This is a genomic window from Arthrobacter sp. TJ-170 (assembly GCF_058269305.1).
Map to the genome: position 1 here is coordinate 459,705 of NZ_JBZCNL010000002.1, position 112,510 is coordinate 572,214.

Genomic DNA, 112,510 nt, shown 5'->3' on the forward strand with positions numbered 1-112,510 from the left:
CTTCGCGCCGTAGGAAGCGGCGGTGCGCACCATGTTGACGACGTAGCGCGCGTCATCGACCTGGGCGTCGTAGTAGCGGATGGAGCCCACCATGGCGTCATCCTTCAGGCTCGGCGCCGCCCGGAGGGTTCCCCTACGTGAGAGGTGCTTGTGCATGGGGACGCCGCGCGAGTTGCCGGAGGTCATGCCCATGGTGTCGTAGAGGAAGATGCCGGCGCCGACATACGGGCGCTCGATGAAGCGCTTGCTCAACGGGTAAAGGAACGGCACCGGGCGGACCAGGTGCGGTGCGATCCGCTGGATCAGCAAACCGCGCTCCTTGAGCGCTTCCTGGACCAACGCGAAGTCGAGCATTTCAAGGTAGCGCAGACCGCCGTGGATGAGCTTCGATGACCGCGATGATGTGCCGGCGGCCCAGTCCCGCGCCTCGACGATTCCCACATCAAGACCCCTCGTCACCGCGTCCAGAGCGGAACCAACGCCGACGACGCCGCCGCCCACGATCAGGATGTCCAGTTCCTTGCCGGGTTCGGTAGTGGACTTCAGGGCAGCGAGTGACTCTTCGCGCTGCTGGGGGCTGAGGGCGCCTTCATTCATGGCCGTTATCCACCTTCGTTGTCGCGAATTGGTCCCTCAACCTTAGGCAATCAGCCGTTCGAAAGGTAGGGCGACAGCACTACCTCCACGCGCTGGAACTCCTTCAGGTCCGAGTAACCGGTGGTTGCCATGGCGCGGCGCAGGGCACCGATCATGTTCGAGGCGCCGTTGGTGTGATGTGACGGTCCCCAGAGCACTTCCTCGAGCGGCCCCACCGTACCGACGTTCACCCGGTCGCCGCGGGGAAGCTCGCTGTGGTGCGCCTCCTGGCCCCAGTGCCAGCCCTTGCCGGGGGCTTCCTCGGCGCGGGCCAGGGCGGAGCCCAGCATGACGGCGTCGGCTCCGACCGCAATGGCCTTCACGATGTCCCCGCTTGCCCCCATTCCGCCGTCAGCGATGACATGGACGTAACGGCCGCCCGATTCATCCAGGTAATCGCGGCGGGCGGCGGCCACATCCGAAATGGCAGAGGCCATCGGCGCGTGGATTCCGAGGGCGCGCCGCGTCGTCGTCGTCGCTCCCCCGCCAAAGCCGACCAGGACGCCGGCCGCACCGGTGCGCATGAGGTGCAGCGCCGGTGTGTAACCGGCGGCGCCGCCGACGATCACCGGGACGTCGAGCTCATAGATGAACTGCTTGAGGTTGAGGGGTTCCTCGTTTTTGGACACGTGTTCCGCGGAGACAGTGGTGCCGCGGATGATGAAGATGTCGACGCCGGCGGCCAGGACTGTCTTGTAGAACTCCTGCGTGCGCTGCGGGGTCAGCGAACCGGCAACCGTGACGCCGGCGTCGCGCATTTCAGCCAGCCGGCTGGTAATCAGTTCAGCCTGGATCGGGGCCTCGTAGAGCTCCTGCATCCGACGCGTGGCCGCGGGGCTGAAGTCCTCCGTGGAGAGGCCGGCAATCTCTTCGAGGACCGGCGTGGGGTCCTCATAGCGGGTCCAGAGTCCCTCGAGATTGAGCACGCCGAGGCCACCCAGCTTGCCCATCGCGATTGCGGTGGAAGGCGACATGGCCGAGTCCATGGGGGCTGCGATGACCGGCATCTCAAACTGGTATGCGTCAATCTGCCACTGGACCGAGACGTCCAGTGGGTCGCGGGTGCGGCGGGACGGGACCACCGCAATGTCATCGAGGGAGTATGCCCTGCGTCCGCGCTTGCCTCGGCCGATCTCAATCTCATAAGTCACTGGTCTAGGTTATCCCAGCTCGAATCGCGGTCCTGCTTCGACGAAAGCCAGGACGGGATCAGCTCACCGTCCCGGTCCTGTCCTCACCCACCAGCTGGCTTTCGAACATCCTGAAGTAGCGTCCGCGCAGTGCCACCAGTTCTGTGTGGGTGCCGGACTCGACGACGCAGCCGTCCTCGAGCATGTAGACGACGTCGGCTTTCTCGATGGTCGCCAGTCGATGGCTCACCGCGATGATGGTGTGCTCGCGGTCGGCGAACAGACGTCCGAAGATTCGGTGTTCGGCGAGCGCATCTATTGCCGAGGTGGGTTCATCCATCACGATGAATGTTGCGTCCCGGTAGAAGTTCCGTGCCATCGCCAGGCGCTGCCACTGCCCACCCGAGAGTCCGCTGCCCTTGCGCCCGCGCGGGTCTTCCATCCAGTTGCTGACGTGGTTCTCGAAGCGGCCCGGCAGTCTCTTGATGAAGTCTTCGGCTTCGGCGTCGTGGGCTGCGCGCACGATGCGTTCGTCATCCCGCAGCTCGGAGACGTCGCCAAAATAGATGTTGTTGGCTGCGGTCGCAAATTCGTACTTGAGGAAGTCCTGCGACATGACTGCCAGGTGCCGGTGCCAGGAGGAGATCTCAATGTTGGCAAGGTTCTCACCGTCCAGCAGAACGCGCCCGGCGCTCGGCTGATAGAGGCCGGCGAAAATCCGGATGAGCGTCGATTTACCGGCACCGTTCTCCCCGACGATGGCGACGTGCTGTCCGCTGCGGATATCCATCGAGATTCCCTTGAGCACCTCGATGTCGCTTCCGGTGTAGGTGAACCGGATGTCTTCAAGGCGCACGGACGACGGCGCCCGCTGCAACCGCCGTTGGCCTTCGACGGCGACGGGATACCCCATGAACTCTTCGTAGTCCTTCAGGTTCGCCAGGTCCTCGTCGATGGAACTGAGCGAGGTGACGAGACTGGTTGCCGTTCCCAGTGCGCGGCTGACGATCTGCTGCACGTAGAGGAACTGGCCGACAGGCTGGGCGCGGACGATGATCTGGCCGACCACCCAGATCAGTGCGATCACCTCGGCTCCGTACTGGAGCGAGTCAGCGAGCAGCTGCCTGGGGATGTATTTGCGCTGGAATTCGAGACGGCGTTTCTCATCGGCGTCGCGGAGCCGGGACCGCAGGTCCATCAGATAACCCACAATGCCGTAGAGCCGCATTTCAGCGATGTGCTGCGGGCGCATGAGATTCGTTTCGATCATCCGCCGCTGCCGCCGGGAATCGACTTGGGTGTTCCAGTGGGCCATCTGTTCACGAGAGAGACGGAACTGCAGATACACGCTGGGAACGATGGCCACCAGCACGATCAACGCGATCCACCAGCTGACCAGTACTAGTGCGCCGATGGCGAGCACCACCGAGACAAGCTGCGTGAAGATTGCCGCAATGCGGTCCAGCACCCGCGAGTAGGAGTCGGAGAACCTGCGGGCGCGGTCGTAGAGATCGACGGTTTCCTTGTCGTCATACCGCCAGAACTCAAGCGCGAGGAACCGCTCATACATCAGGTCACCTACGATCGCCCCGACGCGGAAGCTCAGCACCTGCTGGATATAGCGGTCGACGCCGTTGAACCCGCCCCACAGCAGGCCAAGGACCGCGGTGATCACCACATACACGATGGCCTGCCCACCGGCATCAGGGTCACCGGCGTACGCCTCGGCAAGCGCCGTCGTCGTAAGCGCAGCGAAGTAGGTGGTGACCAGCGGCAGGACGGCAGCTATGAGCGAGCCGACCACTTTCATAGCGACGCCGCCCGGCGACGCCTTGATGCTGACCTTCAGCACCTGCCCCACCGCACGGGCGTACGGCCGCAGAGCAGGCCGCGGACGAGCCGGCCGCGGTGGGCGCAGGGACTCGTCGCTCATCTGCTCTGTCCGGCTATTCGGCTTGCTACCTGGACCGTCTACTTCGAACTGCTACTTGGACCCGTAATTGGGCGCCTCAACGGTCATCTGGATGTCGTGAGGGTGTGATTCCTTCAGCCCGGCAGATGTGATCCGGACGAACTTGCCCTTGGCCTTCAGCTCCGGGATGGTGCGCGCCCCGGTGTAGAACATGGTCTGGCGCAGGCCACCGACCAGCTGGTACGCCACGGACGACAGCGGGCCCCGGTAGGCGACCCGGCCCTCAACGCCCTCGGGGATGAGCTTGTCATCACCGCTGACGTCACCCTGGGAATAGCGGTCCTTGGAGTAGGACGTGTTCTTGCCGCGGGTCTGCATTGCGCCGAGAGAACCCATGCCGCGGTAGGTCTTGTACTGCTTGCCGTTGACGAAAACCAGTTCGCCGGGAGCTTCAGCCGATCCAGCGAGGAGCGAGCCGAGCATGACGGTGTCCGCACCGGCGACCAGTGCCTTGCCGATGTCACCCGAATACTGCAGGCCGCCGTCGGCGATGACCGGAACGCCGGCGGGAATTGCTGCCTTGGCGGACTCATAGATGGCCGTCACCTGGGGGACGCCGACGCCGGCTACCACGCGGGTGGTGCAGATGGAACCCGGTCCCACGCCTACCTTGATGCCGTCAGCACCCGCGTCGATCAGCGCCTGCGCGCCCTCGCGGGTAGCGGCCTGACCGCCGATGACGTCTACGTGCCCGGCGGCTTTCTCGGCTTTGAGCCGGGCGATCATCTCGAGGACGCCGGCGCTGTGGCCATTTGCCGTATCGACGAACAATGCGTCCACACCGGCGTCGACCAGTGTCATGGCGCGTTCCCAGCCGTCGCCGAAGAAACCGATGGCGGCTCCGACACGGAGGCGGCCCTCGTCGTCCTTGGTGGACAGCGGATACTGTTCCGCTTTCGTGAAGTCCTTGACGGTGATGAGGCCGCGGAGGATGCCGTCGTCGTCGACAAGGGGAAGCTTCTCGATCTTGTTCTTGCCCAGAAGGCCGATCGCATCCTCACCGCTGATGCCCACGTGGCCCGTGACCAGCGGCATCGGGGTCATCACTTCGCGGACCAGCCGGTGCGGGAACTCGTGCTCGGAGACAAACCGGGTGTCGCGGTTGGTGACGATTCCGAGGAGCCTGCCGTCGCCGTCGACCACGGGAAGGCCCGAGACGCGGTAATGGCCGCAGAGGTCATCGAGCTCGCGCAGGGTGGCGTCAGGGCCGACGGTGACCGGGTTGGTGATCATGCCGGACTCGCTGCGCTTGACGCGGTCCACCTGCTCGGCCTGGTCGGCGATCGACAGGTTGCGGTGGATGACGCCGAGGCCGCCCTGGCGCGCCATGGCAACCGCCATGCGGGCTTCGGTGACGGTGTCCATGGCGGAGGACAACAACGGGGTCTGCACACTGATGCGCTTCGAAACCCGGGAACTGGTATCCGCTTCGGACGGGATGACGTCAGTATGTCCGGGCAGCAACAGGACGTCGTCGTAGGTCAGGCCAACAAAGCCGAAGGGATCATGGGGGGTCGACTGTTCGCTCAACGCGGCGCCTCTTTCGGGGGGATGCTGTGGGAGTATCGCCAGTGCGGTGGACCGGCGCGTTCCGGCTTCTATCGTAGAACGAATGGAATCCATCCCCTATTCCAATGACCCCTTTAAAGATGTGAAACGAGCAACGTTCCGGCCTTCGGGGAAGACCGGAACGTTGCTCGAGCGCCCCTGGCGGCCAAGTGCTGCCGGTGGCTGGTGCCTTTAGTGGCTATGTGCCGCTAGTGGCTGTGGCCGTGGTGCTCTTCTTCTTCGGCCGGCTTCTCAACCACGAGGGTCTCGGTGGTGAGAACCAGTGCGGCGATCGAAGCTGCGTTGCGCAGGGCCGAGCGGGTGACCTTCACCGGGTCGATGATGCCGGCATCTACGAGGTTCTCGTAGTCGCCGGTGACGGCGTTGAAGCCGTGGTTGACATCAAGCTGGCCGACCTTGTCAACGACAACGTAGCCCTCGAAGCCTGCGTTCTCGGCGATCCAGCGCAGCGGCTGGACCAGTGCACGGCGGACGAGGCCGACGGCGGTAGCCGCATCGCCCTCGAGCTTGAGCACAGCCGGGTCTTCTTCGAGGACCTTCGAAGCGTGGATCAGCGCGGAACCGCCACCTGCGACGATTCCTTCTTCCAGGGCTGCGCGGGTGGAAGAAACAGCATCTTCGATGCGGTGCTTCTTTTCCTTGAGCTCAACCTCGGTGGCTGCGCCGACCTTGATGACTCCAACGCCGCCGGCGAGCTTGGCGAGGCGCTCCTGGAGCTTCTCGCGGTCCCAGTCAGAGTCCGTGCGCTCAACCTCGGCGCGGATCTGTGAAACGCGATCGGCAACATCCTGCTCGCTGCCTGCACCGTCAACAATGGTGGTGGCGTCCTTCGTCACGGTGATGCGGCGGGCCGTGCCCAGCACTTCGAGGCCGACCTGGTCGAGCTTCAGGCCCAGATCCGGGGAAACGACCTGCGCACCGGTGAGGGTGGCGATGTCCTGGAGCATGGCCTTGCGGCGGTCACCGAAACCGGGAGCCTTGACCGCAACAACGTTGAGGGTGCCGCGGATCTTGTTGACCACAAGGGTGGACAGTGCTTCGCCCTCGATGTCCTCAGCGATGATGAACAGCGGCTTGCCGGCCTGCAGCGCCTTCTCGAGCAGCGGCAGGAACTCCTGCAGAGCGGAGATCTTGCCCGAGTTGATCAGGATCAGCGCGTCTTCGAGGACGGCTTCCTGGCGCTCGGGGTCGGTCACGAAGTAGGGGCTCAGGAAGCCCTTGTCGAACTGCATGCCTTCGGTGAGGACGAGCTCGGTCTGCGTAGTCGAGGATTCCTCGATCGTGATGACGCCGTCCTTGCCGACCTTCTCAAAGGCTTCGGCGAGCAGGTCGCCCACTTCCTGGCTCTGGGCCGAGATAGCGGCAACGTTTGCGGTCTGCTTGCCAACGACCTCGCGGGCGTTTTCGAGCAGGCGGCCGGCAACGGCCTCGATGGAGACCTCGATGCCGCGCTTCAGTGCGCCCGGGGCCGCACCGGCAGCAACGTTGCGCAGGCCTTCCTTGACCAGTGCCTGTGCGAGGACCGTGGCCGTCGTCGTGCCGTCACCGGCAACGTCGTTGGTCTTGGTTGCAACTTCCTTGGCGAGCTGTGCGCCGAGGTTCTCGAAGGGGTCGTCGAGCTCAACCTCACGGGCGATGGTCACGCCGTCGTTCGTGATGGTGGGGGCGCCCCACTTCTTGTCGAGGACGACGTTGCGTCCGCGGGGGCCGAGCGTCACCTTGACGGTGTCGGCCAGCTTGTCGACGCCGGCTTCCAGCGAGCGGCGAGCGGCGTCGTTAAACTCCAACTGCTTTGCCATTGTATTGGTTACGTTCCTTTCAGGCTTGTGCAGGGATGCGCTTACTTACAGGAAAGAACCCCGGCCGAATGTGACCGGGGTTCTTCTGCACAACTACTTGACGACGATCGCCAGAACGTCGCGGGCGGAGAGAACCAGGTACTCCTGGCCACTGTGCTTGACTTCGGTTCCGCCGTACTTGGAGTAGATGACGACGTCGCCTTCAGCTACGTCGACCGGAACGCGGTTGCCGTTGTCGTCAACGCGGCCGGGGCCTACTGCGACGACCTCGCCCTCCTGGGGCTTTTCCTTGGCGGTGTCCGGGATAACCAGACCGGAAGCGGTGGTCTGCTCGCCTTCCAGCGGCCGAACAACAATACGATCTTCAAGAGGCTTGATAGAGACCGACACTCGGACCTCTCCTTCACTTGGTTTGAATGAATCTGGGGTTTCGAGCAGGCGCTGACCGTCGTCGCGGTGCCGGTTGGCGCATCCTCGAAGGATTAGCACCCTCATAGCGAGAGTGCCAAGTCCGACTTTATGCAACGGTTAGCACTCGGTCAAGGCGAGTGCCAAAGTGTCACTGCAAAGCAGGTGGGGGATCCGATCCGGGAGAGTGACGTCTAGACTGAAGAGCCCGGCCCAGCCCCCTCGCCGAAAGCGGTACCTTGACCCAGAACCTCCTTGAGCCCATCCTGACTCCCGAGGGCTGGGAGCTGCTCAACTCGCTCGGACCCTACTCCGAGTCCGAAAGCCTCCGGCTCAACGAACAGCTCCGCGCTGCAGGTCATTCCCCTGAGGTGGTGAACGCGGCCCTCACCCAGTCCCGGCTGCGGGCCAAGGCCCAGGCCAAGTTCGGTCCCTTCGCCGCCCGGATGCTGTTCACGCCCGCCGGACTCGAGCAGGCGACCAGGCTCAACGTCGCCGCCCGGCACGCCCAGCGTTACGTCACAGCCGGGCTACAGAAGGTGGCCGACCTCGGCTGCGGCATCGGCGCCGACTCGATGGCCCTGGCGACCCTCGAACGCGACGTCACCGCCGTCGAACTTGATGAAACCACCGCGGCAGCCGCCACGATGAACCTCCTGCCTTGGTCCAACGCCACGGTGGTCAACGCTGACGCGTCAACGGTGGACCTCAGCGGGTACGACGGCGTCTGGCTGGATCCGGCCCGAAGGACCACTTCCAGCTCGGGTACCAAACGCCTCTTCGACCCGGAGGCCTTTTCGCCTCCCCTGTCCTTCGTCGAGAGCCTCGCCGATACAGGGATGCCGGTGGGTGTGAAGCTGGGCCCCGGAATACCCCACGACGCCATCCCTCCGAACTGCGAAGCGCAGTGGGTTTCAGTCGACGGCGATGTCGCCGAAGTTGTCCTCTGGTTCAATGCACTCCGCCGCGACAACGTCCGCCGCAGCGCCCTGCTGATCGGCACGGAGGGCGCCACGGAACTCACCAGCAATACCGACTTCGGCGAGGACGACGACGCCCCGCTCGGTCCCGTCGAGGGGTACCTCTACGAGCCGGACGGCGCCGTGATCCGCTCGGGCCTGGTTGCCGACGTCGCACGGCGCATCGGCGGACACCTGGTCGATCCGCACATCGCGTACATCTGCGCGCCGGAACTGGTCGAAACCCCGTTCGCGAGGCCCTACCGGATCCTTGACGTCATGCCGTACAACGTGAAGGCCCTGAAGTCCTGGGTCAAGGCAAACGACATCGGCGTCCTCGACATCAAGAAGCGCGGGACCTCCGTCACCCCCGAGGAGCTGCGCAAACAACTGCTCGCCGGCTCGAAGAAGTCAGTCCGCAAAGCCACGCTGGTACTGACGAGGATCGATGAAGACCGCGTCGCCGTCGTCGTCGATCCGGTGCTGGGCTAAGGGGAAAAACTAGGCCGGCCGGCGCGAGAATTCGCCCGCCTCGCGGATCTGCTCAGCCGTCGGCCGCACCCCGGTGTAGAGCACAAACTGTTCGGCGGCCTGCAGCGCGATTACCTCGGCACCCGTAATCACGGGCTTGCCTGCTCGCCGGGCAGCCTGGACAAGCGGCGTTTCGGACGGCAACGCAACGACGTCGAACACCAGCGACGATGAAGCAATCGCCTCGTCGCTGAATGACTGGACCTCCTCGTCCTGCCCTGCCATACCGAGCGGGGTCACATTGATGAGCAGGTCCGCGGTGGAATCGCCGGGCTCGGCCTGCCACTCGAACCCGTACAGCCCCGCCAGGCGCCTGCCTGCCTCTTCGTTCCGGGCCACGACGGTGACCTGCGTGAATCCCGCATCCCTCACGGCCGCCGCAACAGCCTTGGCCATTCCGCCTGATCCGCGCAACAGAACCGACGACGACGGCGTTACCTCCGTCCGCTGTCCGATCAATTCGGCGACCGCAAGGTAGTCGGTGTTGTACGCGGTGAGGACGCCGTCGTCGTTCACGATGGTGTTCACCGAGTTGATCGCCAGCGCCGAGGGATCCATCCGGTCCATCAGCGGGATCACGTCCTCCTTGAACGGCATGGACACGGCGCACCCGCGAATCCCCAATGCCCGGACACCTCCGATGGCGGCCTGCAGGTCCGTGGTGGTGAACGCCTTGTAGATGTAGTTCAGCCCAAGCTGGTCATAAAGCCAGTTGTGGAAACGGGTTCCGATGTTGCTGGGCCTCGCAGCGAGGGAAATACACAGGACCATGTCTTTATTCAGGATCGGCACCCGTCAATTATGACCTGCGCCCTTCACGTCCTCCAGCGTGGAACCATCACCAAACTTCTGCTTCGAAATAATGCTGACTTTCCCGTTGGTCTCCAGCACAATCGCGGCGACGTTGGAAAGGTCACCGTTGCCCTGCATTCGGGCGGCCTGGAGAAGTTCCGATTTCGTCAGCCGGTTCCTGCGGAGGTCCTCTTCCTGGACCTGGCCATCTCTGAACAGGAGAACCGGACGGGAAGTGATCGCTCCCCTGAACCCAGGCCAGCGGGACGACAAAAAGGCCACGATGAACTGCAGCGCCGCCAGCAGGGCGAGTGCGAACGCTCCCTCAGTCCAGGAGACATCGGAACTGAGCAGGATGGTTGCCAGCGTGGATCCGAGTGCGACCGTGATGATGAAATCGAAGATATTGAGTTGGCTGAGGGTCCTCTTGCCCGACAATCGAAGAACGACGACGAGAAGGACGTAGGCGGCGGAGCCGACCAGCAGTACCCGACCAACATCAGCCCAGCTATCGAACCACATACCGACTCCCAACCTGTTCCTGATCATTCATGTTTTCGCTCCTCGCGGCGTGCATGTTGTGCCTCTTCTCACGAAGGCTTGACCTTCACACTAAGTCCCAGAGGCGTCTTCAGCGACCGTAGAGCATGCCCTCTGCACTACTATTGAGGTCAGTTCTCACCCGCGATGGCGCGATACCGAGGCAAATTTTCCCCACCGTCCGGTACCGGTCAGGAGCACATACCCATTGAAGATAGAGTTCGCGAAGTCGGAGCAGTCGACCCTCGGCGTTGAGTGGGAGCTCGCACTTGTTGACCGGTATAACGGAGACCTGGTGTCCGTGGCCAAGGAAGTGCTCCGGGGCGTCAACGAGCGTCATCCTGAGCTCCAGGCCGACGACGAACACCCCCACATCAAGCAGGAACTCCTCCTCAATACTGTCGAGATCGTCACGGGAATCTGCCACACCGTCGCGGAGGCCAAGGAGGACCTCAGCCGGTCACTCGCCGCGGTACGCGAGGTGACTGACCCGATGGGCGTCGAGTTGTTCTCCGCCGGATCCCACCCCTTCAGCGCACCGCGTTCCCAGCCTGTGACGGACAAGGAACGGTACTCCAAGCTCATCGACCGCACCCAGTGGTGGGGCCACCAGATGGTGATTTACGGAGTCCATGTCCACGTGGGCCTGGACCACCGGGACAAGGTGCTTCCCGTGCTCGACGGGCTGGTGAACTACTTCCCGCACTTCCAGGCGATCTCGGCGTCGTCCCCGTTCTGGGGCGGCGAGGACACCGGCTACGCGTCGCAGCGTGCGCTGATGTTCCAGCAGCTTCCAACCGCCGGGCTGCCGTTCCAGTTCCGGAGCTGGGCAGAATACGAAGCCTACGTGCAGGACATGTTCACCACCGGCGTGATCGATACGGTGAGCGAGATCCGCTGGGACATCCGCCCGGTCGGCAACCTCGGGACCATTGAAATGCGTGTCTGCGACGGGCTATCCACGCTCGAGGAGGTCGGCGCCGTCGCTGCACTGACCCAGTGTCTCGTGGACGATTTCTCCACCACCCTGGACAACGGCGGCTCAATTCCGACCATGCCGCCGTGGCATGTGCAGGAGAACAAGTGGCGCGCCGCCCGCTATGGGCTCGAGGCCATCATCATTCTCGACGCTGCAGGCACCGAACGGCTCGTCACGGAGCACCTGATGGATGAGCTCAACCGGCTCGAACCGGTTGCGGCGAAACTCGGCTGCTCGCAGGAATTGGCCGACGTCGAAAAGATCCTGCAGCGCGGCGCCGGGTATCAGCGGCAGCGCCGCATCGCCGCCGAGAACAATGGCGACCTGAGCGCCGTCGTACTGGATATGGTGCGTCAGCTCCGCGCCTGACAGGCGGCCGTGGCGTCAGTCGCTGACGGAGGGCTGCCACCCGGCGTCGCGTCCCATTCTCGCCAGCAGCCTGGTTTCCCGATCCGCGTCGGGCGGGACAGGAAGCGCGGGCCTGCAGATGCCTTCCATGTAGAGGTGCTCACCGAAACCATCAAGGGATTTCTCAATGAGATCGAGCTCATCCTCGGTGAAATGCGTGTCCCGACCCGCACCACGCGCAATGTCCCATCGATGCACCAGCAGATCAAAGCCGTAGAACGTCGTGAGCGTCTTTCCGACCGTCGTGGGACCGAAGTAACCCTCGAAAGACGTCTGCGCGAGCTCGGCGGTGTCGAGGACGTTTTGAACGCGGGAAGCATGTGACTTCCATGCCCCCACGGGATCCTGCGCCGAGTCCGGACGCGAGCCGGCGTCGATGTTGTGCTGTCCCAGAAAGTCCCGTTCGCTATCAATCAGGTGGTCCAGAACGTCGAGGACCGTCCAACCGGTACATGGCGACGGCGCCGTCCAGTCCTCCACGGTTTCGAGGATTTCCCTCAGCCGGGCATTCTCTGTCCGAAACAGTTCCGAATAGGTAAGCATGGAACAACCGTAGGTCAGAGGTGGACTGTACTCACCGGCATAGAGGAATCGGTGCCGAAACCGATCCCGCTGGGCTCGCCGCCGTCCATGATGATGCGCGCCGCGAGCGCGGCGACCATGGCGCCGTTGTCAGTACATAACGACGCCGGCGGGATGGTGAGCGAGATGCCCGCGGCTTCGCAGCGTTCCCAGGTCAGCTGCCGAAGCCGGGAGTTGGCGGCTACTCCCCCGCCCAGCAGCATCGAGGTGATGCCGTGCTCGGTACAGGCCAGCACCGCCTTCGATGTGATCACATCGACCACCGCTTCCTGGAAGGACGCCGCAACATCGGCAACCGGTACCTCGACACCGCGCGCCTCGCAGTCCTCGACGAACCGCGCCACCGCCGTCTTCAGCCCACTGAAGGACCAGTCGTACCGGTGGGGGCCGGGCTGCTCCGCGGTCCCCATATACTTGGGCTGACTCAGCCCGCGCGGGAACCTGATGGCAGAAGGATCACCCTGCGACGCGAGCCGGTCAATCACCGGACCGCCCGGATAGCCGAGGCCGAGAATGCGTGCCACTTTGTCATACGCCTCGCCCGCGGCATCGTCGATGGTGGAACCCAGCAGCTCTACGTCGGACGCCAGGTTCCTCACCCGCAGGATCTCCGTGTGGCCGCCGGACACCAGCAGGGCCCCGAGGTTGTCCGGCAGGTCACCGGCGTCGAGCAGGCCAACACCAACGTGCGCCACGAGGTGGTTCACCGCAAAGAGCGGTTTCCCTGTTGCAACCGCCAGCGCTTTCGCGGCAGCTACTCCGACCATGAGGGCACCGGACAGCCCCGGGCCGGAGGTAACGGCGAGCGCATCGACCTCAGGCAGCGTCACGCCTGCCTCATCCAGTGCCTGCTGGAGGGTGGGCACCATCGCATCAAGGTGGGCACGCGAGGCGATCTCCGGGATGACCCCGCCGAAACGCACGTGCTCATCCATGGAGGACGACACCGCGTTGGTCAACAGGGTTGTGCCCCGCACGATCCCGACGCCGGTCTCATCGCAGGAGGATTCGATTCCGAGGACCAGGGGTTCAGACCGGTTCATGGTCGCCTTTCGCTACGCCGGAGAAAGTGAAGGTCAGGCGCATGACATGGGCGCTGACACCGTCCCGGTAGTAACCGCGCCGGGTGTGGATGTGCTCGAACCCGTTGCGCTCGTACAGCCGGCGCGCACGGGGGTTGTCCTCGCGCACCTCAAGCAGGATTTCCCTTGCACCCCTGCGACGGGCTTCCTCGAGCATGCTCGTCAGCATCGCCGTCCCGATCCCCTGGCCTTCGTACTCCGGCAGCACGCCGATGGTCTGGATGTCGGCCGTGGTGCCGAGCACCATGACCCCGCAGTAGCCAACAAGCTGTCCGTCGACCTCGGCGATCATGTACTTCCGGGTCTCCGTTTGCTCGAACTCGTCGAAGAACAGTTCGAGCGGCCAGGCGTCGACAGGGAAGAGCTTCTGTTCGAGGTTGCCGACAGCGGGAATGTCCTGGAGGCGCATCGGGCGCAGCGTAAAGGTCACAGCAGGGCTTTCTTCCGCGGTCCGGGTACCTTGGCGTCCGACTCACGAAGGTAGAGCGGCGTCGTGGGGCGCAGGGTTCCGCCCGCCGCCAGGGTGCGGTCGGCAACGAGGGCCAGCGCGACGGCGTCGGGCGTGAGGTCGGTTGCCCCGGCTGTGCCGGCCAGCCGCTCGGTATAGAGGCCGGCGCCGCGGCCGTAGACGGGCAGGTCGGGAACGCTCTCAGCCGGACCCACATGGGGTCCGTCCACAAGCTGCGGCAGCGGCGACCCGGCGCGGTAGCGTGCCCAGTACACTTCCTTGCGCCGCGCGTCGGTGGCAACCGAGAATTCTCCCTCGGGGTGGCCGGCATCGAGGGCCACCGCATCCAGGCTCATGACCCCGTGCAGCGGCACGTTCCACACGAAGGAGAGCATGCGCGCGGTTGCGATACCCGCGCGGAGTCCGGTGAAGGGCCCGGGCCCGACGCCCACGACCATGGCGTCCAGTTCGGTTCCCGCCACACCGGCGTCCGCCAGCAACCGCTCGACGGCGGGAGCCAGCACTTCGGCGTGCGAGCGCGTGTCGGTCGAGGCGAACCGCTGGAGGACGACGCCGTCACGCACCAGCGCGGCGCTGGCGGCAGCGGACGTATCAAGGGACAGAATCAGCACGCTAGACCAGCACTCCCAAGTCAATGTCGGCCCAGCGCGGACCGTAGGCGTCGATGCGCACGTGGCGCGGTTCGTCGTCGTCATCTGTGGTTGCTGCAGGGTCCGTGAGTGAACCGGCAACCGGGCGGACCAGCGTGATGTGCAGCCAGCTGTCAGCAAGGTGCTCCACGCGGCCGGAACCCCATTCGACGACGGTGACGGAACCATCCAGCGTCGACTCCAGGTCGAGGTCGTCTATCTCTGCGTCCGATTCCAGCCGGTACGCGTCCACGTGGACCAGCTCCGGCCCGTTCGAGAGCGAGGGATGATTGCGCACCAGCACGAAGGTTGGCGAGATGATGCCTTCCCGGACCCCCAGCCCGCGGCCCAGTCCCTGGGTGAAGGTCGTCTTCCCGGCACCGAGTTCACCGGTGAGGATGAGGAGGTCACCTGCCGCAAGCCGGCCGCCAAGGCTCTCTGCGGCACGTTGGAGTTCCTCTACGGAGGCTACGGAGAACCCGTGCGACCAGGCTGGGCTTGTCACTGGGCTGTCTCCAAGTCGATGTACCGGCGGGCGACCCGCGGGCTGATTCGGGTGACGATTTCGTAGTTGATCGAGCCGCTGGCCCGGGCCCAGTCATCGGCCGTGGGGGTTCCGTCCCCGGTGCCGAAGATCACGACCTCGCGGCCGAGCGGACTCTCACCCGAATCTGCGATCCCGGTCTCATCGAAGTCGATGACAAACTGGTCCATCGCGATCCGTCCCACGACGGGGTAGAACCTGCCACCCACTGATACCGGCGCACCAGTAGCAACCCTCGGGATGCCGTCGCCGTAACCCACCGGAACCAGGCCCAGGGTGGTTCGCTTGTCGGTGCGGTAGGACAGGCCGTAGGAAACGCCGTGACCTTCCGGCACTTCCTTGCAGTTCGCGATGGTGGTCCGGAAGGTCATGGCCGGACGAAGCCCGAGCTCAGCCGATGGCTGCCCGTCGAAGGGTGAGAGACCGTAGATGCCGAGCCCCACCCGCACGAGGTCGAAATGTGCATCGGGCCGCGAGAGCGTGCCGGGAGTGTTCGCGAGGTGACGGACCTCGAGGTCAACCCCGGCGTCTTCTGCAACGGCGACGGCTTCCCGGAAACGTTCGATCTGCTCGTCGGTCTCTTCCCGGTCAGGTTCGTCGGCAACAGCCAGGTGGGAGAAGACGCCGACAACCCTCAGCAGTCCGTTTTCCTGATGTTCCAGCGCGCGGCCCAGCAGGGCTTCCCACTGCTCGGGCGGGCAACCGTTGCGGCCCAGTCCGGTATCGATCTTCAGGTGCACCCGGGCAGGGCGCTCAAGCCGCCGTGCTTCGGCCACCACGCGGGCCAGTTCCCAGCCCGAAATACCCAGATCCACGCCCAATTCAATGGCGGCCGCGAAATCACTCGATTCGGTGTGCAGCCAGGCGAGGACCGGCGCCTCGATGCCGGCCTCGCGAAGTGCGACGGCCTCCGCGATGTGCGCAACCCCGAGCCAGGCGGCACCGGCTTCCAGTGCTGCCTTCGCCACCGGCACAGCGCCGTGTCCGTAGCCGTCGGCCTTCACCACGGCCATGACGCGTGCCGGGCTGGCAATCTCGGCGATATGCCGAACGTTGTGCCGCACCGCGGCGAGGTCGATGTCCGCCCACCGTTCCGGCACGGGCCCTGCTGAAAAACTCACAGGCCCATTCTGTCAGTTCTGAACGGGCGGTCAGGAATCGGGCCCCTCCGGCTATGGTCCCCGGTGGGTCCGCAGCCTGCCCGGCAGCTCTCATGCGTCCGACTGGGTTGCAATGGTGGCGCTCGCCCGCCGGACCGCTTCAGGTGGGACGTTGGCGACGGCCTCCTCCAGGAAGGCGTAGCGGCGCATCCACTGCTTCCGGACGCCGTCGCGCTCGGCACTCATCCCCCGCCACCAGTCGGCGATATCGCCCCAGCCCGGAGCGGCCAGCGAACCTCCGACTTCCTGCACCGAGAGTGAGGCACACAGGTTGGCGAACGCCAACCGATCCGCGAGGGACCAGCCTGCAAGGTCGCCCGTGACGAAGGCCGCTCCGAAGCAGTCGCCGGCTCCCGTTGGATCGTACGCATTCACGGGCAGTGCGGGCACCCACTCCTCCTCCCCGGTAATGGAGTCGACGGCGATTGCGCCGTGGTGGCCGACCGTCACCACGGCCACCGGTACCAGGTCCGCGAGCGCATACAGTGCGGCCCAGGGGTCGGTGGTTCTCGTGTACGCCATTGCCTCGGCTTCGTTGGGCAGGAAGGCGTGGAAGTACTGCAGGGAATCCAGCGCTTCCCGGGACCAGGTTCCGCTTGGATCCCAACCGACGTCACCGTAGAGCCGCATCCCGTTGGCATGCGCCACGGGCACCCACGGTTCCACTTCCGGGCCCACTTCAGCGATGGCGGCGCGGCTCCGCGGCAGGTCTGCGATCAGCTCTGAAGCGGACAGCGGCGACGGGTGCCCATGCGTGACCATCGACCGGTCACGGTTCACCGAGAGCGACACCGTGACCGGCGAATGCCACTCCTCGAAGGTCTTCGACCGGGACAGGTCAACGTGTTCCTGCCCGTGCAGGATGCTGCGGTTGAAGGCACCGTAACCGTCGTCGCCGAATGCTGCCGCGAGCGTCGTGTGCAGTCCGAGCCTGCTTGCCGCGATGGCCTGGTTCGCCACTCCGCCGGGACACGAACCCATCCCCTCGGCCCACACCTCGGTCCCTGGGACCGGCAGCGTATCGAGGCCGGTGAAGATAATGTCGAAGAACACCGAACCGGTAAGCAGGAGGTCGAACTCCGGATCGTTCTCGGTCCGTGAGGAGGCAAGCGGGTCGAAGCGGTTCGGGGAAGCCATGTAGGGCACATTACTCCCCGGCCGTACGGGGAGTAATCAGCAGGGCGCGTTCAGCGTCCACCAAGGAGCGCATCATGAAGTTGGCTGTGATCGGCGGCGGCGGGTTCCGCGTACCCCTCATTTACCGCGCACTGTGCTCGGGTGCCTTCGCCGGTTTGATCGATGATGTGTGCCTGTACGACGCCGATCCCTCCCGCGCGGCGGCAGTCGCCCGTGTGGCGCTCGATATGCCGCTTCCCGACGGAGCGCAGCCGCCCCGCCTCATCGTGAGTGACCGGTTGGAGGACGCTCTGGCGGGTGCCGACGTCGTCTTCGTTGCCATCCGTCCCGGTGGCGCCGCCGGCCGCGTGCTGGATGAGCGGGTTGCCATTTCCGAGGGGGTACTCGGCCAGGAGACGGTGGGTGCGGGCGGCCTGTCCTACGCGCTGCGCTCCATCCCCGAGATGCTCACGTTGGCGGAGGTCATTGTCCGCACCTGCCCGGAGGCGTGGGTCATCAACTTCACCAACCCCGCGGGGATCATCACGGAGGCGGTGCAGCCCGTTCTGGGCGAACGTGTCATCGGGATCTGCGACTCGGCCTCCGGGCTGGTCCGCCGTGCGTCCATCGCCGCGGGTGCTCCGTTGCCGCTCGGCACCCTGACCGGTGTCGATTACGTGGGCCTGAACCACCTGGGGTGGCTGCGGTCCCTGGAGCACGACGGCGTGAACCTCCTGCCCGCACTGCTGGCCGATCCTGCCCGGCTGGGTTCGTTCGAGGAAGGCCGGGTCTTCGGTGAGCAGTTCCTGCGCATGGTCGGCGCGCTGCCGAACGAGTATCTCTTCTACTACTACTTCCATGCGGAGGCGCGGCGCTCCGTTGCCGCCGCAGCCGAAACCCGCGGGGAGTCACTGGTCCGCCAGCAGGAGGGCCTTTATCCAAGGCTGCTCTCGACAAATCAGCCTTTCGCCGAGTGGGAGGCGGCACGGCGAACCCGCGAAGAGGGATACCTTGCCGAAGCCCGCACGGCTGAGGAATCCCGCGATGAGGCGGACCTGGCAGGCGGCGGCTATGAGCGGGTGGCCCTCACCGTCATGCGCGCCCTGATCCGGGACGAGGCTGCCGAGCTCATCGTCAACGTCCGCAACGGCGAGTCGATCCCCCAGCTTCCTGCCGACGCCATCGTCGAGGTTCCCGCACTCGTCACCGGCCGGGGCGCCGCAGCGCTGCCGGTTGGAAAGCCGGCACCGCATCAGCTCGGCCTGATGTCGCAGGTGAAGGGGGTCGAGCAGGACGTGATCGCCGCCGTCGTGCAGGGGGACCGTTCCCTCGCGGTCCGTGCTTTCGCGCTGCATCCGCTCATTGATTCCGTGCACACCGCCCAGCGGCTTCTTCGCGGGTACGAGAACGCGTTCCCGAAGCTGCACAGCCACTGGCGCCAGGGGTAAGGCCAGACGGCAAAGGAAACGCGCTGCGGACCAGCGAATGTCGCGGGTCCACAGCGCGTTCTGAACACGCAGGCCGTCCTAGACTTCCAGCGCCCTTGCCCAGAGGTTGATGTCGGATTCGACGGCGAACTCGTCGATCGCGTTCAGCTCGTCTTCGCTGAAGTCGAGGTTGTTGATCGCACTCACGCTGTCCTCGAGCTGCTTCACGCTCGAGGCACCGATCAGCGCCGACGTGATGGGCGAGCCCTTGCTCTGCGGGCGGAGGATCCACGCGATGGCCATCTGCGCAAGCGTCTGTCCCCGGGACTCCGCGATGCTGTTCAGGCCGCGGACACGGCGCAGGTTGTCCTCCGACAGGTGGTCCTCGGACAGCGACTTGTTCGAGGCCGCACGCGAACCTTCCGGAACCCCGTTGAGGTACTTGCTGGTGAGCAGGCCCTGTGCGAGCGGCGAGAACGCGATGGATCCGGCTCCGGTCTGCTCAAGGACCTCGGGCAGGTTCGGCTCGCCGTTCTCGACCCAGCGGTTAAGCATGGAGTACGAGGGCTGGTGGATCAGCAGGGGTGTACCGAGATCCCGCAGGATCGCTGCCGCCTCTGCGGTTCGCTCCGGAGAGTATGAGGAGATACCGGCGTACAACGCACGCCCGGAACGCACTGCGGTGTCCAGGGCGCCCATCGTTTCCTCAAGCGGAGTCTCCGGATCGGGGCGGTGGCTGTAGAAAATGTCGACGTAGTCCAGCCCCATGCGCGACAGTGACTGGTCAAGGCTCGCCAGCAAGTACTTGCGTGATCCGAAGTTGCCGTAGGGACCAGGCCACATGTCATAGCCGGCCTTGCTTGAAATCACGAGCTCATCGCGGAACGGCTTGAAATCGTCCTTGAGGTGCCTGCCGAAGTTGGTCTCCGCCGAGCCATAAGGAGGTCCGTAGTTATTCGCCAGGTCGAAATGGGTGACGCCGAGATCGAATGCCCGCCGCAGAATGGCACGCTGGACGTCGAATGGCTTGTCATCACCGAAGTTGTGCCACAACCCCAGCGAGACGGCCGGCAGGTGCAAGCCGCTTCGTCCGACTCGTCGGTATGGCATGGTCTCGTAGCGGTTTTCCGCCGGGTGATAGGTCATGAATTCATCCTAGGTCGCTGAGGGGTCAAAACCACTGATCCGGCAGGAGCGCACGGAACTGTGACACCGCGGTATGCACCGGCGACGCACCCGCCACGAAGCCGTCCGGGCGAACCAGGTAGCACGTCCCGTCCTCGAGGCCTTTGCCGGCTGCCGCGGCGAATGAGTGGACACGCACGTTCAGGGCGTGCCCGACGGCGGCAACCACTTCCGGGTCCACCTCGCCGTAGGTGTGAACCTGCCAGGTGGCAGAGCGGAGGGTTTCGAAGTTACTTCCCGTCCAGGGTAACCGCCTGCCGACGACCCGTCCGCGGCGCCCGCGCCGGCTGGGTTTGGCACCCGTACCACCAGACGCGCCGGCGCCGTCGTCCATCCAGTAGTGGATCCGGATCTGGGAGACGTAGCCGAACAGGCGCGGCGCGATGGGGAGCTGTGGAATGAGCCGGACCGCCGCCGGGGCAACCAGCCGCGGAGCCGTGCGGCGGAAAGCGCGGGCGATCCTCCGCGTGGAGGTCACCGCGCCGAATGCCCGGTCCGTACTGTTCACCAGGCGAAGAGCCACCGGGCGCCGCTCAGCTTCGTAGCGGTCAAGCAGAGACTCCGAGGCGCGGCCCTGGATCACCTCCGCCAGCTTGAATGCCAGATTGTGCGCATCCTGCAGGCCGGTGTTCATTCCCTGGGCGCCGACGGGCGAGTGGACGTGCCCGGCATCGCCAGCCAGGAAAACCGGACCTTCACAGAAGCGCGCAGCAACCCGGTGATGGATGCGGTAGGTGGAGAACCAGAGCGACTCCCGGTAGGACACGTCGAACACCTCGTCGAGCCGTTGCCGTGCGAGTGCCTCGGGCACGTCCTGGCCGCCGGCGGTCCGCAGCACGCCGAGCAGCCGGTGGTGGCCGTCCGGCCCCATGGGGAAGCCCAGCAGGAACTCCTCCGCGCCGAACCGGAGGTTCACGCTGTCCTCGGCGACACCGGAGACGCCCAGCACGTCCACCACGTAGAACGTGTGCTCGTTCGTGAGCCCCTCGAAGGGGATGCCGGTCAGTTTCCGTACCGCCGACGATCCTCCATCCGCCCCGACGCAGAACCGCGCCCGGACGTGCAACGAGCCTGACCGTCCGGTGCACTCTGCGATGACGCCGCCGTCGACCGCGGTGAGGCTCTGCAGCGCGTGTTCCCACTCGACCGTTCCGCCCAGCTCCTCCAGCCGGTCCAGCAGGATGCGCTCATTCCTGCTCTGCTCCAGTACATGAATGCCCGGGTAGGGCGTCAGGTCCGCTCCGAACCTCCCGATGGGTACGGCACCGAAGGACCGGTCCTCGTAACCGGGGCGGATCGTGACCACAGATTCCGCCTCGGCGAGCACGCGGTCCACGACGCCCAGCTGGTCGTAGATTTCCATACTTCGTGAATGGACGCCGAGCGCACGGGACTCACGCGTGGGCCCGTCCTTCCCATCCACGAGCACGGAGTCGACTCCGAGCTTCGCCAGCCAGGCGGCGAGCATCAGACCGGTGGGACCGGCTCCGACGATGAGCACATCCGTGCTGAGCTCGCGCATGTGGCCCTCTTAGACCTTCAGGATTGTGGCACCGTAGGCCGGAAGCGTGACCGTGCCGTCCCCGATCGATTCACCGGGTTCAGTGCTGAGCAGGACCTTCTTTGCGGCGACCGGAATCTCCCGCTCACCGTCCGCGAAGTTCACGGCGACGGCGGTGCCTCCCCGATGGAGCACGAGCCAGCGCTGGTCCTCGTCGAAGTCGACGCTCACCGACGTGAAGTCGGGGTTGTGCAGGTCCTTGTTCTTCCGGCGGAGCGCAATGAGGTCACGGTAGAGGTCCAGGAGGCGTGCCTGTTCGGGGCGCTCCTGCTCTGTCCAGTCGAGTTTCGCGGAGGCAAACGTTTCCGGATCCTGGGGATTGGGCACCGTATCCGGGTCCCAGCCCATCTTCTCGAACTCCCTGAGGCGTCCCTCAGCCGTCGCCTTACCGAGCTCCGGTTCCGGGTGCGAGGTGAAGAACGGCCACGGTGTTTCCGCGCCGTACTCCTCACCCATAAACAGCATCGGAGTGAAGGGCCCGGCGATGTTGAGAACGGCCGCCTGCGCCAACTGTGCAGTGGTGAGGCTCGCGCTGATGCGGTCGCCGGCCGCGCGGTTACCGATCTGGTCGTGGTTCTGCGTGCAGACCACGAGCTGGTGGAGGCTGTGGGTTGCGGGGTCGATGGGCCGCCCGTGCGAACGTTCCCGGAACGAGGACCAGGTCCCGTTGTGGAAGAAGCCCTCCTGGTACACCTTCGCGAGCGCACCGATCGAGTCGAAGTCCTCGTAGTAGCCCACGGTCTCACCGGTGACGTTGACGTGGGCCGCGTGGTGGAAGTCGTCGCTCCACTGGCCCGCCAGACCGAAGCCGCCGGCACTGCGCGGTGCGATGAGCCTCGGATTGTTCAGGTCCGACTCTGCGATCAGGAACAGCGGCTTGCCAAGCTCGGCGGCACACCGGTCCGTTTCGACCGCGAACTCCTCGAGGATGTGGATGGCGCGCTCGTCATGGAGGGCGTGCACGGCATCAAGCCGCAGCCCGTCCACGTGGTAGTCGCGGAACCACATCAGCAGGTTGTCGATCACGTACCGGCGCACTTCGTCGGACAGCGGGCCGTCCAGGTTCAGGGAATCGCCCCAGGTGTTGGCCTTGCCCTCCGTCAGGTACGGGGCGAACTGCGTGATGTAGTTGCCGCTCGGTCCGAGGTGGTTGTAGACGACGTCCTGGATGACGCCGAGTCCGCGCTGGTGTGCTGCGTCGACGAACCGCTGGTACGCGGCCGGTCCGCCGTAGGTTTCCTGGACGGCGTACCAGAGCACACCGTCATAACCCCAGTTGTGTGTGCCGTTGAAGGCGTTGACCGGGAGCAGCTCGACGTACTGCACGCCGAGTCCGACCAGGTAGTCCAGCTTCCCGATCGCTGCGTCCAGCGTCCCTTCCGGGGTGAACGTTCCAATGTGCATCTCGTAGATGACGTTCCCGTCCAGGCCGGGTGATGTCCAGCCGTCGTCGCCCCAGGAGTATGCACCGGCGTCGAACGCGCGGGAGAGCTTGTGCACGCCCCCCGGCTGCCGGCGCGAACGGGGGTCCGGTACCGGGCTTACGGAGGCGTTGATCAGGTAGCCGTAGTCCACCTCGCCTTCGGAAGGAGCTCCGGGCGCCTCCCACCAGCTGCCCTCGCGGGAAACCATGGGGTAGTTGGTGCCGTCCGCAACCAGGGTCATTGAGAGCGCCTTCGGCGCCCAGACGTCAAACCTCGAACTCACTTAGCTTCCTCCTTCACGAGAAGTGCCACAGGGTAGGTTTCAAACAGCCGTTTGGCCGGAACCGGCCCACCTTCAAACCCGGTGCCGGTGATCGCGCAGCTGTACGTCCCTTCCGGAAGTACGACGGCGGTGTCCCGCCACCCGCCGGAACGCTCCAGCCCCAGCGGGAGCCGTGTGACCGCGGTGACGGCGCCGCCGCGGTCGAAGGCGAAGACGTGATCGGCCGCCGCACCGGTGGAAATCACCGAGCGGTAGCCGGCGAAGAGCTCGGGACGGTCCCTGCGCAGCCGAAGGGCACGCGAGACAACAAGGAGCTTGGCCAGGCCGCCGTCGTCAATTTGCGGCAGTGCACCGAACGCGAGGTCCACGAGCCCCTGCTTCCGCGCTGCGAAGTCCACCGGTCGCCGGTTGTCCGGGTCCACGAGGGAGGTTTCCCAAAGCTCGGACCCCTGGTACACATCCGGCACGCCGGGCATGGTGAGTTGAACAAGTTTCGCGCCCAATGAATTGGACCACCCCGGCGCAGCCGTCTTCTCCACCAGCGAGGTGATGAGGCTGTTCACCTCCGGGCGGTCGAAAGCGGCGTCAACGGCGTCGTGCATTTTTTCTTCGAAGGCGGCATTAGGCGCCGTCCAGTGGGTACTGGCATCAGCTTCCCGGGCAGCTTTTTCCACGTAGGCGTGTGCCCGTTCCCGGCTGAGCGGCCAGGCTCCGACCAACGCCTGCCACATCAGTGACGCGAAGGCCGTATCCCCGATGGGGGCGAGCCGGTTCAGCTGCCCGAAGACGTCCGTCCACTCCCCTGCCAGTTCGGACAGCACCGAAATGCGGGCACGGGTATCCTCGCCGCGCTTCGTGTCATGCGTGCTGAGCGAGTTCATGGTCAGCGGCGAGGACTCCTGTCGTTCCTGCAGCGCACGATGGACCTCGTAGCCGTCCAGCGCGAAGATCGAAGGATCAGCACCGACCTCGTTGAGCGAGGTCAACCGGTTGTACCGGTAGAACGCGGTGTCCTCGACGCCCTTCGCCATCACCATGCCGGAGGTCTGCTGGAACCGCACTGCCAGTTCGGGCAGCTCGGTGGATTCAGCGCCAGCGCCGGTGAGGTACGGGTTCAGGAACGGGTGCAGCGCATCGATCACCGGAGCCAGGTCCGGCCGGCGGACCTTCGCGTTCTGGACCGCCTCCGTCAGGTGGCCCGCGCCGTCGGGCAGGTAGCTGCGATAGACCGGGAAGCACGTGAGCAGCTCGGCAATGGCGTCGGCGCTCTGTTCCAGCTCCAGGTTGGCTGATGCAGGGACAAGGCGGGCCAGTCTCAGCACCTCGGAGCGCAGGATCCCGTCGGTGATCCCGCGCTTGGTTCCGTGAATCATGTGGACGAAGCGCTCGGTCGGCACAGCAGCGTCCAGAGCGGGCTGTCCTGCCGGATCCACGAACAGCCGGTCCACCACGGCGAGGCCGTCATAGCCGGTGGTTCCCTCACACGCCCAACGTTCCGGCAGAACCTCGCCGGGCTCGAGGATCTTCTCCACCAGCGTGTAGGCGCCGCCGGAAAGCTCCCGAAGCCTCTCGAGGTAGCCCGCAGGGTCCGCAAGGCCGTCCGGATGATCAATCCGGACTCCGTCCACGAGGGACTCCTCGAACCAGCGGCGGACCTCCGAGTGCGCCTCGTCAAAGACCCACGGCACTTCCACGCGGACACCGGCGAGCGTATTGACGCCGAAGAACCGCCGGTAGTTCAGCTCGCTGTCCGCGCGGCGCCAGTTCACCAGTTCATAGTGCTGGCGTGCATGGACTTCCGCGCCGGTGTCACCGGGGTGTGCGGTGCCCTCAGCGATCGGATACCGGTTCTCGTAGTAGTGCAGCTCACCGTCGACGACCTTGAGCTGCTCTTCCTCATTGTCTCCGTCACCGAGCACGGGGACCCGGATCCGGCCGCCGCCGGCGTCCCAGTCCACGTCGAATGCTTCGGCGTAACGGGAATCCCGGCCCTTGCTCAGCAGATCCCACCACCACGCGTTCTGCGCCGGGGTGGCGACGCCCACGTGGTTGGGCACGATGTCCACAAGGACACCGAGCCCAGCCTCGTGGGCCGTCCTGCACAGCGCGTCGAACGCCTCAGCGCCTCCCCGCTCGGGATCCACTGACGTGGGATCGGTGACGTCGTACCCGTGATCGGAACCCTGCTCCGCGGTAAGGACCGGCGACAGGTACACCCAGTCCGCCCCGAGGTCCACCAGGTAGGGCACAACATCTGCGGCAGCAGACAGGTCGAAGCTGGATCGAATCTGCAACCGGTAGGTCGACTGGGGTGTCTTCACGTATTCCTCCTGGAGTGGGTGGTTCTGCCTGGCCTGGTAAAGATCAGGCCGAGCCGGCCCGCGAGGTGTGCTCGTTGGCGAGGATGGCCAGGGATGCGGCAACAGAGTGATCCGGTTCCTCAACATCAGCGTGGGCGCGGAGCACGACCATCGACTTCGCCTCGACGGTTACGGCGCTGCCCGCGTTGATGGGGTCCGAGTCGGCGTAGACGCCGGCGGTGTCGATCACTTCGTCCCACACGGGGCCGTACTCGGATGCGGGAACCTTGAAGGTCACAGCCTCGTCATTGGCGTTGAAGTACAGCAGGAAGTTCGCGTCGGTGATGCGCTGGCCGCGCTGGTCCCGTCCGCGGATGCCCTGCCCGTTGAGGAAGACGCCGATGGAACGGCCGAAGCCTGCGTTCCAGTCCTCCGGTGCCATCAGCTCGCCTTCGGTATCCAGCCACACGATGTCCGGCAGCGCCTCCCCCTCGCCTCTGCGGACGGGACGCCCATCGAAGAACCGACGACGGCGGAAGGTCGGGTGCTCGGACCGGAGCCGGTTCACTGCAGCAGTGAATTCCAGCAGCGGCTGGTCCAGCTTGTCCCAGTGCACCCAGGAAAGCTCGGAGTCCTGGCAGTAGGTGTTGTTGTTGCCCTCCTGCGTGCGTCCGAGCTCGTCACCGTGGGAGAGCATCGGAACGCCCTGTGACAACAGGAGGGTGGCGATGAAGTTCCGCTGCTGGCGGGCGCGGATGGACTGTACCTCAGGATCGTCCGTGGGGCCCTCGACGCCGCAGTTCCAGGAGCGGTTGTGGGATTCGCCGTCGTTGTTGTCCTCACCGTTGGCCTCGTTGTGCTTTTCGTTGTAGGACACGAGGTCGCGCAGGGTGAAGCCGTCATGCGCCGTGACGAAGTTGATGGAGGCAACGGGGCGGCGTGCCGAGTGTTCGTAGAGGTCAGCCGAGCCGGTCAATCGGGAAGCAAACTCACCGATGCTTGAAGGCTCTCCACGCCAGAAGTCGCGGACCGTGTCGCGGTACTTGCCGTTCCATTCGGTCCACTGCGGCGGGAAGTTGCCGACCTGGTAACCACCGGGGCCAACGTCCCACGGTTCCGCGATGAGCTTGACCTGGGATACCACCGGATCCTGCTGGACCAGTTCGAAGAACGCGGAGAGGCGGTCAACCTCGTAGAACTCGCGGGCCAGAGCTGAGGCGAGGTCAAAGCGGAAGCCGTCAACGTGCATCTCGGTCACCCAGTAGCGCAGGGAGTCCATGAGCAGCTGGAGGGCGTGCGGGTTGCCGACGTTGAGGGAGTTGCCGGTGCCCGTGGTGTCCATGTAGTACTGCTTGTCATCCTCGACCAGGCGGTAGTAGGCCGCGTTGTCGATGCCGCGCATGGAGAGGGTGGGCCCCATATGGTTGCCCTCGGCAGTGTGGTTGTAGACGACGTCGAGGATTACCTCGATGCCCGCGAGGTGCAGTTCGCGCACCATCGCCTTGAATTCCTGGACCTGCTCGCCCTCGTCCCCGGTGGAGCCGTACTCGTTGTGGGGTGCGAAGAAGCCGATCGTGTTGTAGCCCCAGTAGTTGGACAGCCCTTTGTCCTGCAGGGTGCTGTCGTTGACGAACTGGTGCACGGGCATCAGCTCGATGGCGGTGACGCCGAGCTTCTGGAGGTGCGCAATGACGGAGGGGTGGGCAACACCGGCGTAGGTGCCGCGCTGTTCCTCCGGAACGTCGGGGTGCAGCTGGGTCAGGCCCTTGACGTGGGCCTCGTAGATGACCGACTGGTGGTACGGAACCTTCGGTCGACGGTCGCCGTCCCAGTCGAAGAACGGGTTGATCACGACACCGAGCATCGTATGTGCCGCTGAGTCCTCGTTGTTGACGGAGGTCGGGTCACCGAAGTTGTAGCTGAACAGTGCCTGGTCCCAGTCGTACTCGCCGTGGATCGCCTTGGCGTAGGGGTCCAGAAGCAGCTTGTTGGGGTTGCAGCGGTGGCCCTCGGACGGGTTGTTGGGGCCATGCACGCGGTAGCCGTACTTCTGTCCGGGCACAACATGCGGCAGATAACCGTGCCAGACGTACCCGTCTACTTCCTTGAGGGCGATGCGGGTCTCAGAGCCATCATCGTCTATCAGGCACAGCTCCACCTTCTCGGCGACCTCGCTGTAGAGGGCGAAGTTGGTGCCGGTGCCGTCATAGGTTGCCCCCAGCGGGTAGGCATCTCCTGGCCAAAGCTCCATGTGTGCTCCTTGCTTGATTGTGCGCTCCGATCTACTCGGCCGCTTGTCCTGCATCTTTTCATAGCGCAGGGATCTGACATTCTGGTGAACGAAATTTACTGGGGTCCGGTGAGTGGTGGGTCCTGCAGCAGGCACCGGATGACCCGTCCGACGTGGCGCGGCAGGTCGCTGACAACAATGGGACCGCGCTTCGCTGCCCGCTTGCCGGCCAGACCGTGCACCATGGCCGCTGCAGCCGCCAGGGCAGCCCAGCGTGCCGAGGGCGGCAATCCGAGGGAGGCGCCGGCGTCGTCGTTCTCCGCATTGGTGGCAACCAGCGCACCGAGGATTCCTGCGAGCGTGTCTCCGGAGCCGGCGGTCGCGAGCCACGGAGTGGCATTGGCCTGGCTGAAGATCTCCCCGCTCGGGGCGGCAATCACGGTGGTGTGGCCCTTGAGAAGGACGGTTGCGCCTATGGTCTCCGCTGCCCGGCGTGCGAATTCGATGGGCGCGGCCTCAATCGCGTCCCGCTGCACTGCGTCACCGCGGCGTTCGAACAGCGCAGCCAGCTCCCCCGCGTGAGGAGTAAGGATGACGTGACTCCCGACCGTCGCCGGCAGCAGCGGGAGCGCTCCGGCGTCCACCACCGTTGGCAGCCCGGACTCGATGGCTGCCCGTGCCCGTTGCCGTTGGCCCGGATCCTCGGTAGCGCCGGGGCCCACGAGCCACGCCTGTACACGGGAATCGGAAACGGCGCCCTGGGAGCACACCACCTCGGGGTGAACGGTGTTGATGAGCGAAGTGACCGTCCCGGGTCCGAGGAAACGGATCATTCCGACGCCGGTGGCCAGCGCGGCGCCGGTGGCCAGGACCGCCGCGCCGGGATACATGGCGGATCCGGCGGCGATACCGAGGACGCCGCGGCTGTACTTGTGGTCAGCCGGCTGCGGCTGCGCATAGAGACGGCGGAAGTCGGAGGGTTCCAGCGAATACACGCTGGGCCGGGGCAGGGTGGGAGCGAGCCCGATGTCGATGGTCACCACGCGTCCGGCCAGCCGTGCGCCGGCGCCCGCCAACAGACCTGCCTTCAAGCCGCCGAACGTCACAGTGAGGTCCGCGGCCAGCACCTCGCCGACGGCTTCACCGGAATCGGCGTTGACGCCGCTGGGAACATCGCACGCCACGACGCGTCCCGTAATCCCGTGCTCGTTCACGCGCTCAACCAGTTTGGCCGCTGCCCCGCGCAGCCCGCCCACGCCTCCCGTACCGAGTATTCCGTCGATGATGAGGTCTGCCGAAGCGAGCCGCTCGACGAGACGGTCCAGGCTGGAATCCGTAAGCTCTTCAACCCGTCCGCCGGCGGCGCGGAAGGCGGCCAGCGCGTCCGTGTGCACGCGCTGGGAGGTGAGTACCGCCGTCGTGCCCGCTCCGCGGTGCTGTAGCCGGGCTCCGGCGTACAGTCCGTCTCCCCCGTTGTTGCCGCTGCCCGCAAGTACGACGACGGCCCTGCCGTAGACGCCGCCCGTCGCCTGGAGTTCTGCCGCTGAGGCCTGTGCAAGGCCGTGCGCAGCACGCTGCATGAGCTCATGACCGAGGCCGGCGTCGAGGAGCGGTGATTCCGCTGCCCGCACCTGACTCCCGGTATAAGAACTAAGCATGCTTAGAATCTTAGCGGGTGGCGTCCGGATATTCCCCCTCGGCGACCACCATGGCGGTTGCGACGCCGCCATCATGGCTGAGTGACAGGTGCCAACAGCTCACGCCCCGTGCGTCGGCCACCGCCTGCACGGTTCCGGAAACCTGAACCGTGGGGCTGCCGTTGGCGTCGAGACCGATCCAGCAGTCCTGCCAGTTCATGCCGGCCGGTGCGCCGAGGGCTTTGGCCACCGCTTCCTTGGCCGCGAACCGGGCGGCCAGCGAACGGGTGTTGAGCTCTCGCTCGGCGCCGACGAAGAGCCGGTCACGCAGCCCGGGAGTGCGTTCAAGCTGGCGCTCAAACCGGGCTATGTCAACAACGTCAACCCCGATGCCGATAATCATCGGGTGCCTACTCGACCGTGACGGACTTGGCCAGGTTGCGCGGCTGGTCGACGTCGTAGCCCTTGGCTGAGGCCAGTTCCAGCGCAAAAATCTGCAGCGGAACCGTGGTGAGCAGCGGTGCCAGCAGGGTGGTGGTCTGCGGCACGTGGATGACGTGTTCGGAGAACGCTGCCACCGAGTCGTCACCCTCCTCGGCGATCACGATTGTGATTGCGCCGCGGGCACGGATCTCCTGGATGTTGGAGACCACCTTGGAGTGCAGTGAGTCGCGGCCGCGCGGGGACGGCAGGACGACGACGACGGGCTGGCCCTCTTCGATCAGAGCGATGGGACCATGCTTCAGCTCACCGGCAGCGAAGCCTTCCGCGTGGATGTACGCGAGTTCCTTGAGCTTGAGTGCGCCCTCCATTGCCACCGGGAATCCGACGTGGCGGCCCAGGAACAGCACGGACTTGGCGTCCGCCATGCCCCGGCCAAGCTTCTTGACGGCGTCTGCGTTATCCAGGACCTGCTGGATCTTCGCGGGCATTTCACTGAGGTCGCCCATGACGCGGTTGATCTCGTCGCGGAACTTGTTGCCGCGCAGCTGGGCCAGATAAAGGCCGAGCAGGTATGCAGCGGTGATCTGTGCCAGGAAGGCCTTGGTCGATGCGACCGCAATCTCGGGACCGGCGTGCGTATAGAGCACGGCGTCGGACTCGCGCGGAATGGTGGACCCGTTGGTGTTACAGATGGCGACCACCTTGGCGCCCTGTTCCCGGGCGTACCGGACGGCCATGAGCGTGTCCATGGTTTCACCGGACTGCGAGATGGCAACCACGAGGGTTTTCTCGTTCACGATGGGGTCGCGGTACCGGAACTCGTGGGAGAGCTCCACCTCGGTGGGGATGCGGCACCAGTGCTCGATCGCGTACTTCGCGACCTGACCGGCGTAGGCGGAGGTGCCGCAGGCCAGGACAACGATCTTGTCGACCGAGCGGAGGATGGACTCGTCGATACGGAGTTCGTCGAGTACCAGGTTGCCCTTCGCATCAGTGCGGCCCAGCAGGGTCTGGCCAACGGCGTCGGGCTGGTCGTTGATTTCCTTCTCCATGAAGGAGTCGTAGCCGCCCTTTTCTGCTGCGGCGGCGTCCCAGTCGACGTGGAATTCCTTGCCCTCGGCGGGAGCACCGAAGAAATCGGTGATCTCAACGTTTTCGGGGGTAATGGTGACCACCTGGTCCTGGCCGAGCTCCACGGCGCGGCGGGTGAAGTCAATGAAGCCCGAGACGTCGGAGCCGAGGAAGTTCTCGCCCTCGCCAAGACCCACAACCAGAGGTGAGTTGCGGCGGGCGGCAACAACGACGTCGGGAGCGTCCTGGTGGATGGCCAGCAGCGTGAAAGCGCCCTCGAGGCGCTGGCAAGCCTCCTGCATGGCCTTCGTGAGTGTGTCCTCGGTTCCGGATTCAGCGAGGCGGCGGTAGATGCTGCCCAACAGCACCGCTGCAACCTCGGTGTCGGTGTCAGAGAGGAAGGTGGCGCCGGAGTCGAGAAGTTCGGCCTTCAGTTCAGCGAAGTTCTCGATGATGCCGTTGTGGATGAGGGCGAGGCGACCGTTGTCAGCGAGGTGGGGATGCGCGTTCTGGTCGGTCGGTCCGCCGTGGGTAGCCCAACGGGTGTGGCCAATGCCGGTGAGTGACTCCGGGAGAGGTGCGGCCTCGAGCTCGGCGACCAGGTTGGTGAGCTTGCCGGACTTCTTGCGCGACTGGATGCCCGAATCGGTCAGGACCGCGACGCCCGCGGAATCATAGCCGCGGTATTCGAGCCGGCGCAGGCCTTCCATGACAACGTCAAGGGCGCCGTGGCTGCCGTTTGAATCGACGTCATCGATTACCGCACTGTTCAGTGATGCGCCGTTGTTCCGGCCTACGTATCCTACGATTCCACACATGGGCTTAAGCCTACCTGCCGCGCATGCGTTCCCTTGTCGCCCGACGCCCAGGCGAGCCGCCGGTCACCGCCGGGCTGCCCACCCGTTTGTTAATGTGCAGGTCAAGGGGCAGAATTCCTAGGGTGAGTGAGCAATCGCACGGTCTCGGGCCCACGGCTACGGTGGACGCTGGCGTCACACCGTACGTCGAACTCGAACGTCAAACGTGGGCACGCCTGTCCAACGAGATCGAGTCGCCGCTCAACGTCGAGGACATCCAGCGGCTGCGTGGGCTGGGAGACGCACTCAACCTTGACGAAGTGCGCGAGGTCTACCTCCCCCTGTCCCGGCTGCTCTCGCTGTATGTGGCGGCCGCCGGTGAACTGCACGCGGCCACCAACACCTTCCTCGGTGAAACCACCACCCGCACGCCCTTCGTTATCGGTGTCGCCGGCTCCGTGGCGGTCGGCAAATCCACTACTGCCCGTGTGTTGCGCGAACTCCTCCGGCGCTGGCCGGGCACGCCGAACGTCGAGTTGGTCACCACGGATGGGTTCCTCTATCCAAACGGGGAACTTGAGCGGCGGGGTTTGATGCAGCGGAAGGGCTTCCCGGAGTCCTATGACCGGCGTCGGCTCCTTCGCTTCGTCAGCGAAGTCAAGAGCGGCGCGGAGGAAGTCCGCGCTCCCTGGTACTCCCACCTGACGTACAACATTGTGCCCGGCCGGGAAATCGTGGTCCGCCGCCCGGACGTGCTGATCGTCGAAGGGCTCAACGTTCTTGCGCCTGCACGCACCAGATCCGATGGCCGGGCCGGCCTGGCACTGAGTGATTTCTTCGATTTCTCCATCTACGTTGACGCCAAGACCTCATATATAGAGGAGTGGTACGTCCAGCGGTTCCAGTCGCTGCGAAGCGGCGCCTTCGCGAACCCGGAGTCCTACTTCCACCGTTACGCCTCACTGACCGACGAGGAAGCCCGCGAAACAGCGCTCGGGATCTGGCGCCGCATCAACGAACCGAACCTCATGGCCAACGTTCTCCCCACCCGCGGCCGCGCCACCCTGGTACTCACCAAGGAAGCCGACCACTCGATCCGGAGAATGCTGCTACGAAAAACCTGACGACGCCCCGACTGGACCGCATCTCATCCGCATGGATGACGACGGCGGTGCTCGTCGTCGCGCTGTCAGCCTGCGGTACGCCCGCACCTAGCGGTGGTGGGAGCCCAACCCCAGCGGACACCCCTCGACCCGCTGTGTCGCCGGGACCGACCGCTACCCTCACACCCGGGACGATTCCCGCGCCTGCCCAGCGCGCACCCAGTCCGGCTTCGACCGCCGTCGCCGCCTCCGCCTCGGCTTCACCGACGCCAAGCGTCGCGCCCCCAACCTCCCCAGTGCCTGCTTCGTCGCCGTCATCCACGGCGTCACCGCGTGAGGGCGGTGACGGACTCAGCGACCCGTCGTCGGTGACCGTCGTCGTCAACAAGCGCCGGCCGCTCAACCCCATCGATTACGCACCCTCCGGTCTTGTACTGCCCGCCGTGCCGCTCGCGGTGCAGGAGCCGAACGCACTGCTGCGCAGCGATACAGCCGCCGCTGTGGAGGAACTTTTCGCGGCAGCAGCGAACGACGGCGTCAACCTCACTCTGGTCAGTGGGTACCGCTCCTACCAGGATCAGGTGTCCACCTACCAGCACTGGGTAGCGCAGAAGGGCGGCGACACCGCAGCTGCGGACCGGATTTCGGCCCGTGCCGGTTTCTCCGAGCACCAGACAGGTCTTGCGTTCGACGTGGGACAGTCCGACGGCGCCTGCACCCTCGCCTCCTGCTTTGCGGACACAGCCGCCGGCCAGTGGATGGCGGCCAATGCGCACACCTTCGGGTTCATCCTGAGATACCCGGTCGGGGCGCAGGACATCACCGGTTTCTCCGGTGAGCCCTGGCACTACCGGTACGTCGGCGTCGAGATAGCCCAGGCCATGAGGGACGAGGGCGTCGCCACGCTTGAGCAGTACTTCGGCCTTTCGGCGGCGCCCAGTTACTGAACCCTGACCACTTCTGCGTAGCCTGAACTCCATGATCAACGGTTTCAAGGAATTCATCATGAAGGGCAACGTCATTGACCTGGCTGTTGCCGTGGTTATCGGTGCCGCATTCGGGTCGGTGGTGACGGCGCTCGTGGAGAGCGTCCTCATGCCCCTGATTTCGGCGCTGGTCGGCTCCCCGAACTTCGACGATTTCGCGAAGGTGACCATCAACGGAAACGAAATCCTGTTCGGGGTCTTCCTGACCGCCCTCGTGAATTTCTTGCTGATCGCTGCCGCTGTCTACTTTCTCATCGTCATGCCGATGAACAAGCTCTTCAGGAGACGGGACCGCGATCTGGACCTGAAGGAAAACGTCGAGGCAGTCGACCCGCAGGTAGCGCTCCTGACCGAGATCCGCGACAGTCTTCGTCAGCGCACCTGACACGCAAAGACTGAGGGTCGGAGAACGTTTCCGACCCTCAGTCTGTGGGGTGAAGTGAAAGTTAACTCAGGCAGGCTCGAGCGCCAACTGGTTCTGCACAATCCCGGCCAGCGTCTCCGCAACGCGTTCAGCTGTAACCATGTCTGCAGCCTCCACCATCACCCGGACAACGGGTTCAGTGCCTGAGGGGCGCAGCAGAACGCGGCCTGTTTCACCGAGCGAATCCTGGGCCTCGCGGACGGCACGCTGCACTGCGTCGTCGCTGTTGACGCTCGACTTGTCGACGCCCTTGACGTTGATCAGCACCTGGGGAAGCTTGGTCATGATCGTTGACAGTTCCTTCAGGCTGCGGCCGGTCAAGGCAACCTGCGCGGCAAGCTGAAGACCGGTCAGCACACCGTCACCGGTGGTTGCGTAGTCGGCGAAGATGACGTGGCCTGACTGTTCGCCACCGAGGTTGAAGCCTCCATCGCGCATGCCTTCAAGCACGTAGCGGTCGCCGACGGCGGTCTCCCGCAGGCTGATTCCTGCATCACGGAGGGCCAGTTTGAGTCCGAGATTGCTCATGACCGTGGCTACAAGCGTGTTGTCCTTCAGGCGGCCGGCCGAGTTGAGTGCCACGGCCATGATGGCCATGATCTGGTCGCCGTCCACGACCGTGCCTTCGTGGTCGACCGCGAGGCAGCGGTCAGCGTCGCCGTCGTGCGCTATTCCCAGGTGGGCGCCGTGTTCCAGAACTGCCGCCTGGAGCATCTCCAGGTGGGTGGAACCGCATCCTTCGTTGATGTTGTTGCCGTCCGGGTCCGCACCGATGACAACGATCTCGGCACCTGCGTCGGAGAACACCTGCGGTGAGCAGCCGCTGGCGGCGCCGTTGGCGCAGTCGAGCACGACCTTCAGACCGTCGAGGCGGTGCGGGAGTGACTGCAGGAGGTGGACCACGTAGCGGTCCTCGGCGTCCGCGAAACGCTGGATGCGACCCACGTTCGGACCGACAGGCCGAAGGCGTGGTGCGTTCAGTTGGCCTTCGATTGCGTCTTCAAGGGCGTCGTCGAGCTTCTTGCCGCCCCGGGCGAGGAACTTGATGCCGTTATCAGGCGCCGGATTGTGGGAGGCCGAGATCATGACGCCGAAGTCCGCGTCCAGGTCGGCTACCAGGAACGCCGCCGCCGGGGTGGGGAGGACGCCGGCGTCATAGACGTCGACGCCGGCACTGGCCAGGCCCGCTTCGACCGCTGCGGCGATGAAGTCGCCGCTGATGCGCGGGTCCCGGGCTATGACGGCTGTGGGGCGTCTGCCGTCGGATTGTTGGTGCCCGAGTACCACCGCCGCGGCCTGGGCTAACTGCAATGCGAGTTCTGCGGTGAGGAGGCCGTTCGCCTGTCCGCGGACACCATCGGTTCCAAATAATCTAGTCATCGTGGTTCATCCTAAGGGAGAAATGTTCCGCACCCGGGAAGCGAAGAAGAACGCCGTTAAAGCGTTACGCCCGCCCGGCAACTGCCGAGCGGGCGTAACGGGTGAGCGGGTTTAGCGCTTGGAGTACTGAGGCGCCTTGCGTGCCTTCTTGAGACCGGCCTTCTTACGCTCGATGACGCGAGCGTCACGGGTCAGGAAGCCTGCCTTCTTGAGGGCGGGGCGGTTGTTGTCGCGGTCAATCTCGTTGAGCGCGCGGGCAACACCGAGACGCAGCGCACCGGCCTGGCCGGAAGGGCCACCGCCGTGGATGCGGGCAATGACGTCGTACGCGCCGTCGAGCTCGAGGAGCTTGAACGGATCGTTGACTTCCTGCTGGTGCAGCTTGTTCGGGAAGTAGTCAGCCAGTTCGCGACCGTTGACAATCCACTTGCCGGTTCCGGGCGTGACGCGGACGCGTGCAACGGCTTCCTTGCGACGACCTACAGCAGCGCCGCCGACAGTCAGCGCGGGGCGCTCCTTGACGGGGGCGGCGTCCGAGGCGGGCGCGGATTCCGAGGTGTAGCTGGTGAGCTCCTCGGCTGGTTCATTCAGCTCTTCAGTGTTCTGAGCCACGGTTCTCCTTGAGTGATTCTTAGTCTGTGGTGGCCAGGACTACTGGGCGACCTGGGTGATCTCGAAAGTCTTGGGCTGCTGGGCGGCGTGCGGGTGCTCGGCACCGCGGTACACCTTCAGCTTGCCCAGCTGCTGCGCAGCGAGCGAGTTCTTGGGGAGCATGCCCTTGATTGCCTTCTCCACAGCGCGGACCGGGTTCTTCTCCAGCAGCTCTGCATAGGTGACGGACTTCAGGCCACCCGGGAAACCGGAGTGGCGGTAGGCACGCTTCTGTTCGAGCTTGGCGCCGGTGAGGGCGACCTTCTCGGCGTTGATGATAATGACGAAGTCGCCCATATCCATATGGGGGGCAAAGGTCGGCTTGTGCTTTCCGCGCAGCAGTGTTGCGGTCTGGCTGGCAAGACGGCCTAGGACAACGTCGGTGGCGTCAATGACGTGCCACTGGCGGTTGATGTCGCCGGGCTTCGGGGTGTACGTACGCACGGTTTTTGCCTTCGTTTCTGTTCTACGGTGACGCTGACAAGCGGGAGTTTGACCTCCAGATGCCAGCGCAGCTGATGCATGCGTTACCGGAACTTCAGGTGAGGGCTGAAACTACACCGGTGATCCCTGGGTTCTCGGCCATCTCCGCGGACCAGGTAGCTCTGCAACTGAGCCGCACGCGGACATGGACGTATCGAGATGGGACACGCACAACGACTTCCAAGATTAGCGTGCGGTAGGCGTGTGGGTCAAAACGGGTTCGCGCCGCCTGCTCCCCCAGTTGCGATTACTCAAGGAGCGATCGAAGTTTCGCGGGGTCTATCGGCTGAACACCGAAGGACTTGATGCTAGCGCAGGAAAAACGCAGGAAAAAGCGCAAGAAACGGCTACCCGGGTAAGGTTCCCGCAGGATTAGTTCAATCTTGGAGTTTTCGGGTATCTCCGCTGCTACTTTTTTGGCATGAGCTGGCGAAGGGCCAGCCCCCCACCTCATACAGGAGAACTCAAATGCTTTCTTCATTCTTCGCAGATGCAAAGAACATCATCAAGGCCCGCATGAACCGCGACGAGACCGGCGCTACCGCCGTCGAGTACGGCATCATGGTTGCCCTCATCGCCGTTGTCATCATTGCCATGGTCACACTGCTCGGTAGCGGGCTCCAAGAGAAGTTCAACGAAGCTCAGTGCGCAATCAACGGTGGTACTTGGACCGCTGCAACCGCAGTTTGCTCGTAATTCGGTAGAACCCGTCAACGTGCTGGTCGCATTGACGGGTTCTCCGTCCACTTGCCCTACCATTCCGTTCCGAGGAACCGAGATGAGAAAGTCCAATGACAAGGGCGCCGTTGCAATAGAGATGGCGCTCCTCCTTCCCGTTCTTCTCCTGCTCCTCCTCGGCATCATGGAATTCAGCCGCGCATACAACGCCCAAGTGACACTGACTCATGCCGCGCGTGAAGGCGTTCGCGTCATGGCGATCACCAACGTTCGAGCCGACGCTAGGACAGCTGCTAAAAATGCGGCGACCGGCCTCGCACTCACCGACTCGAACTTCACTTTCAGCACCCTGCCTGTGTCCAGCCCTGTCGCCTGCGCAGCCAGTCGACAGGTCTCCATGACCATCTCCTATAGCCTCACTTCACTTACCGGCATCGCCGGCCCATTCACCATGACCGGCAAAGGAGTCATGCAATGCGGCGGGTAGCGGTGGCAGGAGGGGAACGCGAACGGGGAGCCGCCGCTGTCATCGTGGCAATCCTCATGGTCGTTCTGCTCGGGTTCGCCGCTCTCGCCGTTGATGTCGGCTTGCTGTACTCCGAGAAGGCCCAGTTGCAGAACGGTGCCGATGCCGGCGCACTCGGGATCGCCCAGGCTTGCGCGAAGGACACCGCGGATCCAAAATGCTCGCCGACGTCGTCACTCGCCAAGGATCTGACCGACAAGAATTCGCTGGACAACCTCAGCAACGTCCAGTCCATCGCGCTTGACGTACCCAACCGGAAGATCACCGTTACTGCTGATCCTCTCGAAGCAGGCAGGACCGACAACCGGGTGTCGCTCTACTTCGCGAACATCTTCGGCATACCGTCGTCGTCGGTCGTGGCGAAGTCCTCGGTGGTCTGGGGAAGCCCAAGCAAGGGAACATCACCGTTTCCACTGACCATGTCAGTGTGCCAGGTGAACGGAATGATCGACGGCGCGACGCAGCTGATTCGAAGCCATAGCAGCAACGTCAATTCGGATTGCCCCGCAGGGCCGTCGGGCAGCGACACTCCAGGCGGCTTCGGCTGGCTTGCGCAGGATCCCAGCGGCTGCGGAGCCTACATTGATCTTGCGATCAACGAGAGTGGGGCCGATACGGGCAATGACGGCCCCTCCAACTGCAACGCCATCCTCAACGGCTGGGCCGCCGACCTCAACGCCGGCAAGGATGTGATCGTCCTCCTGCCCGTCTTCACCTCCGTGACCGGGACGGGCTCGGGATCCTCCTACGACGTTAATGCCTTCGCTGCCTTCAAAATAAGGGGCTGGAAGTTCGCTGGCAGCAGCGACCTCCCGATGACCTTCCGCAACCGAGCGGAGCACTACCCCAGCAGCCCCAGCGTGGAGTGTCGGGGCGAATGCCGCGGCATCATTGGCAGTTTTGTCGAGTACGTCGCTCTCTCAAGCGGTTATGACGAACTTGGCCCCGTCAGCCCCTACGGCGCCACCGTCGTCAAACTCACCAGCTGATTCACCCCTAGTATCTGGAGCCCCCCGTGAAGTCCCGTCTCATCGCTGGCATAGCAGCCGTTGTCCTCGCCCTCGTCGGAGCACTCATGGTGTTCAGCTACGCAAACAACGCTGAGGCCCGGGCGGTCCAGGGCCTTGAGCCGGTCGACGTCCTGGTAGTCCAGGCTGAAGTTCCGGCCGGTACTCCCGTCGAAGATCTGGCGGCCTCCGTGGCGACTGCACAGCTTCCCGGCACCTCTGTTGCCGCTACGGCCCTGAAAGACCTGGACAGTTCTCAAGGCTTGGTCACGGCCGTCGATCTGGTTCCCGGGGAACAGTTAGTCGCCGAGCGGTTGGTGACTCCCGACAACCTGATCACCCCGGGATCGGTTGAAGTCCCCAAAGGCCTTCATGAGGTCTCCATCCTCGTAGAGCCGCAGCGCATAGCCGGCGGCCGGGTCGCTCCAGGCGACTATGTCGGCGTCTTCATGTCCATGGGATCCAGTGGAGGAGAAGGAGAGGAAGGTGAAGGCGGCACCGAATCTACCCAGTTGGTCGTGCCGAGGGTCCTCGTATCGTCGGTGCAGCGGGCACCGGAGCCCGCACCCGCACCCGCCGCCGCCGAAGGCGCGGAGATGACTGAGGAAGAGAAAGCAGCAGCAGAAGCAGAGGCGCTCCCCAGCGGCTCCCTGATGGTCACCATCGCCCTCAACCCGGATCAGGCCACTCGACTCGTTTTCGCGAGCGAGTTCGAATCAATCTGGCTCAGCAAGGCAACTGCCGCCGAAGGCGACGCTCCCCCATTCATTGTCAACGACGAGGAACTGTACCGATGAGCCGCTTCATTCTCGTCACCGACGACCACTCCTTCGAGCAGAAGGTCCACCTCGCTACCGCGGGCGGTCTGCCCGGCGACATCCTCCCCGTCGATCCCGAACTGCTGATTGAGCCTGAAGACCTCCTGGACCTGCTTGCGGTCCAGCAGCCGCAGGTCCTGGTATTCGGTCCCGGCATTGCCGTAGACGCGGCCCTGCGTCTCGCGACCATCGTTGATGTCCGTTTTCCCACTATCAGCATCGTGCTTGTAGCCCCTGAAGACACAGGGCTTCCCCTCGCTGCCATGCGTGCGGGCATCCGCGACGTCATCGAGCCGGGCGCCGACATCCCCACCGTTCGTCTGTTCCTTGAGCGAGCGTGCCAGGCGTTCGCCAGCCGGCATCGTGCTGATTATGTTCAGACAACCGCCCCCAAGGAGGAACGCGGCCTGGTGATCGGTGTCTTCTCCCCCAAGGGCGGAGTCGGCAAGACAACCATCGCCACCAACCTCGCCGTCGGACTAGGGAAGCTGACGCCCATGGGCGTTGTCCTCGTTGACCTCGATCTGCAGTTCGGCGACGTTGCATCGAACCTGTACCTCAGCCCCGAGTACTCGGTCCGCGATGCCGTGTCCAGCTCAGCCAGCCAGGACACCATGGTGCTCAAGGCCTTTCTGACCCCGCACCCCTCCGGCATCTACGCGCTGTGTGCACCGAGCAATCCGGCGGAAGCGGACAGCATCTCCGCTGAACAGCTCGGCACTCTAATCAAGCAGCTCAGCTCCGAATTCCCCTACGTTGTGCTCGATACCGGTCCAGGCCTGACCGAGCACAGCCTTGCAGCGCTGGAACAGTGCACCGACGCCGTCTGGGTCACCGGCATGGACGTACCGAGTGTCCGCGGCCTGCGGTCGGGCTTGGACATTCTCGGGAAACTGGATCTCTTTCCCGAAACCCGCCACGTGGTGCTGAATTTCGCGGACTCGAAAACCGGCCTGTCCGTCCAGGACATTGAGGCAACGCTCGGAGCACCGGTCGACGTCTCGATCCCCCGGTCCCGTGGGCTTTCGCTTGCTACCAACCGAGGTGTGCCGCTACTTCAGGGCGAAGTGCGTGACCCCGCAACCAAAAACCTTCGCGCACTGGTACAGCGCTTCAACCCGGAGTGGCGTTCCAGCAGCCAGCGTAAGTCTCACCGGCGGGTAGTGATCCGATGAAACTGTCGGACCGTCTGAACCAGACCAATTCCTCAACACCCGCAACGCCTGCTCCATCACCCAAAGCGGCAACGGCAGCACCGCAGGCCAACACGGCCGCCGCACCGGAGTCGGCCGCGCCTGCTTACCAGGGCGCCGTCGTCGTCGGCGGACGCTCGTCCAACGCACCGGAAGCACCGGCAGCTGCACGGGTGGATGCCTTTGCCGGACTGAAGCAACGCGCTGCGGAAGCCCTCTACGAGCGCATGGGCGCGCGCTTCAGCGACTCCACGCTGAAAGAGGAGGACCTGCGGGCAGTCGCACGCGAGGAGCTCAGCCAGGTCATCGATGCCGAGCAGGTGCCGCTGAGTCCGGACGAGCGCCGCCGACTCATACAGGATGTTGCCGACGACGTACTCGGCTTCGGTCCGCTCCAGCGACTTCTCGACGATGAAGCCATCACCGAAATCATGGTGAACCGCGCCGATCAGATTTATGTCGAGCGTCGCGGTCAGCTGGTGCTTGCCGATACCAGCTTCAAGTCTGAAGAACACTTGCGACGCGTCATCGAACGCATTGTGTCCAAGGTGGGCCGGCGCATCGATGAGTCCTCCCCCTTCGTCGACGCCCGCCTCGAGGACGGCTCCCGTGTCAACGCCGTCATCCCGCCGCTCGCGGTCAACGGATCCTCACTGACTATTCGTAAGTTCAGCAAGGTGCCGCTGACGGTTCAGAACCTCATCGATTTCGGCACGCTCACGCCCGAGATGGCAGAGCTGCTCGACGCGTGTGTCAAGGCAAAGCTGAACATCATCGTCTCCGGCGGTACAGGAACCGGTAAGACCACGCTGCTCAACGTGTTGTCCTCATTCCTGCCCCACGGCGACCGCATCGTCACTATCGAGGATGCGGTGGAACTGCAGATCCAGCAGCAGCACGTAGTGCGTCTCGAAAGTCGGCCGCCGAACACCGAGGGCAAAGGCGCAGTGACCATCCGCGACCTGGTCCGGAACTCACTGCGTATGCGCCCTGACCGGATCGTGATTGGTGAGGTCCGCGGCGGCGAATCGCTCGACATGCTGCAGGCCATGAACACCGGCCACGACGGGTCCCTGTCGACTGTGCACTCCAACTCGCCGCGTGACGCCGTCGCGCGACTGGAGACGCTCGTCCTGATGGCCGGCATGGATCTTCCACTTCGAGCCATCCGCGAACAGATTGCTTCCGCCGTTCATCTGGTCATCCAAATTTCCCGTCTTCGCGACGGCACGCGACGCATCACCCACGTCACCGAGGTGCAGGGCATGGAGGGCGACGTCGTCACTCTCCAGGACGCTTTCGTCTTCGACTACTCCGCTGGGGTGGACTCGTCAGGGCGCTTCCTCGGCAAGCCGGTGCCCACGGGTATCCGTCCGCGCTTCATGGAGCGGTTCGAGGACATGGGCATCACGGTTTCGCCTGCCGTCTTCGGCGCTGCGCTCAGCGGCAGGAGGTAACCCGATGACGCTGATGTTCCTGTACGGGACAGCACTGTGTGTCGTAGCTCTCGGCCTGCTCTTCTTCGCCACGCGTCCAGCCCAATCCGCCGTACCGCTGGACCGCCGGCGTCCACCGGTTGAGGAAACGGACTCAAAGCTCACCAGGTTCGCCGGGTCCGCCGTTAGATCCATGGAGCGATACTTGCGCGAGCGTCCGAAGCGCTTGTTTCGTCAGGAAGCCCTCGAAACTGCAGGGATCAAACTGAGCCAGGCGGACCTCTTCGTCCTTTGCATCACGGGCAGTGTTGTCGGACTCCTTCTCGCGATATTCATTGGTGGTCCTTTTGTAGCGTTCATCATCGCCCCTTGGTTCTCCACGCAAATGACCATCAGCCTTCTCACCAGCAAGCGCCGCTCCAAGTTCGATGACCAACTCGGCGACACCCTGCAGCTGCTCACCGGCGGCCTGAGGGCCGGTCACAGTATCCTGCGGGCCATCGATGCTGCTGCCATTGAAGCCGACGCTCCGACGTCCGATGAGATGCGGCGTGTGGTCACGGAGACCAGCCTGGGTAAGGATTTACTCGTGTCCCTGACGGACACGTCCCGCCGAATGGAGAGCGAGGACTTCGCCTGGATTGCACAGGCAATCCAGATCAACCGTGAGGTGGGTGGAGACCTCGCAGAGGTCCTGGATCAGGTAGGCGCCACCATCCGCGAGCGCAGCGAGATCAAAGGACAGATCCGGGCGCTTGCGGCCGAAGGCAAGTTCTCGGCCTACATCCTCGTGGCCCTCCCCTTCGCCATCGGAGCCATGCTCATGGTCGTCAGCCCCGGCTACATCAACCCGCTGTTCGAGAACCCGCTCGGCTGGGTCATGATCGGCGCTTCTGTAGTCATGATGACCATCGGCTGTCTGTGGCTCCGCAAGATCATTGATCTGAAGTTCTAGGAGGGCCGGCGTGAATCCAGTACTACTGACATCCCTGCTGCTCGTCGCCGCGCCCCTGGGCTACCTCGGGTGGGTTCTGCTGGCCCCGGGCAACATGAGTTACAAGAACATCCGGGCGAACCTGAACCGTGGGCTCCCAGTCTCGGACGAAGCCAAAGCTCGCAGTTCCGGCGCTCTGGCGCGCTTCGGGTACAAGCTGACGCCGTCGTCGTACGTGGAGAAGCTGGACAAGCTCCTCGCCCTGGCGGGGCGGCCAGCGTCCCTGCCGCTCGGGCGGGTGCTCGGCGCCAAGCCGGCACTCTGCCTGGTTGGCGCGGGACTCGGCTATCTGATGGCCAGTGCCGCGCAGAAGCCGATGATCACCATGCTGGCCATCTTCCTCACCGTGTTCGGGTACTTCATCCCGGACCTCCTGCTCTACAGCAAGGGCCAGGAGCGGCAGAAGGCCATGCAACTGGAACTGGCGAACACACTGGACCAGATGCTCATCTCCGTGGAAGCGGGCCTCGGCTTCGAGAGCGCAATGCAGCGTGCGGGTGAAAACGGTAAGGGCCCGCTCGCAGAGGAACTCGTCCGGACGCTTCAGGACATGCAGGTGGGCCGAAGCCGACGCGAGTCCTATCTGGCCCTCGCGGACCGCACGAGCATCCCCGAGCTGCGCAGCTTCGTCAAAGCCATCGTCCAGGCTGACGCGTACGGCATCGCACTGAGCGGAGTCCTTCGCACCCAGGCGAAGGTGATGCGCGTGAAGCGGCGTCAGCGGGCCGAAGAAAAGGCCATGAAACTGCCGGTCACGGTGCTGTTCCCACTGCTCTTCTTCATCTTTCCGGTGCTGTTCATCATCATCCTCGGGCCCGCTGTGATCAACGCCATCGCGACGTTCAGTGGGTCGTGAATTCGACCGGTCTAGCGTGGCTAGTACACAAGCCGAAGAATTCCGCAGTGTTTCCTAAGCAACGAACAATTACCGCCTATCTCACAAATTCAGAAAGTAGCGTTAGCCCCATGGCTCTCTCCAACCCCAGCGCGAACGACGACGATGCAGCAACCCTGCACGCCGTCAGCGCTGAATCCCGGAGTGTCCTCGGCGGCAGCGACCGTACAGACAGGATACCTCTGGTGGATTTCGACGTCCTCCACGATCTCGAGGACCAACTCGACAGCCCGGCCGCTGCACGGGCATTCGTACGCGACTATGTGGCCGTGTGGGATGAACGTGACCTGCGGCTTTCGTCGGCGATTGCACGGCGCAACCAGGCTGCTTCACTGGACGCCGTCCTGAGCCTGAAAATCACATCCACCATGGTGGGTGCCACCCTGCTCGTCGCGCTGACCACTGCGCTGGAAGGACTGCTTCGCGAGGGCAAGCTCGAAGAAGCCGAGGCGGCATTCCCGCAGGTTCACCGGTGCGGACTGCGCACGATGCGTGAACTGACCGTGCAGCACCTCAAGAAGGACCAGTAGCGGTCAGTCCGGACGTCGGGGCACCAGCCGGTAGCCCACACCGCGCACGGTCATAAGCCAGCGGGGACTCCTGGAGTCCTCCCCCAGCTTCCTGCGCAGGTTGCCGATGTGGACCTCGATGGCCCGCTCATCGGCTTCACTGATATAGGTGTCGGTCCGGTAGTACTGGCCTCGGACAACACGCACCAGGTCCCCCTTGGTACGAACTGCGCCTGAGCTCCGCAGGAGTTCGTGCAGAAGGTCGAACTCGCTCCGGGTCAGTACCAGCTCCTCGCCGCGAACCGTCACCGTCCGGGTGTCCTTGTCCAGCTCCAGGCCGTTGTGCCGCAGCACGGAGCCCGGACGCACCGGCGCGTCGGGTTCCTCAGCGGGAGCGGCCGCCGTCGTCGTCGGTTGCTCACTGGCAAGGCCGCCGCGCGGCCGCCGCAGCATCGCCGCTACGCGGGCACGGAGCTCCCGGGGACGGAAAGGCTTGGTGACAAAGTCATCGGCTCCGGACTGCAGCGCAGTAAGTGTGTCGATCTCCTCGTTATGCGCGGTCAGCATGATCACGTAGCAGTCGCTGAGACCACGGATCCGGCGCAGTACCTCAAAGCCGTCGATGTCCGGAAGGCCGACGTCAAGGGTGACCAGCGTGGGATTATGTTCCTTGACCGCTTCCACCCCACTGCGACCGTCGGCTTCGGCATGGACAACGAAACCTGATTGCGTAAGAACAGTGCTTACGAGGTTGCGGACGTCGAGATCATCCTCGACCACTACCGCCACACCTGGGTCACCCACTATTTTCCTCCTGGCCCCGACTGAACTGCAATTTCACAGTTCATCACAAAAGGACGAAACACCGCGACGCACAGTGAACCGCCGCAGCGTGCCCTCACAGCATACGGGAGCTTCTTTGGTTCTGATCCAAGCAGCCAGAAATAGGGAACTTTGTGAACCGGTTAGGAGTTGAGGTGAGACGGCAACGCCGAGTGACGACATAATGGAAGTTATGTCGTGGTCTCAGAGGCATCTCCGTATCTTCGTGCGCGCCCATACCCGGCGGCATCATGAGTGAACGCGTGATGTTCCTGGCGGCCAAGCGGGCATACTCGAACCTGCACTTCCGCGCGCGGGTCGGGCTGTGTGAAGTGCCTTTGGCCATGCTGGTCGCCGTCATTGCGGTCATCGCTGCGATTGTGGCGCCGACGCTGCTGATGAATCCGTTGTTTCTCGGAGGGCTCGTCTTCCACGCTGCACTCCTCGCGGCGGCCTTCCTCACCCCCTGGGAAAGACTCCGTGAGGGTTCCTATGTGGCCATCCCGCTCCTGGACTTCGCAGCCATTGCGCTGACCCGCAACGGCTCGGCGGACGTACTGCCGGGGCTGAGTCTCCTGGCCATCTTCCCGGTGATCTGGCTGTCCGCGTCCGAACTGAAGCCGTCGCTGAGTCTCCTGGCCAGCTTCGTTGGACCGTTCCTAATTCTCGCGGTTCCCCCGTTGATGGGATTGGCGCCGCCCAACCAGCTAGGCACCGCCGTCCTGCTTGGCCTGGCGATGGCGGCAGTCTCCGTTTCACTGCGCTTCGCCAGCCTCAACTCCGTGCACAGCCAGCGCAAGCTCGCAGCCTCCAACGCGGAAGTACACCGGCTCCAGGGCGAAAACACCGAGCGCGCGTTACTCCTCGAAGCCATCCTCGACACGATCGACGTCGGCCTGGTGGCCCTCGACGCCAACGGCAACCGCACCCTCACCAACCGCCAGCAGCGGTCCTATGACCTCCTCGTCCAGACGGGCGACAAGAACGACGACGACGCCTCCAACCACCTCTACTCGGCCGACAAATCCACTCCCGTGCATCCCCGACGCTACCCGGTGCAGCGGGCCGCAGCTGGGGAGACGTTCGCCAACTACCTGGTGTGTCTGGGACCGAAAGAGTCCCAGCGCGCGATTTCCACCGCGGCAACGGCCATGAGGGACAGCGAGGGCAGATTCGCCGGCTCCGTGATTGTCTCCAATGATGTGACGGACATGGTGGAGGCACTGACCGCCAAAGAGGACTTCGTCTCCAATGTGTCCCATGAACTGTGGACTCCGCTGACCTCGATCATCGGCCACCTCGATCTGGTGCTCGACGACGACCACGCCCTGCCGGAGAACATCAACCACCAGCTCTGCGTCGCCCGGCGCAACGCGGAACGGCTTTATGCGCTGGTGTCCAACCTGCTGGCATCAGCGTCCGGCGCGGCGAGTGTCCACCTGCGCCCCACCGACCTCAGCGGGCTGGTCGAGCACAGCATTGAATCTGCCTGGCCCCAGGCGGCGAACACCGGCGTCACCCTGAAGGCGGATGTCCCGGACATCCTCTGGACCACCTCCGACCCGCTGCGCATCCGTCAGGTGCTGGACAATCTCATCTCCAACGCCATCAAATACTCGCCCGACGGCGGCACAGTCACCGTTCGCGCGCGGCAGGAGAGCGACGCAGCGTTGCTCGAGGTACATGACACCGGCATCGGGATGTCGCCGCATGAAACGACTCAGGTTTTCGGGAAGTTCTTCCGGACGGCCGCTGCGCGGGAATCCTCCATTCCCGGCGTAGGGCTGGGTCTTGCGATTACGAAGGCGATTGTCGACAGCCATGGCGGAACCATCTGCTGTACCAGCGAGCTGGGTGCGGGTACAACGTTCACGGTGACGCTGCCGCTGCACCGGTCGGAGCAGAACTAGTTCTCAGACATCCCGCTTGGCGCGGGTGAGTTCGGCGCGCAGTGCCAGTTCGGCGGCATCGTCCGGGTAGCGCACTTCCTCGAGGACCAGCGGGTGCGCGGGCGCGAGAACGGACCGTGAGTCCTTGCGGCGGGAACGCAGACGCTCGCCCAGCCACTCCGGCGGTTCCTCGCCGCTGCCTACACGGAGTGCCGAACCGATCAGTGCGCGCACCATGTTGTGGCAGAAAGCATCAGCCTGGATGGTGGCGCAGAGTATTCCATCAACCTCGCGCTCGAATTCGAAACGTTGCAGTTCGCGGACCGTCGTGGCACCTACCCGCGGCTTGCAGAATGCGCGGAAGTCCTGAAGGCCGAGCACCGAGGCTGCGCCCGCATTCAGGAGGCGCTCGTCCAGCTCCTCCGAGTGCCAGAGCACTGTGGTGCGGTTGAGTGGATCCTGCAGTTCGGAGCGGTCGGCGATGCGGTAGCTGTAGCGGCGCCACAGCGCGGAGAAACGTGCGTCGAAGCCGGCCGGAGCAAGGCTCACGGCACGTACGACGACGGGTGACGCCGGATTGGCGGCGTAGACGGTGCGCGCAGCGGCGCTGGGCGGCAGGTAACGGTTCACAGTGGCCTGCAGTCGCCGCTTCAGCGCCAGGGCGGGGTCGATCTCCCGGCCACGGCTCAGGGCGAACCACTCCCCCGGTTCAAGGTCAACGTGGGTCACCTGACCGCGGGCGTGCACACCGGCGTCGGTACGGCCGGCGACTGTGAGTCGGACGTGCCGCCGGAAGAGAAGTTCAAGCCCCGACTCCACTGTGCCCTGCACGGTAGGCAGACCGGGCTGTAACGCCCAGCCGGAGAAGGGGCCGCCGTCGTACGCAAGATCGATGCGGACACGCAAATGCCCGCCATCCACGGAAGGGATGACGGGCATTTGTTCGTTCATGGAATTCAGGAAGGGCGTAGAAGAACTACTTCTTCTCGTCTTCTTCCGGCACGGAGCCTTCTTCGACGACTACGGTCTCCTCGGCGTCGCCCTCAGAGGCGTTTACCGTGGTTTCCTCAGCAGCAACCTCGTCAGCCGAAGCTGCAGAGGGAGCGGACTCAGCCGATTCAGCGGACTCAGCCGATTCAGCCGAATCTGCAGACTCAGCGGACGCGACCGGCGCAGCAGCTGCAGCGTCGCGGGCAGCAGCGTTGCCTGCAGCCTGCTCGGCTTCGCCGACTACGGCCTGCTTCGCCGAAACAGCCTCAAGCACCAGCTCGATGACAGCCATGGGGGCGTTGTCGCCCTTGCGGTTGCCGATCTTGGTGATGCGGGTGTAGCCACCGTTACGGTTGGCCACGGCCGGTGCGATGTCCGTGAACAGCTCGTGGACGACGCCCTTGTTGCTGATGACAGCCAGGACACGACGGCGCGAGGCCAGGTCACCCTGCTTGGCGAAGGTGATCAGGCGCTCGGCGTAGGGGCGAAGCCGCTTTGCCTTGGTCACCGTGGTGGTGATGCGCTTGTGCTCGAACAGCGAGGCGGCCAGGTTGGCGAGCATCAGGCGCTCGTGCGCCGGACCGCCACCGAGGCGTGGGCCCTTTGTGGGTGTGGGCATGATGTTTTATCTCCTCATGAATGTGCCCGAGGCCGCATCCTAAGCGGCGCCAGGTTTCTAACGTTTAGAGTTCGTCGTCGCCGTAAGCGGCGTCGTCCTCTTCAATCGCAGCGGCGCGGGCTGCAAGGTCGAACCCTGGAGGGGAATCCTTCAGGGACAGACCAAGCTCGACCAGCTTTGCCTTGACCTCATCAATGGACTTCGCACCGAAGTTACGGATGTCCATGAGGTCAGCCTCGGAGCGTGCAACCAGTTCACCCACGGTGTGGATGCCCTCACGCTTGAGGCAGTTGTAGGAACGAACGGTGAGTTCGAGATCCTCGATCGGGAGGGCCATGTCAGCGGCGAGTGCGGCGTCGCTGGGCGACGGGCCGATCTCAATGCCTTCAGCGGCGGTGTTCAGCTCGCGGGCGAGACCGAACAGTTCAACCAGCGTGGTGCCGGCCGAGGCAACGGCGTCGCGCGGAGCGATGGCGTCCTTCGTCTCGACATCGACGATCAGGCGGTCGAAGTCGGTGCGCTGCTCAACACGGGTGGCTTCCACACGGAAGGTCACCTTCAGGACCGGCGAGTAGATGGAGTCAACCGGAATACGGCCGATCTCGGAATCACCGGACTTGTTCTGCGATGCGGACACGTAACCGCGGCCACGCTCGATGGTCAGTTCGAGCTCGAACTTGCCCTTCGAGTTGAGGGTTGCGATGTGCAGGTCCGGGTTGTGGAACTCCACACCGGCCGGCGGTGCAATGTCAGCTGCGGTGACTACGCCGGGGCCCTGCTTGCGCAGGTAGGCAACCACAGGCTCGTCATGCTCGGAGGACACCGCGAGGTTCTTGATGTTCAGGATGATCTCGGTGACGTCTTCCTTCACACCGGGAACAGTGGTGAATTCGTGCAGGACGCCGTCAATCCGGATGCTTGTGACAGCTGCTCCGGGGATCGAGGACAGCAGCGTGCGACGAAGCGAGTTGCCGAGGGTGTAGCCGAAACCGGGCTCCAGCGGTTCGATGACGAACCGCGACCGGTTGTCAGCGACTACTTCTTCAGTCAGGGTGGGGCGCTGTGCAATGAGCACTTACATTTCCTTTCAGGGAGCATCCGCTATATGACGCAACACAAATGGTGGAAAGGGAAAGCTAGAGAGCTGGACTCAGTAGCTAAACGACAGTCAGCCCCAGGCCGCCCGCACTTCAAATGAAGCACGGGCGCACCTGGAGCCAAGGAGCTACTAGACGCGGCGGCGCTTCGGAGGGCGGCAACCGTTGTGGGCGCTGGGGGTAACGTCCTGGATGGAACCGACCTCAAGGCCGGCAGCCTGCAGCGAACGGATCGCGGTCTCGCGACCGGATCCCGGACCCTTCACGAAAACATCCACCTTGCGGACGCCGTGCTCCTGGGCACGCTTGGCAGCGGCCTCGGCAGCGGTCTGTGCGGCGTAAGGGGTGGACTTGCGTGAGCCCTTGAATCCGACCTCGCCTGCGGAGGCCCAGGAGATAACAGCTCCGTTGGGGTCCGTGATCGAGACGATGGTGTTGTTGAACGTGCTCTTGATATGCGCCTGACCGAAGGCGATATTCTTCTTGTCCTTGCGACGCGGCTTGCGGACCGCTCCACGAGTCTTGGGGGGCATTACTTCTCCTACGAAGGTTTTGGAAAGAGGGTGTTAAGGCGGACCGCTAAATCAGCGTCCGGCCTTCTTCTTGCCTGCGACGGTGCGCTTGGGGCCCTTGCGGGTACGCGCGTTGGTCTTGGTGCGCTGTCCACGCACGGGAAGGCCACGGCGGTGCCGGATACCCTCGTAGCTGCCGATCTCAACCTTGCGGCGGATGTCTGCAGCCACCTCACGGCGGAGGTCACCCTCAACCTTGTAGTTGCCTTCAATGTAGTCGCGAAGCTGGACGAGCTCAGCGTCTGTCAGATCCTTGACGCGCGTGTCCGGGTTGATCCCGGTTTCTGCGATTGTCTGATCTGCTCGGGTCTTGCCCACGCCGTAGATGTAGGTGAGCGCGATGATTACCCGCTTTTCGCGGGGAATGTCTACGCCAGCGAGACGTGCCATAGTGGCGGTTCTCCTTTTGATGACCGGAGGTCTGAAACAGTGCGGCCCGGATTATTCCGGTCCCCGGCCTCCGTGCCGGGGGTGTGGGTAGACCTGCTCAGGTGTGCCCTGCACTGCTTTTTTATTGTGGTATTACTACGCGTGGGTGACCCTCGAAAGAGGATTCAGCCCTGGCGCTGCTTGTGGCGCGGGTTTTCGCAGATTACGAGTACGTTGCCCTTGCGGCGAACCACCTGGCACTTGTCGCAAATCCGCTTCACGCTCGGCTGGACCTTCATGGTTTTCCTTTGCGTTCGTGCAGTTGTGCTGTTTTGCCTCCGCGACCGGTGGGCCGGGAGGCTCGGAACTAAATACTCAGAACCGTCTACTTGTAGCGGTAGACGATACGACCCCTGGTGAGGTCGTAAGGGCTAAGCTCCACTACCACCCGGTCCTCAGGGAGGATTCGAATGTAGTGCTGACGCATCTTTCCCGAGATGTGGGCTAGAACAATGTGTCCGTTGGCCAACTCAACGCGGAACATCGCGTTGGGCAGAGCCTCGTTCACAGTGCCTTCAATCTCAATGACACCGTCTTTCTTGGCCATATCCTCCGCTAACTTCTGTGCCGCCACTTGCGGGGCGGACGGTCTTGGGGTTTTGATTGTCTGACTCCCCGCCCGGGATCGCAGATCCCGTTCCGCACGTAACGGAGCAAGCCGTTTCGGAGGATGGGCGCAAAAGGGCGCAAAAGTAGCGACAACCAACAGACAACTCTACGCTACGGCCTGCCGAAAGTTAAATCCGGCCGGGCCGGCACAATTGCAGTCGCGAAGGGGTGCTCAGTCGAGAGGCGCGACGACGACGCCCAGCTCTTCCAGCCGGGCCGCACCACCGTCAGCGGCGGTGAGAACCCAGATGCCGCCGTCATGCACTGCCACGGTGTGTTCCCACTGGCAGGCGCGCTTGCCGTCAACCGTGACAACCGTCCAGTCGTCGTCGAGGACCGAGGTTTCGAGGCGGCCCTGCACCAGCATGGGTTCGATCGCCAGGCAGAGACCTGACTTGATCTTGGGGCCACGGTGGCTGCTGCGGTAGTTCAGGACATCGGGCGACTGGTGCATCTGCGTTCCGATGCCGTGGCCGACATAGTCCTGCAGGATGCCAAGGGCCGGGCCCTCGACTGCGGACACGTAGTCATCAATGGCGGAGCCGATGTCTCCGACGTACTTCCCTGTGGCCAGGGCTGCAATCCCCCGCCACATGGCTTCCTCAGTGATCTGGGACAGCCGGACATCTTCCGGGCGCGGCGTACCGACAATAACGGTGCGGGCTGAGTCCGAGTGCCAACCGCGGATGATGGCGCCACCGTCAATGGAGATGATGTCACCGTCCTGCAGGACGTAGTCGCCGGGGATTCCGTGCACGACCTCGTGGTTCACGGAAGTGCAGATGCTGGCCGGGAAGCCGTGATAGCCGAGGAAATTGGACGTGGCGCCGGCGTCCTTGAGAACGCCGGCGAACACCGCATCGAGCTCGCGGGTTGACACACCCACGCGGGCAGCAGCCACCGCCTGATCAAGGGCGTTGGAGAGCACCAGGCCCGCTTCACGCATGGTCCGGATCTGGTCTGCTGACTTGTACTCAACCCGCTGCTGGCGAAACATCACGACTACTGGGTTACTTTCAGTGCCGACATGACCCGCTCGGTCACTTCATCAATCGCGCCGATCCCGTCGACTCGGGTGACGATCCCGCGTTCCTCGTACTGGGAGACAACGGCTTCAGTCTGCTCGTGGTACAGGTCGAGGCGGTGCCGGATGACAGCCTCGTTGTCATCCGAGCGGCCGTCGAGTTCTGCGCGGCCAAGGAGCCGGCGAACCAACTCCTCATCGTCGGCAGTGAGCTGGAGCACGACGTCGAGCGTCAGGTCATTCTGCTCGAGGATGTCATCCAGCTCTTCGACCTGCGCAGCCGTGCGCGGGTAGCCGTCGAGCAGGAAGCCGTCCTTGACGTCATCCTCGGTAAGGCGTGCGCGGACCATGCTATTGGTCACGCTGTCCGGGACGAAGTCGCCGGCGTCCATGTACTTCTTGGCTTCAACACCCAGCGGAGTCTCGTTCTTGACGTTCGCGCGGAAGATATCGCCGGTGGAAATTGCCACCACACCGAGGCGCTCGGAGATCCGAGCTGCCTGCGTACCCTTGCCCGAACCGGGAGGTCCAATGATGAGCATCCGTGTCATCGCAATAACCCTTCGTAGTGGCGCTGCTGCAGCTGCGCGTCAATCTGCTTCACCGTTTCGAGGCCCACGCCGACCATGATGAGGATGGAGGTTCCGCCGAACGGGAAGTTCTGGTTCGCGTTGATGGCAACGAGCGCAATCAATGGAATGAGCGCAACGATGCCGAGGTAGATAGCACCAGGCAGGGTGATGCGGGAGAGGACGTACTGGAGGTACTCCGCCGTGGGCCGACCAGCGCGGATGCCCGGAATGAATCCGCCGTACTTCTTCATGTTCTCCGACACTTCCTCCGGGTTGAAGGTGATCGCCACGTAGAAGTACGTGAAGAACACGATCATCCCGAAGTACATCGCCATATAGAGCGGGTGGTCACCGGTGGTGAGGTAGGTGGTGATCCAGTTGACCCATTCCGGAGGCGGTGTCTGACCGTCAGTGGGAGTGTTGAACTGCGCGATCAGCGACGGCAGGTACAGCATCGACGACGCGAAGATCACGGGGATGACGCCGGCCATGTTGACCTTGATCGGGATGTAGGTGCTGCTTCCGCCCAGGGTGCGGCGCCCGATCATGCGCTTGGCATACTGCACCGGAACGCGGCGCTGCGACTGCTCCACGAAGATCACGAGCATCACCACGAACACGCCGATCACCAGGACGCCGAGGAACACATTCCAGCCCTGCGTGCGCAGGATCTCGCCCAACGAAGTGGGGAACCCCGCAGCGATAGCGGTGAAGATCAGGAGCGACATGCCGTTGCCGACGCCGCGCTCAGTGATGAGCTCACCCATCCACATGATCAGCCCGGTACCGGCGGTCAGGGTGATGATGAGCAGGATGATCGTGATGAGGCTGTCATCCGGAATGATCGGAACGGGACAGTTGCCCAGCAGGGCACCCGAACGCGCCAGCGACACCAGCGTCGTTGCATTCAGCAGACCGAGGGCGATCGTTAGATACCGCGTGTACTGCGTCAGCTGCGCCTGACCCTGGGCACCCTCCTGATGGAGTTCCTGGAAGCGCGGAATGACCACGCGGAGCAGCTGGGTGATGATGCTCGCCGTGATGTACGGCATGATCCCCAACGCGAAGACGGACACCTGCAGCAGTGCACCGCCGCTGAAGAGGTTGACGAACTGGTAGAGGCCGCCCTCTGTGTTGCCGAGCTGCAAACACTGCTGCACGTTGCCGTAGTCAACACCGGGCGCCGGGATAAACGCACCCAAACGGAAAATGGTGATGATTCCCAGCGTGAACAACAGCTTGCGCCGCAAGTCTGGCGTCCGGAAAGCCCGGCCAATAGCGCTAAGCAAGCGTCCTCCTGAATAAGTCTTGGTGGCCCTTCGCGGGCAATACACACCAACCGAGTCTAACGGCTGGAATAGGGCACTCGAGAACCCGGGGTGTTGATAGAGCCTGTTAAACGAAACAAACTCCTGGAGAGCCGGGAAACCCGGCCCACCAAGAGTCTAGTTGCTTCATGAGCTAGATCACAGTCCGCTCCCCTCCGCCGTCGCACCGATGTCCAAAGGACAACCTGACGGTCAGCGGAGGGAAGCGATGCTGGGAACTAGAGCCCTGAGACCGAGCCGCCTGCGGCGGTGATCTTCTCAGCCGCGCTGGCGGACACGGCGTGAACCTTGACGTCCACCTTGACCGCGATGTCGCCCGTACCGAGAACCTTGACGAGCTGGTTCTTGCGCACTGCACCCTTGGCGATCAGGCTGTCCACAGACACCTCGCCGCCTTCGGGGTACAGCTCGTTGATCTTGTCCAGGTTGACAACCTGGTACTCAACGCGGAACGGGTTCTTGAAGCCACGCAGCTTCGGCAGGCGCATGTGCAGCGGCAGCTGCCCACCCGCGAAACCTGCCTTGACCGAGTAACGGGCCTTGGTGCCCTTGGTGCCACGGCCGGCGGTCTTACCCTTGGAACCTTCACCACGACCGACGCGGGTCTTGGCGGTCTTGGCACCGGGGGCGGGACGAAGGTGGTGTACCTTCAGCGCGTGGACGCGAGGCGTGCTCTCAGCAGTTTCCTGAGCGGCAGCAGCCTTGGCAGCAGGCTTGCGGGCCGGCTTCTTCTCGGTGAATTCCTCCACCGTCTTCTTCTCTGCCATTACTTGGCCTCCTCAACCTTCACGAGGTGCGGAACCGTGTTGACCATGCCTACGGTCACCTCGTCAGCGTTGCGGACAACGGTGTGTCCGATTCGCTTGAGGCCGAGTGAACGAAGGGTGTCCCGCTGGTTCTGCTTACCGCCGATAACGGACTTGATCTGTGTGATTTCCAGCTTTGCGGAGCTGGCAACCAGGCGCTTCGGAGTTGCCATTACGCACCTGCCTTCTGATCCTGCATTGCGCGCAGCATCGATGTTGAGGCAACCTCGTCCAGCGGAAGGCCGCGGCGTGCAGCCACTGCCTGCGGCTCTTCGAGCCGCTTCAGCGCGTCAACGGTTGCGTGAACAATGTTGATGGCGTTGGAGGACCCGAGCGACTTGGAGAGGACGTCGTGAATACCGACGCACTCCAGCACGGCGCGCACCGGACCACCGGCGATTACACCGGTACCCGGCGAAGCCGGACGCAGGAGCACGACGCCGGCCGCTGCCTCACCCTGAACCAGGTGGGGAACGGTGCCGCCGATGCGGGGAACCTTGAAGAAGGACTTCTTGGCTTCCTCTACTGCCTTGGAGATGGCCATGGGAACTTCCTTGGCCTTGCCGTAGCCGACGCCGACCATGCCGTTGCCGTCGCCGACAACAACGAGTGCGGTGAAGCTGAAGCGCCGGCCGCCCTTGACGACCTTTGCCACACGGTTGATCGACACGACGCGCTCTACGAACTTGTCCTTGTCGTCGCCACGGCCGCCATCGCGACCGCCGCGGCCGCCATCGCGACCGCCACGGCCGCTGTCGCGTCCGCCACGCTCTCCACGGCGAGCACCGCCGCCGCGGCGATCGTCAGTGGTCGACGCCGTCTCGGTGGACTCGGCTGCGGGAGCTTCAGTTGCAGGCTGCTCAGCCTTTGCCGTATTCAATGAGGCTTCCTTTGCGTTGTTCTGCTCGGTCACAGTGCCAGCCCACCTTCACGTGCGCCGTCTGCGATTGCGGCAACCCGGCCGTGGTACTTGTTGCCTCCACGGTCGAATACGACTGCCTCAATACCCGCAGCCTTTGCCCGCTCAGCAACAAGCTCGCCAACGCGCTTGGCCTTGGCGGTCTTGTCACCTTCGAACGCACGCAGGTCGGCCTCGAGGGTCGACGCCGATGCAAGGGTGATGCCCTTGGAGTCGTCGACAACCTGGACGAATACGTGACGGGCTGAACGGTTGACTACCAGGCGGGGACGAACAGCGGTACCGGTGATGCGCTTGCGGACCCGAAGGTGACGCCGTCCGCGCTGGGCGGACTTGCTCTTCGAGATGCGCTTCTTGTTGATGCTCAGTGACATGGTTACTTACCAGCCTTTCCGACCTTGCGGCGAATAACCTCGCCGGCGTAGCGGATGCCCTTGCCCTTATAGGGATCCGGACGGCGCAGCTTGCGGATGTTCGCAGCAACTTCGCCGACCTGCTGCTTGTTGATGCCGGAAACGGAGACCTTGGTGGGGCTGTCCACGGTCAGCGTGATGCCCTCCGGTGCCTTCACAGGCACGGGGTGGCTGTAGCCCAGCGCGAACTCCAGGTCAGAACCCTTGGCCTGCACACGGTAACCGGTGCCGACGATCTCAAGGTTCTTCTTGTAGCCCTCGGTAACTCCAACGATCATGTTGGAGATCAGGGTGCGGGTCAGGCCGTGCAGCGAACGCGCTTCGCGCTCGTCGTTCGGGCGGGAGACGGTGATCGTGCTGTCCTCAAGCGAAACCTGGATCGGGCTGGCAACAGTGTGACTCAGCTCGCCCTTGGATCCCTTGACGGAAACAACACTGCCGTCAATCTTGACCTCTACGCCTGCAGGCACGGTGATGGGGAGACGTCCAATACGTGACATGTTTCTCTTTCCCTTTCCCGCTACCAGACGTAGGCGAGGACTTCCCCACCTACACCCTTCTTGGCTGCCTGGCGGTCTGTGAGCAGACCGGAGGACGTGGACAGGATGGCAATGCCCAGCCCGCCAAGTACGTGCGGCAGGTTGGTGGACTTTGCGTATACGCGCAGACCCGGCTTGGAGATGCGCCGGATGCCTGCAATGGAGCGCTGACGGTCGGGACCGAACTTGAGGTCGATAGTGAGCTTCTTGCCCACCTCAGCCTCTTCTTCCTTCCAGCCGGCGATGTAGCCTTCAGCCTTCAGGATGTCGGCAACGCGTGCCTTCAGCTTGCTGTATGGCATTGACACGGTGTCGTGGTATGCCGAGTTGGCGTTGCGGAGACGCGTAAGCATGTCTGCAACTGGATCTGTCATTGTCATTGGGCTCTAGCCCTTCCTCGTAACGGTTTCCGGACTCCCGTGAAACCCAGCGTCAGCTGGCTTCCTCTGCGGAACGGACCTGCAACGTAGTTGATTAATCTTCGGATTTGAACGGGAAGCCGAGCGCCTTGAGCAGTGCGCGGCCTTCGTCGTCGGTCTTGGCAGTGGTCACAACGGTGATGTCCATACCGCGGACACGGTCAATCTTGTCCTGGTCGATCTCGTGGAACATGGACTGCTCCGTGAGGCCGAAGGTGTAGTTGCCGTTACCGTCGAACTGGCGCCCGTTGAGACCGCGGAAGTCGCGGATACGGGGCAGGGCCAGCGTGACCAGGCGATCGACGAACTCCCACATGCGGTCTCCGCGCAGGGTCGCGTGTGCACCAATCGGCATACCTTCGCGGAGCTTGAACTGCGCGATGGACTTGCGTGCCTTGGTGACCTGCGGCTTCTGGCCGGTGATCTGGGTGAGGTCGCGGACTGCGCCGTCAATGAGCTTGGAGTCCTTGGCTGCATCTCCAACACCCATGTTCACAACGACCTTGACGAGCCGGGGAACCTGGTTGACGTTGCTGTAGTTGAATTCCTCCAGCAGCGAGGACTTGATCTCTGCTGCGTAGCGGGCCTTCAGGCGCGGGGTGATCTTGGTTTCTACGGCTTCAGCAGTCATTACAGATCCTTCCCTGATGCCTTGGCGACGCGGATGCGGACCGTGCGCTCACGGCCGTCCCGCTCCACGGTCTCGGTGCGGTAGCCGACGCGGGTGGGCTTCTTAGTCTCCGGGTCTACAACTGCGACGTTACTGATGTGGATGGAAGCCTCAACGGTCTCGATGCCACCGGTCTTGGTGCCGCGCTGCGACTGTCCGACCTTGGTGTGCTTCGTGATGCGGTTGATGCCCTCGACCAGTACGCGGTTGCTCTCAGGGAATACCTTGAGGACCTTGCCCTGCTTGCCGCGGTCTCCGCCGCGCTCCTGCTTGGCGCCAGTGATGACCTGAACAAGGTCACCCTTCTTGATCTTCAGCTTCGAACGGGTCTGAGCCATGACTACAGCACCTCCGGGGCCAGTGAAATGATCTTCATGAAGCGCTTGTCGCGAAGTTCGCGACCGACCGGGCCGAAGATACGGGTACCACGAGGATCGCCGTCACCCTTAAGGATAACGGCAGCGTTCTCGTCGAACTTGATGTAGGAACCATCCGCACGGCGGCGTTCCTTCTTGGTGCGGACGATGACAGCCTTGACCACATCGCCCTTCTTGACGTTCCCACCGGGGATAGCGTCTTTAACGGTGGCGACGATCACGTCACCAATTCCTGCGTAGCGACGTCCGGAACCGCCGAGAACACGAATGGTAAGGATTTCCTTAGCACCAGTGTTGTCGGCGACCTTAAGTCGCGACTCCTGCTGAATCACTGTCTACTCCTTGCGTCGCGCTGGTTCTCAGGCCGAAATACTGCATACGGAATGAGCCTTGCGGAACGGTTGATCGGGGTGTCTCTGAACCCACCTGGATTTTGCCAGTGGAGGGCCTAAACGCCCGTGCCCGAGGCATTTGCCTCCCAGACGCGGTATGCGCAGGGAAGTACTATGCCGAAGCACGATTGTTTACGAGGTTTCATGTCAGCGCTCCATGACTGCGCGGCTCAGTTCACACTGAAGCCGGCACGGAAGGCGCCATACAAACTCAATATCCTAGCACGTTTTGAAAAGCAAGCAGTCCCCCGCTCCGCAAGGAACGAGGGACTGCTTCGTGTCGACGAATCGACCAGACCTGTAAGGGTCTTTACTTGGCCTTCTCGATGACCTCAACCAGGCGCCACCGCTTGGTAGCGGACAGCGGGCGGGTCTCGCTGATCAGGACCATGTCGCCAACACCAGCGGTGTTCTGCTCATCATGGGCCTTGACCTTCGAGGTGCGGCGGATGACCTTGCCGTAGAGGGCGTGCTTTACACGGTCCTCCACCTGAACGACGATGGTCTTCTCCATTTTGTCGGAGACGACATAGCCGCGGCGGGTCTTGCGGTAACCGCGAGTTGCGGTCTCCGGCACTGTTGCCTCAATCTTCTCTTCACTCATTTGGCATCCTCCTCAGAAGCCTGTGTTTCCACGGACTTTTCGTCCTTCGTGGAGGCAGCCTTGGAACCCTTCGATTTCTTGCCGGCCTTTTCAGTCTTCGCTTCTTCTACCGGGGCAACGACGTCGGGCCGAATTCCCAGCTCGCGCTCACGAAGCACGGTGTAGATGCGGGCGATATCCCGCTTCACAGCGCGCAGACGGCCGTGGTTTTCAAGCTGACCGGTGGCTGACTGGAAGCGCAGGTTGAACAGCTCTTCCTTAGCCTTGGCGAGTTCCTCCACCAGACGGTCCTTATCGAACCCATCCAGCTGGTCGGTTGCCAGTTCCTTTGAACCGAGTGCCATGACTATTCACCACCCTCACGACGCACGATACGTGCCTTCAACGGCAGCTTGTGAATTGCCAGGCGCAGTGCCTCGCGAGCTACCTCTTCATTGACACCGGAGAGTTCGAAGAGAACACGGCCCGGCTTGACGTTGGCGACCCACCACTCAGGGGAACCCTTACCGGAACCCATACGGGTTTCAGCAGGCTTCTTGGTCAGCGGACGGTCGGGGTAGATGTTGATCCACACCTTTCCACCACGCTTGATGTGACGGGTCATTGCGATACGCGCAGATTCGATCTGTCGGTTGGTGACGTATGCCGGGCTCAGAGCCTGGATACCCCACTCGCCGAAGCTGACCTGCGTGCCGCCGGTTGCAGCGCCCGAACGACCCGGGTGGTGCTGCTTACGGAACTTTACTCGACGTGGGATAAGCATTTAAGCCTGTCCTCCTTCCGCTGCAGCAGCGGACTCAGCCGGTGCGGACTCGGCGGGAGCGGCGTTAGCCTCACCCTGACCGGCACCACGATCGGCATTACGACGACGGCGGTCACCACGGTCCGGGCCGGCCGGGCCGCGTCCGGGGCGGTCTCCGCCACGTCCGCGCGACGGCGCAGCAGCTGCCTGGGCAGCAAGTTCCTTGGCGGTGACGTCGCCCTTGTAGATCCACACCTTCACGCCGATACGGCCGAAGGTGGTCTTGGCCTCGAAGAAGCCGTAGTCGATGTTCGCGCGGAGGGTGTGCAGGGGCACACGGCCTTCGCGGTAGAACTCCGAACGGCTCATTTCGGCGCCGCCGAGGCGACCGGAGCACTGTACGCGGATACCCTTGGCACCGGCACGCTGTGCCGACTGCATAGCCTTCTTCATGGCGCGGCGGAAAGCCACACGTGAAGAGAGCTGCTCAGCGATGCCCTGGGCAACCAGCTGCGCCTCGATCTCGGGGTTCTTGACCTCGAGGATGTTCAGCTGAACCTGCTTGCCGGTGAGCTTCTCGAGCTCGCCGCGGATGCGGTCCGCTTCGGCGCCGCGGCGGCCGATCACGATACCCGGACGTGCCGTGTGGATATCCACACGAACGCGATCGCGGGTGCGCTCGATCTCAACCTTGGCGATGCCGGCGCGGTCCATGCCCGTGGACATGAGCTGGCGGATCTTGACGTCCTCGCGAACGAAGTCCTTGTAGCGCTGGCCCGGCTTGTTGCTGTCAGCAAACCAGTGTGACCTGTGGTCAGTGGTGATGCCGAGTCGGAACCCGTGCGGGTTTACTTTCTGTCCCACTTAGCGGTCCTCCACTTTCTCAGGGGTAGCGACAACAACAGTGACGTGGCTGGTCCGCTTGTTGATGCGGTATGCGCGGCCCTGGGCACGCGGCTGGAACCGCTTCATCGTGGGACCTTCATCGACATATGCTTCGCTGATGATGAGGTCGCCTTCGTCGAATGCAACGCCATCGCGGTCCGCGAGGACCCGGGCGTTTGCAACTGCCGACTGAACTACCTTGAAAACCGGCTCCGAAGCTGCCTGGGGGGCAAACTTCAGGATTGCCAGAGCCTCATTCGCTTGCTTACCACGAACAAGGTTGACGACGCGCCGGGCCTTCATAGGCGTTACGCGCAGATGACGCGCAATAGCCTTGGCTTCCATTGCTTTCCTTCTCTCGTCTTAGCCGTAGAAACAGGCGCCTTAGCGGCGCTTGCCCTTGCGGTCGTCCTTCACATGGCCGCGGAATGTCCGCGTGGGAGCGAATTCGCCGAGCTTGTGCCCGACCATCGACTCGGTGACAAACACCGGAATGTGCTTGCGCCCGTCATGCACGGCAATCGTGTGGCCGAGCATGTCCGGGATGATCATGGAACGGCGGGACCACGTCTTGATGACGTTCTTGGTGCCCTTCTCGTTCTCGCGGTCCACCTTGACGAACAGGTGCTGATCGACGAAGGGGCCTTTCTTCAGGCTGCGTGGCATGTTTCCAGGCTCCTATCGCTTGTTCTTGCCGGAACGACGGCGACGCACAATGAGCGAGTCGCTTTCTTTGTTGGGACGGCGGGTACGGCCTTCGGCCTTACCGTTCGGGTTGACGGGGTGACGTCCACCGGAAGTCTTGCCTTCACCACCACCGTGCGGGTGATCAACGGGGTTCATCGCAACACCACGGACGGTCGGGCGAACGCCCTTCCAGCGCATGCGGCCTGCCTTGCCCCAGTTGATGTTCGACTGCTCGGCGTTACCGACCTCGCCGATGGTGGCGCGGCAGCGCACATCAACGTTGCGGATTTCACCGGACGGCAGACGAAGCTGCGCGAAGCGGCCTTCCTTGGCGACCAGCTGGACCGAAGCACCAGCGGAGCGTGCCATCTTGGCACCGCCACCGGGACGCAGCTCCACCGCGTGGATAACAGTACCCACGGGGATGTTACGCATCGGCAGGTTGTTGCCGGGCTTGATGTCGGCACCGGGGCCGGCCTCAACGAAGTCGCCCTGCTTCAGCTTGTTCGGCGCGATGATGTAGCGCTTCGTGCCGTCAATGTAGTGCAGGAGGGCAATGCGCGCGGTGCGGTTGGGATCGTATTCGATCTCGGCAACGCGTGCGTTGACACCGTCCTTGTCGTGGCGACGGAAGTCGATGAGACGGTACTGACGCTTATGTCCACCACCCTTGTGACGGGTGGTGATCTTGCCGCTGTTGTTACGGCCGCCCTTTTTGGGGAGCGGACGCACCAGGGATTTCTCCGGCGTCGACCGTGTGATTTCTGCGAAGTCGGCAACGCTCGAGCCGCGACGGCCCGGGGTTGTCGGCTTGTATTTGCGGATAGCCATTTTTCAGTTCCTCGTTAAAGTGGTCTCCGCTCTAGCTGAGCGGACCGCCGAAGATGTCGATCGTGCCTTCTTTGAGGGTGACAATTGCGCGCTTGGTGTTCTTGCGCTGTCCCCATCCGAATTTGGTCCGCTTACGCTTACCGGCACGGTTGATGGTGTTGATCGAGTCGACCTTTACGGAGAAAATCTTCTCCACGGCCAGCTTGATCTCGGTCTTGTTGGAGCGCGGGTCGACCAGGAAGGTGTACTTTCCTTCGTCGATCAGGCCGTAGCTCTTCTCCGACACGACGGGTGCAATGACGACGTCGCGAGGATCCTTTGTGATGGAGCCACTCACTTGGCGTCCTCCTCAGTTGTAGTCGTAGCGGAGTCAGCCGCAGCATCCTCAGTCACAGCCGATCCGACGAAAGCGTCGTAAGCGGCCTTGGTGAAGATCACGTCGTCCGACACGAGTACGTCGTACGTGTTCAGCTGATCCACGTACAGGGTGTGGACCTCGACGAGGTTACGCACGGACAGTGCGGCCAGGTCGTTTGAACGCTCGATGACGACCAGCAGATTCGGACGCTCGGAGACACCGCGCAGAGTAGCCATTGCGGCCTTGGTCGACGGCTTCTCGCTGCCAACCAGCGACTCGATGACGTGAATGCGTCCGTTGCGTGCCCGGTCAGAGAGTGCACCGCGCAGGGCGGCTGCCTTCATCTTCTTGGGGGTGCGCTGGCTGTAGTCACGCGGCGTGGGACCGTGAACGATGCCACCACCGGTCATGTGCGGTGCGCGGATCGAGCCCTGGCGTGCACGGCCGGTGCCCTTCTGCTTGAACGGCTTGCGACCGGCTCCGCTGACCTCGGCGCGTGTCTTGGTCTTGTGCGTACCCTGACGGGCAGCAGCAAGCTGGGCCACGACGACCTGGTGCAGCAGCGGAACGTTAGTCTGTGCGTCGAAGATCTCGGCGGGGAGATCAACTTTCAAAGTCTTGGTAGCCATGACTTATGCTCCCTTCACGGCGGTGCGTACGAGTACGACCTGTCCGCGGGCGCCGGGGACGGCGCCCTTGATCAGCAGCAGCGACTTCTCGACGTCCACAGCGTGAACGGTGAGGTTCAGCGTGGTCTGGCGAACGGCACCCATACGGCCTGCCATTTTCATTCCACGGAAGACGCGGCTGGGGGTGGAGGCTCCACCGATCGAGCCGGGCTTGCGGTGGTTCTTGTGAGCACCGTGCGAGGCACCAACACCGTGGAACCCGTGGCGCTTCATGACGCCGGCGAAGCCCTTACCCTTGGTCTTGCCGATGACGTCGACCTGCTGGCCGGCTTCGAACAGCTCAACAGAGAGTTCCTGACCCAGCGAGTAGGAATCGACGTCGGAAGTGCGCAGTTCAACGACGTGGCGGCGCGGCGTGACGCCGGCTTTCTCGAAGTGACCGGCGAGCGGCTTGGTGACCTTGCGCGGATCGATCTGACCGAAGCCGATCTGGACGGCGCTGTAGCCGTCGACGTCAGCGGTACGCAGCTGCGTGATGACGTTGGAGTCAGCCTGCAGGACCGTTACCGGGACGAGGCGGTTGTTTTCATCCCAGACCTGGGTCATGCCGAGCTTGGTAGCGAGCAGTCCCTTGACCTGGCGCGTAAGCGAAGTAGACATAGTTATCTTCTCTCCCTTACAGCTTGATCTCGATGTTCACGTCCGCGGGAAGGTCGAGGCGCATGAGCGAGTCGACGGCCTTGGGCGTGGGGTCAATGATGTCGATCAGACGCTTGTGCGTGCGCATTTCAAAGTGCTCGCGGCTGTCCTTGTACTTGTGCGGCGACCGGATAACGCAGTAAACGTTCTTTTCCGTGGGCAGCGGCACGGGGCCGACTACCGTTGCGCCTGCGCGCGTCACCGTCTCAACGATCTTCCGAGCTGAAACGTCAATGACCTCGTGGTCATACGACTTCAGCCGGATGCGGATCTTTTGTCCCGCCATGGCGTCTCGACTCTCTCTCTGTCATGAAGAACGCCACCGTGCGGTGACGTTCCTGGCTACGTACGTGCGCCTGTTGTTGTGGCGCTCCTCCAGCAGACTGAATCCGGATAGTTCCGGGTTCCTCACCCTGCCGAGGCTCCGACCCCCGCGCTCGGGCGTGTCGCGTATCTTCCACATGGAGATTCAGCGCTAATCCGAGCTATTGGATTGGGGCGGGTTATATTTGGGCCAGCTTCCGCGGCGGATGCGACCCTGCATCAGGCATTATCCTGATCGGGACTACAGCTCAAAACCGCGCGCACAGGCGCTTGAACAACTCACCTAGTCTGCCAGATTGTGCGGCACAATGCGAATCCGCACCTGTTTTCACGCCGGTTCGCTCGTCGACACGCCGGGAAAGTTCTAGCCGGCTTTTACTCCTGCCTGTTTGAGCGCCAGCCGTGCTAAACCGTCCACTGCCGCAGAATCCCCCTCACGCCACGCCCGCACAGGGTCATCGGACACCTTGCGAAGTTGGGAAGGATTCGCAAGAACGAGCGCACGCAGCGCAAGAAGTTCCCTGCCGCCGTCCTCCTGCTGCAGGCGGCGCGTCCGCTTGGACTTTACGACAAACCGCACCCGAGGTATCAGCCACATCGGAATAAGGAGAAGGACCGGAAGCAGGAAAAGTGCCCACCCCACTATTGCTGCGGCCTGGGCCACGGCATCTTGATGATCCTGGCCGGCGCCGATGAGGATGCCGCCCGCTTCCGCGGCGTCCAGGAAGGGCTCGCTCGCCTGGTCTCCGATGAGGGGCACTCCCCCGATGCCTTCTGCGGCGTCACTCATGGTGCTTTGGAAACGGCTCCCGGCATCTTCCAGGCCCTGCCCGAACACTGCCAGATTGGAAAGAGCGTCAAACGTCGCTCGGGAGAAAAGCCAGGCGACGACGACGGCGGCGACTGCAAAGACGTCGGTCAGCAGCTGCCAGGTGCGCTGGAACGGGGAGCTCGAGTAGATCTGCACCGCCCCAACTTTACGGCAGAAAGACGAAAGCCCCGCTGTGCTAACGCAGCGGGGCTTTCTAACCAGCAGTAGTGGTGAAGCTACTACTTGACGATCTTGGTAACGCGACCTGATCCAACGGTGCGGCCGCCTTCGCGGATAGCGAAGCCGAGGCCCTCTTCCATTGCGATCGGCTGGATGAGCTCAACGCTCATCTCAGTGTTGTCGCCAGGCATGACCATCTCGGTGCCCTCGGGGAGGGTGATGACACCGGTGACGTCAGTGGTACGGAAGTAGAACTGCGGGCGGTAGTTGGAGTAGAACGGGTTATGACGACCGCCCTCGTCCTTGGCCAGGATGTAGACGTTGGCCTCGAAGTCGGTGTGCGGGGTGATGGAACCCGGCTTGACGATAACCTGGCCACGCTCTACGTCTTCGCGCTTGATGCCGCGGAGCAGCAGACCACAGTTCTCGCCGGCCCAAGCCTCGTCGAGCTGCTTGTGGAACATCTCGATACCGGTAACCGTGGTCTTCTGGACCGGACGGATGCCGACAATCTCGACCTCGGAGTTGATTGCGAGGGTTCCACGCTCGGCGCGGCCCGTCACAACGGTTCCACGACCGGTGATGGTGAAGACGTCCTCAACAGGCATGAGGAACGGCTTGTCCTTGTCGCGAATCGGGTCAGGAACGTTGTTGTCAACGGCATCCATCAGGTCCTCAACGGACTTGACCCACTCCGGGTCACCCTCGAGGGCCTTCAGGCCGGAAACGCGAACAACAGGAGCGTCGTCGCCATCGAAGCCCTGCGAGCTCAGGAGCTCACGAACTTCCATTTCAACGAGGTCCAGCAGTTCTTCGTCATCAACCATGTCGGACTTGTTCAGCGCGACCAGCAGGTAGGGAACACCAACCTGGCGGGCGAGCAGAACGTGCTCGCGGGTCTGGGCCATCGGACCGTCGGTGGCGGCAACAACGAGGATGGCGCCATCCATCTGGGCCGCACCCGTGATCATGTTCTTGATGTAGTCAGCGTGACCGGGGGCGTCAACGTGTGCGTAGTGACGCTTCTCGGTCTGGTACTCAACGTGCGAGATGTTGATGGTGATGCCGCGCTGCTTCTCCTCGGGAGCCGAGTCGATCGACGCGAAGTCACGTGCCTCGTTGAGGGTGGGGTACTTGTCGTACAGCACCTTGGAAATGGCAGCCGTCAACGTGGTCTTTCCATGGTCAACGTGACCAATGGTGCCGATGTTAACGTGCGGCTTAGTCCGCTCGAACTTTGCCTTCGCCACGGGTTCCTCCTAGAACGTTTTTAGAAGACTTACTCCCCAGCCACGCTTTTCGCGGCTGAAACTCATGCAAGTCTACTGGGGGCTTTTATTTTGGTGAAATTGCGGTCCGGACGAGCCGGGATTACTCTCCGCGGGTCTTTTGGATGATCTCGTCGGCTACTGCCTTCGGGACCTCCGAGTAGCTGTCGAACTGCATTGAGTAGACAGCGCGTCCCTGGGTCTTCGAGCGCAGGTCGCCGATGTAGCCGAACATGCCGGACAGCGGCACGTGCGCACGGATGACCTTGACACCGCTCGCGTCCTCCATGGACTGCATCTGGCCGCGGCGGGAGTTGAGGTCGCCAATCACATCACCCATGTATTCCTCGGGTGTGCGGACTTCCACCTCCATCAGCGGTTCGAGCAGCACGGGCTTTGCCATGCGGGCTGCCTCCTTGAACGCCATGCGACCGGCGATCTTGAAGGCCATTTCGGAGGAGTCAACATCGTGGTACGCGCCGTCAAGCAGCGTTGCCCTGATGCCGACCACCGGGTATCCAGCCAGGATGCCGTCGTTGAGGGCATCCTGGATGCCTGCATCGACGCTGGGGATGTACTCGCGCGGAACACGACCACCGGTGACCTTGTTCTCGAAGGCGTACAGCTCTCCTTCGGAAGTATCCATCGGCTCGATCATGATCTGGATCTTCGCGAACTGTCCGGATCCACCCGTCTGCTTCTTGTGGGTGTAATCGTGCTTCTGCACCGTACCGCGAATGGTTTCGCGGTAAGCAACCTGAGGCTTGCCGACGTTCGCCTCAACCTTGAACTCGCGGCGCATGCGGTCCACCAGGATGTCGAGGTGGAGCTCGCCCATGCCGGCGATGATCGTCTGGCCGGTGTCCTCGTTGAGGGATACCTGGAAGGTGGGATCCTCAGCCGAGAGCTTCTGGATAGCCGTCGAAAGCTTCTCCTGGTCACCTTTGGTCTTCGGCTCGATCGCAACCGAGATGACCGGCTCCGGGAAGCTCATCGACTCGAGGACGATCTGGTTGCTTGAATCGGACAGGGTGTCACCGGTGGTGGTGTCCTTCAGGCCGATAGCCGCGTAGATGTGGCCGGCGAAGGCTTCGTCAACAGGAATTTCCTTGTTGGCGTGCATCTGGAAGAGCTTGCCGATGCGTTCCTTCTTGCCCTTGGTCGAGTTCACGACCCCGGTGCCTGCGGTGACGTGGCCGGAGTAGACCCGGATGAACGTCAGCTGGCCGAAGAACGGGTGAGTCGCTACCTTGAACGCGAGTGCCGAGAATGGTTCCTCGGTGCTCGGCTTGCGCGTCAGCGCTGCTTCCTCGTCGCGGGGATCGTGTCCGACCATGGGCGGCACGTCCAGCGGGGAGGGCAGGTAGTCGATGACGGCATCGAGCATCGGCTGTACGCCGCGGTTCTTGAACGCAGAGCCACAGAGAACGGGGTAGATCTCGGAGTTGATGGTCAACTTCCGGATGCCGGCCTTGAGTTCCTCGATTGTGGGCTCTTCGCCCTCAAGGTACTTGTTCATCAGCTCGTCGGAGGACTCGGCAACGGCCTCGACCAGTGCTGCGCGGTATTCCTCAGCCTTGGCCTGGAGGTCAGCCGGGATCTCCTGGACCTCGTACTTGGCGCCCATGGTCACGTCACCCTTGGAGTCACCGGGCCACACGAGTGCGCGCATGTAAAGGAGGTCGACGACGCCGACGAAGTCGTTTTCGGCACCGATCGGCAGCTGCATGACCAGCGGCTTGGCGCCGAGGCGGCTGATGATCGTGTCAACGGTGAAGTAGAAGTCAGCGCCCAGCTTGTCCATCTTGTTGACGAAGCAGATGCGGGGAACTTCGTACTTGTCAGCCTGACGCCAGACGGTCTCGGACTGGGGCTCAACGCCCTCCTTGCCGTCGAACACTGCAACTGCACCGTCGAGGACGCGCAGCGAGCGCTCTACCTCGACAGTGAAGTCAACGTGACCGGGGGTGTCGATGATGTTGATCTGGTTCTGTTCCCAGAAGCAGGTCACCGCGGCGCTGGTGATGGTGATGCCGCGTTCCTTTTCCTGTTCCATCCAGTCAGTCGTCGAGGCGCCGTCGTGCGTCTCGCCAATCTTGTGGTTTACACCCGTGTAGAACAGGATGCGCTCGGTAGTAGTGGTCTTGCCGGCATCAATGTGGGCCATGATGCCGATATTGCGGACCTTGTTGAGGTCGGTAAGCACGTCCTGTGCCACGGTGTCTCCCTTTTCTAAGGTGGAGTTCTACTGGACCGCCGCGATACCTCACTCCCACCGAAGCGGGAGTGAGGTATCGGCAGCGCGATTACCAGCGGTAGTGAGCGAAGGCCTTGTTGGACTCAGCCATCTTGTGCGTGTCTTCGCGGCGCTTCACAGCGGCGCCCAGACCGTTCGAAGCATCGAGGATCTCGTTCTGGAGACGCTCGGTCATGGTCTTCTCGCGGCGCGCCTTCGAGTAACCGACCAACCAGCGGAGGGCGAGGGCCGTGGAACGGCCCGGCTTGACCTCAACGGGAACCTGGTAGGTGGCTCCACCAACACGGCGGGAGCGAACCTCAAGGGTGGGCTTGACGTTGTCCATAGCCTTCTTGAGTGCTGCAACCGGATCGCCGCCGCTCTTGGCGCGGGCGCCTTCGAGGGCACCGTAGACGATGCGCTCAGCGGTGGACTTCTTGCCGTCGACGAGCACCTTGTTGATCAGCTGGGTGACCAGGGGCGAACCGTAGACGGGATCTACAACGAGCGGCCGCTTCGGGGCCGGGCCCTTACGAGGCATATTACTTCTTCTCCATCTTTGCGCCGTAGCGGCTGCGAGCCTGCTTGCGGTTCTTTACGCCCTGGGTATCCAGTGCGCCACGGACGATCTTGTAACGCACACCGGGAAGGTCCTTCACACGACCTCCGCGTACGAGCACGATGGAGTGCTCCTGGAGGTTGTGGCCGACGCCCGGGATGTAGGCAGTTACTTCGATGCCACCGTTGAGGCGGACGCGCGCGACCTTCCGCAGAGCCGAGTTCGGCTTCTTCGGGGTGGTGGTGTAAACGCGGGTGCAGACACCGCGCTTCATGGGGCTGCCCTTCAGTGCGGGCGCCTTGGTCTTGGAGACCTTAGGTGACCGGCCCTTACGGACCAGCTGGTTAATGGTAGGCACTTCTCAGTTCTCCGTATGTTGTCTTGAGATCAGATCTCTGCTGACTCCGCATCCCGCCGCCGGCACGAGGCCGGCCGCATCAAGCGAAGCTTGTCAGTCGTTTGGAGTGCCTACTGAAGTTGTAAGCAAAACGACCGTAGGCGTGCAAAAATGTGGCATTCGTTGTACAAGTTCCCTACAACACGGAGATACGTCCGAAGAGACGCCAATCCACTGCCACACAAACAATTCCAGACAAGTCTAACAGATTGCACGCGGCGGGCTTGCCGCCGTCAAAAGCAGCATGGTAAAGCACACAGCAAAGGGGCCCGGCCTGCAGTAGGAAACTGCGGTCCGGGCCCCTCCGCTCAATCAGTGCGAGCTCTTACCGGCCTTATCAGCGGAAGTCGCTCGACCCCATGTCGTAGTCATCCAGAGGGATGGCGTGGAACTCAGGGCTGAGTCCGCCGTCGACACCTGCGTAGTCGAAGTCGCTGAACGCGCTCGGACCGGTGAACAGGTTTGCCTTGGCTTCTTCGGTGGGCTCGACCGTGATCTTCGTGTAGCGATCCAGACCGGTGCCGGCCGGGATGAGCTTACCGATGATGACGTTCTCCTTGAGGCCGAGCAGCGGGTCGCTCTTGCCTTCCATGGCGGCCTGCGTGAGAACACGCGTGGTCTCCTGGAAGGAAGCGGCCGACAGCCAGGACTCCGTGGCGAGCGATGCCTTGGTGATACCCATGAGCTCGGGCCGGCCGGACGCCGGCTTCTTGCCCTCGGACACCACGCGACGGTTCTCGTCCTCGAAGCGGCGACGCTCGGCCAGCTCACCGGGGAGCAGGTCGGAGTCGCCGGACTCGATGACGGTGACCCGGCGCAGCATCTGCCGGACAATGACTTCCACGTGCTTGTCGTGGATGCCTACGCCCTGGCTGCGGTACACGCGCTGGACCTCGTCCACCAGGAATTCCTGGGCCTTGCGCGGGCCGAGGATGCGGAGGATCTGCTTGGGATCAACCGCACCGAAGACCAGCTGCTGGCCGACCTCGACGTGATCGCCGTCGGCAACCAGCAGGCGTGCGCGCCGCAGGACCGGGTAGGCAATCTCTTCGGATCCGTCGTCCGGAGTAACCACGAGGCGCAGCTGCTTCTCTGCGTCCTCGATGGTGACCCGTCCGGCGACCTCCGAGATCGGCGCGACACCCTTGGGTGTACGCGCTTCGAAGAGCTCTTGGATACGGGGCAGACCCTGGGTGATGTCCTCAGCGGAAGCAACACCACCGGTGTGGAAGGTACGCATGGTCAGCTGGGTACCGGGCTCACCGATGGACTGCGCGGCGATAATGCCGACTGCCTCACCGATGTCCACGGTCTTGCCGGTTGCCAGCGAGCGTCCGTAGCACAGCGCACAGGTTCCGACGCTGGACTCACAGGTCAGGACCGAGCGCACCTTGATGTCCGTCACCCCGGCTGCGAACAGCTTGCTGATCAGCACGTCGCCGACGTCGGAAGCCGCAGGAGCCAGCACCTCACCGTTGGAATCAACGACGTCGGTGGCCAGCGTGCGTGCGTAAGCCGAGTTCTCGACTTCCTCATGCAGGACGAGCTCGCCGTCGTGGTTCGGTACAGCGATGGTGACGTTCAGGCCGCGCTCGGTACCGCAATCGTCCTCGCGGACGATGACGTCCTGGGACACGTCCACGAGACGACGGGTCAGGTAACCCGAGTTCGCGGTACGCAGAGCGGTATCTGCAAGACCCTTACGGGCACCGTGCGTGGCGATGAAGTATTCCAGAACCGACAGGCCCTCACGGTAGGAGGACTTGATCGGACGCGGGATGATCTCACCCTTGGGGTTTGCCACCAGACCACGGATACCCGCGATCTGACGAACCTGCAGCCAGTTACCGCGAGCACCGGAGGACACCATGCGGTTGATGGTGTTGTCCTTCGGCATAGCGCCGCGCATGGACTCAGCAACCTCGTTGGTCGCCTTGTTCCAGATGTCGATCAGTTCCTGACGACGCTCCTCATCAGCGATGAGGCCCTTGTCGAACTGTGCCTGGACCTTGGCGGCCTGCGTCTCGTAACCCTCCATGATTCCGGCCTTGTTGATGGGCGCGGAAATGTCGGAAATGGCTACGGTGACGCCCGAGCGGGTTGCCCAGTAGAAGCCGGCATCCTTCAGGTTGTCCAGCGTCGCCGCGGTGACAACCTTCGGGTAGCGCTCCGCGAGATCGTTGACGATCGTGGAGAGCTGGCCCTTGTCCGCAACCTTGTCCACCCATGGGTAGTCCTCGGGCAGCGTCTCGTTGAACAGCACCTGGCCGAGCGAGGTTTCGATCAGCGCGGGGGTGCCCTCTTCCCAGCCCTCAGGGGCTACGGTGTCGGGACCCGGAACGAAGTTCGGAACGCGGATCTTCACAACCGAGTTCAGGTGCAGCTCGCCGGAATCGAACGCCATGATTGCCTCAGCAGGGCTGGAGAAGACGCGCCCCTCCCCTGCCGAACCCTCACGCTTGGTGGTGAGGTGGTGCAAACCGATAATCATGTCCTGTGAAGGCAGGGTGACCGGGCGGCCGTCAGAAGGCTTCAGGATGTTGTTCGAGGACAGCATCAGGATGCGTGCTTCAGCCTGGGCCTCCGGGCTCAGCGGCAGGTGAACTGCCATCTGGTCGCCGTCGAAGTCAGCGTTGAACGCACCGCAGACCAGCGGGTGGAGCTGAAGGGCCTTGCCTTCAACCAGCTGCGGTTCGAACGCCTGGATGCCGAGGCGGTGCAGGGTAGGTGCACGGTTCAGCAGCACAGGGTGCTCGGTGATGATCTCTTCGAGGACATCCCAAACCTGCGGACGGTAACGCTCGACCATGCGCTTGGCGCTCTTGATGTTCTGTGCGTGGTTGAGGTCAACCAGGCGCTTCATCACGAACGGCTTGAAGAGCTCCAGGGCCATCTGCTTGGGCAGACCACACTGGTGCAGCTTCAGCTGCGGGCCGACGACGATGACCGAACGGCCCGAGTAGTCGACGCGCTTGCCGAGCAGGTTCTGACGGAAACGACCCTGCTTGCCCTTGAGCATGTCGGAGAGCGACTTGAGCGGGCGGTTACCCGGTCCGGTGACCGGACGGCCGCGGCGGCCATTGTCGAACAGCGAGTCAACAGCTTCCTGGAGCATGCGCTTTTCGTTGTTCACGATGATCTCGGGAGCCCCAAGATCAAGCAGTCGCTTCAGGCGGTTGTTGCGGTTGATCACGCGGCGGTACAGGTCGTTCAGGTCGGAGGTCGCGAAGCGGCCACCGTCCAGCTGCACCATCGGACGCAGTTCCGGCGGGATCACCGGTACGGCGTCGAGCACCATGCCCAGCGGGCTGTTGGTGGTGGTGAGGAACGCGTTGACAACCTTCAGGCGCTTCAGGGCGCGGGTCTTGCGCTGGCCCTTGCCGTTCTGGATGATGTCGCGAAGCAGCTCTGCCTCAGCCTGCATGTCGAAGTTCTCGAGGCGCTTCTTGATCGCCTCTGCTCCCATGGAGCCTTCGAAGTACAGACCGTAGCGGTCGCGCAGTTCGCGGTACAGGCCCTCGTCACCTTCAAGGTCAGCGACCTTGAGGTTCTTGAACCGGTCCCAGACCTGCTCGAGGCGCTCGATCTCGGCATCGGCCCGCTTGCGAAGGTTCGCCATCTGGCGGTCAGCGGAGTCGCGTGCCTTCTTCTTGTCGGCAGCCTTGGCGCCTTCACCCTCAAGACGGGCAAGCTCGTTCTCGAGGTCGCGGGCAATCGCGGCGATGTCGGAGTCACGCTGGTCGACGAGCTGCTTCTTCTCGAGGTCGTGTTCGGCCTGGAGGTTCGGCAGTTCGGCGTGGCGGTTTTCCTCGTCAACCGAGGTGATCATGTATGCGGCGAAGTAGATGACCTTCTCGAGGTCCTTCGGTGCAAGATCAAGGAGGTAGCCAAGGCGTGAGGGAACACCCTTGAAGTACCAGATGTGCGTAACAGGAGCGGCGAGCTCAATGTGGCCCATGCGCTCGCGGCGTACCTTTGCACGGGTGACTTCAACGCCACACCGCTCACAGATGATGCCCTTGAAGCGCACTCGCTTGTACTTGCCGCAGTAGCATTCCCAGTCGCGGGAAGGGCCGAAGATCTTCTCGCAGAAGAGTCCGTCCTTCTCGGGCTTGAGCGTGCGGTAGTTGATGGTTTCCGGCTTCTTGACTTCGCCGTACGACCAGCCGCGGATCTCTTCCGCGGTGGCCAGGCCGATTCGCATGAGGCCGAATGAGGATTCGCTGGACATGTGGTCCCTGTCTCTCTTTATTCTCTAATTCAAAAAGTCTTATGGGGTGCGGCGAGGGTCAAGCCCTGCGCCGTACCGGTGTTCGAGGAAGCGGCCTTTAATATTCCAAGGCCGTCCGCGGCCGCCGGAATTTCGTTGGCCGCGTTCGAACGCCGGTTCGGCGCGTGAACGGCTAGACCTCTTCGACAGAACTCGGCTCGGCCCGTGAGAGGTCGATGCCCAGTTCTTCCGCGGCCCGGAAGACTTCTTCATCCGAGTCACGCATCTCAATCGTGGTGCCGTCGGTGGAGAGGACTTCCACGTTCAGGCACAGCGACTGCATTTCCTTGATCAGAACCTTGAAGGATTCCGGAACACCCGGTTCGGGGATGTTTTCGCCCTTGACGATTGCCTCGTACACCTTGACGCGTCCGTGGATATCATCCGACTTGATGGTCAGGAGTTCCTGCAGCGTGTAGGCCGCACCGTAGGCCTCGAGGGCCCAAACTTCCATCTCACCGAAGCGCTGTCCGCCGAACTGTGCCTTACCACCCAGCGGCTGCTGCGTGATCATCGAGTACGGGCCGGTGGACCGGGCGTGGATCTTGTCATCCACCAGGTGGTGGAGCTTCAGGATGTACATGTAACCGACGGAGATCGGATCCGGGAACGGCTCGCCGGAGCGGCCGTCGAACAGGCGCGCCTTGCCGGACTCGCCGATGAGGCGGTGTCCGTCGCGGGTCACGTTCGTGGAACCGAGCAGGCCGACGATCTCGTCCTCGGTGGCGCCGTCGAACACGGGGGTTGCAACGGTGGTCGAGGAGATCTCCCGCGGAAGGTCCGGAAGGTTCTTGAGCCACTCGGGCTCGCCCTCGATCTTCCAGCCCTGCTTGGCAGCCCAGCCGAGGTGGATCTCGAGAACCTGTCCGACGTTCATACGGCCTGGAACACCCAGCGGGTTCAGGACGATGTCTACAGGGGTTCCGTCCTCGAGGAACGGCATGTCCTCGATCGGCAGGATCTTGGAGATGACACCCTTGTTGCCGTGACGGCCGGCGAGCTTGTCACCGTCGGTGATCTTGCGCTTCTGGGCAACGTAGACGCGGACCAGCTGGTTGACGCCCGGGGGCAGCTCGTCGTCGTTGTCGCGGTCGAAGATACGGACGCCGATAACGGTGCCCGATTCGCCGTGGGGAACCTTCAGGGACGTGTCGCGGACCTCGCGGCTCTTCTCACCGAAGATGGCGCGCAGCAGGCGCTCCTCCGGGGTCAGTTCCGTTTCACCCTTCGGAGTAACACGGCCGACCAGGATGTCTCCTGCTTCGACCTCTGCACCGATGTGGATGATGCCGCGCTCGTCGAGGGCACCAAGGACCTCTTCAGAGACGTTCGGGATGTCACGCGTGATTTCCTCGGCACCAAGCTTGGTGTCACGGGCATCAACTTCGTGCTCCTCGATGTGGATCGAGGTCAGAACATCGTCGGAGACGATGCGCTGCGACAGGATGATCGCGTCCTCGAAGTTGTGGCCTTCCCAGGACATGAACGCAACGAGCATGTTCTTGCCGAGTGCCAGTTCACCCTGATCGGTGGACGGGCCGTCGGCAATGATCGTGTTGTACTCGACGCGATCGCCCTCGGCAACCAGCACGCGCTGGTTGTAGGCGTTGCCCTGGTTGGAGCGTGCGAACTTCATGATCGGGTAGTTGGTCTCGGTACCGTCATCATTCAGCACCGTCACCAGGTCAGCCGAAACCTCGGAAACCACACCGGCCTTGTTGGCAGTCACGGCGTCACCGGCGTCAACAGCGGCGTTCCTTTCCATGCCGGTTCCCACGAGGGGACGCTCGGAACGGAGAAGAGGAACAGCCTGACGCTGCATGTTGGCGCCCATGAGCGCACGGTTGGCGTCGTCGTGCTCGAGGAATGGAATCATCGCCGTAGCGACCGACACCATCTGGCGCGGGGAGACATCCATGTACTCAACGTCAGACGCTGCGACCAGCACAGGCTCGCCGGAACCACCACGGGTACGGACGAGGACCATGTCTTCGACGAACTTGCCGTTCGCATCGAGCGGCGCGTTTGCCTGGGCGATCAGTCGCTCGACCTCGTCGTCTGCCGTGAGGTAGTCGATCTGGTCCGTGACAATGCCGTTTTCGGCCTTGCGGTACGGGGTCTCAATGAAGCCGAACGTGTTGATCCGGCCGTAGGACGCCAACGAACCGATCAGACCGATGTTCGGGCCTTCAGGGGTTTCGATGGGGCACATACGTCCGTAGTGCGAGGGGTGGACGTCACGGACTTCCATGCCGGCGCGGTCACGGGACAGACCACCCGGGCCCAGCGCGGACAGACGACGCTTGTGCGTCAGGCCGGCGAGCGGGTTGTTCTGGTCCATGAACTGCGACAGCTGGGAGGTTCCGAAGAACTCCTTGATCGCGGCGACCACGGGACGGATGTTGATCAGGGTCTGCGGAGTGATCGCTTCGACGTCCTGCGTGGTCATCCGCTCACGGACAACGCGCTCCATGCGGGACAGCCCGGTGCGGACCTGATTCTCGATGAGCTCACCGACAGCGCGGATACGACGGTTGCCGAAGTGGTCGATGTCGTCAACCTCAACGCGCAGCTCGACGTCTTCGCCGTCGCGCTTGCCCGTCAGGGTGGTCTCACCGGCGTGGAGGGCAACCAGGAACTTGATCATCGCGACAATGTCATCGATGTTCAGGACCGAGGCATCGGAATCGCCCAGGTTCTTGTCGATGCCGAGCTTGCGGTTGATCTTGTAACGGCCAACCTTGGCGAGGTCGTAGCGCTTGGAGTTGAAGTACAGGTTATCCAGCAGCGTCTTGGCAGCCTCGACTGTGGGCGGCTCTCCCGGACGGAGTTTGCGGTAGATGTCCAGCAAGGCATCTTCCTGGGTCTCCGTGGCGTCCTTCTCGAGGGTCGCGCGGATGGAGTCGTACTCGCCGAACGTCTCGAGGATCTGGCCTTCGGTCCAGCCGAGCGCCTTCAGGAGAACGGTAACGGACTGCTTGCGCTTGCGGTCGAGGCGTACGCCGACCTGGTCGCGCTTGTCGATTTCCAGCTCGAACCAGGCACCGCGCGAGGGGATGATCTTCGCGCTGAAGATGTCCTTGTCGCTGGTCTTGTCCGCGGTGCGCTCAAAGTAGGCACCCGGGGAACGAACGAGCTGGGAAACAACGACACGCTCGGTGCCGTTGATGACGAACGTACCCTTCTCCGTCATCAGCGGGAAGTCGCCCATGAACACGGTCTGCTGCTTGATCTCGCCCGTGTTGTTGTTCATGAACTCGGCCTTGACGTACAGCGGCGCCGCGTAGGTTGCGTCGCGGTCCTTGCACTCGGCCATGGTGTACTTCGGGTCAGCGAATTCAGGCTCCGAGAAGCTCAAGGACATGGTGCCCTGGAAATCTTCGATCGGAGAGATCTCTTCAAAGATGTCAGCCAGGCCGGAGGTGGTGGCCACGCCCTGGAGGCCCTGCTCCAGCGCCTCTTCTACTCGCGCCTTCCAGCGCTCGTTGCCGACAAGCCAGTCAAAGCTGTCTGTCTGAAGGGCGAGAAGATTGGGAACATCCAGCGGTTCGTGAATCTTTGCGAATGAAAGCCGGGGTGCGGCGCCGTCGGCGTCGACCTGGCTGGTAGCGGTTGCATTAAGTGAGGTGCTCGGGGCGACCAAGAGGGATCCTTCCACAGACCAACAGGCGTGTTCTTACGATCACTCCCCGCACCGTGTCGGTGCCAACCTGACGCCTGCATTCGCTCACCGGAAACAACCCACAGGGAAACCGACTAGGGAAACCGACGGGACTATCCGTTAAATGACGAACGCGTGGCAAAGCCCACCGCTATATGAAGGCTGAGGTTATGAGGGAAGACGCAAATATCTACTGTACGTCAGGGTAGCGACAATGTCCAACCGGATGTGGTATATGGGTTGAGTGGGGCATCGGCCATGGAGGGGGCCACGGAGGGAAGGTGGAGAAGAAGTTTCAGTGAATGTTCATTAGCTGGAATAGAACTACCCTCCGGTAGCCTTGAAAATAGAGGCATAGGTAGCGCCATGCATGCAATTCAATGACGAAAGCGAGCGGAAACCCCATGAACAGCCTCGAGCAAGACCCCCAGGACGTCGTCATCGTGGGAGGTGCGCGCACGCCCACAGGCCGACTCAATGGACAACTGGCGGCCTTCACGGCAGTCGAACTTGGCACCTTCGCCGTTGCCGGAGCCCTCGAGCGGTCCGGCGTCGCAGCCGCCGATGTGGATTCCGTGATCATGGGCCACGTGGTGCAGGCCGGCTGCGGCCAGAACCCAGCACGGCAGACATCCATCAAATCGGGTATCGGCTGGGATGTCCCGACCGTCACGCTCAACAAGGTCTGTCTCTCCGGCCTCACCGCGGTCATCGACGCCGCCCGGCTGATCCGCAGCGGCGAGGCGAGCGTCGTCGTCGCCGGCGGTCAGGAATCCATGACGCGCGGCCCGCACCTGCTGCCGGGCGCACGCCAGGGCTGGACCTATGGGACCATGCCGGCCGTTGACTCCGTTGCCCACGATGGCCTCACTGACGCTTTCGACCAGGAATCGATGGGTGCCTCAACCGAGCGCGGCAACACCGGGCTCGGCATCGACCGCACAGCCCAGGACGAGGTAGCAGCGTTATCGCACCAGCGTGCAGCCGCTGCCACTGAATCCGGCGTCTTCAAAGACGAGATCGTCCCTGTGCACGTACCGCAGCGCAAGGGCGATGACCTCGTCGTGTCCACGGATGAAGGTGTGCGGCCCAACACCACTGTCGAGACCCTCGCGGGGCTCAAGCCGGCCTTCGCCAAGGACGGCACCATCACCGCCGGGAACTCCTCTCCCCTGTCCGACGGCGCGGCCGCGCTGGTGCTTACTTCCCGCCGGAACGCGGAGGCCAACGGCTGGGAGGTCCTCGCCGTGGTCGGGCGCCCGGGCCAGGTAGCCGGCCCAGACAACTCCCTCCATTCCCAGCCCTCACGGGCAATCAGCCAGGCGCTGGAACGCGCGGGATGGACCACCGACGACCTCGACTTTGTGGAGATCAACGAAGCCTTCGGGTCCGTTGCGTGCCAATCACTCAAGGAACTCGACCTGCCCCTCGACAAGTGCAACATTCACGGCGGAGCGATCGCCCTCGGTCACCCCATCGGTGCTTCCGGAGCCCGGCTTGCACTTCACGCCGCAATGGAACTGCAGCGCAGGGGCAGCGGCAAGGCTGCGGTTTCACTCTGCGGCGGCGGCGGCCAGGGCGAGGCGCTGCTGCTCTACCGCAGCTAAACACGACCACTTACAGAGACAACAAAACAGCCCCGGAACCAGCTGGTTCCGGGGCTGTTTTGTGAAGTTCGAGGAACTTACTTGAGGGTGACGGTGGCGCCGGCGGCCTCGAGGGCTTCCTTGGCCTTCTCTGCCGTCTCCTTGTTGGCGCCTTCGAGGACAGCCTTGGGGGCGCTGTCGACAACGTCCTTGGCTTCCTTCAGGCCCAGCGAGGTGAGGGCACGAACTTCCTTGATGACTGCGATCTTCTTGTCGCCGGCTGCTTCGAGGACGACGTCGAAGGAGTCCTTCTCTTCCTCAGCAGCTTCGCCTGCGCCGCCACCGGCGGGGCCTGCAACTGCAACAGCAGCAGCGGTAACGTCGAAGGTCTCTTCGAACAGCTTTACGAAGTCCGAGAGTTCGATGATGGACAGTTCCTTGAAGGCTTCAATGAGCTCTTCGTTGGTGAGCTTCGCCATGGCAAAAGCATCCTTCCTGATATGGTGCGCGCGGCACCGGGAGTTTGGTGGGTGAGAGAATTACTTCTCTTCGGGGGCAGCTGCTTCTTCGGCAGCCTCGACAGGAGCGGCATCCGCCGCTGCGGGTGCTTCCTCTGCCGCGGGAGCTTCGGCGGCTGCCGCAGGTGCAGCGTCCCCGTTCTCCTCCAACTTGATGCGCAGTGCATCGACGGTGCGGGCAAGTGCTGACATGGGTGCCTTGAGGACACCAGCAACACGGGCCAGCTGGAACTCACGCGACTCAAGAGCAGCAAGAGCGGCTACCGCCGAAGCGTCGAGGGCCTTGCCCTCGAAGTAACCGGTCTTGATGACGAGCTGTGGGTTGGTCTTTGCGAAATCCGTCAGGCTCTTTGCCGCAGCAACTGCGTCACCCTTGATGAAAGCAATTGCAGTGGGGCCGGCAAGCTGGCCATCGAACGCATCGATGCCGGCTTCCTTGGCTGCAATGCCAGTCAGGGTGTTCTTGACGACAGCGTATTTGGTTTCCGCACCGAGCGATCGGCGCAGTTCCTTGAGCTGTGCAACGGAGAGCCCACGGTATTCGGTTAGGACAGCAGCAGTGGATTCCTTGAAATCAGTTGTGATCTCATCCACGGCCGTAACCTTTGTTGGCGTTGCCATAACCCTCCTTCCGGGGTATTGGTGCCGGTGAGCGGTTCCAATAAAAAACGCCCCGCGCAGATGCACGGGGCAAGACCTGGGCAGAACGCGATGTTCTGCGGAAGGAAGAGCTTCGTTCACCTGCGCTGGCCGCCCTGACGGGAACTTTCAGATGGACACCGCAAAGCTGAACAGAAATTCAGGCTTGGGGTGTTCATCGACCGACGGTCTTTGGTGCTACAAGCTTACGGGACAGCGGCGGGGCGGCCAAATCGGCAGCCCCGCCCTGTGACATCACGAAGTCTTCAGTTTCTTCTGCCACGCCGCCGTGTAGCCAACGGGACTGAATCCCAGCTCGATATTCACGTCCAGCATGTGTCTGTTCTCTTCTGCGTTCCAGGTGTAGATGCGTTGTACTTCCGGCCAGACGTCGACGACGGCGAGCAGGTTGGCGGCCTTGAGCCACATCCCGAGGCGGTGCCCCCGGTGCGAGGACAGCACCAGAGTGTCTTCCTGATACACGATGTCAGGCTTCTCCCCGCGCCTCTCCAGGATGGTGTGGCCCACCAGCCTGCCACTCGGCTTGTGCAGCACCGCCCGGACGAGGCTGCTTCCGGCCTGGCGCACCAGACGGCCCTCGTCCTCGTGCACGCGGGATCCATCCCAGCATTCCTCTTCCCAGTCCAGCTCACCCAGCGGAACATCGGTGCTCATGGTTTTGCGCAGCTGGGCGTACTCCTCCAGCAGATCACCCGGGCAGTGATCAACCCAGTCGACGACGGCGTAATCCGGTCCCGCGGTCCGCGCGGCGTCCGCGGCGAGCACCTTCAGCCTGCCATTGTCCCGGCCGACAGGCAGGAGACTGCAGCGGTCCACTTGCGCCAGGGTGAAACCGTGTCCTGTGGCGAATCGTGCGGGCAGCGACTTCGCGGGGAACGCTCCGGCGCCCGTGGCCGGAATGAGCACGTCAGAGGCAGTATCGAAACCGGCCCGGTGGTCCGTCCACGCCATGATCGTGGACCGGCCGCATGACCGCGCATGGTTCTCAACCGCCTCGTAGAGAGCAGTGCCCAATCCCTGGCTGCGGCACTCCGGATGGACAATGACCAGCGAGTAGCAGGTCTGCAGGTTGTCCCTGAGAGGTACATCAACCACGGCCTTGCCAACCACCCGGCCCCCCTCGTAAGCCAGGAAGATGCTGCGTTCCTCAAAGTCGTCGGGCTTTGAGCTTTCAAACCGCGTTTCGACCGTATGGCAATGATCCTCGTTACCCCACACCTCCCGCTCGATGAGGTTGCCCAGATCAGAAGCGGCGATGAAGGGGAGCGCCTCGGGGACTGCCAGCGATTCGGGCAACACATACGGCTGGATGCTCACTGTAGTGGTCATAACAAGAATCATGGTGCACCGATTGGGAACTGTCAATCACTTCCTCAGCGCAGACGCATCCGCAGGCGCATGAACACACAAAAAGGCGGGCGCAGCATTGCTGCACCCGCCTTTTATTCGATCAGTCCTTATGCGTCTGCCAGAACCTTGGTGACGTTGGGGTCAACCGGGATGCTCGGCCCGAAGGTGGTGGTAACCGTCGCCTTCTGGATGTAGCGGCCCTTCGAGGCGGACGGCTTCAGGCGAAGTACTTCCTCGAGCGCGATCGCGTAGTTCTCGGCGAGCTTGCGGGCGTCGAAGGACACCTTGCCGATGATGAAGTGAAGGTTGGAGTGCTTGTCGACGCGGAAGTCGATCTTTCCACCCTTGATGTCGGTGACAGCCTTCGTGACGTCGGGGGTCACGGTGCCGGTCTTGGGGTTAGGCATGAGGTTACGGGGACCCAATACCTTTCCGAGACGGCCGACCTTGCCCATGAGGTCCGGTGTGGCGACAGCTGCGTCGAAATCGACCCAGCCGCCGGCTACCTTCTCGATCATGTCGTCGGATCCGACGAAGTCAGCGCCGGCAGCGATTGCTGCTTCAGCCTTGTCACCGGTTGCGAAAACCAGGACGCGCTTGGTCTTACCGGTGCCGTGCGGCAGGTTGACGGTGCCGCGCACCATCTGGTCTGCCTTACGGGGGTCAACACCGAGGCGGAAAGCCACCTCAACCGTTGCGTCGAACGACGAAGGGTTGGTGTCCTTCGCCAGGGCCACTGCCTCTACCGGCGCGTACTGCTTGTTCGCGTCGATCTTGGCGGCAGCTGCCTCATATGCTTTGCTGCGCTTTGCCATCTGCTCTTTCTCCTTATGCAGTCGTGGTCTGCGGACCGCGCTGGGCCCTGCCACAGACATCCCGTGCCGGTGCGGCACGGTGTCTTCCTTGGTTTTTTAGTTGCTGTCGCCGTTGGACGACAGCGTTCGGTTGTCCGCTCGTCAGACGACGGTGATGCCCATCGACCGGGCGGTGCCGGCGATGATTTTCGCCGCTGCTTGGACATCGTTGGCGTTGAGGTCTTCCATCTTCATGGTGGCGATTTCCTCAACCTGAGCCTGGGTCAGCTTGGCAACCTTGACGGTGTGCGGCGTAGCCGAACCCTTCTGCACGCCGGCGGCCTTCTTGATCAGCTCGGCAGCCGGAGGGGTCTTGGTAACGAAGGTGAACGAGCGGTCCTCGTACACCGTGATTTCGACGGGGATAACATTCCCGCGCTGGGATTCTGTTGCGGCGTTGTATGCCTTGCAGAACTCCATGATGTTGACACCGTGCTGGCCAAGCGCAGGACCGATCGGAGGAGCCGGGTTAGCGGCGCCTGCCTGGATCTGCAGCTTGATGAGGCCGGTGACCTTCTTCTTGGGGGCCATGAAAGGGTCCTTTTCTTACATTTCGTTCCTCGGGACAGGAGCGTCCCGTGGATGGTGACCGCCATGGCGTGGCGGTCGGCCGTCCTGACGGGCCAAAGCGAGCCCGACGAAGACGAAGTCTATTGGATCTTGGTTACCTGATTGAACGAGAGGGTAACCGGCGTCTCGCGCTCGAAGATCGACACCAGAACAACCAACTGCTGTGATTCGGGTTTGATCTCGGAGATGGTGGCCGGAAGGGTCTCGAACGGGCCCTCGTTGACGGTCACGGACTCGCCGACCTCGAAGTTCACCATGGCCGGCGTCGCCTGGGCACGTGCCGGCTTTCCAGCCTCGGCGCCGGGCTTCACAATGGTGTGCTCCAGCATGGAGAACACTTCGTTGAGGCTCAGTGGCACGGGATCATGGGCGTTGCCGACGAATCCGGTGACGCCGGGAGTGTGGCGAACGGCACCCCACGATTCATCCGTGAGATCCATGCGCACCAGCACGTAACCGGGGATACGGACACGGTTGACGATTTTTCGCGTGGTGTTCTTGATCTCCACGACTTCTTCCATGGGCACCTGGATCTCGAAGATAAAATCTTCCATGTCCAGCGTCTGGATACGGGTCTCCAGGTTTGCCTTCACGCGGTTCTCGTAACCGGCGTAGGAGTGGATGACGTACCAGTCGCCCTCCTGGCGACGCAGCTTGGCTTTGAAGTCAGCGACGGGGTCGACCTCGGGTTCCTGCTCCTCATCGGCGTCGGCGCCGGCTGCTTCTTCAAGAGACTCCCCGGTTGTCTCTTCTGCAGCGTCCCCGGCAGGCTCGTCAGCTGCATCCTCCGCGAAGGAGGAGCCATCACTGTCCGCGGGCGCAACTGCATCAGCTGGGGCGTCATCCGCACCTGCTGCAGTTACCTGATCCTCGGTACCCAGATCTTCCTCGTCGGTTGTGATCTGTCGTTCGAGTTCTTGCTCGGACACCTAGCTGCCTGCTTTCTGGATTGCTGTGCTTGCTCGATACTGCCGCTGATGGGCAGAAACTAGCTGTCGCCGCCAAAGACCCACACTGCGCCGGTGCCGAACAGGAAGTCCAACCCGGTCACGATGAGCATCATGATGATCACGAACACCATGACTGTGATGGTGAACCGGATCAGTTCCTTGCGGGTGGGTACAACCACCTTGCGCAGTTCGGCGATGACCTGCCGTACAAAAAGGATGATTCGACCAAAGAATCCACGCTTCGGATTCTCGTTGCCGGCGGGGTTTCCCTTGGAGCTGCTCGCAGCCGTATCGGTCACCTTCAACCTCACCAATCCTGTAGGTACCTGAGCTGGCCGCACTGACCCATCACTCATAGAGCGTTCAACGCCGCACTGCCGCATGCTGACCATGACGGTGATGCGCAGGGCAGACAGGACTCGAACCTGCAACCTGCGGTTTTGGAGACCGCTGCGCTACCAATTGCGCCACTACCCTTTGGAGTGAAGCTTCGCCGTTGCCCGATGCCCTGTGCGGAAATTCCGTAGTACAGAATTCCGCGGTGCGGGCATGAACCATCATGGCGACTTCAACACCGAGGAACTAGTCTACGCAATCCGGGACCCGACGTCGAACCGGGCCGGGCGCAGGCTTATTGGCGCCCGTGCCGGAGGCCATCCACCCTGGCATTCAACGCGTCGTGAGGGTCTCGTTCAGGGGTGAACCCCTAAGCTGGTGTGGACCTACCCTGACACCCACCCAACTCGACTGATGGGAAGACCATGACTGCCGCTGACGCCCTGTCCCAGCACTCCAACGGACGCGTGTCCCAGCGAATCGCCGCTATCGCTGAATCCGCCACCCTCGCCGTTGATGCGAAGGCAAAGGCGCTCAAGGCGGCCGGTCGCCCTGTGATCGGGTTCGGCGCCGGCGAACCGGACTTTCCCACGCCCGAGTACATTGTGGACGCAGCTGTCGACGCCGCGCGGCAGCCCCGGTTCCACCGCTACTCCCCCGCTGGAGGGCTGCCCGAACTGAAGCAGGCCATCGCCGAGAAGACGCTGCGCGATTCGGGCTACCAGGTTGACCCGGCACAGGTGCTGGTGACCAATGGCGGCAAGCAGGCAGTTTACGAGTCCTTCGCAACCCTGCTTGATCCAGGCGACGAGGTGCTGGTCCCGACCCCGTACTGGACTACGTACCCCGAAGCCATCCGGCTGGCCGGAGGCGTCCCAGTGGAGGTCTTCGCCGGCCCCGAGCAGTCCTATCTGGCAACCATCGACCAGTTGGAGGCGGCGCGGACGCCCCGCACGAAGATCCTGCTCTTTGTTTCCCCGTCCAACCCGACCGGGTCGGTGTACTCGCCGGAACAGGTCCGGGAGATCGGCGAGTGGGCAGCGGCCAACGGCCTGTGGGTGGTCACGGACGAGATCTACGAACACCTCACGTACGACGACGTTCCGTTCACCTCCATTGCAACGGCTGCGCCCTCGCTGGGTGACCGCGTAGTGATCCTCAACGGCGTGGCCAAGACCTACGCCATGACCGGTTGGCGCGTGGGCTGGATGATCGGACCCAAAGACGTGGTGAAGGCGGCCACCAACCTGCAGTCGCATGCGACGTCGAACGTCGCGAACGTGTCCCAGATGGCTGCTCTTGCCGCTGTATCCGGGCCGCTGACCGCGGTGGAGGAGATGAAGAAGTCCTTCGACCGCCGTCGTCGTGCCATGGTTTCAGGACTGAACGAGATCGACGGTGTCCAGTGCCCGACTCCGCATGGTGCCTTCTATGCGTATGCGGACGTCAGGGAGCTGCTGGGCCGGGAGCTCGCCGGTGCACGGCCGGCCACGTCGGCCGAACTGGCAGCGTTGATTCTCGACAAGGTTGAGGTGGCCGTGGTTCCGGGTGAGGCTTTCGGGCCGAGCGGGTTCCTTCGCCTGTCCTACGCGCTTGGAGACGACGACCTCGCCGAGGGCGTCGGCAGGCTCCAGGAGTTCCTCGGCAAAGCGCGCTGACTCGCTTCTGCCGCGCTGCGGCGGCCACCGGAGCTAAAGCAATCGGCGCTCGGCTGCCCAGCGGGTGAGCTCGTGCCGTGAGGAGAGCTGCAGCTTTCTGAGGACGGCTGAGACGTGGGTTTCGACGGTCTTGATGGAGATGAACAGCTCCTTCGCCACCTCCTTGTAGCTGTAGCCCCGGGCGATCAGCCGCATCACTTCCAGCTCCCGCGCTGAAAGCCGGTCCAGTTCGCTTTCGGCTGCCGCGACGGCAGCGGTTCCGAAGGCATCGAGAACGAACCCGGCGAGCCTCGGCGAGAACACGGCATCCCCCGAGGCCACCCGCAGCACGGCGTCGGAAATGTCGGCACCCGTGATGGTCTTCGTGACATAGCCGCGCGCACCGGCCCGGATGACCGTGACCACGTCTTCGGCCGAATCGGACACGCTGAGGGCGAGGAAGCGGGTGGTCTGTCGTACGTCGGAGCACCCGGCGATCACCTCGGCACCGCCGCCGCCCTTCCCGCCGGGCAGATGGACGTCGAGCAGGACAACCTGCGGCTGCTGCGCACGAATGACGGCGATCGCCTCCTCAACCGTGGCCGCCTCGCCGACCACCTCGACACGTCCGTCGAGGTCCGCCTTCACACCGGACCGGAAAATGGCGTGGTCATCGACCACGACGACGGTGATCGGCTCAGTCATGGATAGCTCCTGCTTCCTCTTGGGGCATGGTCAGCTGTACTTCCGTTCCCGCCTCCGAGCTGCGGATCCGCGCAGTCCCGCCGTGGCGCTGCATGCGGTTGATGACCGACTCCCGGATCCCCAATCGGTCAGCGGGCACCTCGTTCATATTGAACCCCGCTCCGCGGTCGCGTACGAAGACCTCCGATCCGGCGGTCCCTGCCTCAAGATAGACCGAGACGGGGCCGCCCGCATGCTTGGCCGCATTGAGGATGGCCTCGCGTGTTGCCTGCACGAGGGCGTCCTGGCGCGGAGTCATGGGCGTGTCCCCAACGGACACGACGTCGACAGGATGTCCGTAAGCCTCTTCCACTTCCGCAGCAATCACCTTGATGCGGTCCGCCAGATTGCCGGTTCGCTCGGCGGAGTCGGCATAGAGCCAGCGCCGCAGCTCGCGTTCCTGGGCGCGTGCCAGACGCACAACGTCCTGCTCCGAGGCCGCCCGGTTCTGGATGAGAGCCAGCGTCTGCAACACCGAGTCGTGGAGGTGGGCGGCGATTTCTGCCCGCTGCGTTTCACGGACACGGGCAGAACGCTCCTCCTCGAGGTCCTTCCAGAACTTCAGGCCCCATGGCGCCAGCACCAGCCCCACACCGCCAAGCACTGCCGCAGTTGCAAGGAGCACCGGCCAGGTGAACTCCCAGGACAGCGAGCCGGAAACGAGGATCAGCAATCCGACCATCACCAGGACCAGGCCCGCCGCCAGCCGCGCCACACCTTCAGCCCGGGTAGCGCCTGCATGATTCATGAGCCTGGTTCGGCGGGCCTCGTCGAGCTGGGACCAGGCGAGAACCGCGCCGAGCGCCACTGCAGCGACCGGAACCAGCCAGCCCCACTGCACATTCACTCCGAGCTGCTGGGCGACGAAAGCCGCAGCAACCACGAGGAGTCCGACGCCGATCAGCACCTCGCGTCCGCCGGCCGCACCGAAGGACCGCGCCGTCTTCGACTCCGGGCCCGCAAGGACCGGCGTGCCCAGCCGCAGGCCGGCGGGAGTCGGCACGCCCCGTCGTCGTTCTTCCGCAGTGGGAACCAGCAGCCACAGCCAGCCATAGAGAACGACGCCGGCACCGCCCACCAGCGAGAGCGCAACCATCCCGATGCGGGCAGCCCTCAGTGATACTCCCAGGTGGACCGCCAGACCGGCGCAGACCCCCGCAATGACGGCGTCATTGGAGCGAAGCAGCGGGGGTCTCATGAGTCAATCCAAGCACGGTCAGGGCCCGGTGGTACCTGTTATCAGGGGAATCCCGCCGGAGGTCAGGGGCGGTTCAGGGTCAGCCCCGATGGTTGGAACGGCGGCCCGGGATGAGGATGGAGATATGAACCCGCATCAGGACCCTTCTTCCTCCCCCCGGGACTCCGACGACGCCCCGGATTCCCCGGCCGGCTCTAACCCGGAGGCACCCGGCGGAAGCACGCGCGTTGATCCCGGTGCCGGCGCCGGCTTCTTCGGCTGGGTGCGAAGCCTGAGGATCGTTCGCGGCCAGGACCGCTGGATCGGCGGCGTAGCAACCGGTATCTCGGTGCGCACCGGGCTGGACGTCATCCTTGTCCGCGGCCTCTTCGTGGTCCTCGCGATCTTCGGCGGAATCGGCCTCCTCGCCTACGGACTGGCCTGGGCGCTGCTGCCCGAGCCCGACGGACGCATCCACGCCGAATCGGCTGCGCGCGGCAGCTGGACCTCCGGCATGACCGGCGCCCTGGTGGTATCGCTCCTCGGTCTGTGGCGTCCTGACGCGCCCTTCTTCGGCAACACCGGCGGGTTCGGCGGCTTCGTCTGGAGCCTGTTCTGGATCGGCGTAGCGGTGTTCATTGTCTACTGGATCTCCAACTCCAGCAGGAACAGGATCGACGGCGAAGCCGGCACGCCCCCGGCCGGCACTGCCCCGGCCGGCGCTCCCACCGACGCCTTTTCGCCTGCTACCGCGCCCACCTACCCTTACGCCGGCTATGCCGGTTCCGCCGGTTCCGCCGGTTCCGGAGTACCTTCAGTCAAGACCGCACCCAAACCGGTGGTACCGAGGCCCACGGGAGCCGACGTCGCAATCTTCCTTGGCGGGGCGCTCCTCTGTGCGGCTCTGGTGCTTGTCCTTGACTACGTTGGATTCCTCGACCTCGGCGACAGCGTCATCGCCGTCGCGCTGGCGACCGGCGTCGTCGTACTGGGTATTGGAATCGTCCTGCTCGGCATCCGCGGACGCACCTCCGGGGCTCTGGGGTTCCTGGCGACTGTGGGCATCGTGGCCACGATCATCTCGTCATCCTCCCCGCCAACGGGCAACTGGGTCCTCGCCGACCAGGGCAGGTGGTCCATGACCGCCGCCAGCCCGGCATCGGAGGGCTACACCGTCGTCGTTGGACAGGGCCGGGTGGATCTGACCGGCCTCGGGGACATCACCGAGGACGTCGTCGTTCCCGTCAACGCTGCAGCAGGTAACGTCGGCATCCTCGTTCCGGACGGCATACCGGTTGAAGTGCGCTCCCGGATGGCGCTCAGCTCAACCGAGGTTGTCTCCGCCGACGACACAACGAGCGTCGGCGGTCTCTGGCAGCCCCGCACCCTGCACCTCAATGAGGACGCGGAAGGCCCGCGCATCATCATCGACGTGCGGGGCGTGGTCAGCCATATCACCGTCGCCACTACTGAAGACGCACTTCAGGACACCGAAAGCAGGCAGGAACGATGAGCACCCTCTATCCGAACCAGCACGACGACGACGCCCGGCCCCGCGCCGGCACCATCATCTGGGGAATACTCGCCATTGTCATTGGCCTGCTCGTTCTGGCCGGCGAGCTGACCGGCCTGGTGCTGGACCCCGTGCTCGTGGTCATGGTGCTCCTTGTCGGCACCGGCGTGGCCCTCATAGTGGGCGGAGTCCTCTCAATGAACCGCCGCAACTAAGTGCACACCGGCGGATATCACGCCTTCCCGTGACAACCCTTCACCGATACGAAAGCATGGACCCATGAATCCTTTCTTCAACGCTCTCCGCTCCTCCCCCATCAAGCGCGCACCCGGCGGATGGTTCGGAGGCATCGCTGCGGGAATTGCCCTGAAGTTCGGCTGGCCCGTCGGCCTGGTGAGGATCGGCATCCTGCTCAGCTTCCTGCTGCCCGTGATCGGGCCGCCACTGTATGTAGTGCTTTGGCTGCTGCTCCCCAAAACGGACGGCACAATTGCGCTGGAGAAGCTGGTCTCGAACCGCTGATTGCACGAGCCACGTTCCGCCGCGGGAGACTTCACAAACCTCCGCGGCGGTTCAGTGTGTCTAGAATCATACGTGGCTCAAGGAGGCGCCTGACCAACTCACCCGTCCTCAATTGATTGGAAATCGCCTTACATGAAGATCGGAATCCTCACCAGCGGAGGCGACTGCCCCGGGCTCAACGCGGTCATCCGCGGAGCTGTCCTCAAGGGCATCAAAACTGACGGTCTCGAATTCGTGGGGTTCAGGGACGGTTGGCGGGGCGTTGTTGAAGGCGAAATCATCGATCTTCCCCGTCACATGGTGCGAGGCATCTCCAAGCAGGGCGGCACCATCCTAGGTACGTCGCGCACCAATCCGTTCGATGGCAACGGCGGACCGGACGCAATCAAGGCCACCCTTGACCGGCTTGGTATCGACGCACTGATCGCTATTGGCGGTGAAGGCACCCTCGCGGCTGCAAAGCGCCTCACCGACGCCGGCCTGAAGATCGTGGGCGTACCCAAGACGGTCGATAATGACCTCGACGCCACCGATTACACCTTCGGCTTCGACACGGCAGTGCAGATCGCCACCGAGGCAATCGACCGGCTCCGTACCACGGGTGAGTCCCATTCCCGGTGCATGGTGGCTGAAGTGATGGGTCGTCACGTCGGTTGGATTGCGCTCCACGCCGGCATGGCCTCCGGCGCGCACGCCATCCTTATCCCCGAGCAGCAGACCTCCATCGAACAGGTCTGCGAGTGGGTCACCGACGCCCGCGACCGCGGCCGCGCACCGCTGGTAGTCGTCGCTGAGGGGTTCGTCCCGTCCCACATGGAACAGGCGCACTCCGAGCGCGGTCTGGACACCTTCGGCAGGCCCCGCCTGGGCGGTATCGCCGACCAGCTTGCTCCCGAAATTGAAGCACGCACCGGCATCGAAACCCGTGCCACAATTCTCGGTCACATCCAGCGCGGCGGCGTCCCCTCCGCTTTTGACCGTGTGCTCGCGACCCGCCTGGGTATGGCCGCCGTCGACTCGGTCATCGACGGGCTGTGGGGAACCATGGTCTCCCTCAACGGCACGGAGATTGCACATGTGGGCTTCGAGGCAGCGCTGGGCAACCTCAAGCGCGTCCCGCAGCACCGCTACGACGAAGCGGCCATCCTCTTCGGTTAAGCCAAGCCATCCTCTTCCGTTGCGCACTGTTCAGGCGGGCCCCGTCAGTTCAGGCGGCTCACGCGATCGCGCTAACGTTGCTGTATGAATCTCGAGATGAATCTCGAACCCGGCACCATTTCGATCATCCAGCTGGCCTGGTCCAGGCTGCTGGGGTTCGACGACGGCGCCATGGCCGGCGGTCCTGACCGCATCTACCGCGAGGACAACACTGCACCGCTGCTTACCTTCGTCTCGCTCTTCGGGAAGGAAGCGTTGGTAGGGCCCACCTGGGCCCTGGATGCGGCCAAGGGGTTGTCGGGGGCAGAGCTGGCACAGCACTCAACGCTGTTGTCCATGAGCCGCCGGCACGGCGGGCGAGGGCTCGGCGAAGCTAACCTGTACTTCTGCGACACCCTGCCGTCCTTCCCGGACGACGGGCCGCCCGTCAGCAGCGACCCCGAACACGCCGTTGCGCTGGAGCGGCTCTGCCCGCCGGACGATGTTGCCGAGGTGGGATTGAGCGGTATGGAGCACACCTGTGTGCTCGTGGACGAGTCCCATGATCCGTTGCTCCTACTCGCCGGCGCCGGCTACGACATCTGGGAGGGCATCCTCGCGCACCTCGGGGTGCTCACGGCACCAGCCGAACGGCGCCGGGGATACGCGTCCTACGCTGCGTCGATCGCGGTGGAGGAATCGATGGCTGCCGGGCTCATCCCGCAGTGGCGTGCGCGCACGGACAACATAGCCTCACATCGGACGGCCATCAGCACGGGATTCATCCACGCCGGGAGCCAGACCTCCGTCGTGTTGGAAGGCGACCCCGGGCAGCAGCGTTAGTCGAAGAGCTCCAGCATCTCCGGCCGGCCGAACATGCCGGCCGCAGCGCGAGCCGACGGCGTTCCGGCGTCGGCATCCGCTCCTGCACCCAGCAGGGTGGCAACGACGTCGGTGTACCCCTTGAAGACTGCTCCCGCGAGAGGGGTCTGACCGCGGTCGTTCGCCGAGTCTGCGTCGGCTCCGCGGGCCAGCAGGTCGGCAACCACGGACGCGTGACCGTTGTAGGCAGCGAGCATCACAAGGCTGTCCCCGGCGGCGTTGGTCAGGGTCGCCGGCACACCTGCGTCGAGGTACTTGCGCAGTGTTGCACCGTCGCCTTCCCGCGCTGCGTCCAGAAGTCGGTGAGCCAGGGCGATCGCTGCGTCTGCTGAGGAATCCGGGGTTTCCTGATCGGTCATGCTCTGCCGCCTTTCAGCAGTCCTGTGGGACGGCCCACAACCTGGCCGGCGTCCGTGGCAACGATCAGTTCCTGGGCGGCGGCGTAATGTTCATCGCCGTCAACCACCTCCAGGGTGGCAGCCGGGTCCACGCTGCGCTTGATGACCGCAAGGCCTACAGCGCCCATCTCGTAATGCTGACCGACGGAGGTCAGGGTACCCACCGTACGTCCACCAACAACGACGCCGCTTCCCCGTTCCGGCAGCGTGTGCTGGCTGCCGTCCAGCTGGAGAAAGACGAGCCGACGCGGCGGGTGTCCGAGATTGTGGACCCGGGCGACGGTTTCCTGGCCTTTGTAGCAGCCCTTCGTCAAGTGGACTGCCGTGCGCAGGAGGTCAAGCTCGTGCGGGATGGTGCGCTCATCGGTCTCTATGCCGAGGCGCGGCCGCCAGGCCGCAATGCGCAGGGCTTCGGCCGCCATCATGCCCGCCAGCTGGAGCCCATCCACGGCTTCTGCGAGATCGGTGCGGGGAACCAGGTACTCCTGCCAGGGCCGCTCAGCACCCGGGTGTGTCTCCTCCGAGACAACGCTGTAGGAGTACCCGCCCGAGCGGACGTGGGGCCAGGAATCAATCCAGGTGATGTTGCCGCTGAAGCGCTCGACCGGCTTCACTGAACCGATCGTTGCCCAGTCGGAAGTTACGTCCATAATCTCGACGCGCAGCATGAACTTCATGCGATCCAGCCACTGCGCAAGCGGAGCGGCTTCCCAGCCCTCGGTCAGAAGCCAGGTGGTTGCACCGTCGTCGACTACCTTGGGGCTGAACTCGATGCGGCCCTGCACAGTGAGCAGGAGCGTCTCGGTGGATTCACCCGGAGCCAGGTCCAGCAGCAGCTGCGACGAGAGGGTGTTGAGCCAGCTCAACCGGTCAGGGCCCGAGACGGTAACGACGCCGCGGTGAGAGAGATCGACGACGGCCTCCCCTCGGGCGAGCGAACGCTGTTCGCGGAGGGGATCGCCGTAGTGTGCTGCCACGCCCTCATCGGGTGCTCCGGCAGCCACGGCGCCGGGCATGGAAAGAAGCGGGCTTGAGAAGGTCATACCGTTAGCAACGTCCTTCGATGGGAGGGGTATTCCGGGAGCGACACTGACCGTCCCGAAGAATCAGGAAGTCTTCCGGAGGATCGCGGACGCATGCGGCTCCAGCGAATTGCCGTCCGCAGCAATGTCCCAGCGCCAGTAGAGGTCCCCGTTGACCAGCCCGAACAGCCGGGTGGCAGCGGAGTAGTCCTTGGAGTGCTGCCCGCGCATCACGAGGTCGGTGGTGAGCTGGATCTGCGGGCCCTTGATGCTTCCGTAGTACAGCTCCGCGATCCCACCCGGGTGGACGATGGTGGCTGTGATGTCGAAGCCGCCCGCTTCATTACGGAATTGTTCAACTTCGTCGGCGCTCTTCAACGCGGGCACGATGTCGGCCGGCGACAGACCGGGGCCTACGTCGGCGTCGTTCAGTTTTCGGTCCAGCGCCCAGAAGCCGGTCTCAACCGACAGCGGGCGCAGGGTGTTTCCTTCTTCATCCGTCAGCCAGCTCTCAGCCGTGTACTGCACATAGGGCAGTCCGTGCTGCGTGAAGGTGGCACGCTGGAAGAAGTGTTCGGAATCCGCGTTGCCCTCGCCCAGCCTGCCGGAGCCCTCCCAGGTGCCCAGCAACCAGGACAGGGGAACGAGCTCGGGCGTCAGGTCTGTGGGGATCTCAAACGACATGGATCAGCGTGGGTTACTTCTGGCCCTTGTACAGGCGTGCAATGACGAGTGCAGCGAAACCGGCCATGCCCAGCCCCGCGACGACCAGCAGCGAGATGAAGAAGATTTCCAGCGCAAGTAGTGACATGTTTCCATCCTAACGCCGTGTTTCCTTTGCCCGCGCCACTATGAAGGGCGTGTGGGCAGGGCCTCAACTCAGCAGGAGGCGCTCAAGGAAGTACACGAGCGATCCGATGCCCAGGATCGGAGCCACTCCAACTGCGAGGACCGCCGCAGTGTCCAGGGGCTCCTCCCGGCTGATCAAGAGGCGCCGGGCAGCCATGACGACGGCGCCGCACACCGCACCGATGATTCCCGCGGCCAGCCCCTCCACGTCGGTGAATATCAACGCGCACAACGGACCGGCGAGCGCCGCGAGGACAACGCCGAGCGGCCCGACCATCCGGTCCGGCCATGGGAGCAGGGCTGCAGCGATCGCGACCAGAACGCTGATTCCCGTGACGAGCGTGACGCCGGACGTCCCTGCGTTGATGCCGAGGTTTTCCGTCGCAATCCAGCCTGCACCAAGGGCGATGATCAGAACGCCGGAACTGGCCCCCAGCGTCGATTCGAGGCGGAGGCTTTGACCTGTACCGCGGAGGAGTTGAATGAGAAAGACGGCACCGAGACCAAGCGCCACCGCAACCGGCAGCCAGATGAGCGCAGCTCCGGAGGGAGACAGGTACGCAGCGGCGCAGGCGGCGAGCGCACTGACCGCGATGGCGGCGGACTGGCTCTTGCGTGCCGGAACACCCAAAAGGTAAGGCCACCCGATCGACGCCACCAGGATAAGAACGGCGACGACGACGGCGCTCACCTCCAATGACACGTAGGAGGCGCCGACGATAGCGATCAGAGCGACCGCCCCGACAAGTGCCGCCATCATTATTCTCACCCCTGCAATACTGCCCTACCCATGTGGGAGGCGTCGAAAGCGGCAGTCCGTATGCGGCGTACGCCCTTGTCCGATCGATGTCCGAACAGCGTGGTGGCCGTGGAATGTTACGGAGTGCAAGGAATCACACCGGTATACTGAACGGAATCCGCTGCGGGCCCGCCGGAACAACCCACTGCCCGCGGCACCCGGCCACCGTTGCGCCCGCCCGATGATGCGCGTCCCAATCCCTGGAGGACACATGCCGCACATCCTGATGCTGACGAACAGCCCGGGCTCGTCCGTGGAGATCCTCCCTGCACTGGAGTTGCTCAACCACAAGGTGCACATCCTCCCTGCAGAGCCCACCGCCCTGCTTGAAACTGAACCGTCCGACGTCGTCATCATCGATGCGCGCAAGGACCTCGTGGGAGCCCGTTCACTGACCCAGCTGCTGCGGGCCACCGGACTGAGCGCCCCTATCATGCTGGTCCTCACCGAAGGTGGGATGGCAGCTGTCGCCGCGAACTGGCTGGCCGACGACGTGGTCCTCGACTCCGCCGGCCCCGCAGAGGTCGAGGCGCGGCTGCGACTCGTGATTTCGCGGGCCAACACCGCGGCCGAGGAGGTGTCGAGCGAGATCCATGCCTCCGGCGTCGTCATCGATGAAGCGAGCTACACCGCGCGGGTGGGCGGCGAACCGATGAACCTCACGTACAAGGAATTCGAGCTGCTGAAGTACCTTGCGCAGCACCCCGGCCGGGTCTTCACCCGGGACCAGCTCCTGCACGAGGTGTGGGGTTATGACTACTACGGAGGCACGCGGACCGTCGACGTCCATGTGCGTCGTTTGCGGGCCAAGCTCGGCGCCGACCACGAGCAGCTGATCGGCACCGTGCGGAATGTGGGCTACCGGTTCACGCTGAGCCGGCAACCGGATGACTCCACCGTCAACCAGCAGGCATAAACAAAGACTCCCCCACCGCGTCGCGGAGAGGGAGTCTCTTTTTGTTCGTGGAGGACATACGGGTCGAACGTATCGAGGGTGCCCCACTGGCACATCCCCCCAGTTGCTCTCTTTCGAGCGCTTGAAAAGCCTAACGCATTGCCGTCGATGCCGCCAAAACCTGTCCTGACTGCGGTCAGGACAGATCGGTGACGAAGTTGGCGAGGTCATCGACAACCCGGTCGGGTTGCTCGAGATGGACGCCGTGACCCGCACCTGGATACACGATCAGCCTGGCGTCGCGGATGCCATTGACAATGATGTCCTGGTCGCGGCGCGGGACGAACGGGTCGTGGTCACCCCAGATCAGAAGCGTCGGCGCGGTGATTCGGTCCAGTAGTGCGGTGGGATCGGCGCTCATCAGCCCGAGCAGGGTGTCCTTCCAGACCCGGGCCGGGGCCATCAGGCTCTCCTCGACCATGGTTTCGAGGAGTTCCTCGGGCATGTGCCCGGGGGTGGTGGCTCGCACGAAGTCCTCGACGAACGCACGGTCAAGCGGGTCCTCGAGGAGCGCGATGGTCTGTTCCATTTCGGTGACGCCGGGCTTGCCGGCCAGGCTTGCCGGGGTGCTGATGAGCACCAGACCGGACACCCGGTCGGGTCTGTCGCCGGCCAGGGTTTCAGCGACCAGTCCCCCGCTGGAGGCACCCACCAGGACCGCCCGGCCAATCCCGACCGAGTCCATGAAGCAGACAAGGTCGGCGGCGAAGTCAGCGGGCCGGTAACCGTCGCGAGGCTTGTCGGCGTTGCCGTGGCCGCGTTGAGTCGGAGCGTATCCGTGGATGAACGGCGGCAGGCGTTCGAGGACGGTTTGCAGATACCGCCATGACTCCACCCACGCGTGCACGAACACCACGGCGATGCCGTCCGGATCCCCGACCTCTGCGTAAGGAAGTCTCAGCTGGCTGGTCACGGCCGTGGTCTTCACTGCAACACCCGTCATGGCCGCCTTCCTTCCGGAGACTGTCGGCCCTCCAACGCTGTGGATGAAGAAACCTGCGTCCATTGTCACCGGGAGGCCGGTGGCCTGTCATCCCTCATTTCGCCCGCGTCGGGAGCCTCGCACACTACGCTTAGTCCCATGACGGATGAAGTATCCACCTGGCCCATCCTCACCATCAGCGGCGCTCCGCGCGCTGAGGTGCTGGAGGACATTGTCGGCCTCGCCCGCGCCGCTGAGGATGCGGACGGCAACCCGCCCCTCTCCGAACAGACAATGGTGAACCTGCGTGCTTCCCAGGAGCACCCGGACTCCCTGCTGGTTTTCGCGACCTATGCCAGTGATGGTGTCAGCGCCGGTGACGCTGATGAGGAGCTGGCCGGTGTCGCCGTCGTCAGCCTTCCCCGCGCGGGGGGCCAACCGGGGGTGCTGGAACTCGTGGTCCGGCCCATCTACCGAAACCAGGGCGTCGGCACAAGCCTGGTGCGCGCGCTGCAGGACCATCAGTTGCCGGAACTGCGGGCGTGGTCGCACGGCAACCACGCCGCCGCCGTCGAACTTGCCGGCAAAGCAGGGTTCACACCCGTACGCGAACTGTGGCGGATGCGGCAGACACGCGCCGCGCTCGAAGCGACGGTGCCCGACGCCGTCATCCCGGACGGGGTCCGCCTGCGTGCTTTCGAACCCGGCCGTGACGAACAAGCGTGGCTCGAGGCCAACGCCGCGGCTTTCGCGCACCACCCTGAGCAGGGCGCCATGACGCTCGAGGATCTGCAGGCGCGCATGGCTGAGGACTGGTTTGACCCGAAGGGCCTGATACTCGCGGTCCCTGATTCGGATGACCAGCTGCTCGGCTTCCACTGGACCAAAGTGCACCCACGCAGCGGCAAGCACCCCGCCATCGGCGAGGTCTATGTAGTGGGTGTGACCCCCTCCGCGCAGGGCATGGGACTCGGCAAGGCGCTCACGATCGCCGGGATCGAACATCTGCATTCTCTCGGACTGCAGGCCATCATGCTGTACGTTGACGCCGACAACACCGCCGCCGTGGCTCTCTACCGCTCCCTGGGCTTCACGCGATGGGACGTCGATGTCATGTACGCGCCGGGCAACCAGGCGGACAACTTGTAAGGTTGGAAAGGGGCCTGAACCCGCCATCCCACGGCAGGTAAGCGTGCCCGCCAGAAACACCAAAGGAGACACTATGGAAGCCGAAACCGCCGCCCGGATCCCGGCACGGTATGGATCGTCGGAGGTGGCTCCAGCCCGCGCAACTCAGGACCGCATCGACATCCCTGATTTCGCGCCGAGCCTCCTGCCCTCAGGCGAGATTTCCCCGGACCGTTTCCTGGATCGCGAGCTGAGCTGGCTGCATTTCAACGCCCGAGTACTGGATCTCGCCGAAGATCCGGACCTGGCCCTGCTTGAACGGGTCAATTTCCTCTCGATCTTCGCCTCCAACCTGGACGAGTTCTTCATGGTCCGGGTTGCCGGCCTGAAACGCCGAATCGCAACCGGACTGGCCGTGCCTTCCGCCGCCGGGCTGAGCCCCATCGAGCAGCTCGAGACGATCATGACCGGGGGGTTGGCACTCCAACGACGGCACGCCACGGTGTTCTCAAATCACATCCGGCCCGCACTCGCCGGCGAGAACATCCACCTCACCACGTGGGACCAGCTTGATTCCGCGACGCAGGCAGAACTGAACAAGCTGTTCGCGGAGAAGGTCTTCCCGATCCTGACACCGCTCGCGGTCGATCCTGCCCACCCTTTTCCATACATCTCCGGCCTTTCGCTGAACCTCGCCGTCGTCGTGCGTAATCCGGTGAGCGACAAGGAACTGTTCGCACGTGTGAAGGTGCCTGACCAGCTGCCGCGGCTTGTCTCAGTGGACGGCCCGCGCGCGGGGAACGTGGCCGGCCGGACCGCCCGCTTCATTCCCCTGGAAGAGGTCATCGCCGTCCATCTGGACCAGCTGTTCCCCGGAATGGAAGTCCTTGAGCACCACACTTTCCGCGTTACCCGCAATGAAGACCTTGAGGTGGAAGAGGACGACGCCGAGAACCTCCTGCAGGCGCTCGAAAAGGAACTCCTCCGGCGCCGGTTCGGTCCCCCGGTCCGGCTGGAAGTAACCACGGACATCAACCCCAGCATCCGGGCGCTGCTCTCGCGGGAGCTCGGGGTGGAGGAGGCAGAGGTCTATGACCTCCCGGCTCCGCTGGACCTGCGCGGGCTCACCGTAATTGCCGGCATCGACCGCGGCGACCTGCACTATCCGAAGCATGTGGCGCACACCAGCCGTGACCTCAACGAGAGCGAAACCTCGAAGGCTGCGAACGTCTTCGCTGCCATGCGGCGCCGGGACATCCTCCTGCACCACCCATATGATTCCTTCTCCACCTCGGTTCAGGCGTTCCTCGAGCAGGCCGCGGTGGATCCGAAGGTCCAGGCGATCAAGCAGACCCTGTACCGCACCTCAGGTGACTCCCCCATCGTCGATGCGCTCATTGATGCAGCGGAGGCGGGCAAGCAGGTGTTGGCCCTCGTCGAGATCAAGGCCCGCTTCGACGAGCAGGCCAACATCTCCTGGGCGCGGAAGCTGGAACAGGCCGGCGTTCATGTCGTGTACGGCATCGTGGGCCTGAAGACCCACTGCAAGCTCTCCCTCGTGGTTCGCCAGGAGATCGACGGACTTCGCCGCTACTGCCACATCGGCACCGGCAACTACCACCCGCGCACCGCACGCTACTACGAGGATTTGGGCTTGCTGACCGCCAATCACCAGGTGGGCGAGGACCTCTCGAGGCTGTTCAACCAGCTCTCCGGGTACGCCCCCAAGTCAACGTTCAAGCGTCTTCTCGTGGCGCCGCGGTCCGTCCGCTCGGGCCTGATCGAACGTATCGAGCAGGAGATCGCAAACAGTCAGGCCGGGCTGGAAGCACGGGTCGTCATCAAGGTGAACTCGATCGTTGACGAAGCGCTCATCGACTCCCTGTACCGGGCGTCTCAGGCCGGTGTGCGGGTCGATGTAATTGTTCGCGGGATCTGTTCGGTGCGCCCGGGTGTCCCCGGTCTCAGCGAGAACATCACCGTCCGCTCCGTCCTGGGCAGGTTCCTTGAACACTCCCGGGTCTTCGCCTTCGCCAACGCGGGCGATCCCGCCGTGTACATCGGCTCGGCCGACATGATGCACCGCAACCTCGACCGCCGCGTGGAGGCCCTTGTCCAGCTGTCCTCGCCCGAGCACATTACGTACCTGATCTCGCTCATGGACCGGTACCTCGACAGTGGTACCGCGAGCTGGCACCTGGACAGTGACGGAGAGTGGATCCGCCATCACAAGGACGACGACGGCAACCCGCTGAGCGACGTGCAGTCGTGGCTGCTGGCCTCCCGATCCCGCAGCCGTCTGCGGCCTGCCCGCCGGTGATCGTGCAGCCCGACACGACGGTCGATAGCAGGAGGGGCGAGCACGGTGCCGCCGTCGTCGCTGCCGGTGCGCTGTGCTGGCGCAAGCGTTCCGGCGCGCTGGAAGTTCTGCTCATCCACCGGCCCCGCTACGACGACTGGTCCTGGCCGAAGGGCAAGATCGACGCCGGTGAGACCACCCCCGAGTGCGCAGTACGCGAGGTCCGTGAGGAAATCGGCATCACGGTCAAGCTCGGCGTCCCGCTGCCGACCATCGAGTACCAGGTGTCGTCCGGTCTCAAGGTTGTGCATTACTGGGCGGCGAAAGCAGAGGGCATAACGCCCAAACCCGATGGCAAGGAAGTCGACGATTTCCTCTGGTGTTCGGCCGAACGCGCCGCTGAGCTGCTCAGCAACCCCTCCGACCGGGAGCCGCTCGACGCTCTGGTCGAAGCCTGCGCTGAGGACAACCTGGATACCTGGCCCCTGATCGTAGTCCGCCACGCGAAGGCCAAGCCGCGGTCCTCCTGGACGCGCGCCGAAGGTGAGCGTCCGCTCGCGGCGTCCGGACGGCGTCAAGCCCTGGCGGTGAGCCGCCTGCTGCAGGCATGGTCACCTGACCGGATAGTCAGCAGCCCTTGGGACCGGTGCGTGCAGACGATCATGCCGTACGTGAAACGCTCGAACGCGAAGCTGAAGCTCGTTGACGCCCTTACGGAACACGATGCCGCCCGGAAGCCGGGACGGGCAAGCAGCACGGTCGACAAGCTTTTTGACCGCCGCGTCCCGGTAGCCGTGTGCAGTCACCGGCCGGTCCTGCCGCTGATACTTGATGTGCTCCGCGCGCACATGCCTACCCGCCTCGGGAAGATGCTGCCGGTGTCTGACCCCTACCTCGCCCCCGGTGAAGCGATTATCTGCCAGGTGAGCTCCAGAAAGTCCGGGCAGGTCGTCTCGGTCGAGCAGTTCCGCGCCTATGACGACTGAAGCCGGCACCCTTAGACTGAGTGCCGTGACTATCCCGGTTCCCACGCCCTACGAAGACCTGCTCCGCGACGTCCTAGCCAACGGCACGCCGAAATCGGACCGGACCGGAACCGGAACCCGCAGCGTCTTCGGACGGCAGCTGCGGTTCGACCTCGCGGAGTCGTTCCCCCTCATCACCACCAAGCGGGTGCACTTCAAATCGGTTGCCCTGGAGTTGCTCTGGTTCCTCCGCGGCGACTCGAATGTCCGCTGGCTGCAGGAACGCGGGGTGCGGATCTGGAATGAGTGGGCTGATGACGACGGTGAGCTGGGCCCCGTCTACGGAGTGCAGTGGCGTTCTTGGCCCACGCCCGACGGCGGCCACATTGATCAGATTGAGCGCGTGATCGAGGGTTTGAAGGCCAACCCTGATTCCCGGCGGCACATTGTCTCAGCCTGGAACGTCGCCGAGATCGAGAACATGGCGCTGCCGCCCTGCCACGCTTTCTTCCAGTTCTATGTTGCGGACGGCAAGCTCTCCTGCCAGCTGTACCAGCGCTCCGCAGACACATTTCTCGGCGTACCGTTCAATATTGCGTCCTACGCTTTGCTCACCCTCATGGTGGCGCAGCAGGTGGGACTCGAGCCCGGGGAGTTCGTGTGGACGGGCGGTGACGTGCACATCTACGACAGCCACCTGGAGCAGGTTACGGAACAGCTCTCACGCGAGCCCTACCCCCACCCCACGCTGCGCCTGAACCGGAAGCCCGAGACCATCTTCGACTACGAGCTTGAGGACTTCACGGTGGAGAACTACCAGCACCATCCCACCATCAAGGCGCCGATCTCCGTATGAGCGAAACCATGAACCTGACCGCGTCGGTCGGGACACCCCTGGTCGGGATGATCTGGGCACAGACAATCGACGGCGTCATCGGCCGGGACGGCAGTATGCCGTGGCACCTGCCCGAGGATCTTGCGCACTTCAAGCGCACCACCGAGGGACATCCCGTCATCATGGGGCGGCGCACGTGGGAGTCCTTCCCCGAGAAGTACCGTCCGCTGCCCGGCCGCACCAACATCGTGGTAAGCAGGCAGAATCTGGATCCTGTCGACTACCCGGGTGCCGTCGTCGTCGGCTCGCTGGCGGAAGCATTCAGCCAGGCGCGCCGTAGCGAGGGTGCTGACGAAATCTGGATCATCGGCGGTGGCCAGGTCTATGCCGAGGCGGTGTCGAATGCCAATGCCGTGGTTGTGACGGTGATCGAGACCTCAGTTGAGGGCGACACCTACGCGCCCGTACTGGCGAACTCATGGAACCTCACGAGGGTTGAGCCGTCCGAGGGCTGGTACACGGCGCAGAACGGCACGCGCTTCCGGATCAGCCTGTGGACTCACCCCGAAGCTGATGGGCTCGACGTCACGCAGAAAGTAACGCACTGAGGGAGTTTGCCACCCTCGCCTAAACTGGAACCATGACTTCCGCCGCGAACCTGTCCTCCTCTTCCGTGCCTTCCGTCGGTTTGGTCGGCTGGCGCGGGATGGTCGGCTCCGTACTGATGCAGCGCATGCAGGACGAGGGCGACTTCCGCACCATCAACCCCGTTTTCTTCTCGACGTCGAACGCCGGTGGGGCTGCGCCGTCGTTCGCTGAGGGTGCCGGACCACTGCAGGACGCGTATGACGTCGAGGCTCTCGCGAAGCTGCCGATCATCGTGACCGCACAGGGCGGCGGATACACCTCGGAGGTGTACCCGAAGCTGCGCGACGCCGGCTGGGACGGCCTGTGGATCGACGCCGCTTCCACGCTGCGTATGGAGAAGAGCTCCATCATCGTGCTCGACCCGGTCAACCGCGACGTTATCGACGCCGGACTGGCACGCGGCGTACGCGATTTCGTCGGCGGCAACTGCACGGTCTCCTGCATGCTGATGGGCCTCGGTGGACTGTTCAAGAACGGTCTGGTCGAGTGGGGCACCTCCATGACCTACCAGGCAGCATCCGGTGGCGGCGCCCGGCACATGCGGGAGTTGCTGACCCAGTTCGGTTCCATCCACGGCGTCGTTGCCAAGAATCTGGCGGATCCGGCATCTGCGATCCTCGATATCGACCGGGCTGTGCTGACCCAGCAGAAGAATCCCGCCATGGATGCGTCCCAGTTCGGGGTGCCGCTTGCCGGTTCAGTGATTCCTTGGATCGACGCCGACCTCGGCAACGGGCAGTCCAAGGAAGAGTGGAAAGCCGGCGCGGAGACCAACAAGATACTCGGGAATGACATCGCGGATGGCGCCCGGATCCCCTTTGACGGATTGTGTGTACGGATCGGCGCCATGCGCTCGCACTCCCAAGCGCTGACGCTGAAGCTCACCCAGGACCTGTCTCTGAATGAGATCGAGGCCCTGATCGATCAGGACAACGAGTGGGCAACCGTGGTTCCCAACACCAAGGAAGCCACTCTTGCCGGGCTGACCCCGGTGGCGGCCAGCGGAAGCCTGAAAATCCCGGTCGGGCGCATCCGCAAACTCGAGATGGGTCCGGAGTACATCAGTGCCTTCACCGTGGGCGACCAGCTTCTGTGGGGTGCTGCAGAGCCGTTGCGCCGCATGCTCCTCATCGCCACCGGCAACCTCTAGGGTCCGTTAGCCGCACCCGCGGGTATCCCCGGGTGCGGCCAGCACCCGGTCGAACACCTGTTCTAGCGAAATGTCGGAGGCGTCCGGCAGACTGTCCTGCATGAATCAGATTCCGGTAGATCAGGTCCTGAGGCGGTACTTCTCCGCGAGTGCCGCGGGCAGGCATCCCGCCACGGTTGAGCGCTACGAGCGCGTCCTTGCCCACCTGCAGCTGTTCCTTGAGCAGGAAGGCGACTCCACGGTCAGCGGAGATACGGCCGCGCTGCTCGCGCTGGAAAGGCAGTTCGATCCCGAAGGCGCCTTCGGGCGGGTCCTCGGACCGGAGCAGCTGGTCTTCGCACTCCCCCGGTTCCTGAGCGGCCCATGGCTGCTCGCTGACTTCCACGACCGCCTGGCGCAGATCAGTCTCATCTCGAGGCTGGTGCAGTGGCTGTGCAGCCGCGAGCTCGTGGACAGCCGCTGGCACCGCCATGCTGTCATGCAGACGCGTGCAGCCGCTGAGAAGGCCCGGAGACGGGCCGCGACGTAATCCCGGCGGGTCTCGTGCGGTCCCTGAGCGAGTGTCTGTGTCAGTTCAGCGGCGCGCTCAGTTCAGCGCGCAGCCGATCAGGACCGGTTCCGGGTGCAGCCGAATACCGAAACGCTCCTCGACGCCGTCGGCCACCAGTCGGGCGATGCTCAGAAGGTCCTCTGCTGATGCTGCGCCACGGTTCGTGACCGCGAGGGTGTGCTTCGTGGATAAGGCAGCACGACCGCCCGCCGCACCGTAACCGGCGTCGTCCGCGAGCCCGAAGCCCTTGCCGAACCCCGCGTGCTCGATGAGCCAGGCTGCACTGAGCTTCACCGTGTCATCAGGCATCGGATACCTCGGGGCGCTCTCGGGCAGGGACCCCGCTGCATCCGAGTCCACCACGGGGTTCGTGAAGAAGGACCCGGTGCTGTAGGTGTCACGGTCAACCGGATCCAGCACCATGCCCTTGGCCGCCCGCAGCTTCAAAACTGCACGGCGTACGTCATTGGCGTAGGTCCGGGCTCCAACCTCGATGCCGAGTTCCCGGGCCAGTTCCGCGTATCGCACCGGCGCCCCCAGACGGCCGAGTCCCAGCTGGAACTGCACCGTCAGCACCACGTAACGGGGTGTCCCCGCGTCGGTGGTGCGCTTCAGAAGGGAGTCGCGGTACCCGAACCCGAGGTCGAAGTTGGCCAGCGACTTGATGGACTTCGTCTCACGGTCATACGTGCGCACCATGGCAATGGTTTGTGAGACTTCAGCACCGTACGCACCCACGTTCTGCACCGGAACTGCGCCTGTGGACCCCGGGATGCCGGACAGGGCCTCAAGGCCCGAGTAGGCATGACGCACCGTGTACTCGACGAGCTCATCCCAGGGCTGCCCGGCTTGTGCGGTGACCATCACGCCTCCGCAAGTGGCGTCGTCGTCGTTCATGGTAAAGCCCGTTGAGGCAATCCGGACCACTGTGCCGGCGAAGCCGGTGTCAGCGACAAGCAGGTTCGAGCCGCCGCCAACGAGCAGGAGCGGCTCCCCCGCTTCATCGGCGGAGCGAACAGCGTCGATAATCTCGGCTTCGGTACGAGCCTCCACGAGTTTGCGGGCGGGTCCCCCGACGGCGGACGTGGTGAACTGGGCGAGCGACGTCACCAGATCCGCACCACTGCCTGTGCCTTGACCAGCACCTTCTGCCCGCCGGAGGTGACAGTCAGATCAATGCGGGCAGTCGAATTATCTTGATCAATTGCCCCTACGACGCCGACAACTTCAATAACCGCGCCGGCTACGCCGGCCTGATCAGTGGTGTCCTCGACAATCACCGGCCGGGTGAACCGGGTCTGGTAATCGATGACGGCGGCAGGGTCACCGATCCAGTCAGCTACCACCTGAACGGCCGAGCCCATGGTGAACATGCCGTGGGCAATGACGCCGGGAAGGTCCACACCGCGTGCGAAGGATTCGTTCCAGTGGATGGGGTTGAAATCACCGGACGCGCCGGCGTACTTCACCAGGTCCAGTCGGGTGACTTCAATCGGTGAACGGCCAATTTCCTGGCCTACCTCAAGGTCCGTGAGCGTAATTGGCATGTCTACTGCTCCTCCCCGCGCACAAGGATGGATGACGTGGCCGTTGCGGTCTTCTCGCCCTCCACAGTGGAGATTTCTGCCCGGGTTGTAATCATCGCGCCGCCGCCCATCGCACGAACCTGGTCAACGTGGAGTTCGGCGACCAGCTCGTCGCCGGCGACGATCGGTCGATGGTGGATGAAGCGCTGGTCGGCGTGAACCACACGGGTGAAGTCAATACCGGCCTCCGGGTCTTCGATCAGTTGAGCGTCCGCACGCTGGGCGATGATGATCGCGAAGGTGGGAGGCGCAACGACGTCGCGGTGGCCCAGCGCGGCCGCGGCTTCCGGGTCGAAGTGCGACGGATGCGTGGCTTTGACGGCCCTCGCGAATTCGCGGATCTTCTCGCGCCCTACCGTATAGACCTCGGCAGCCGGATAGCTGCGCCCCTGAAGGTCGGGATTGATCGTCATGAAACTCCTTCTTGTTAGGCTGCCGAAGTAACCGGCTCCTCGGGCGCGGACACGCATCTCCCAGCGTAGCTGTATTGCCCCGTAACCTGCCGGTCGCTTCCGCTCGAGCTCAGCCCTGCGGCGGGTTGCTACGACGACGCGCGTCACGTCCGCGCACCACCAGCCCCGCGAGGTGCGCGGCCATGCCCGCCACGATGATGGGCAGTGCGGCCATTACCAGCGGATCGGTCTGCAGCATGGCGCCGGCGACGGCCAGCAGAATGCCCACGCCGGTAAGGATCAAGGCCGCGACTACGAGCTTCCGGTACAACGGCGATCCGGTGTCCCAGGGTGTATTGAGCATGGTCCTATCCTAGGGTCCGGGGCGGATCCGCCTGGGCAGGGGTGCACTCCCAGGGTCAGGCCGCCACCCTCCGGCGTGCTCCCCTGCGGCTTCCGGTCGCCAGTCGCACCAAACCCGGCACACGCATGACGAGCGCCCAGTAGAGCACTCCTGCAGCAAGGGATGCGGCCACCGCCACCGCCGGGTGCATGGCTTCCAGATGCGGGAAGACAAGCCAGTGGGTGAGGTAGATGTATAGCGATGCGCTGGCCAGTACCACCGTTATGCGCTGCAGACCGCGGGGCACAGGCAGTGTCCGCAGCCAGACGAGCACCAGTATGCCAACCAGCAGCGTCATCTCCCGGGGCAGGTCCAGGAAGAAGTAGCCCGGGACGCAGAGCACCACGACAGCAGAAATGAGGCAGCGGTGAAGGGTGGTCCGCGCCTGGGCCACGGCCCATCCCAGAGCGAAAAGCCACAGCGCAGGAGCGGTGTTCGGCACCTCAAGATCGATGACGTTGAACCGGGTCAGGAGACCAGCCGCGGTCAGCCCGAGCGGGAAGCCAAGTGGGAAACGCCGTTCCAGCCTCGCTATCGGGGGAAACGCCAGTAGCGCGACCGTGCAGACAAGGAGGTAGGTCAGGACCTCGACAAACCAGAAATGCCATTCAGGGGTTACTTCCTGGGGACCGACGAGCGCATTCAGGAGGAAGATGTTCGCGACGCTGTAATGGTCCGTGATGAGGTAGCCGAAGGCGATGAGCGCCATGCTCGGCACCACGATCCGGGCGATGCTGGTCAGCTGGCGCCGTAGCCGTTGTGTCCGTTCGCCCTGAAGGTGGAATCGCGCGAAGTTGTATCCGGCCGCTGCCAGCAGCACGTGGGCAGTGCCTTCCCAATGGAACAGCCCGATGTGAGTGCTGATGATGAGAATGATTGCCACGGCGCGCAGCACGATGCTCGACTCGGCCGGCGCGAAGAACCTGCGTCGTCGTCGGGCCGGGGAAACTCCTTCCAGCTCTGCCACGGATCGCAGATGCCAGTCGGCCGGCAGGGTGCCGAGCGCATTCTCCAGCCGCACCGACGTCGCTACGTATGACAGCGAGTCGCCGCCCAGAGAGACAAAGGTGCTCTCGTCGTCGACGGCGGAGACTTCGAGCTGCTCGGCGAAGATCGCGCGAACATCCTGCGGCCCTTCCTTACGCGTCGGCGCCGCTTCCCGCGGCAGTGGCGCGGGTTCGGCGAGCGCCAGCACCGCCTGGTAATCCGGTTTCCCGCTGCTCAGCCTGGGAAGCTGGTTTACGGCGTACATCTTCAGCGCTCCGCGGGGGATTCCCAGCTCGCGTGCCAGCACTTTCCTGAGCAGGTCCGGCTCGTGGTCGCCCTGGACAGCGACGACGAGGTGCTCATCCCTGCCGGCGCTGGTCGCCTGCACTCCGAACCCGGCGAGGATCTGCTCCACCCGTCCGAGATCGATGCGCAGTCCGGCAATTTTGATGAAGCGGCTCCGGCGCCCCACCACCTCGTACAGCCCGTCAGGATGGCGCCGGGCCAGGTCCCCGGTGCGCAGTTCAGTCACCGTTCGGCCGGCCGCGAGGTCCTCGGGACTCTCCGCATAACCCAGCATCACGTTGGGTCCGGTGTACACCAGTTCGCCATCTTCCAGGCCTGCCACGGGATCGATACGGAAGCTCCCGCCCGGCACCGGCACGCCGATCCGGGACGGGTTCTGCGCGGCGAGGGCAGGCGGCAGGTACGCCATGCGTGCGGTGGCTTCGGTCTGGCCATACATGACGAAGAGCTCCCAGCCCCGCTCGCCGCCCAACTCTGCGTACCGGCTGACAAGCTCGGGAGCCAGACGGCCACCGGCCTGGGTGACGTACCGCAGGGTGGGCAGGTTCATGTCGGAGAACCCCACGCGTTCCAGCAACTCGAAGGTGTATGGGACGGCGGCGAAGGCGGTTGCTTCGGCGCTGCGGAACAGGTCCCAGAAGCAGGGGTCCACAACCGAGAGGTCGGTGAGCACCACCGACGCGCCGGTGAGCAGGTGGCTGTTGATGACCGACAGTCCGTAGCAGTAGGACATGGGGAGGGTGGTTACGGCCCGGTCCGCCGGCCCGAGCCGTAGGTAGTCGGCGATGGCCCCGGCGTTGGCCTCCAGGTTCTGGTGTGAGAGCCGCACCAGCTTCGGTGAGCCCGTCGAGCCGGAGGTGCTCAGGAGCAGCGCAAGGTCCGGGTGCAGGTAATGGCTGGTTGCAGGACGGACTTCCCGAATTCGCGGCTGCCCATTCCCCTCCCCGGCGGCCATGACGACATCGGGATCGAAGGTGTCCCGGATCGATTCGATGGCGGAGGGCTTGTCCCCCGGCGCCAGGATCACGGGATGTCCTCCGGACAGTGCCGCGAGGTACGCGACGAGGGAGTCGACGTCGTTGGTGGCTGCCAGCAGCACGAGCCGCCGCACAGGACCGAGACGGTCCACGACCGCTTCTACGCGATCCGCCAGCTGCCGGTAGGTGAGCGTCCCGGAATCCGTCACGACGGCGGGGCTGTCGGCGAAGCGGGCGAGACGGGACGCGAAGCCTCCGGACCGGGTAGCCGCTTCCAGGGGCATTGTCGGCATTGTTATGGACACAGCATTACCTCAATGTAGTGATGGGTGAACGCTCCGGAGACTGCGGAGTAGGGTCTACGGCACCGACCGGCGGTTCCGTAACCGCCCGGTCATTGACCAGGAGGGTGGGCGACGTTCCCGCCGCGACAGTTACGCTGACGGGGGTACCGGCGGCGTAGCGAACGTGGTGCGGTTGCCAGGACCGCAGCGTACGGCCCGAAGCCAGACGCACGTAGTGCAGCACGAAGGCTCCCCGATACTCCTGGGAGATGACCCGTGCAGAAGCGCCCGGATCGTGGGCGAGCGCAACTTCGTGGGGCCGAAGCACCACGTCGACGTTGACGTCGCAGTTCGCCCACCCCGGAACAGTGGAAACCACGCCGATTTCGCACGTCAGCAGTGCGTTGTGGACGTTCGCCGGCAGGAAGTCGGCATCTCCCATGAAGGACGCAACGAAACGTGTGGACGGCTGTTCGAACACCCGCTCCGGCGTGTCCGTCTGCTCGATGACGCCCTCGCGCATCACCACCACGCGGTTTCCGACGGATAGCGCTTCCGTCTGGTCGTGCGTCACCAGCAGGCTGGTAGTCCCGGTTTCCTTCAGTACGGCCACGAGATCGGTGCGCACCCTGCCCCGCAGGGTCTCGTCCAGACTGGAGAACGGCTCATCCAGCAGCACGACGGCGGGGCGTGGCGCCAGTGCGCGCGCGAGTGCGACTCGCTGTTGCTCTCCACCGGACAATTCGTGGGGGTAGCGGGCTGCCAGGTGATTCAGCCGCACCAGTTCCAGCACCTCGGCAACACGCTGCTGCCTGTCCCGGGCGGGCAGCCGGTTCAGTCCGAAAGCAACGTTCTTCGCGACTGTCAGGTTGGGAAACAGCGCGTGCTCCTGGAACACAAGACCCACGCGACGACGTTCCGGTTCCTGAAACCGTCGGCGGTCCGCGACGGTTTCACCCGCAATCGTGATTGTTCCGGAATCGGGCCGCTCAAGTCCGGCGATCATCCTGAGCATTGTCGACTTCCCGCAGCCGGACGGCCCGATCACGGTTACCATCTCTCCGGCGGACACAGACAGGTCGAGGGACGTGGCAGCCGGGACACCGCCGTATCGCCTGCTCACGCCGCTCAGGGTCAGCGCCGGGGTTTCAACCTGGTTCACGTTACTGGTCATGGTTCACCGTCCCGGTTTTGAGGCCCGCCGAACGGCGGAACAGGAAGTACACCGGGATCACCGCCACCGCGACGATGCCCAGCGCAGGCGTCGCTGCCTTCTCCCAGAAATTCTCGCGGGCCAATTCATAGACCCAGACGGAGATGGTGGTGAACCCGAACGGGCGCAGAAGGAGCACGATCGGCAGTTCCTTGACTGCATCGATCGCTACCAGCACGAGCGCTACCGCGGCGCCGCGGCGAGCCAGGGGCAGATGCACGCGGGTCAGAAGCCTGCGCGGCGTGGATCCGAGGCTGAGGGCGGAAAAGGTAAGTGCCGGTGAGATCTTCGCGAAGCTCGCATCGACAGCCTGGTAGGCCGGAGCAAGGAATCGCACCAGATATGCAAAAAGGATGCCCGCCACCGAACCGGTCACCAGAAGACCTGTGCCCCCCGGAACACCTGCGAACTCGAGCCACTCATCGAGACGGGCGAAAGCGATGAGCACACCGATGCCGATCACTGCCCCCGGAACGGCATACCCGAAGGTGGTGAGCTGCGCTGCGGTTGCCACCACCGGACCCCCACCGAGGCGTTGGGCATGTCCGATCGTGAGCGCGATTCCGGTGCACAGCAGAGCGGCCACCGACGCAACGGTCACGCTGTTCACGAGATACTCGACAAACCGGGGGTCCAGCAGCGGTTCGGAACTGCCGATGGCCTCCCCCACAGCCCAGCCGATCAGCTGGGCAACAGGGAGAATGAACCCTGCTCCGAGCACACTCAGGCACACCAGGGCGGCAACCCAACCGGTCCATCCGGCAAGCCGCCGGGGCTGCAGGCCCTCGCCTCGACCTGTTTTCTGGTGAAAGCGCGATCGACCGCGCAGGAGGCGCTCAACCACCAGTACCGCGACCGCGAACAGGAGCACCAGCACCGAAAGCTGGGTTGCCGCGTTGAAATCGAAGCTGCCCTTCCAGACGAGATAGACGCCCACTGAGACGGTCTGCACGTTGAAGTACTGAACAGTGGCGAAGTCCGTCAGGGTTTCCATCATGACCAGCGCCAGTGCGGCGGCAAGCGACGGCCGGG

The 112,510-nt window shown here is 63.7% G+C and carries 116 protein-coding genes and 1 tRNA gene (2 of these 117 only partly in view); 31 read left to right on the forward strand and 86 right to left on the reverse strand.

Features of this window, described 5'->3' with window-relative positions; all coding sequences use genetic code 11:
* The 6 genes from AC4D1W_RS06090 to groES form a co-directional block, all read right to left on the reverse strand.
* Nucleotides 1-597, reverse strand: the 5' portion of a protein-coding gene (locus AC4D1W_RS06090; RefSeq protein ID WP_490898139.1) for a glycerol-3-phosphate dehydrogenase/oxidase. Its footprint begins 1,128 nt before the window's first position; only the first 597 of its 1,725 coding nucleotides appear in the window; its start codon is at nt 595-597; the stop codon falls past the left edge of the window.
* A 50-nt stretch (nt 598-647) separates the two neighbouring features.
* Entirely contained in the window at nt 648-1,787 is a 1,140-nt protein-coding gene (locus AC4D1W_RS06095; protein ID WP_490889579.1) for a GuaB3 family IMP dehydrogenase-related protein, read from the reverse strand.
* A 58-nt stretch (nt 1,788-1,845) separates the two neighbouring features.
* Entirely contained in the window at nt 1,846-3,699 is a 1,854-nt protein-coding gene (locus tag AC4D1W_RS06100; RefSeq protein WP_490898140.1) for an ABC transporter ATP-binding protein, read from the reverse strand.
* A 51-nt stretch (nt 3,700-3,750) separates the two neighbouring features.
* Entirely contained in the window at nt 3,751-5,361 is a 1,611-nt protein-coding gene (gene guaB, locus AC4D1W_RS06105) for an IMP dehydrogenase (RefSeq protein WP_490889582.1), read from the reverse strand.
* A gap of 134 nt (nt 5,362-5,495) precedes the next feature.
* Nucleotides 5,496-7,106, reverse strand: a complete 1,611-nt coding sequence (gene groL / locus AC4D1W_RS06110) for a chaperonin GroEL (protein WP_490889584.1) — start codon at nt 7,104-7,106, stop codon at nt 5,496-5,498.
* 93 nt (nt 7,107-7,199) lie between these two features.
* Nucleotides 7,200-7,496 carry a co-chaperone GroES gene (gene groES / locus AC4D1W_RS06115; RefSeq protein ID WP_490889585.1) on the reverse strand — a complete coding sequence of 99 codons (297 nt, stop codon included), beginning with the start codon at nt 7,494-7,496 and terminating at the stop codon, nt 7,200-7,202.
* A gap of 257 nt (nt 7,497-7,753) precedes the next feature.
* On the opposite strand from groES, the gene AC4D1W_RS06120 reads away from it, so the two are divergent.
* Nucleotides 7,754-8,965, forward strand: coding sequence for a THUMP-like domain-containing protein (locus tag AC4D1W_RS06120; protein ID WP_490898141.1), 1,212 nt, complete (start codon nt 7,754-7,756; stop codon nt 8,963-8,965).
* 9 nt (nt 8,966-8,974) lie between these two features.
* Here the strand turns inward: AC4D1W_RS06120 and AC4D1W_RS06125 are convergent, their stop codons facing one another.
* Nucleotides 8,975-9,796 carry a shikimate 5-dehydrogenase gene (locus AC4D1W_RS06125; protein ID WP_490889588.1) on the reverse strand — a complete coding sequence of 274 codons (822 nt, stop codon included), beginning with the start codon at nt 9,794-9,796 and terminating at the stop codon, nt 8,975-8,977.
* A 3-nt stretch (nt 9,797-9,799) separates the two neighbouring features.
* Nucleotides 9,800-10,345: a DUF421 domain-containing protein gene (locus tag AC4D1W_RS06130; RefSeq protein WP_490889589.1), complete on the reverse strand. Its 546-nt coding sequence runs from the start codon at nt 10,343-10,345 to the stop codon at nt 9,800-9,802.
* Between the two features lie 199 nt (nt 10,346-10,544).
* On the opposite strand from AC4D1W_RS06130, the gene AC4D1W_RS06135 reads away from it, so the two are divergent.
* On the forward strand, nt 10,545-11,684 hold the full coding sequence (locus AC4D1W_RS06135; protein ID WP_490889591.1) for a glutamate--cysteine ligase: 1,140 nt from the start codon (nt 10,545-10,547) through the stop codon (nt 11,682-11,684).
* A 15-nt stretch (nt 11,685-11,699) separates the two neighbouring features.
* Here the strand turns inward: AC4D1W_RS06135 and AC4D1W_RS06140 are convergent, their stop codons facing one another.
* The 7 genes from AC4D1W_RS06140 to AC4D1W_RS06170 all read right to left on the reverse strand — a co-directional run bounded on the left by AC4D1W_RS06140 (nt 11,700) and on the right by AC4D1W_RS06170 (nt 17,326).
* Nucleotides 11,700-12,266 (reverse strand): maleylpyruvate isomerase family mycothiol-dependent enzyme, encoded by a 567-nt coding sequence (locus tag AC4D1W_RS06140; RefSeq protein WP_490898142.1) that lies wholly within the window; start codon nt 12,264-12,266, stop codon nt 11,700-11,702.
* A gap of 14 nt (nt 12,267-12,280) precedes the next feature.
* Nucleotides 12,281-13,348: a tRNA (adenosine(37)-N6)-threonylcarbamoyltransferase complex transferase subunit TsaD gene (tsaD, locus tag AC4D1W_RS06145; RefSeq protein WP_490889593.1), complete on the reverse strand. Its 1,068-nt coding sequence runs from the start codon at nt 13,346-13,348 to the stop codon at nt 12,281-12,283.
* Nucleotides 13,335-13,796 (reverse strand): ribosomal protein S18-alanine N-acetyltransferase, encoded by a 462-nt coding sequence (gene rimI / locus AC4D1W_RS06150; RefSeq protein ID WP_490898143.1) that lies wholly within the window; start codon nt 13,794-13,796, stop codon nt 13,335-13,337. The genes tsaD and rimI overlap by 14 nt, the downstream gene beginning before the upstream one ends.
* Nucleotides 13,797-13,813: 17 nt before the next feature.
* Complete coding sequence (gene tsaB / locus AC4D1W_RS06155; RefSeq protein WP_490898144.1) at nt 13,814-14,467, reverse strand: tRNA (adenosine(37)-N6)-threonylcarbamoyltransferase complex dimerization subunit type 1 TsaB; 654 nt, start codon at nt 14,465-14,467, stop codon at nt 13,814-13,816.
* Between the two features lies 1 nt (nt 14,468).
* Entirely contained in the window at nt 14,469-14,990 is a 522-nt protein-coding gene (tsaE, locus tag AC4D1W_RS06160) for a tRNA (adenosine(37)-N6)-threonylcarbamoyltransferase complex ATPase subunit type 1 TsaE (RefSeq protein WP_490898145.1), read from the reverse strand.
* On the reverse strand, nt 14,987-16,150 hold the full coding sequence (alr, locus tag AC4D1W_RS06165) for an alanine racemase (protein WP_490898146.1): 1,164 nt from the start codon (nt 16,148-16,150) through the stop codon (nt 14,987-14,989). The genes tsaE and alr overlap by 4 nt, the downstream gene beginning before the upstream one ends.
* A 90-nt stretch (nt 16,151-16,240) precedes the next feature.
* Nucleotides 16,241-17,326, reverse strand: coding sequence for a PfkB family carbohydrate kinase (locus AC4D1W_RS06170; RefSeq protein ID WP_490889601.1), 1,086 nt, complete (start codon nt 17,324-17,326; stop codon nt 16,241-16,243).
* Nucleotides 17,327-17,400: 74 nt separating this feature from the next.
* Between AC4D1W_RS06170 and AC4D1W_RS06175 the strand changes: the two genes are divergently transcribed.
* Entirely contained in the window at nt 17,401-18,753 is a 1,353-nt protein-coding gene (locus tag AC4D1W_RS06175) for a family 4 glycosyl hydrolase (RefSeq protein WP_490898147.1), read from the forward strand.
* A gap of 78 nt (nt 18,754-18,831) precedes the next feature.
* Here AC4D1W_RS06175 and mgrA read toward each other — a convergent pair whose 3' ends face one another.
* From mgrA to glmS, 8 genes are all read right to left on the reverse strand, one after another.
* Nucleotides 18,832-19,878, reverse strand: a complete 1,047-nt coding sequence (mgrA, locus tag AC4D1W_RS06180; RefSeq protein WP_490889604.1) for an L-glyceraldehyde 3-phosphate reductase — start codon at nt 19,876-19,878, stop codon at nt 18,832-18,834.
* A 25-nt stretch (nt 19,879-19,903) separates the two neighbouring features.
* The gene (locus tag AC4D1W_RS06185; protein WP_490898148.1) at nt 19,904-21,439 is read right to left on the reverse strand and encodes an FAD-dependent monooxygenase; all 1,536 of its coding nucleotides are present in this window, start codon (nt 21,437-21,439) and stop codon (nt 19,904-19,906) included.
* Nucleotides 21,440-21,448: 9 nt separating this feature from the next.
* Nucleotides 21,449-23,185: a malto-oligosyltrehalose trehalohydrolase gene (treZ, locus tag AC4D1W_RS06190; protein ID WP_490898149.1), complete on the reverse strand. Its 1,737-nt coding sequence runs from the start codon at nt 23,183-23,185 to the stop codon at nt 21,449-21,451.
* The gene (gene treY / locus AC4D1W_RS06195) at nt 23,182-25,506 is read right to left on the reverse strand and encodes a malto-oligosyltrehalose synthase (RefSeq protein WP_490898150.1); all 2,325 of its coding nucleotides are present in this window, start codon (nt 25,504-25,506) and stop codon (nt 23,182-23,184) included. The genes treZ and treY overlap by 4 nt, the downstream gene beginning before the upstream one ends.
* A 43-nt stretch (nt 25,507-25,549) precedes the next feature.
* Nucleotides 25,550-27,736: a glycogen debranching protein GlgX gene (glgX, locus tag AC4D1W_RS06200; protein ID WP_490889611.1), complete on the reverse strand. Its 2,187-nt coding sequence runs from the start codon at nt 27,734-27,736 to the stop codon at nt 25,550-25,552.
* 95 nt (nt 27,737-27,831) lie between these two features.
* Nucleotides 27,832-29,373 (reverse strand): NAD(P)H-hydrate dehydratase, encoded by a 1,542-nt coding sequence (locus AC4D1W_RS06205; protein WP_490898151.1) that lies wholly within the window; start codon nt 29,371-29,373, stop codon nt 27,832-27,834.
* A gap of 10 nt (nt 29,374-29,383) precedes the next feature.
* Entirely contained in the window at nt 29,384-29,755 is a 372-nt protein-coding gene (locus AC4D1W_RS06210) for a holo-ACP synthase (protein WP_490889614.1), read from the reverse strand.
* 7 nt (nt 29,756-29,762) lie between these two features.
* On the reverse strand, nt 29,763-31,685 hold the full coding sequence (gene glmS, locus AC4D1W_RS06215; protein WP_490889615.1) for a glutamine--fructose-6-phosphate transaminase (isomerizing): 1,923 nt from the start codon (nt 31,683-31,685) through the stop codon (nt 29,763-29,765).
* Nucleotides 31,686-31,807: 122 nt separating this feature from the next.
* Here glmS and coaA point away from each other — a divergent pair, with 122 nt between their 5' ends.
* From coaA to mscL, 3 genes are all read left to right on the forward strand, one after another.
* Entirely contained in the window at nt 31,808-32,788 is a 981-nt protein-coding gene (gene coaA, locus AC4D1W_RS06220) for a type I pantothenate kinase (RefSeq protein WP_490898152.1), read from the forward strand.
* Between the two features lie 275 nt (nt 32,789-33,063).
* The gene (locus AC4D1W_RS06225; protein ID WP_490898153.1) at nt 33,064-33,714 is read left to right on the forward strand and encodes a M15 family metallopeptidase; all 651 of its coding nucleotides are present in this window, start codon (nt 33,064-33,066) and stop codon (nt 33,712-33,714) included.
* Nucleotides 33,715-33,745: 31 nt separating this feature from the next.
* Nucleotides 33,746-34,138 carry a large conductance mechanosensitive channel protein MscL gene (mscL, locus tag AC4D1W_RS06230; protein WP_490898154.1) on the forward strand — a complete coding sequence of 131 codons (393 nt, stop codon included), beginning with the start codon at nt 33,746-33,748 and terminating at the stop codon, nt 34,136-34,138.
* Nucleotides 34,139-34,204: 66 nt separating this feature from the next.
* Here mscL and glmM read toward each other — a convergent pair whose 3' ends face one another.
* From glmM to rplM, 3 genes are all read right to left on the reverse strand, one after another.
* Entirely contained in the window at nt 34,205-35,557 is a 1,353-nt protein-coding gene (gene glmM / locus AC4D1W_RS06235) for a phosphoglucosamine mutase (RefSeq protein WP_490898155.1), read from the reverse strand.
* Between the two features lie 111 nt (nt 35,558-35,668).
* Nucleotides 35,669-36,169, reverse strand: a complete 501-nt coding sequence (rpsI, locus tag AC4D1W_RS06240; protein WP_490889624.1) for a 30S ribosomal protein S9 — start codon at nt 36,167-36,169, stop codon at nt 35,669-35,671.
* 39 nt (nt 36,170-36,208) lie between these two features.
* Nucleotides 36,209-36,652 (reverse strand): 50S ribosomal protein L13, encoded by a 444-nt coding sequence (gene rplM / locus AC4D1W_RS06245; protein ID WP_490889626.1) that lies wholly within the window; start codon nt 36,650-36,652, stop codon nt 36,209-36,211.
* Nucleotides 36,653-37,159: 507 nt separating this feature from the next.
* On the opposite strand from rplM, the gene AC4D1W_RS06250 reads away from it, so the two are divergent.
* The 9 genes from AC4D1W_RS06250 to AC4D1W_RS06290 all read left to right on the forward strand — a co-directional run bounded on the left by AC4D1W_RS06250 (nt 37,160) and on the right by AC4D1W_RS06290 (nt 44,768).
* Nucleotides 37,160-37,387, forward strand: a complete 228-nt coding sequence (locus AC4D1W_RS06250) for a Flp family type IVb pilin (protein ID WP_490898156.1) — start codon at nt 37,160-37,162, stop codon at nt 37,385-37,387.
* Nucleotides 37,388-37,469: 82 nt separating this feature from the next.
* On the forward strand, nt 37,470-37,856 hold the full coding sequence (locus tag AC4D1W_RS06255; RefSeq protein WP_490898157.1) for a TadE family protein: 387 nt from the start codon (nt 37,470-37,472) through the stop codon (nt 37,854-37,856).
* Entirely contained in the window at nt 37,844-38,884 is a 1,041-nt protein-coding gene (locus AC4D1W_RS06260; RefSeq protein WP_490898158.1) for a pilus assembly protein TadG-related protein, read from the forward strand. The genes AC4D1W_RS06255 and AC4D1W_RS06260 overlap by 13 nt, the downstream gene beginning before the upstream one ends.
* A 26-nt stretch (nt 38,885-38,910) precedes the next feature.
* Entirely contained in the window at nt 38,911-39,699 is a 789-nt protein-coding gene (cpaB, locus tag AC4D1W_RS06265; protein WP_490898159.1) for a Flp pilus assembly protein CpaB, read from the forward strand.
* Nucleotides 39,696-40,895, forward strand: a complete 1,200-nt coding sequence (locus AC4D1W_RS06270; protein WP_490898160.1) for a CpaE/TadZ family protein — start codon at nt 39,696-39,698, stop codon at nt 40,893-40,895. Before cpaB ends, AC4D1W_RS06270 begins: the two co-directional genes overlap by 4 nt.
* Nucleotides 40,892-42,370 carry a TadA family conjugal transfer-associated ATPase gene (locus AC4D1W_RS06275; RefSeq protein WP_490898161.1) on the forward strand — a complete coding sequence of 493 codons (1,479 nt, stop codon included), beginning with the start codon at nt 40,892-40,894 and terminating at the stop codon, nt 42,368-42,370. Before AC4D1W_RS06270 ends, AC4D1W_RS06275 begins: the two co-directional genes overlap by 4 nt.
* Nucleotides 42,371-42,374: 4 nt before the next feature.
* Nucleotides 42,375-43,304 (forward strand): type II secretion system F family protein, encoded by a 930-nt coding sequence (locus AC4D1W_RS06280; RefSeq protein ID WP_490898162.1) that lies wholly within the window; start codon nt 42,375-42,377, stop codon nt 43,302-43,304.
* Between the two features lie 10 nt (nt 43,305-43,314).
* Nucleotides 43,315-44,199, forward strand: coding sequence for a type II secretion system F family protein (locus AC4D1W_RS06285; protein ID WP_490898163.1), 885 nt, complete (start codon nt 43,315-43,317; stop codon nt 44,197-44,199).
* Between the two features lie 110 nt (nt 44,200-44,309).
* The gene (locus AC4D1W_RS06290) at nt 44,310-44,768 is read left to right on the forward strand and encodes an Hpt domain-containing protein (RefSeq protein ID WP_490898164.1); all 459 of its coding nucleotides are present in this window, start codon (nt 44,310-44,312) and stop codon (nt 44,766-44,768) included.
* A gap of 3 nt (nt 44,769-44,771) precedes the next feature.
* On the opposite strand, the gene AC4D1W_RS06295 is transcribed toward AC4D1W_RS06290, so the two are convergent.
* Nucleotides 44,772-45,551: a response regulator transcription factor gene (locus AC4D1W_RS06295; RefSeq protein ID WP_490889646.1), complete on the reverse strand. Its 780-nt coding sequence runs from the start codon at nt 45,549-45,551 to the stop codon at nt 44,772-44,774.
* Between the two features lie 269 nt (nt 45,552-45,820).
* On the opposite strand from AC4D1W_RS06295, the gene AC4D1W_RS06300 reads away from it, so the two are divergent.
* Nucleotides 45,821-47,479 (forward strand): sensor histidine kinase, encoded by a 1,659-nt coding sequence (locus AC4D1W_RS06300; protein WP_490898165.1) that lies wholly within the window; start codon nt 45,821-45,823, stop codon nt 47,477-47,479.
* Between the two features lie 3 nt (nt 47,480-47,482).
* Here AC4D1W_RS06300 and AC4D1W_RS06305 read toward each other — a convergent pair whose 3' ends face one another.
* The 37 genes from AC4D1W_RS06305 to rpoB form a co-directional block, all read right to left on the reverse strand.
* Nucleotides 47,483-48,409, reverse strand: a complete 927-nt coding sequence (locus AC4D1W_RS06305) for a tRNA pseudouridine synthase A (RefSeq protein ID WP_490898166.1) — start codon at nt 48,407-48,409, stop codon at nt 47,483-47,485.
* Between the two features lie 25 nt (nt 48,410-48,434).
* On the reverse strand, nt 48,435-49,067 hold the full coding sequence (gene rplQ / locus AC4D1W_RS06310) for a 50S ribosomal protein L17 (RefSeq protein ID WP_490898167.1): 633 nt from the start codon (nt 49,065-49,067) through the stop codon (nt 48,435-48,437).
* A gap of 64 nt (nt 49,068-49,131) precedes the next feature.
* A complete protein-coding gene (locus AC4D1W_RS06315) occupies nt 49,132-50,142 on the reverse strand; it encodes a DNA-directed RNA polymerase subunit alpha (protein WP_026545639.1) in 1,011 nt (336 codons plus the stop codon).
* A gap of 153 nt (nt 50,143-50,295) precedes the next feature.
* Nucleotides 50,296-50,697 (reverse strand): 30S ribosomal protein S11, encoded by a 402-nt coding sequence (gene rpsK, locus AC4D1W_RS06320; protein WP_204531699.1) that lies wholly within the window; start codon nt 50,695-50,697, stop codon nt 50,296-50,298.
* Nucleotides 50,698-50,748: 51 nt separating this feature from the next.
* Complete coding sequence (gene rpsM / locus AC4D1W_RS06325) at nt 50,749-51,126, reverse strand: 30S ribosomal protein S13 (RefSeq protein ID WP_490889653.1); 378 nt, start codon at nt 51,124-51,126, stop codon at nt 50,749-50,751.
* Nucleotides 51,127-51,290: 164 nt separating this feature from the next.
* Entirely contained in the window at nt 51,291-51,404 is a 114-nt protein-coding gene (gene rpmJ, locus AC4D1W_RS06330) for a 50S ribosomal protein L36 (protein WP_024475611.1), read from the reverse strand.
* Nucleotides 51,405-51,490: 86 nt separating this feature from the next.
* Nucleotides 51,491-51,712 (reverse strand): translation initiation factor IF-1, encoded by a 222-nt coding sequence (gene infA / locus AC4D1W_RS06335; RefSeq protein ID WP_019481515.1) that lies wholly within the window; start codon nt 51,710-51,712, stop codon nt 51,491-51,493.
* A gap of 234 nt (nt 51,713-51,946) precedes the next feature.
* Nucleotides 51,947-52,774 (reverse strand): type I methionyl aminopeptidase, encoded by an 828-nt coding sequence (gene map, locus AC4D1W_RS06340; RefSeq protein ID WP_490898168.1) that lies wholly within the window; start codon nt 52,772-52,774, stop codon nt 51,947-51,949.
* A 2-nt stretch (nt 52,775-52,776) separates the two neighbouring features.
* Entirely contained in the window at nt 52,777-53,349 is a 573-nt protein-coding gene (locus AC4D1W_RS06345) for an adenylate kinase (protein ID WP_490898169.1), read from the reverse strand.
* Entirely contained in the window at nt 53,346-54,659 is a 1,314-nt protein-coding gene (gene secY, locus AC4D1W_RS06350) for a preprotein translocase subunit SecY (protein ID WP_490889659.1), read from the reverse strand. The genes AC4D1W_RS06345 and secY overlap by 4 nt, the downstream gene beginning before the upstream one ends.
* Nucleotides 54,660-54,916: 257 nt before the next feature.
* Nucleotides 54,917-55,465, reverse strand: coding sequence for a 50S ribosomal protein L15 (gene rplO, locus AC4D1W_RS06355; protein WP_490898170.1), 549 nt, complete (start codon nt 55,463-55,465; stop codon nt 54,917-54,919).
* Complete coding sequence (gene rpmD, locus AC4D1W_RS06360; protein ID WP_309071309.1) at nt 55,465-55,677, reverse strand: 50S ribosomal protein L30; 213 nt, start codon at nt 55,675-55,677, stop codon at nt 55,465-55,467. The genes rplO and rpmD overlap by 1 nt, the downstream gene beginning before the upstream one ends.
* Nucleotides 55,677-56,417, reverse strand: a complete 741-nt coding sequence (rpsE, locus tag AC4D1W_RS06365; RefSeq protein ID WP_490889661.1) for a 30S ribosomal protein S5 — start codon at nt 56,415-56,417, stop codon at nt 55,677-55,679. Before rpsE ends, rpmD begins: the two co-directional genes overlap by 1 nt.
* Nucleotides 56,414-56,797, reverse strand: coding sequence for a 50S ribosomal protein L18 (rplR, locus tag AC4D1W_RS06370; RefSeq protein ID WP_490889663.1), 384 nt, complete (start codon nt 56,795-56,797; stop codon nt 56,414-56,416). The genes rpsE and rplR overlap by 4 nt, the downstream gene beginning before the upstream one ends.
* 2 nt (nt 56,798-56,799) lie before the next feature.
* Nucleotides 56,800-57,336: a 50S ribosomal protein L6 gene (gene rplF, locus AC4D1W_RS06375; RefSeq protein WP_490889664.1), complete on the reverse strand. Its 537-nt coding sequence runs from the start codon at nt 57,334-57,336 to the stop codon at nt 56,800-56,802.
* A 20-nt stretch (nt 57,337-57,356) separates the two neighbouring features.
* Nucleotides 57,357-57,755 (reverse strand): 30S ribosomal protein S8, encoded by a 399-nt coding sequence (gene rpsH, locus AC4D1W_RS06380; protein WP_167994165.1) that lies wholly within the window; start codon nt 57,753-57,755, stop codon nt 57,357-57,359.
* A gap of 94 nt (nt 57,756-57,849) precedes the next feature.
* Nucleotides 57,850-58,425, reverse strand: a complete 576-nt coding sequence (rplE, locus tag AC4D1W_RS06385; protein WP_490889666.1) for a 50S ribosomal protein L5 — start codon at nt 58,423-58,425, stop codon at nt 57,850-57,852.
* Nucleotides 58,425-58,802 (reverse strand): 50S ribosomal protein L24, encoded by a 378-nt coding sequence (gene rplX, locus AC4D1W_RS06390; protein WP_490889668.1) that lies wholly within the window; start codon nt 58,800-58,802, stop codon nt 58,425-58,427. The genes rplE and rplX overlap by 1 nt, the downstream gene beginning before the upstream one ends.
* A 2-nt stretch (nt 58,803-58,804) precedes the next feature.
* Nucleotides 58,805-59,173: a 50S ribosomal protein L14 gene (gene rplN, locus AC4D1W_RS06395; protein ID WP_026545654.1), complete on the reverse strand. Its 369-nt coding sequence runs from the start codon at nt 59,171-59,173 to the stop codon at nt 58,805-58,807.
* 370 nt (nt 59,174-59,543) lie between these two features.
* Nucleotides 59,544-59,837: a 30S ribosomal protein S17 gene (rpsQ, locus tag AC4D1W_RS06400; protein ID WP_490889670.1), complete on the reverse strand. Its 294-nt coding sequence runs from the start codon at nt 59,835-59,837 to the stop codon at nt 59,544-59,546.
* Nucleotides 59,834-60,181, reverse strand: a complete 348-nt coding sequence (gene rpmC, locus AC4D1W_RS06405) for a 50S ribosomal protein L29 (RefSeq protein WP_309071303.1) — start codon at nt 60,179-60,181, stop codon at nt 59,834-59,836. The genes rpsQ and rpmC overlap by 4 nt, the downstream gene beginning before the upstream one ends.
* A 2-nt stretch (nt 60,182-60,183) precedes the next feature.
* A complete protein-coding gene (gene rplP / locus AC4D1W_RS06410) occupies nt 60,184-60,600 on the reverse strand; it encodes a 50S ribosomal protein L16 (RefSeq protein ID WP_026545657.1) in 417 nt (138 codons plus the stop codon).
* Entirely contained in the window at nt 60,601-61,443 is an 843-nt protein-coding gene (gene rpsC, locus AC4D1W_RS06415) for a 30S ribosomal protein S3 (protein ID WP_490889672.1), read from the reverse strand. It lies immediately after the preceding gene.
* Complete coding sequence (gene rplV, locus AC4D1W_RS06420; protein WP_026545659.1) at nt 61,444-61,809, reverse strand: 50S ribosomal protein L22; 366 nt, start codon at nt 61,807-61,809, stop codon at nt 61,444-61,446.
* 39 nt (nt 61,810-61,848) lie between these two features.
* The gene (rpsS, locus tag AC4D1W_RS06425) at nt 61,849-62,130 is read right to left on the reverse strand and encodes a 30S ribosomal protein S19 (protein WP_011692805.1); all 282 of its coding nucleotides are present in this window, start codon (nt 62,128-62,130) and stop codon (nt 61,849-61,851) included.
* Between the two features lie 12 nt (nt 62,131-62,142).
* Nucleotides 62,143-62,982 (reverse strand): 50S ribosomal protein L2, encoded by an 840-nt coding sequence (gene rplB, locus AC4D1W_RS06430; protein ID WP_299167066.1) that lies wholly within the window; start codon nt 62,980-62,982, stop codon nt 62,143-62,145.
* Nucleotides 62,983-63,013: 31 nt separating this feature from the next.
* Entirely contained in the window at nt 63,014-63,319 is a 306-nt protein-coding gene (rplW, locus tag AC4D1W_RS06435; RefSeq protein WP_490889675.1) for a 50S ribosomal protein L23, read from the reverse strand.
* Nucleotides 63,316-63,969, reverse strand: a complete 654-nt coding sequence (gene rplD, locus AC4D1W_RS06440) for a 50S ribosomal protein L4 (protein WP_490898171.1) — start codon at nt 63,967-63,969, stop codon at nt 63,316-63,318. Before rplD ends, rplW begins: the two co-directional genes overlap by 4 nt.
* Before the next feature lie 3 nt (nt 63,970-63,972).
* A complete protein-coding gene (gene rplC / locus AC4D1W_RS06445) occupies nt 63,973-64,629 on the reverse strand; it encodes a 50S ribosomal protein L3 (protein WP_490898173.1) in 657 nt (218 codons plus the stop codon).
* A gap of 16 nt (nt 64,630-64,645) precedes the next feature.
* Entirely contained in the window at nt 64,646-64,954 is a 309-nt protein-coding gene (gene rpsJ, locus AC4D1W_RS06450) for a 30S ribosomal protein S10 (RefSeq protein WP_003803825.1), read from the reverse strand.
* Between the two features lie 402 nt (nt 64,955-65,356).
* Nucleotides 65,357-65,959, reverse strand: coding sequence for a hypothetical protein (locus AC4D1W_RS06455; protein ID WP_490898174.1), 603 nt, complete (start codon nt 65,957-65,959; stop codon nt 65,357-65,359).
* 83 nt (nt 65,960-66,042) lie between these two features.
* Nucleotides 66,043-67,233, reverse strand: coding sequence for an elongation factor Tu (gene tuf, locus AC4D1W_RS06460; protein WP_490889683.1), 1,191 nt, complete (start codon nt 67,231-67,233; stop codon nt 66,043-66,045).
* 121 nt (nt 67,234-67,354) lie between these two features.
* Nucleotides 67,355-69,469 carry an elongation factor G gene (gene fusA / locus AC4D1W_RS06465; protein WP_490889685.1) on the reverse strand — a complete coding sequence of 705 codons (2,115 nt, stop codon included), beginning with the start codon at nt 69,467-69,469 and terminating at the stop codon, nt 67,355-67,357.
* Nucleotides 69,470-69,557: 88 nt separating this feature from the next.
* Nucleotides 69,558-70,028, reverse strand: a complete 471-nt coding sequence (gene rpsG, locus AC4D1W_RS06470) for a 30S ribosomal protein S7 (protein ID WP_043440595.1) — start codon at nt 70,026-70,028, stop codon at nt 69,558-69,560.
* Nucleotide 70,029: 1 nt separating this feature from the next.
* Nucleotides 70,030-70,404 (reverse strand): 30S ribosomal protein S12, encoded by a 375-nt coding sequence (rpsL, locus tag AC4D1W_RS06475; protein ID WP_026545668.1) that lies wholly within the window; start codon nt 70,402-70,404, stop codon nt 70,030-70,032.
* A 376-nt stretch (nt 70,405-70,780) separates the two neighbouring features.
* Entirely contained in the window at nt 70,781-74,674 is a 3,894-nt protein-coding gene (locus AC4D1W_RS06480; protein WP_490889688.1) for a DNA-directed RNA polymerase subunit beta', read from the reverse strand.
* A 172-nt stretch (nt 74,675-74,846) separates the two neighbouring features.
* Nucleotides 74,847-78,356 carry a DNA-directed RNA polymerase subunit beta gene (rpoB, locus tag AC4D1W_RS06485; protein ID WP_490889690.1) on the reverse strand — a complete coding sequence of 1,170 codons (3,510 nt, stop codon included), beginning with the start codon at nt 78,354-78,356 and terminating at the stop codon, nt 74,847-74,849.
* A 422-nt stretch (nt 78,357-78,778) separates the two neighbouring features.
* Here rpoB and AC4D1W_RS06490 point away from each other — a divergent pair, with 422 nt between their 5' ends.
* Nucleotides 78,779-79,981, forward strand: coding sequence for an acetyl-CoA C-acetyltransferase (locus AC4D1W_RS06490; protein ID WP_490889692.1), 1,203 nt, complete (start codon nt 78,779-78,781; stop codon nt 79,979-79,981).
* A gap of 77 nt (nt 79,982-80,058) precedes the next feature.
* Here AC4D1W_RS06490 and rplL read toward each other — a convergent pair whose 3' ends face one another.
* From rplL to AC4D1W_RS06530, 8 genes are all read right to left on the reverse strand, one after another.
* Nucleotides 80,059-80,439 (reverse strand): 50S ribosomal protein L7/L12, encoded by a 381-nt coding sequence (gene rplL / locus AC4D1W_RS06495; protein WP_490889694.1) that lies wholly within the window; start codon nt 80,437-80,439, stop codon nt 80,059-80,061.
* Between the two features lie 60 nt (nt 80,440-80,499).
* Nucleotides 80,500-81,099 carry a 50S ribosomal protein L10 gene (gene rplJ / locus AC4D1W_RS06500; protein WP_490889696.1) on the reverse strand — a complete coding sequence of 200 codons (600 nt, stop codon included), beginning with the start codon at nt 81,097-81,099 and terminating at the stop codon, nt 80,500-80,502.
* 273 nt (nt 81,100-81,372) lie between these two features.
* Nucleotides 81,373-82,467: a GNAT family N-acetyltransferase gene (locus tag AC4D1W_RS06505; RefSeq protein WP_490898175.1), complete on the reverse strand. Its 1,095-nt coding sequence runs from the start codon at nt 82,465-82,467 to the stop codon at nt 81,373-81,375.
* Between the two features lie 128 nt (nt 82,468-82,595).
* Nucleotides 82,596-83,303, reverse strand: coding sequence for a 50S ribosomal protein L1 (rplA, locus tag AC4D1W_RS06510; RefSeq protein WP_490889700.1), 708 nt, complete (start codon nt 83,301-83,303; stop codon nt 82,596-82,598).
* Between the two features lie 141 nt (nt 83,304-83,444).
* The gene (rplK, locus tag AC4D1W_RS06515; RefSeq protein ID WP_490889702.1) at nt 83,445-83,873 is read right to left on the reverse strand and encodes a 50S ribosomal protein L11; all 429 of its coding nucleotides are present in this window, start codon (nt 83,871-83,873) and stop codon (nt 83,445-83,447) included.
* Between the two features lie 119 nt (nt 83,874-83,992).
* Entirely contained in the window at nt 83,993-84,841 is an 849-nt protein-coding gene (gene nusG, locus AC4D1W_RS06520; RefSeq protein ID WP_490898176.1) for a transcription termination/antitermination protein NusG, read from the reverse strand.
* A 59-nt stretch (nt 84,842-84,900) separates the two neighbouring features.
* The gene (gene secE, locus AC4D1W_RS06525) at nt 84,901-85,161 is read right to left on the reverse strand and encodes a preprotein translocase subunit SecE (protein ID WP_490889706.1); all 261 of its coding nucleotides are present in this window, start codon (nt 85,159-85,161) and stop codon (nt 84,901-84,903) included.
* A gap of 105 nt (nt 85,162-85,266) precedes the next feature.
* Nucleotides 85,267-85,339: transfer RNA gene (locus AC4D1W_RS06530), tRNA-Trp, on the reverse strand.
* Nucleotides 85,340-85,623: 284 nt separating this feature from the next.
* Between AC4D1W_RS06530 and AC4D1W_RS06535 the strand changes: the two genes are divergently transcribed.
* Nucleotides 85,624-86,856 carry a pyridoxal phosphate-dependent aminotransferase gene (locus AC4D1W_RS06535; RefSeq protein WP_490898177.1) on the forward strand — a complete coding sequence of 411 codons (1,233 nt, stop codon included), beginning with the start codon at nt 85,624-85,626 and terminating at the stop codon, nt 86,854-86,856.
* A gap of 33 nt (nt 86,857-86,889) precedes the next feature.
* Here the strand turns inward: AC4D1W_RS06535 and AC4D1W_RS06540 are convergent, their stop codons facing one another.
* Together AC4D1W_RS06540 and AC4D1W_RS06545 are read right to left on the reverse strand one after the other, a co-directional pair.
* Nucleotides 86,890-87,540, reverse strand: a complete 651-nt coding sequence (locus tag AC4D1W_RS06540; RefSeq protein WP_490889710.1) for a LuxR C-terminal-related transcriptional regulator — start codon at nt 87,538-87,540, stop codon at nt 86,890-86,892.
* Complete coding sequence (locus AC4D1W_RS06545) at nt 87,533-88,777, reverse strand: ATP-binding protein (RefSeq protein ID WP_490898178.1); 1,245 nt, start codon at nt 88,775-88,777, stop codon at nt 87,533-87,535. Before AC4D1W_RS06545 ends, AC4D1W_RS06540 begins: the two co-directional genes overlap by 8 nt.
* Before the next feature lie 124 nt (nt 88,778-88,901).
* On the opposite strand from AC4D1W_RS06545, the gene AC4D1W_RS06550 reads away from it, so the two are divergent.
* From AC4D1W_RS06550 to AC4D1W_RS06570, 5 genes are all read left to right on the forward strand, one after another.
* Nucleotides 88,902-90,269 carry a PspC domain-containing protein gene (locus tag AC4D1W_RS06550; protein ID WP_490898179.1) on the forward strand — a complete coding sequence of 456 codons (1,368 nt, stop codon included), beginning with the start codon at nt 88,902-88,904 and terminating at the stop codon, nt 90,267-90,269.
* The gene (locus AC4D1W_RS06555; RefSeq protein WP_490889716.1) at nt 90,266-90,484 is read left to right on the forward strand and encodes a hypothetical protein; all 219 of its coding nucleotides are present in this window, start codon (nt 90,266-90,268) and stop codon (nt 90,482-90,484) included. Before AC4D1W_RS06550 ends, AC4D1W_RS06555 begins: the two co-directional genes overlap by 4 nt.
* Before the next feature lie 64 nt (nt 90,485-90,548).
* Nucleotides 90,549-90,791 (forward strand): PspC domain-containing protein, encoded by a 243-nt coding sequence (locus AC4D1W_RS06560; protein ID WP_490889718.1) that lies wholly within the window; start codon nt 90,549-90,551, stop codon nt 90,789-90,791.
* Nucleotides 90,792-90,923: 132 nt separating this feature from the next.
* The gene (locus AC4D1W_RS06565; protein ID WP_490889720.1) at nt 90,924-91,949 is read left to right on the forward strand and encodes a 6-phosphofructokinase; all 1,026 of its coding nucleotides are present in this window, start codon (nt 90,924-90,926) and stop codon (nt 91,947-91,949) included.
* An 84-nt stretch (nt 91,950-92,033) separates the two neighbouring features.
* Nucleotides 92,034-92,771, forward strand: coding sequence for a GNAT family N-acetyltransferase (locus tag AC4D1W_RS06570; RefSeq protein ID WP_490889722.1), 738 nt, complete (start codon nt 92,034-92,036; stop codon nt 92,769-92,771).
* Here the strand turns inward: AC4D1W_RS06570 and AC4D1W_RS06575 are convergent.
* The 4 genes from AC4D1W_RS06575 to AC4D1W_RS06590 all read right to left on the reverse strand — a co-directional run bounded on the left by AC4D1W_RS06575 (nt 92,768) and on the right by AC4D1W_RS06590 (nt 95,839).
* Entirely contained in the window at nt 92,768-93,169 is a 402-nt protein-coding gene (locus tag AC4D1W_RS06575) for an ankyrin repeat domain-containing protein (RefSeq protein WP_490889724.1), read from the reverse strand. The two genes, AC4D1W_RS06570 and AC4D1W_RS06575, sit on opposite strands and share 4 nt — an antisense overlap.
* Nucleotides 93,166-94,251 (reverse strand): CAF17-like 4Fe-4S cluster assembly/insertion protein YgfZ, encoded by a 1,086-nt coding sequence (gene ygfZ, locus AC4D1W_RS06580; RefSeq protein WP_490898180.1) that lies wholly within the window; start codon nt 94,249-94,251, stop codon nt 93,166-93,168. The genes AC4D1W_RS06575 and ygfZ overlap by 4 nt, the downstream gene beginning before the upstream one ends.
* A 63-nt stretch (nt 94,252-94,314) precedes the next feature.
* Nucleotides 94,315-94,914 carry a heme-binding beta-barrel domain-containing protein gene (locus AC4D1W_RS06585; RefSeq protein ID WP_490898181.1) on the reverse strand — a complete coding sequence of 200 codons (600 nt, stop codon included), beginning with the start codon at nt 94,912-94,914 and terminating at the stop codon, nt 94,315-94,317.
* A 190-nt stretch (nt 94,915-95,104) separates the two neighbouring features.
* The gene (locus AC4D1W_RS06590; RefSeq protein ID WP_490898182.1) at nt 95,105-95,839 is read right to left on the reverse strand and encodes a hypothetical protein; all 735 of its coding nucleotides are present in this window, start codon (nt 95,837-95,839) and stop codon (nt 95,105-95,107) included.
* A 250-nt stretch (nt 95,840-96,089) separates the two neighbouring features.
* On the opposite strand from AC4D1W_RS06590, the gene AC4D1W_RS06595 reads away from it, so the two are divergent.
* Nucleotides 96,090-96,794 (forward strand): winged helix-turn-helix transcriptional regulator, encoded by a 705-nt coding sequence (locus AC4D1W_RS06595; RefSeq protein WP_490889732.1) that lies wholly within the window; start codon nt 96,090-96,092, stop codon nt 96,792-96,794.
* Nucleotides 96,795-96,969: 175 nt separating this feature from the next.
* Here the strand turns inward: AC4D1W_RS06595 and AC4D1W_RS06600 are convergent, their stop codons facing one another.
* Nucleotides 96,970-97,776, reverse strand: a complete 807-nt coding sequence (locus AC4D1W_RS06600) for an alpha/beta fold hydrolase (protein ID WP_490889734.1) — start codon at nt 97,774-97,776, stop codon at nt 96,970-96,972.
* A 138-nt stretch (nt 97,777-97,914) separates the two neighbouring features.
* On the opposite strand from AC4D1W_RS06600, the gene mshD reads away from it, so the two are divergent.
* The 7 genes from mshD (at nt 97,915) to AC4D1W_RS06635 (ending at nt 105,309) form a co-directional block, all read left to right on the forward strand.
* Complete coding sequence (mshD, locus tag AC4D1W_RS06605; protein ID WP_490898183.1) at nt 97,915-98,904, forward strand: mycothiol synthase; 990 nt, start codon at nt 97,915-97,917, stop codon at nt 98,902-98,904.
* A gap of 73 nt (nt 98,905-98,977) precedes the next feature.
* The gene (locus tag AC4D1W_RS06610) at nt 98,978-101,203 is read left to right on the forward strand and encodes an RNA degradosome polyphosphate kinase (RefSeq protein WP_490889738.1); all 2,226 of its coding nucleotides are present in this window, start codon (nt 98,978-98,980) and stop codon (nt 101,201-101,203) included.
* 2 nt (nt 101,204-101,205) lie between these two features.
* On the forward strand, nt 101,206-102,168 hold the full coding sequence (locus tag AC4D1W_RS06615) for an NUDIX hydrolase (RefSeq protein ID WP_490898225.1): 963 nt from the start codon (nt 101,206-101,208) through the stop codon (nt 102,166-102,168).
* A 31-nt stretch (nt 102,169-102,199) separates the two neighbouring features.
* Entirely contained in the window at nt 102,200-103,003 is an 804-nt protein-coding gene (locus AC4D1W_RS06620) for a thymidylate synthase (protein WP_490898226.1), read from the forward strand.
* Nucleotides 103,000-103,590, forward strand: a complete 591-nt coding sequence (locus AC4D1W_RS06625) for a dihydrofolate reductase (RefSeq protein ID WP_490898184.1) — start codon at nt 103,000-103,002, stop codon at nt 103,588-103,590. Before AC4D1W_RS06620 ends, AC4D1W_RS06625 begins: the two co-directional genes overlap by 4 nt.
* A gap of 32 nt (nt 103,591-103,622) precedes the next feature.
* The gene (gene asd / locus AC4D1W_RS06630) at nt 103,623-104,780 is read left to right on the forward strand and encodes an aspartate-semialdehyde dehydrogenase (protein ID WP_490889744.1); all 1,158 of its coding nucleotides are present in this window, start codon (nt 103,623-103,625) and stop codon (nt 104,778-104,780) included.
* A 100-nt stretch (nt 104,781-104,880) separates the two neighbouring features.
* The gene (locus AC4D1W_RS06635; protein WP_490898185.1) at nt 104,881-105,309 is read left to right on the forward strand and encodes a hypothetical protein; all 429 of its coding nucleotides are present in this window, start codon (nt 104,881-104,883) and stop codon (nt 105,307-105,309) included.
* A gap of 57 nt (nt 105,310-105,366) precedes the next feature.
* Here the strand turns inward: AC4D1W_RS06635 and AC4D1W_RS06640 are convergent, their stop codons facing one another.
* From AC4D1W_RS06640 to AC4D1W_RS06670, 7 genes are all read right to left on the reverse strand, one after another.
* A complete protein-coding gene (locus AC4D1W_RS06640) occupies nt 105,367-106,440 on the reverse strand; it encodes a UDP-N-acetylmuramate dehydrogenase (protein ID WP_490898186.1) in 1,074 nt (357 codons plus the stop codon).
* On the reverse strand, nt 106,437-106,877 hold the full coding sequence (locus AC4D1W_RS06645) for a MaoC family dehydratase (protein WP_490898187.1): 441 nt from the start codon (nt 106,875-106,877) through the stop codon (nt 106,437-106,439). Before AC4D1W_RS06645 ends, AC4D1W_RS06640 begins: the two co-directional genes overlap by 4 nt.
* 2 nt (nt 106,878-106,879) lie before the next feature.
* The gene (locus tag AC4D1W_RS06650) at nt 106,880-107,329 is read right to left on the reverse strand and encodes an FAS1-like dehydratase domain-containing protein (RefSeq protein ID WP_490898188.1); all 450 of its coding nucleotides are present in this window, start codon (nt 107,327-107,329) and stop codon (nt 106,880-106,882) included.
* Nucleotides 107,330-107,438: 109 nt separating this feature from the next.
* The gene (locus AC4D1W_RS06655) at nt 107,439-107,672 is read right to left on the reverse strand and encodes a hypothetical protein (RefSeq protein ID WP_490898189.1); all 234 of its coding nucleotides are present in this window, start codon (nt 107,670-107,672) and stop codon (nt 107,439-107,441) included.
* A gap of 55 nt (nt 107,673-107,727) precedes the next feature.
* Nucleotides 107,728-110,265 (reverse strand): AMP-binding protein, encoded by a 2,538-nt coding sequence (locus AC4D1W_RS06660; RefSeq protein WP_490898190.1) that lies wholly within the window; start codon nt 110,263-110,265, stop codon nt 107,728-107,730.
* 25 nt (nt 110,266-110,290) lie between these two features.
* Nucleotides 110,291-111,439, reverse strand: coding sequence for an ABC transporter ATP-binding protein (locus tag AC4D1W_RS06665; protein WP_490889758.1), 1,149 nt, complete (start codon nt 111,437-111,439; stop codon nt 110,291-110,293).
* Nucleotides 111,429-112,510, reverse strand: partial view of an ABC transporter permease gene (locus AC4D1W_RS06670; protein ID WP_490898191.1) — the 3' portion only. It continues 613 nt past the right edge of the window; only the last 1,082 of its 1,695 coding nucleotides appear in the window; its start codon lies off the right edge, out of view; it ends in the stop codon at nt 111,429-111,431. The genes AC4D1W_RS06665 and AC4D1W_RS06670 overlap by 11 nt, the downstream gene beginning before the upstream one ends.

Excerpts from the sequence above, each read along its gene's own strand:
- AC4D1W_RS06570 (WP_490889722.1), top strand. The coding sequence starts at position 92,034 with ATGAATCTCGAGATGAATCTCGAACCCGGCACCATTTCGATCATCCAG.
- rplK (WP_490889702.1), bottom strand. The coding sequence starts at position 83,873 with ATGGCCCCCAAGAAGAAGGTCACCGGCCTCATCAAGCTGCAGATCCAG.
- AC4D1W_RS06545 (WP_490898178.1), bottom strand. The coding sequence starts at position 88,777 with ATGAGACCCCCGCTGCTTCGCTCCAATGACGCCGTCATTGCGGGGGTC.
- AC4D1W_RS06535 (WP_490898177.1), top strand. The coding sequence starts at position 85,624 with ATGACTGCCGCTGACGCCCTGTCCCAGCACTCCAACGGACGCGTGTCC.
- infA (WP_019481515.1), bottom strand. The coding sequence starts at position 51,712 with ATGGCCAAGAAAGACGGTGTCATTGAGATTGAAGGCACTGTGAACGAG.
- AC4D1W_RS06505 (WP_490898175.1), bottom strand. The coding sequence starts at position 82,467 with ATGACCACTACAGTGAGCATCCAGCCGTATGTGTTGCCCGAATCGCTG.
- AC4D1W_RS06565 (WP_490889720.1), top strand. The coding sequence starts at position 90,924 with ATGAAGATCGGAATCCTCACCAGCGGAGGCGACTGCCCCGGGCTCAAC.
- rplA (WP_490889700.1), bottom strand. The coding sequence starts at position 83,303 with ATGGCAAAGCGCAGCAAAGCATATGAGGCAGCTGCCGCCAAGATCGAC.
- glmS (WP_490889615.1), bottom strand. The coding sequence starts at position 31,685 with ATGTGTGGAATCGTAGGATACGTAGGCCGGAACAACGGCGCATCACTG.
- rplE (WP_490889666.1), bottom strand. The coding sequence starts at position 58,425 with ATGACTGCTGAAGCCGTAGAAACCAAGATCACCCCGCGCCTGAAGGCC.
- AC4D1W_RS06305 (WP_490898166.1), bottom strand. The coding sequence starts at position 48,409 with ATGAACGAACAAATGCCCGTCATCCCTTCCGTGGATGGCGGGCATTTG.
- AC4D1W_RS06560 (WP_490889718.1), top strand. The coding sequence starts at position 90,549 with ATGAATCCTTTCTTCAACGCTCTCCGCTCCTCCCCCATCAAGCGCGCA.
- rpsG (WP_043440595.1), bottom strand. The coding sequence starts at position 70,028 with ATGCCTCGTAAGGGCCCGGCCCCGAAGCGGCCGCTCGTTGTAGATCCC.
- tsaD (WP_490889593.1), bottom strand. The coding sequence starts at position 13,348 with ATGAACCGGTCTGAACCCCTGGTCCTCGGAATCGAATCCTCCTGCGAT.
- asd (WP_490889744.1), top strand. The coding sequence starts at position 103,623 with ATGACTTCCGCCGCGAACCTGTCCTCCTCTTCCGTGCCTTCCGTCGGT.
- AC4D1W_RS06660 (WP_490898190.1), bottom strand. The coding sequence starts at position 110,265 with ATGCCCCTGGAAGCGGCTACCCGGTCCGGAGGCTTCGCGTCCCGTCTC.
- glgX (WP_490889611.1), bottom strand. The coding sequence starts at position 27,736 with ATGGAGCTTTGGCCAGGAGATGCCTACCCGCTGGGGGCAACCTATGAC.
- AC4D1W_RS06130 (WP_490889589.1), bottom strand. The coding sequence starts at position 10,345 with ATGATCAGGAACAGGTTGGGAGTCGGTATGTGGTTCGATAGCTGGGCT.
- AC4D1W_RS06595 (WP_490889732.1), top strand. The coding sequence starts at position 96,090 with ATGCCGCACATCCTGATGCTGACGAACAGCCCGGGCTCGTCCGTGGAG.
- rplP (WP_026545657.1), bottom strand. The coding sequence starts at position 60,600 with ATGCTTATCCCACGTCGAGTAAAGTTCCGTAAGCAGCACCACCCGGGT.
- guaB (WP_490889582.1), bottom strand. The coding sequence starts at position 5,361 with ATGGATTCCATTCGTTCTACGATAGAAGCCGGAACGCGCCGGTCCACC.
- rplO (WP_490898170.1), bottom strand. The coding sequence starts at position 55,465 with ATGGCAGAGAAGAAGACGGTGGAGGAATTCACCGAGAAGAAGCCGGCC.
- rplV (WP_026545659.1), bottom strand. The coding sequence starts at position 61,809 with ATGGAAGCCAAGGCTATTGCGCGTCATCTGCGCGTAACGCCTATGAAG.
- AC4D1W_RS06590 (WP_490898182.1), bottom strand. The coding sequence starts at position 95,839 with ATGATGGCGGCACTTGTCGGGGCGGTCGCTCTGATCGCTATCGTCGGC.
- AC4D1W_RS06270 (WP_490898160.1), top strand. The coding sequence starts at position 39,696 with ATGAGCCGCTTCATTCTCGTCACCGACGACCACTCCTTCGAGCAGAAG.
- AC4D1W_RS06280 (WP_490898162.1), top strand. The coding sequence starts at position 42,375 with ATGACGCTGATGTTCCTGTACGGGACAGCACTGTGTGTCGTAGCTCTC.
- AC4D1W_RS06255 (WP_490898157.1), top strand. The coding sequence starts at position 37,470 with ATGAGAAAGTCCAATGACAAGGGCGCCGTTGCAATAGAGATGGCGCTC.
- AC4D1W_RS06540 (WP_490889710.1), bottom strand. The coding sequence starts at position 87,540 with ATGACTGAGCCGATCACCGTCGTCGTGGTCGATGACCACGCCATTTTC.
- AC4D1W_RS06290 (WP_490898164.1), top strand. The coding sequence starts at position 44,310 with ATGGCTCTCTCCAACCCCAGCGCGAACGACGACGATGCAGCAACCCTG.
- AC4D1W_RS06665 (WP_490889758.1), bottom strand. The coding sequence starts at position 111,439 with ATGACCAGTAACGTGAACCAGGTTGAAACCCCGGCGCTGACCCTGAGC.
- AC4D1W_RS06300 (WP_490898165.1), top strand. The coding sequence starts at position 45,821 with ATGAGTGAACGCGTGATGTTCCTGGCGGCCAAGCGGGCATACTCGAAC.
- AC4D1W_RS06645 (WP_490898187.1), bottom strand. The coding sequence starts at position 106,877 with ATGCCAATTACGCTCACGGACCTTGAGGTAGGCCAGGAAATTGGCCGT.
- rplC (WP_490898173.1), bottom strand. The coding sequence starts at position 64,629 with ATGTCTACTTCGCTTACGCGCCAGGTCAAGGGACTGCTCGCTACCAAG.
- rplF (WP_490889664.1), bottom strand. The coding sequence starts at position 57,336 with ATGTCACGTATTGGACGTCTCCCCATCACCGTGCCTGCAGGCGTAGAG.
- AC4D1W_RS06175 (WP_490898147.1), top strand. The coding sequence starts at position 17,401 with ATGAAGTTGGCTGTGATCGGCGGCGGCGGGTTCCGCGTACCCCTCATT.
- AC4D1W_RS06250 (WP_490898156.1), top strand. The coding sequence starts at position 37,160 with ATGCTTTCTTCATTCTTCGCAGATGCAAAGAACATCATCAAGGCCCGC.
- rpsQ (WP_490889670.1), bottom strand. The coding sequence starts at position 59,837 with ATGAGTGAAGAGAAGATTGAGGCAACAGTGCCGGAGACCGCAACTCGC.
- groL (WP_490889584.1), bottom strand. The coding sequence starts at position 7,106 with ATGGCAAAGCAGTTGGAGTTTAACGACGCCGCTCGCCGCTCGCTGGAA.
- glmM (WP_490898155.1), bottom strand. The coding sequence starts at position 35,557 with ATGACTAGATTATTTGGAACCGATGGTGTCCGCGGACAGGCGAACGGC.
- rpmC (WP_309071303.1), bottom strand. The coding sequence starts at position 60,181 with ATGGCACTCGGTTCAAAGGAACTGGCAACCGACCAGCTGGATGGGTTC.
- AC4D1W_RS06210 (WP_490889614.1), bottom strand. The coding sequence starts at position 29,755 with ATGATTATCGGCATCGGGGTTGACGTTGTTGACATAGCCCGGTTTGAG.
- AC4D1W_RS06610 (WP_490889738.1), top strand. The coding sequence starts at position 98,978 with ATGGAAGCCGAAACCGCCGCCCGGATCCCGGCACGGTATGGATCGTCG.
- AC4D1W_RS06490 (WP_490889692.1), top strand. The coding sequence starts at position 78,779 with ATGAACAGCCTCGAGCAAGACCCCCAGGACGTCGTCATCGTGGGAGGT.
- rpsJ (WP_003803825.1), bottom strand. The coding sequence starts at position 64,954 with ATGGCGGGACAAAAGATCCGCATCCGGCTGAAGTCGTATGACCACGAG.
- AC4D1W_RS06260 (WP_490898158.1), top strand. The coding sequence starts at position 37,844 with ATGCGGCGGGTAGCGGTGGCAGGAGGGGAACGCGAACGGGGAGCCGCC.
- rplL (WP_490889694.1), bottom strand. The coding sequence starts at position 80,439 with ATGGCGAAGCTCACCAACGAAGAGCTCATTGAAGCCTTCAAGGAACTG.
- rplR (WP_490889663.1), bottom strand. The coding sequence starts at position 56,797 with ATGTCACTGAGCATCAACAAGAAGCGCATCTCGAAGAGCAAGTCCGCC.
- AC4D1W_RS06635 (WP_490898185.1), top strand. The coding sequence starts at position 104,881 with ATGAATCAGATTCCGGTAGATCAGGTCCTGAGGCGGTACTTCTCCGCG.
- AC4D1W_RS06585 (WP_490898181.1), bottom strand. The coding sequence starts at position 94,914 with ATGTCGTTTGAGATCCCCACAGACCTGACGCCCGAGCTCGTTCCCCTG.
- AC4D1W_RS06600 (WP_490889734.1), bottom strand. The coding sequence starts at position 97,776 with ATGACGGGTGTTGCAGTGAAGACCACGGCCGTGACCAGCCAGCTGAGA.
- rplX (WP_490889668.1), bottom strand. The coding sequence starts at position 58,802 with ATGGCTCAGACCCGTTCGAAGCTGAAGATCAAGAAGGGTGACCTTGTT.
- AC4D1W_RS06575 (WP_490889724.1), bottom strand. The coding sequence starts at position 93,169 with ATGACCGATCAGGAAACCCCGGATTCCTCAGCAGACGCAGCGATCGCC.
- rpmD (WP_309071309.1), bottom strand. The coding sequence starts at position 55,677 with ATGGCAACTCCGAAGCGCCTGGTTGCCAGCTCCGCAAAGCTGGAAATC.
- AC4D1W_RS06555 (WP_490889716.1), top strand. The coding sequence starts at position 90,266 with ATGAGCACCCTCTATCCGAACCAGCACGACGACGACGCCCGGCCCCGC.
- AC4D1W_RS06625 (WP_490898184.1), top strand. The coding sequence starts at position 103,000 with ATGAGCGAAACCATGAACCTGACCGCGTCGGTCGGGACACCCCTGGTC.
- AC4D1W_RS06650 (WP_490898188.1), bottom strand. The coding sequence starts at position 107,329 with ATGACGATCAATCCCGACCTTCAGGGGCGCAGCTATCCGGCTGCCGAG.
- rpsS (WP_011692805.1), bottom strand. The coding sequence starts at position 62,130 with ATGCCACGCAGCCTGAAGAAAGGCCCCTTCGTCGATCAGCACCTGTTC.
- rpsM (WP_490889653.1), bottom strand. The coding sequence starts at position 51,126 with ATGGCACGTCTCGCTGGCGTAGACATTCCCCGCGAAAAGCGGGTAATC.
- ygfZ (WP_490898180.1), bottom strand. The coding sequence starts at position 94,251 with ATGACCTTCTCAAGCCCGCTTCTTTCCATGCCCGGCGCCGTGGCTGCC.
- AC4D1W_RS06275 (WP_490898161.1), top strand. The coding sequence starts at position 40,892 with ATGAAACTGTCGGACCGTCTGAACCAGACCAATTCCTCAACACCCGCA.
- AC4D1W_RS06185 (WP_490898148.1), bottom strand. The coding sequence starts at position 21,439 with ATGCGCGAGCTCAGCACGGATGTGCTCATCGTCGGAGCCGGTCCCACC.
- mshD (WP_490898183.1), top strand. The coding sequence starts at position 97,915 with ATGACGGATGAAGTATCCACCTGGCCCATCCTCACCATCAGCGGCGCT.
- AC4D1W_RS06550 (WP_490898179.1), top strand. The coding sequence starts at position 88,902 with ATGAACCCGCATCAGGACCCTTCTTCCTCCCCCCGGGACTCCGACGAC.
- AC4D1W_RS06170 (WP_490889601.1), bottom strand. The coding sequence starts at position 17,326 with ATGGCTTCCCCGAACCGCTTCGACCCGCTTGCCTCCTCACGGACCGAG.
- rpsK (WP_204531699.1), bottom strand. The coding sequence starts at position 50,697 with ATGCCCCCCAAGACTCGTGGAGCGGTCCGCAAGCCGCGTCGCAAGGAC.
- rplQ (WP_490898167.1), bottom strand. The coding sequence starts at position 49,067 with ATGCCCACACCCACAAAGGGCCCACGCCTCGGTGGCGGTCCGGCGCAC.
- AC4D1W_RS06205 (WP_490898151.1), bottom strand. The coding sequence starts at position 29,373 with ATGCTTAGTTCTTATACCGGGAGTCAGGTGCGGGCAGCGGAATCACCG.
- AC4D1W_RS06140 (WP_490898142.1), bottom strand. The coding sequence starts at position 12,266 with ATGCTTACCTATTCGGAACTGTTTCGGACAGAGAATGCCCGGCTGAGG.
- rplB (WP_299167066.1), bottom strand. The coding sequence starts at position 62,982 with ATGGCTATCCGCAAATACAAGCCGACAACCCCGGGCCGTCGCGGCTCG.
- AC4D1W_RS06655 (WP_490898189.1), bottom strand. The coding sequence starts at position 107,672 with ATGCTCAATACACCCTGGGACACCGGATCGCCGTTGTACCGGAAGCTC.
- AC4D1W_RS06345 (WP_490898169.1), bottom strand. The coding sequence starts at position 53,349 with ATGACACGGATGCTCATCATTGGACCTCCCGGTTCGGGCAAGGGTACG.
- rimI (WP_490898143.1), bottom strand. The coding sequence starts at position 13,796 with ATGCGCCTCCAGGACATTCCCGCTGTCGGCAACCTCGAACAGAAGCTC.
- rpsH (WP_167994165.1), bottom strand. The coding sequence starts at position 57,755 with ATGACAATGACAGATCCAGTTGCAGACATGCTTACGCGTCTCCGCAAC.
- mscL (WP_490898154.1), top strand. The coding sequence starts at position 33,746 with ATGATCAACGGTTTCAAGGAATTCATCATGAAGGGCAACGTCATTGAC.
- AC4D1W_RS06480 (WP_490889688.1), bottom strand. The coding sequence starts at position 74,674 with ATGTCCAGCGAATCCTCATTCGGCCTCATGCGAATCGGCCTGGCCACC.
- rplJ (WP_490889696.1), bottom strand. The coding sequence starts at position 81,099 with ATGGCAACGCCAACAAAGGTTACGGCCGTGGATGAGATCACAACTGAT.
- rpmJ (WP_024475611.1), bottom strand. The coding sequence starts at position 51,404 with ATGAAGGTCCAGCCGAGCGTGAAGCGGATTTGCGACAAGTGCCAGGTG.
- rplD (WP_490898171.1), bottom strand. The coding sequence starts at position 63,969 with ATGGCTACCAAGACTTTGAAAGTTGATCTCCCCGCCGAGATCTTCGAC.
- mgrA (WP_490889604.1), bottom strand. The coding sequence starts at position 19,878 with ATGACCTATCACCCGGCGGAAAACCGCTACGAGACCATGCCATACCGA.
- AC4D1W_RS06100 (WP_490898140.1), bottom strand. The coding sequence starts at position 3,699 with ATGAGCGACGAGTCCCTGCGCCCACCGCGGCCGGCTCGTCCGCGGCCT.